The 111,633-nt window shown below is 69.0% G+C and carries 108 protein-coding genes and 1 other RNA gene (2 of these 109 cut by a window edge); 68 read left to right on the forward strand and 41 right to left on the reverse strand.

Annotated elements, in window-relative coordinates; translation table 11 throughout:
- Positions 1-240, reverse strand: the beginning of a protein-coding gene (locus A4W93_RS05560) for an alpha/beta hydrolase family protein (protein WP_085749668.1). 756 nt of this gene lie to the left of the window's left edge; the window shows 240 of its 996 coding nt (coding positions 1-240); it begins with the start codon at positions 238-240; the stop codon falls past the left edge of the window.
- 82 nt (positions 241-322) lie between these two features.
- On the opposite strand from A4W93_RS05560, the gene A4W93_RS05565 reads away from it, so the two are divergent.
- The 3 genes from A4W93_RS05565 to A4W93_RS05575 all read left to right on the forward strand — a co-directional run bounded on the left by A4W93_RS05565 (position 323) and on the right by A4W93_RS05575 (position 2,145).
- Positions 323-700, forward strand: a complete 378-nt coding sequence (locus tag A4W93_RS05565; RefSeq protein WP_157782115.1) for a DUF2845 domain-containing protein — start codon at positions 323-325, stop codon at positions 698-700.
- Between the two features lie 66 nt (positions 701-766).
- Entirely contained in the window at positions 767-1,303 is a 537-nt protein-coding gene (locus tag A4W93_RS05570) for a carboxymuconolactone decarboxylase family protein (RefSeq protein WP_085749669.1), read from the forward strand.
- Positions 1,300-2,145, forward strand: coding sequence for an SDR family NAD(P)-dependent oxidoreductase (locus tag A4W93_RS05575; RefSeq protein ID WP_085749670.1), 846 nt, complete (start codon positions 1,300-1,302; stop codon positions 2,143-2,145). Before A4W93_RS05570 ends, A4W93_RS05575 begins: the two co-directional genes overlap by 4 nt.
- Here A4W93_RS05575 and A4W93_RS05580 read toward each other — a convergent pair.
- Positions 2,142-3,164: a LacI family DNA-binding transcriptional regulator gene (locus tag A4W93_RS05580; protein WP_085749671.1), complete on the reverse strand. Its 1,023-nt coding sequence runs from the start codon at positions 3,162-3,164 to the stop codon at positions 2,142-2,144. The two genes, A4W93_RS05575 and A4W93_RS05580, sit on opposite strands and share 4 nt — an antisense overlap.
- A 42-nt stretch (positions 3,165-3,206) precedes the next feature.
- Here A4W93_RS05580 and otnI point away from each other — a divergent pair, with 42 nt between their 5' ends.
- Positions 3,207-3,998 carry a 2-oxo-tetronate isomerase gene (gene otnI / locus A4W93_RS05585; RefSeq protein ID WP_085749672.1) on the forward strand — a complete coding sequence of 264 codons (792 nt, stop codon included), beginning with the start codon at positions 3,207-3,209 and terminating at the stop codon, positions 3,996-3,998.
- On the opposite strand, the gene A4W93_RS05590 is transcribed toward otnI, so the two are convergent.
- On the reverse strand, positions 3,967-4,884 hold the full coding sequence (locus A4W93_RS05590; protein ID WP_085754048.1) for a 5'-nucleotidase: 918 nt from the start codon (positions 4,882-4,884) through the stop codon (positions 3,967-3,969). The genes otnI and A4W93_RS05590 overlap by 32 nt on opposite strands.
- A 132-nt stretch (positions 4,885-5,016) precedes the next feature.
- On the opposite strand from A4W93_RS05590, the gene A4W93_RS05595 reads away from it, so the two are divergent.
- The 3 genes from A4W93_RS05595 to A4W93_RS05605 all read left to right on the forward strand — a co-directional run bounded on the left by A4W93_RS05595 (position 5,017) and on the right by A4W93_RS05605 (position 7,698).
- On the forward strand, positions 5,017-5,223 hold the full coding sequence (locus tag A4W93_RS05595) for a hypothetical protein (RefSeq protein WP_157131592.1): 207 nt from the start codon (positions 5,017-5,019) through the stop codon (positions 5,221-5,223).
- 169 nt (positions 5,224-5,392) lie between these two features.
- The gene (locus A4W93_RS05600; RefSeq protein ID WP_085749674.1) at positions 5,393-6,142 is read left to right on the forward strand and encodes a response regulator; all 750 of its coding nucleotides are present in this window, start codon (positions 5,393-5,395) and stop codon (positions 6,140-6,142) included.
- Positions 6,139-7,698, forward strand: coding sequence for a hybrid sensor histidine kinase/response regulator (locus A4W93_RS05605; RefSeq protein ID WP_157131593.1), 1,560 nt, complete (start codon positions 6,139-6,141; stop codon positions 7,696-7,698). Before A4W93_RS05600 ends, A4W93_RS05605 begins: the two co-directional genes overlap by 4 nt.
- 1 nt (position 7,699) lies before the next feature.
- Here the strand turns inward: A4W93_RS05605 and A4W93_RS05610 are convergent, their stop codons facing one another.
- The 3 genes from A4W93_RS05610 to A4W93_RS05620 all read right to left on the reverse strand — a co-directional run bounded on the left by A4W93_RS05610 (position 7,700) and on the right by A4W93_RS05620 (position 10,220).
- The gene (locus A4W93_RS05610) at positions 7,700-8,128 is read right to left on the reverse strand and encodes a globin family protein (RefSeq protein WP_085749676.1); all 429 of its coding nucleotides are present in this window, start codon (positions 8,126-8,128) and stop codon (positions 7,700-7,702) included.
- 95 nt (positions 8,129-8,223) lie between these two features.
- On the reverse strand, positions 8,224-9,222 hold the full coding sequence (locus tag A4W93_RS05615; RefSeq protein WP_085749677.1) for an AAA family ATPase: 999 nt from the start codon (positions 9,220-9,222) through the stop codon (positions 8,224-8,226).
- A 125-nt stretch (positions 9,223-9,347) separates the two neighbouring features.
- A complete protein-coding gene (locus tag A4W93_RS05620; RefSeq protein ID WP_085749678.1) occupies positions 9,348-10,220 on the reverse strand; it encodes a TauD/TfdA dioxygenase family protein in 873 nt (290 codons plus the stop codon).
- Positions 10,221-10,386: 166 nt separating this feature from the next.
- Here A4W93_RS05620 and A4W93_RS05625 point away from each other — a divergent pair, with 166 nt between their 5' ends.
- Genes A4W93_RS05625 through A4W93_RS05655 form a run of 7 tightly spaced genes read left to right on the forward strand, consistent with a single transcriptional unit; the run spans position 10,387 to position 17,050 of the window.
- Positions 10,387-11,577, forward strand: a complete 1,191-nt coding sequence (locus tag A4W93_RS05625) for an acyl-CoA dehydrogenase family protein (RefSeq protein WP_237357701.1) — start codon at positions 10,387-10,389, stop codon at positions 11,575-11,577.
- Between the two features lie 8 nt (positions 11,578-11,585).
- Complete coding sequence (locus A4W93_RS05630; RefSeq protein WP_085749680.1) at positions 11,586-12,422, forward strand: methionine ABC transporter ATP-binding protein; 837 nt, start codon at positions 11,586-11,588, stop codon at positions 12,420-12,422.
- Positions 12,419-13,090, forward strand: coding sequence for a methionine ABC transporter permease (locus A4W93_RS05635; protein WP_085749681.1), 672 nt, complete (start codon positions 12,419-12,421; stop codon positions 13,088-13,090). Before A4W93_RS05630 ends, A4W93_RS05635 begins: the two co-directional genes overlap by 4 nt.
- 23 nt (positions 13,091-13,113) lie before the next feature.
- Positions 13,114-13,929, forward strand: a complete 816-nt coding sequence (locus tag A4W93_RS05640) for a MetQ/NlpA family ABC transporter substrate-binding protein (RefSeq protein ID WP_085749682.1) — start codon at positions 13,114-13,116, stop codon at positions 13,927-13,929.
- Between the two features lie 8 nt (positions 13,930-13,937).
- A complete protein-coding gene (locus A4W93_RS05645; protein ID WP_085749683.1) occupies positions 13,938-15,299 on the forward strand; it encodes an LLM class flavin-dependent oxidoreductase in 1,362 nt (453 codons plus the stop codon).
- A gap of 27 nt (positions 15,300-15,326) precedes the next feature.
- On the forward strand, positions 15,327-16,277 hold the full coding sequence (locus A4W93_RS05650; protein WP_085749684.1) for a sulfonate ABC transporter substrate-binding protein: 951 nt from the start codon (positions 15,327-15,329) through the stop codon (positions 16,275-16,277).
- Complete coding sequence (locus tag A4W93_RS05655) at positions 16,274-17,050, forward strand: MetQ/NlpA family ABC transporter substrate-binding protein (protein ID WP_085749685.1); 777 nt, start codon at positions 16,274-16,276, stop codon at positions 17,048-17,050. Before A4W93_RS05650 ends, A4W93_RS05655 begins: the two co-directional genes overlap by 4 nt.
- A 116-nt stretch (positions 17,051-17,166) precedes the next feature.
- On the opposite strand, the gene gspF is transcribed toward A4W93_RS05655, so the two are convergent.
- From gspF to gspG, 11 genes are all read right to left on the reverse strand, one after another.
- Positions 17,167-18,387 carry a type II secretion system inner membrane protein GspF gene (gspF, locus tag A4W93_RS05660; protein WP_085749686.1) on the reverse strand — a complete coding sequence of 407 codons (1,221 nt, stop codon included), beginning with the start codon at positions 18,385-18,387 and terminating at the stop codon, positions 17,167-17,169.
- 12 nt (positions 18,388-18,399) lie between these two features.
- Complete coding sequence (gene gspE / locus A4W93_RS05665; RefSeq protein ID WP_085749687.1) at positions 18,400-19,821, reverse strand: type II secretion system ATPase GspE; 1,422 nt, start codon at positions 19,819-19,821, stop codon at positions 18,400-18,402.
- Between the two features lie 10 nt (positions 19,822-19,831).
- Positions 19,832-22,093, reverse strand: coding sequence for a type II secretion system secretin GspD (gene gspD / locus A4W93_RS05670; RefSeq protein ID WP_085749688.1), 2,262 nt, complete (start codon positions 22,091-22,093; stop codon positions 19,832-19,834).
- Positions 22,094-22,096: 3 nt separating this feature from the next.
- Positions 22,097-22,999: a type II secretion system protein N gene (gene gspN / locus A4W93_RS05675; RefSeq protein ID WP_085749689.1), complete on the reverse strand. Its 903-nt coding sequence runs from the start codon at positions 22,997-22,999 to the stop codon at positions 22,097-22,099.
- On the reverse strand, positions 22,999-23,520 hold the full coding sequence (gene gspM, locus A4W93_RS05680) for a type II secretion system protein M (RefSeq protein ID WP_085749690.1): 522 nt from the start codon (positions 23,518-23,520) through the stop codon (positions 22,999-23,001). Before gspM ends, gspN begins: the two co-directional genes overlap by 1 nt.
- A complete protein-coding gene (gene gspL / locus A4W93_RS05685; protein ID WP_085749691.1) occupies positions 23,517-24,788 on the reverse strand; it encodes a type II secretion system protein GspL in 1,272 nt (423 codons plus the stop codon). The genes gspM and gspL overlap by 4 nt, the downstream gene beginning before the upstream one ends.
- A gap of 109 nt (positions 24,789-24,897) precedes the next feature.
- Entirely contained in the window at positions 24,898-25,989 is a 1,092-nt protein-coding gene (gene gspK / locus A4W93_RS05690; RefSeq protein WP_085749692.1) for a type II secretion system minor pseudopilin GspK, read from the reverse strand.
- Positions 25,986-26,636 (reverse strand): PulJ/GspJ family protein, encoded by a 651-nt coding sequence (locus A4W93_RS05695; protein ID WP_085749693.1) that lies wholly within the window; start codon positions 26,634-26,636, stop codon positions 25,986-25,988. Before A4W93_RS05695 ends, gspK begins: the two co-directional genes overlap by 4 nt.
- On the reverse strand, positions 26,636-27,001 hold the full coding sequence (gspI, locus tag A4W93_RS05700) for a type II secretion system minor pseudopilin GspI (RefSeq protein ID WP_085749694.1): 366 nt from the start codon (positions 26,999-27,001) through the stop codon (positions 26,636-26,638). Before gspI ends, A4W93_RS05695 begins: the two co-directional genes overlap by 1 nt.
- Positions 26,998-27,447 (reverse strand): pilus assembly FimT family protein, encoded by a 450-nt coding sequence (locus tag A4W93_RS05705; RefSeq protein WP_237357702.1) that lies wholly within the window; start codon positions 27,445-27,447, stop codon positions 26,998-27,000. Before A4W93_RS05705 ends, gspI begins: the two co-directional genes overlap by 4 nt.
- A gap of 1 nt (position 27,448) precedes the next feature.
- The gene (gene gspG / locus A4W93_RS05710) at positions 27,449-27,898 is read right to left on the reverse strand and encodes a type II secretion system major pseudopilin GspG (protein ID WP_085754049.1); all 450 of its coding nucleotides are present in this window, start codon (positions 27,896-27,898) and stop codon (positions 27,449-27,451) included.
- A gap of 77 nt (positions 27,899-27,975) precedes the next feature.
- Here gspG and A4W93_RS30180 point away from each other — a divergent pair, with 77 nt between their 5' ends.
- On the forward strand, positions 27,976-28,620 hold the full coding sequence (locus tag A4W93_RS30180) for a hypothetical protein (RefSeq protein ID WP_085749696.1): 645 nt from the start codon (positions 27,976-27,978) through the stop codon (positions 28,618-28,620).
- Positions 28,621-28,638: 18 nt separating this feature from the next.
- Here A4W93_RS30180 and A4W93_RS05720 read toward each other — a convergent pair whose 3' ends face one another.
- A complete protein-coding gene (locus A4W93_RS05720; protein WP_085749697.1) occupies positions 28,639-29,718 on the reverse strand; it encodes a nicotinate-nucleotide--dimethylbenzimidazole phosphoribosyltransferase in 1,080 nt (359 codons plus the stop codon).
- Between the two features lie 72 nt (positions 29,719-29,790).
- Positions 29,791-31,365 carry a threonine ammonia-lyase, biosynthetic gene (ilvA, locus tag A4W93_RS05725; protein ID WP_085749698.1) on the reverse strand — a complete coding sequence of 525 codons (1,575 nt, stop codon included), beginning with the start codon at positions 31,363-31,365 and terminating at the stop codon, positions 29,791-29,793.
- Between the two features lie 311 nt (positions 31,366-31,676).
- Here ilvA and A4W93_RS05730 point away from each other — a divergent pair, with 311 nt between their 5' ends.
- Positions 31,677-32,099 (forward strand): OsmC family protein, encoded by a 423-nt coding sequence (locus A4W93_RS05730; protein ID WP_085749699.1) that lies wholly within the window; start codon positions 31,677-31,679, stop codon positions 32,097-32,099.
- A gap of 32 nt (positions 32,100-32,131) precedes the next feature.
- Here A4W93_RS05730 and coq7 read toward each other — a convergent pair whose 3' ends face one another.
- On the reverse strand, positions 32,132-32,749 hold the full coding sequence (coq7, locus tag A4W93_RS05735; protein WP_085749700.1) for a 2-polyprenyl-3-methyl-6-methoxy-1,4-benzoquinone monooxygenase: 618 nt from the start codon (positions 32,747-32,749) through the stop codon (positions 32,132-32,134).
- A gap of 277 nt (positions 32,750-33,026) precedes the next feature.
- Here coq7 and A4W93_RS05740 point away from each other — a divergent pair, with 277 nt between their 5' ends.
- The 5 genes from A4W93_RS05740 to A4W93_RS05760 all read left to right on the forward strand — a co-directional run bounded on the left by A4W93_RS05740 (position 33,027) and on the right by A4W93_RS05760 (position 38,018).
- The gene (locus A4W93_RS05740) at positions 33,027-34,082 is read left to right on the forward strand and encodes a porin (RefSeq protein WP_157782116.1); all 1,056 of its coding nucleotides are present in this window, start codon (positions 33,027-33,029) and stop codon (positions 34,080-34,082) included.
- A 111-nt stretch (positions 34,083-34,193) separates the two neighbouring features.
- Positions 34,194-35,171 (forward strand): ABC transporter permease, encoded by a 978-nt coding sequence (locus tag A4W93_RS05745; protein ID WP_085749702.1) that lies wholly within the window; start codon positions 34,194-34,196, stop codon positions 35,169-35,171.
- Positions 35,168-36,082, forward strand: a complete 915-nt coding sequence (locus tag A4W93_RS05750; protein ID WP_237357703.1) for an ABC transporter permease — start codon at positions 35,168-35,170, stop codon at positions 36,080-36,082. Before A4W93_RS05745 ends, A4W93_RS05750 begins: the two co-directional genes overlap by 4 nt.
- On the forward strand, positions 36,079-37,053 hold the full coding sequence (locus A4W93_RS05755; RefSeq protein ID WP_085749703.1) for an ABC transporter ATP-binding protein: 975 nt from the start codon (positions 36,079-36,081) through the stop codon (positions 37,051-37,053). Before A4W93_RS05750 ends, A4W93_RS05755 begins: the two co-directional genes overlap by 4 nt.
- Positions 37,050-38,018: an ABC transporter ATP-binding protein gene (locus A4W93_RS05760; protein WP_085749704.1), complete on the forward strand. Its 969-nt coding sequence runs from the start codon at positions 37,050-37,052 to the stop codon at positions 38,016-38,018. Before A4W93_RS05755 ends, A4W93_RS05760 begins: the two co-directional genes overlap by 4 nt.
- On the opposite strand, the gene lysA is transcribed toward A4W93_RS05760, so the two are convergent.
- Both lysA and A4W93_RS05770 read right to left on the reverse strand, forming a co-directional pair.
- Positions 38,019-39,296 (reverse strand): diaminopimelate decarboxylase, encoded by a 1,278-nt coding sequence (gene lysA / locus A4W93_RS05765; RefSeq protein ID WP_174694877.1) that lies wholly within the window; start codon positions 39,294-39,296, stop codon positions 38,019-38,021.
- A gap of 11 nt (positions 39,297-39,307) precedes the next feature.
- Positions 39,308-39,574 carry a lipoprotein gene (locus A4W93_RS05770; protein ID WP_157131594.1) on the reverse strand — a complete coding sequence of 89 codons (267 nt, stop codon included), beginning with the start codon at positions 39,572-39,574 and terminating at the stop codon, positions 39,308-39,310.
- Positions 39,575-39,594: 20 nt separating this feature from the next.
- Here A4W93_RS05770 and cyaY point away from each other — a divergent pair, with 20 nt between their 5' ends.
- The gene (gene cyaY, locus A4W93_RS05775) at positions 39,595-39,954 is read left to right on the forward strand and encodes an iron donor protein CyaY (protein ID WP_085749707.1); all 360 of its coding nucleotides are present in this window, start codon (positions 39,595-39,597) and stop codon (positions 39,952-39,954) included.
- A 58-nt stretch (positions 39,955-40,012) separates the two neighbouring features.
- Here the strand turns inward: cyaY and A4W93_RS05780 are convergent, their stop codons facing one another.
- Positions 40,013-42,391: a penicillin-binding protein 1A gene (locus A4W93_RS05780; RefSeq protein WP_085749708.1), complete on the reverse strand. Its 2,379-nt coding sequence runs from the start codon at positions 42,389-42,391 to the stop codon at positions 40,013-40,015.
- A gap of 331 nt (positions 42,392-42,722) precedes the next feature.
- Between A4W93_RS05780 and A4W93_RS05785 the strand changes: the two genes are divergently transcribed.
- The 12 genes from A4W93_RS05785 (at position 42,723) to A4W93_RS05840 (ending at position 58,321) form a co-directional block, all read left to right on the forward strand.
- Positions 42,723-43,760 (forward strand): pilus assembly protein PilM, encoded by a 1,038-nt coding sequence (locus A4W93_RS05785; RefSeq protein WP_237357704.1) that lies wholly within the window; start codon positions 42,723-42,725, stop codon positions 43,758-43,760.
- Positions 43,757-44,392, forward strand: a complete 636-nt coding sequence (locus A4W93_RS05790; protein WP_085749710.1) for a PilN domain-containing protein — start codon at positions 43,757-43,759, stop codon at positions 44,390-44,392. The genes A4W93_RS05785 and A4W93_RS05790 overlap by 4 nt, the downstream gene beginning before the upstream one ends.
- A 13-nt stretch (positions 44,393-44,405) precedes the next feature.
- Positions 44,406-45,104 carry a type IV pilus inner membrane component PilO gene (locus tag A4W93_RS05795; protein ID WP_085749711.1) on the forward strand — a complete coding sequence of 233 codons (699 nt, stop codon included), beginning with the start codon at positions 44,406-44,408 and terminating at the stop codon, positions 45,102-45,104.
- Entirely contained in the window at positions 45,104-45,649 is a 546-nt protein-coding gene (locus A4W93_RS05800; RefSeq protein ID WP_174694902.1) for a pilus assembly protein PilP, read from the forward strand. The genes A4W93_RS05795 and A4W93_RS05800 overlap by 1 nt, the downstream gene beginning before the upstream one ends.
- Positions 45,650-45,669: 20 nt before the next feature.
- Positions 45,670-47,817 carry a type IV pilus secretin PilQ gene (gene pilQ / locus A4W93_RS05805; RefSeq protein WP_237357705.1) on the forward strand — a complete coding sequence of 716 codons (2,148 nt, stop codon included), beginning with the start codon at positions 45,670-45,672 and terminating at the stop codon, positions 47,815-47,817.
- Between the two features lie 74 nt (positions 47,818-47,891).
- Complete coding sequence (locus A4W93_RS05810; RefSeq protein ID WP_085749713.1) at positions 47,892-48,287, forward strand: hypothetical protein; 396 nt, start codon at positions 47,892-47,894, stop codon at positions 48,285-48,287.
- A gap of 72 nt (positions 48,288-48,359) precedes the next feature.
- Positions 48,360-48,932: a shikimate kinase gene (locus A4W93_RS05815; protein ID WP_085749714.1), complete on the forward strand. Its 573-nt coding sequence runs from the start codon at positions 48,360-48,362 to the stop codon at positions 48,930-48,932.
- A 48-nt stretch (positions 48,933-48,980) separates the two neighbouring features.
- Positions 48,981-50,075 carry a 3-dehydroquinate synthase gene (aroB, locus tag A4W93_RS05820; RefSeq protein ID WP_085749715.1) on the forward strand — a complete coding sequence of 365 codons (1,095 nt, stop codon included), beginning with the start codon at positions 48,981-48,983 and terminating at the stop codon, positions 50,073-50,075.
- Between the two features lie 17 nt (positions 50,076-50,092).
- On the forward strand, positions 50,093-51,223 hold the full coding sequence (locus A4W93_RS05825) for a deoxyguanosinetriphosphate triphosphohydrolase (protein ID WP_085749716.1): 1,131 nt from the start codon (positions 50,093-50,095) through the stop codon (positions 51,221-51,223).
- A gap of 10 nt (positions 51,224-51,233) precedes the next feature.
- Positions 51,234-51,923, forward strand: coding sequence for a transposase (locus A4W93_RS05830; RefSeq protein WP_085749717.1), 690 nt, complete (start codon positions 51,234-51,236; stop codon positions 51,921-51,923).
- A gap of 131 nt (positions 51,924-52,054) precedes the next feature.
- The gene (locus A4W93_RS05835) at positions 52,055-56,812 is read left to right on the forward strand and encodes a glutamate synthase-related protein (protein WP_085749718.1); all 4,758 of its coding nucleotides are present in this window, start codon (positions 52,055-52,057) and stop codon (positions 56,810-56,812) included.
- 30 nt (positions 56,813-56,842) lie between these two features.
- Entirely contained in the window at positions 56,843-58,321 is a 1,479-nt protein-coding gene (locus tag A4W93_RS05840; protein ID WP_085749719.1) for a glutamate synthase subunit beta, read from the forward strand.
- Between the two features lie 139 nt (positions 58,322-58,460).
- On the opposite strand, the gene A4W93_RS05845 is transcribed toward A4W93_RS05840, so the two are convergent.
- From A4W93_RS05845 to A4W93_RS05875, 7 genes are all read right to left on the reverse strand, one after another.
- Positions 58,461-59,060, reverse strand: coding sequence for an energy transducer TonB (locus tag A4W93_RS05845; protein WP_157782117.1), 600 nt, complete (start codon positions 59,058-59,060; stop codon positions 58,461-58,463).
- 158 nt (positions 59,061-59,218) lie between these two features.
- Complete coding sequence (locus A4W93_RS05850) at positions 59,219-59,710, reverse strand: type IV pilin protein (RefSeq protein ID WP_348535663.1); 492 nt, start codon at positions 59,708-59,710, stop codon at positions 59,219-59,221.
- An 11-nt stretch (positions 59,711-59,721) separates the two neighbouring features.
- Entirely contained in the window at positions 59,722-63,729 is a 4,008-nt protein-coding gene (locus A4W93_RS05855) for a pilus assembly protein (protein WP_085749722.1), read from the reverse strand.
- Positions 63,730-63,793: 64 nt separating this feature from the next.
- The gene (locus A4W93_RS05860; protein WP_157782118.1) at positions 63,794-64,285 is read right to left on the reverse strand and encodes a pilus assembly PilX family protein; all 492 of its coding nucleotides are present in this window, start codon (positions 64,283-64,285) and stop codon (positions 63,794-63,796) included.
- A gap of 16 nt (positions 64,286-64,301) precedes the next feature.
- Positions 64,302-65,498, reverse strand: a complete 1,197-nt coding sequence (locus A4W93_RS05865) for a PilW family protein (protein WP_085749724.1) — start codon at positions 65,496-65,498, stop codon at positions 64,302-64,304.
- Between the two features lie 16 nt (positions 65,499-65,514).
- Entirely contained in the window at positions 65,515-66,015 is a 501-nt protein-coding gene (pilV, locus tag A4W93_RS05870; protein ID WP_085749725.1) for a type IV pilus modification protein PilV, read from the reverse strand.
- Positions 66,012-66,551, reverse strand: coding sequence for a GspH/FimT family pseudopilin (locus tag A4W93_RS05875; protein ID WP_169726508.1), 540 nt, complete (start codon positions 66,549-66,551; stop codon positions 66,012-66,014). Before A4W93_RS05875 ends, pilV begins: the two co-directional genes overlap by 4 nt.
- A gap of 263 nt (positions 66,552-66,814) precedes the next feature.
- Between A4W93_RS05875 and A4W93_RS05880 the strand changes: the two genes are divergently transcribed.
- The 6 genes from A4W93_RS05880 to A4W93_RS05905 all read left to right on the forward strand — a co-directional run bounded on the left by A4W93_RS05880 (position 66,815) and on the right by A4W93_RS05905 (position 70,830).
- Positions 66,815-67,654: an ABC transporter ATP-binding protein gene (locus A4W93_RS05880; protein WP_085749727.1), complete on the forward strand. Its 840-nt coding sequence runs from the start codon at positions 66,815-66,817 to the stop codon at positions 67,652-67,654.
- On the forward strand, positions 67,651-68,433 hold the full coding sequence (mlaE, locus tag A4W93_RS05885; RefSeq protein ID WP_085749728.1) for a lipid asymmetry maintenance ABC transporter permease subunit MlaE: 783 nt from the start codon (positions 67,651-67,653) through the stop codon (positions 68,431-68,433). Before A4W93_RS05880 ends, mlaE begins: the two co-directional genes overlap by 4 nt.
- Before the next feature lie 11 nt (positions 68,434-68,444).
- Entirely contained in the window at positions 68,445-68,939 is a 495-nt protein-coding gene (gene mlaD, locus A4W93_RS05890) for an outer membrane lipid asymmetry maintenance protein MlaD (protein WP_085749729.1), read from the forward strand.
- Entirely contained in the window at positions 68,936-69,766 is an 831-nt protein-coding gene (locus tag A4W93_RS05895; RefSeq protein WP_085749730.1) for an MlaA family lipoprotein, read from the forward strand. Before mlaD ends, A4W93_RS05895 begins: the two co-directional genes overlap by 4 nt.
- Positions 69,767-69,895: 129 nt before the next feature.
- Positions 69,896-70,513 (forward strand): MlaC/ttg2D family ABC transporter substrate-binding protein, encoded by a 618-nt coding sequence (locus A4W93_RS05900; RefSeq protein ID WP_085749731.1) that lies wholly within the window; start codon positions 69,896-69,898, stop codon positions 70,511-70,513.
- An 8-nt stretch (positions 70,514-70,521) separates the two neighbouring features.
- Complete coding sequence (locus tag A4W93_RS05905) at positions 70,522-70,830, forward strand: STAS domain-containing protein (protein WP_085749732.1); 309 nt, start codon at positions 70,522-70,524, stop codon at positions 70,828-70,830.
- A gap of 144 nt (positions 70,831-70,974) precedes the next feature.
- Here A4W93_RS05905 and zwf read toward each other — a convergent pair whose 3' ends face one another.
- A complete protein-coding gene (zwf, locus tag A4W93_RS05910; RefSeq protein ID WP_085749733.1) occupies positions 70,975-72,420 on the reverse strand; it encodes a glucose-6-phosphate dehydrogenase in 1,446 nt (481 codons plus the stop codon).
- Positions 72,421-72,541: 121 nt separating this feature from the next.
- On the opposite strand from zwf, the gene tal reads away from it, so the two are divergent.
- The 4 genes from tal (at position 72,542) to A4W93_RS05930 (ending at position 76,855) form a co-directional block, all read left to right on the forward strand.
- A complete protein-coding gene (gene tal, locus A4W93_RS05915; protein ID WP_085749734.1) occupies positions 72,542-73,495 on the forward strand; it encodes a transaldolase in 954 nt (317 codons plus the stop codon).
- A complete protein-coding gene (gene pgi, locus A4W93_RS05920) occupies positions 73,492-75,087 on the forward strand; it encodes a glucose-6-phosphate isomerase (RefSeq protein WP_085749735.1) in 1,596 nt (531 codons plus the stop codon). The genes tal and pgi overlap by 4 nt, the downstream gene beginning before the upstream one ends.
- 7 nt (positions 75,088-75,094) lie before the next feature.
- Positions 75,095-76,282 carry an aminotransferase class I/II-fold pyridoxal phosphate-dependent enzyme gene (locus A4W93_RS05925; RefSeq protein ID WP_085749736.1) on the forward strand — a complete coding sequence of 396 codons (1,188 nt, stop codon included), beginning with the start codon at positions 75,095-75,097 and terminating at the stop codon, positions 76,280-76,282.
- 147 nt (positions 76,283-76,429) lie between these two features.
- Positions 76,430-76,855, forward strand: coding sequence for a universal stress protein (locus tag A4W93_RS05930; protein WP_157782119.1), 426 nt, complete (start codon positions 76,430-76,432; stop codon positions 76,853-76,855).
- A gap of 25 nt (positions 76,856-76,880) precedes the next feature.
- On the opposite strand, the gene A4W93_RS05935 is transcribed toward A4W93_RS05930, so the two are convergent.
- On the reverse strand, positions 76,881-77,444 hold the full coding sequence (locus A4W93_RS05935; protein ID WP_085749738.1) for an HNH endonuclease: 564 nt from the start codon (positions 77,442-77,444) through the stop codon (positions 76,881-76,883).
- Positions 77,445-77,751: 307 nt separating this feature from the next.
- On the opposite strand from A4W93_RS05935, the gene A4W93_RS05940 reads away from it, so the two are divergent.
- The 7 genes from A4W93_RS05940 (at position 77,752) to A4W93_RS05970 (ending at position 86,139) form a co-directional block, all read left to right on the forward strand.
- Positions 77,752-78,450 carry a TetR/AcrR family transcriptional regulator gene (locus A4W93_RS05940; protein ID WP_085749739.1) on the forward strand — a complete coding sequence of 233 codons (699 nt, stop codon included), beginning with the start codon at positions 77,752-77,754 and terminating at the stop codon, positions 78,448-78,450.
- A gap of 42 nt (positions 78,451-78,492) precedes the next feature.
- A complete protein-coding gene (locus tag A4W93_RS05945) occupies positions 78,493-80,283 on the forward strand; it encodes an acyl-CoA dehydrogenase C-terminal domain-containing protein (protein WP_085749740.1) in 1,791 nt (596 codons plus the stop codon).
- Between the two features lie 29 nt (positions 80,284-80,312).
- On the forward strand, positions 80,313-80,762 hold the full coding sequence (locus A4W93_RS05950) for a DUF2147 domain-containing protein (protein ID WP_085749741.1): 450 nt from the start codon (positions 80,313-80,315) through the stop codon (positions 80,760-80,762).
- A 40-nt stretch (positions 80,763-80,802) separates the two neighbouring features.
- On the forward strand, positions 80,803-83,187 hold the full coding sequence (locus tag A4W93_RS05955; RefSeq protein ID WP_085749742.1) for a 3-hydroxyacyl-CoA dehydrogenase/enoyl-CoA hydratase family protein: 2,385 nt from the start codon (positions 80,803-80,805) through the stop codon (positions 83,185-83,187).
- 26 nt (positions 83,188-83,213) lie between these two features.
- Positions 83,214-84,410: an acetyl-CoA C-acyltransferase gene (locus A4W93_RS05960; RefSeq protein ID WP_085749743.1), complete on the forward strand. Its 1,197-nt coding sequence runs from the start codon at positions 83,214-83,216 to the stop codon at positions 84,408-84,410.
- 129 nt (positions 84,411-84,539) lie between these two features.
- Positions 84,540-85,307 carry an enoyl-CoA hydratase gene (locus tag A4W93_RS05965; RefSeq protein WP_085749744.1) on the forward strand — a complete coding sequence of 256 codons (768 nt, stop codon included), beginning with the start codon at positions 84,540-84,542 and terminating at the stop codon, positions 85,305-85,307.
- 31 nt (positions 85,308-85,338) lie between these two features.
- A complete protein-coding gene (locus tag A4W93_RS05970; protein WP_085749745.1) occupies positions 85,339-86,139 on the forward strand; it encodes an SGNH/GDSL hydrolase family protein in 801 nt (266 codons plus the stop codon).
- 6 nt (positions 86,140-86,145) lie between these two features.
- Here the strand turns inward: A4W93_RS05970 and A4W93_RS05975 are convergent, their stop codons facing one another.
- Both A4W93_RS05975 and A4W93_RS29505 read right to left on the reverse strand, forming a co-directional pair.
- Positions 86,146-86,568 (reverse strand): acyl-CoA thioesterase, encoded by a 423-nt coding sequence (locus tag A4W93_RS05975; RefSeq protein ID WP_085754052.1) that lies wholly within the window; start codon positions 86,566-86,568, stop codon positions 86,146-86,148.
- 173 nt (positions 86,569-86,741) lie between these two features.
- Positions 86,742-86,912 carry a hypothetical protein gene (locus tag A4W93_RS29505; protein WP_157131596.1) on the reverse strand — a complete coding sequence of 57 codons (171 nt, stop codon included), beginning with the start codon at positions 86,910-86,912 and terminating at the stop codon, positions 86,742-86,744.
- Between the two features lie 209 nt (positions 86,913-87,121).
- Between A4W93_RS29505 and A4W93_RS05980 the strand changes: the two genes are divergently transcribed.
- The 6 genes from A4W93_RS05980 (at position 87,122) to A4W93_RS06005 (ending at position 93,265) form a co-directional block, all read left to right on the forward strand.
- Positions 87,122-89,005, forward strand: coding sequence for an ABCB family ABC transporter ATP-binding protein/permease (locus tag A4W93_RS05980; protein ID WP_085749746.1), 1,884 nt, complete (start codon positions 87,122-87,124; stop codon positions 89,003-89,005).
- Complete coding sequence (locus A4W93_RS05985; protein WP_085749747.1) at positions 88,986-89,921, forward strand: LysR substrate-binding domain-containing protein; 936 nt, start codon at positions 88,986-88,988, stop codon at positions 89,919-89,921. Before A4W93_RS05980 ends, A4W93_RS05985 begins: the two co-directional genes overlap by 20 nt.
- A gap of 51 nt (positions 89,922-89,972) precedes the next feature.
- Positions 89,973-90,878: an amino acid ABC transporter substrate-binding protein gene (locus A4W93_RS05990; protein ID WP_085749748.1), complete on the forward strand. Its 906-nt coding sequence runs from the start codon at positions 89,973-89,975 to the stop codon at positions 90,876-90,878.
- Between the two features lie 234 nt (positions 90,879-91,112).
- On the forward strand, positions 91,113-91,859 hold the full coding sequence (locus A4W93_RS05995) for an amino acid ABC transporter permease (protein ID WP_085749749.1): 747 nt from the start codon (positions 91,113-91,115) through the stop codon (positions 91,857-91,859).
- Positions 91,856-92,521, forward strand: a complete 666-nt coding sequence (locus A4W93_RS06000) for an amino acid ABC transporter permease (RefSeq protein WP_085749750.1) — start codon at positions 91,856-91,858, stop codon at positions 92,519-92,521. The genes A4W93_RS05995 and A4W93_RS06000 overlap by 4 nt, the downstream gene beginning before the upstream one ends.
- A gap of 9 nt (positions 92,522-92,530) precedes the next feature.
- The gene (locus tag A4W93_RS06005; RefSeq protein WP_085749751.1) at positions 92,531-93,265 is read left to right on the forward strand and encodes an amino acid ABC transporter ATP-binding protein; all 735 of its coding nucleotides are present in this window, start codon (positions 92,531-92,533) and stop codon (positions 93,263-93,265) included.
- Between the two features lie 156 nt (positions 93,266-93,421).
- Here the strand turns inward: A4W93_RS06005 and A4W93_RS06010 are convergent, their stop codons facing one another.
- The 4 genes from A4W93_RS06010 to A4W93_RS06025 form a co-directional block, all read right to left on the reverse strand.
- On the reverse strand, positions 93,422-94,300 hold the full coding sequence (locus tag A4W93_RS06010) for a poly(ethylene terephthalate) hydrolase family protein (RefSeq protein ID WP_085749752.1): 879 nt from the start codon (positions 94,298-94,300) through the stop codon (positions 93,422-93,424).
- A 106-nt stretch (positions 94,301-94,406) separates the two neighbouring features.
- On the reverse strand, positions 94,407-95,291 hold the full coding sequence (locus A4W93_RS06015; protein WP_157782120.1) for a helix-turn-helix domain-containing protein: 885 nt from the start codon (positions 95,289-95,291) through the stop codon (positions 94,407-94,409).
- A 196-nt stretch (positions 95,292-95,487) separates the two neighbouring features.
- Positions 95,488-95,697, reverse strand: a complete 210-nt coding sequence (locus A4W93_RS06020; protein ID WP_085749754.1) for a cold-shock protein — start codon at positions 95,695-95,697, stop codon at positions 95,488-95,490.
- 200 nt (positions 95,698-95,897) lie between these two features.
- Positions 95,898-96,770 carry a DUF4394 domain-containing protein gene (locus A4W93_RS06025; protein ID WP_085749755.1) on the reverse strand — a complete coding sequence of 291 codons (873 nt, stop codon included), beginning with the start codon at positions 96,768-96,770 and terminating at the stop codon, positions 95,898-95,900.
- A gap of 103 nt (positions 96,771-96,873) precedes the next feature.
- On the opposite strand from A4W93_RS06025, the gene pyrC reads away from it, so the two are divergent.
- The 6 genes from pyrC to A4W93_RS06055 all read left to right on the forward strand — a co-directional run bounded on the left by pyrC (position 96,874) and on the right by A4W93_RS06055 (position 102,501).
- Positions 96,874-97,932: a dihydroorotase gene (gene pyrC / locus A4W93_RS06030; RefSeq protein ID WP_085749756.1), complete on the forward strand. Its 1,059-nt coding sequence runs from the start codon at positions 96,874-96,876 to the stop codon at positions 97,930-97,932.
- Positions 97,929-98,843 carry an NYN domain-containing protein gene (locus A4W93_RS06035; protein WP_085749757.1) on the forward strand — a complete coding sequence of 305 codons (915 nt, stop codon included), beginning with the start codon at positions 97,929-97,931 and terminating at the stop codon, positions 98,841-98,843. The genes pyrC and A4W93_RS06035 overlap by 4 nt, the downstream gene beginning before the upstream one ends.
- A 1-nt stretch (position 98,844) precedes the next feature.
- Entirely contained in the window at positions 98,845-99,603 is a 759-nt protein-coding gene (locus tag A4W93_RS06040) for a DUF3025 domain-containing protein (protein ID WP_237357706.1), read from the forward strand.
- A gap of 9 nt (positions 99,604-99,612) precedes the next feature.
- Positions 99,613-99,955: RNase P RNA component class A (gene rnpB, locus A4W93_RS06045), an RNA gene on the forward strand.
- Positions 99,956-100,022: 67 nt separating this feature from the next.
- Complete coding sequence (locus tag A4W93_RS06050) at positions 100,023-100,607, forward strand: TetR/AcrR family transcriptional regulator (RefSeq protein WP_085749758.1); 585 nt, start codon at positions 100,023-100,025, stop codon at positions 100,605-100,607.
- Positions 100,608-100,707: 100 nt separating this feature from the next.
- Positions 100,708-102,501 carry a hypothetical protein gene (locus A4W93_RS06055; protein ID WP_085749759.1) on the forward strand — a complete coding sequence of 598 codons (1,794 nt, stop codon included), beginning with the start codon at positions 100,708-100,710 and terminating at the stop codon, positions 102,499-102,501.
- Here the strand turns inward: A4W93_RS06055 and A4W93_RS06060 are convergent.
- Complete coding sequence (locus A4W93_RS06060) at positions 102,498-103,319, reverse strand: N-acyl homoserine lactonase family protein (RefSeq protein WP_085749760.1); 822 nt, start codon at positions 103,317-103,319, stop codon at positions 102,498-102,500. The two genes, A4W93_RS06055 and A4W93_RS06060, sit on opposite strands and share 4 nt — an antisense overlap.
- Positions 103,320-103,371: 52 nt before the next feature.
- Positions 103,372-104,508, reverse strand: a complete 1,137-nt coding sequence (locus tag A4W93_RS06065; RefSeq protein ID WP_085749761.1) for a thiolase family protein — start codon at positions 104,506-104,508, stop codon at positions 103,372-103,374.
- A 113-nt stretch (positions 104,509-104,621) separates the two neighbouring features.
- Here A4W93_RS06065 and A4W93_RS06070 point away from each other — a divergent pair, with 113 nt between their 5' ends.
- From A4W93_RS06070 to A4W93_RS06080, 3 genes are all read left to right on the forward strand, one after another.
- Positions 104,622-105,827 carry a multidrug effflux MFS transporter gene (locus A4W93_RS06070; protein ID WP_085749762.1) on the forward strand — a complete coding sequence of 402 codons (1,206 nt, stop codon included), beginning with the start codon at positions 104,622-104,624 and terminating at the stop codon, positions 105,825-105,827.
- 134 nt (positions 105,828-105,961) lie between these two features.
- Complete coding sequence (locus A4W93_RS06075) at positions 105,962-107,014, forward strand: carbonic anhydrase (RefSeq protein ID WP_237357707.1); 1,053 nt, start codon at positions 105,962-105,964, stop codon at positions 107,012-107,014.
- A 187-nt stretch (positions 107,015-107,201) separates the two neighbouring features.
- Positions 107,202-108,404 (forward strand): ammonium transporter, encoded by a 1,203-nt coding sequence (locus A4W93_RS06080; RefSeq protein WP_085749764.1) that lies wholly within the window; start codon positions 107,202-107,204, stop codon positions 108,402-108,404.
- Between the two features lies 1 nt (position 108,405).
- On the opposite strand, the gene A4W93_RS06085 is transcribed toward A4W93_RS06080, so the two are convergent.
- Entirely contained in the window at positions 108,406-109,506 is a 1,101-nt protein-coding gene (locus A4W93_RS06085; RefSeq protein WP_085749765.1) for a protein kinase family protein, read from the reverse strand.
- A gap of 157 nt (positions 109,507-109,663) precedes the next feature.
- Between A4W93_RS06085 and A4W93_RS06090 the strand changes: the two genes are divergently transcribed.
- Together A4W93_RS06090 and A4W93_RS06095 are read left to right on the forward strand one after the other, a co-directional pair.
- Positions 109,664-110,773, forward strand: coding sequence for a BMP family ABC transporter substrate-binding protein (locus A4W93_RS06090; protein WP_085749766.1), 1,110 nt, complete (start codon positions 109,664-109,666; stop codon positions 110,771-110,773).
- A 16-nt stretch (positions 110,774-110,789) separates the two neighbouring features.
- Positions 110,790-111,633, forward strand: the 5' portion of a protein-coding gene (locus tag A4W93_RS06095) for an ABC transporter permease (RefSeq protein WP_085749767.1). The gene runs 251 nt beyond the window's last position; only the first 844 of its 1,095 coding nucleotides appear in the window; it begins with the start codon at positions 110,790-110,792; its stop codon lies beyond the right edge, outside the window.

Here is a 111,633-nt window from a genome sequence, read left to right on the forward strand (position 1 = left end):
GATCAGCGGCAGGCCCTTGCCCACGACGGGCGCACCCATCGCGATGGGCAGCGTGAAGGGTCCGAGGTCGGTCGAGCGGGCCTCGGCCGTCGTGGGGTACCAGATCGCGGTGTCGAGCGGCGGCTGGTCGCCGTCGGGCACCTTCACCCGCTCGTAGCCGGCCTCCGCGGCGCAGGCGGCGGCGGACAGCAGGGCGAGGGCCAGCGTGGCGGCGAGGCGGGGGAGGTGGCGGATGTGCATGGGTGTGCATTATGAGCAGCGTCCCGCTTGCCGTCGGCCTCCCGGGTCGGCACACTGGAGTGTCCCGACCCGGCGGTCCACCATGACACCCTCGACCCGCACCCTGCTCACCGCGGCCATCCTGCTCGCGTGCGGGTCCGCGGTCCGCGCCGAATCCCTCCGCTGCAACGGCGAGAGTTCCGGCCCGGGCGATTCGAAGCTCTCGGTGCTGCGCAAATGCGGCGAACCGATGCTGAAGGACTCCTTCTGCAAGCCGGTCGAGGTGGTGGTGCCCACGGTGCCGTACCCCGTCGTGCCCTATCCCAACTCGCCCTATCCGGTGGTGGTGCCCAACCGGGGCTACGCCTGCGAACCCGTGGACGAATGGCTCTACGACCGCGGACCGGGCAACCTCTTCGCCATCGTGCGCTTCCAGCGCGGGGTCGTCGAGTCGATCGTCTATGAGGGTCGACCCCGGTGACGCGACGCTGGTGAAACGTTTCATTTGTCGTTAGGATCGGGCCTCCGCCAGTGACCAGGAGGCCCGATGGCCCGCATTCCGTACGTCGAACCCGAGCAGATGCCGGCGGCCTATGCCGAGCTGCTCAAGTCCCGCAACCCGCTCAACCTCTACCGCATGCTGCCGCACGCGGTGGACGCCGCGTCGCCGTTCCTCGCGCTGGGTGGCTCGCTGCTGCGCAACAGTGCCCTCGACCCCGTGCTGCGCGAGATCGCGATCCTGCGCGTGGGCCTGCTGAGCCACGCGTCCTACGAGGTGCACCAGCACCGGCGAGTCGCGCGTGCCGCCGGCATGCCTGAGGACGTGCTCGCCGCCATCGCGGACGGACCGGACGCCCCGGCGTTCGACGACCTGCAGCGCCTCGTGATGCGCTTCACCGACGAGGTGGTGCAGCGGGTCAAGGCGTCCGACGTGCTGTTCGACGCCGTGCGTGCGCGCCTCGGCGACCGCCAGGTCGCCGAGCTGGTCCTGACCATCGGCTTCTACATGATGGTGAGCCGCTTCCTCGAGAACTTCGAGGTCGACATCGAGGCGGACACCGAAGCGCGGGAGGCCGTGCAATGAGCGCCCCCGATCCGTCCCGCCAGCTGTTCCCCGAATCGCTGGGTGAGGAAACCGGCCGCCAGCGCCTGCGCGGCCGGCGCGTGCTGGTGGTGGGCGCGGGCCAGCGCCCCATCCCCGACGAGGACCCGCCCGTGGGCAACGGTCGCGCGGTGTCGGTGCTGTTCGCGCGCGAGGGCGCGACGGTCGCCTGCGTCGACCGCTCGGCCGAGGCCGTGGAACACACCCGTGCCCAGGTGGTGGCCGAGGGGGGCGTGGCGTTCGCCGAAGTGGCTGACGTGTCGGACGCCTCCGTGATCGCCCCGCTGGTGAAACGCTGTGCCGAGCAGATGGGCGGGCTCGACGGCCTCGTGCTCAACGTCGGCATCTCGCGCGGGCTGCCGCTCGCGCGCCAGACCGCCGCCGACTGGGACTTCGAATACGCCGTCAACGTGCGCAGCCACATGCTGTTCTGCCAGGCCGCGCTCGAGGTGATGCCCGAGGGCTCGTCGATCGTTCTGATGTCCTCGCTCGCGAGCCTGCGCGCGGGCAGCCGCAACCCCGCCTACGAATCGTCGAAGGCGGCGCAGGTGGCGCTGGCCCGCAGCGTGGCCGTGGCCGGCGAGGCCAAGGGCATCCGCTGCAACGCGGTGCTGCCGGGCCTGATGGACACGCCGATGGGCCGTGACGCGACCCGCCATCGCCCGGGCCGCGCGGTGGCCGTGCCGTGGGGCCGGCAGGGCACGGGCTGGGAGGTGGCGTATGCCTGCCTCTACCTGATCTCGCACGAGTCGAGCTACTGCAACGCGCATGCGTTGCTGCTCGATGGGGGGTTGTCGGTGGGCGTCGCCCGGGCTGCCGCCTAGGGCGCGGGACCGCAGGAGCCGCGTTCGATCAACTCCGACGGCACGCGCAGCGAGACCGCTTCGGCGGTCTCGCCGCCCAGCCGCGCCAGCAGGCGTTCGGCCGTGCGGTCGGCCACCGCGTGCAAATCGACCCGCAGCGCGGTGAGCGGCGGGGCGTGGTGGACAGCGAAGTCGGGGTCGCCGATGCTCATGAGCGACAGGTCGCGGGGCATCGACAGCCCGGCCGCGGACACCGCGTTGAGCGTCTCCACGAGGATCGACGTGCCCTGCACCAGCAGGGCGGTGGGACGGTCCGGCGCCGCGAGCAGCGCGGCCACCGCGTCGTAGGCCGAGCTGGTGGAGCTGGGCAGCTGCACGAGCCAGCGGTCGTCGAACGCGAGGCCGTGCGACCTGCACGCGGCACGCAGTCCCTCGGCTCGCCGCCGCATGGGCCGGTTCGACGACTGCGACTGCACGAGCGCGATGCGCCGGTGGCCGAGCCCCGCGAGGTAGGCCACGGCCGCCTTCATGCCGGCGGCGTGGTCGAACTGCACCTTGTCGTGCCGGCTGGCGAGGTCCCGGTCGAGCACCACGGCGGGCATCTCGAGCGCGGCCACCGCCTTCAGCACGCCGGCATGGCGTTCGTTGCCCGGGGCGATCACGACGCCGTCCATGCCGCGCAGCCGGAACAGGTTCAGCAGCGCGATCTCGCGGTCCGGGTCGTTCAGCCCGTTGGCGAGCAGCAGCAGGTAGCCTTCGGCGAGGAAGCGCTCCTCGAGCGCGCGGAACAGCTGGGCGTACAGAGGGTTCGCCACGTCGGTGACGAGGCAGCCGATGGTGCGCGTGCTGCGCGAGCGCAGCGACTGCGCCGCGTGGTTCGGCCGGTAGCCCAGCGCCTCGATGGCGGCGAGCACCTTCGCGCGGGTCTCTTCCCCCACGTTCGCCACGTTGTTGACCACCCGCGACGCACTGCCGAGCGACACACCGGCATGGCGGGCGACGTCCTTGATGTTGACGGAGGCGGGTTTGCGGGGCGGCATGGGCGGGGATTGTGCGCGAGCTTTTGCTATCGTGAGGACCCGATGCCGAACTTCGCCGCCAACCTCTCGTTCCTCTACCCCGACCTGCCGTTCCTCGACCGCTTCGCCGCGGCCGCCCGGGACGGCTTCGACGCGGTCGAGTTCCTGTTCCCGTACGCGTTCGACGCCCGCGACGTGAAGGCCCGCCTCGACGACCATGGGTTGAAGCCGGTGCTGTTCAACGTCTCCCCCGGTGACTGGGACGGCGGCGAGCGGGGGCTGGCGGCCCGCCCCGGCCACGAGGCGCGCTTCCGCGCCGCGGTGGAGGAGGCGCTGGCGTACGCCCAGGTGCTGGGCTGCCCGCGCCTGCACGTGATGGCCGGGCTGAAGGAAGCCGACACGGCCCGCCAGCACGCGGTCTATGCCGAGAACCTCGCCTGGGCGGCATCGCTGGCCGCGCCGCTGGGCATCGACCTGCTGCTCGAGGCCATCAACCCGCGCGACATGCCCGGCTACCTGATCAGCCGCCAGCAGGAGGCCCATGACGCCGCCGCGGCCACGGGTGCGCCGAACGTGAAGGTGCAGTTCGACCTGTACCACTGCCAGATCGTCGAGGGCGACCTGATCACCAAGCTGCGGGGCTACCTGCCCGGCGGGCGGGTGGGCCACCTGCAGATCGCCGGCGTGCCGTCGCGCCAGGAGCCCGACACGGGCGAACTGGCCCTCGACCACCTGCTGGCCGAGATCGACGCCACGGGTTACACGGGCCACGTGGGCTGCGAGTACCGCCCCCGCGGCGACACGTCCGCCGGGCTCGCCTGGCTCAGGCGATACCGGGCTTCAGCAGGTTCGTGACACCGGCCGCCACGTGCCCCGAGGGCACGTGCGGCGAGGCGTTCTCGATGTGGCCGCTCTGGTCGTCGAAGAAGAAGTCGGGTTCGAACTCGCGCAGGAAAGCGCCCTTCGGCAGGCCGCCGAGGAACATGGCCTCGTCGATCTCGATGTCCCACTCCATCAGCGTGCGGATGGCGCGCTCGTGTGCCGGCGCGCTGCGGGCGGTGACGAGGGCGGTGCGGATGCGCATCGCGGGCGACGCCTTTTCCTGCAGCAGCTTCAGCGCGTCCAGCAGCGGCTTGAACGGGCCGGCGGCCAGCGGCACCCCGGCGCGGTCCAGCTCGTGGGCCTGGAAGGCATCGAGGCCGGCGCGCTGGAACACCTGCTCGGCCTCGTCGGAGAACAGCACCGCATCGCCGTCGAAGGCGATGCGCACCTCGTTCGGATGGGCGTCGGACGCCCGCGCCGAGTGCGGGAACACCCGCGCCGCCGGCACCCCGGCGCCCAGGGCCGACCGGACGTCGGCTTCGTTCGTCGACAGGAACAGGTGGGCGTTCAGCGGCCGCAGGTAGCGCCAGGGCGACTCGCCCCGGGTGAAGACGCCCCGCTGGATGGGCATGCCGTAGTGTTTCGCCGAGCGGAACACCCGCATGCCCGAGACCGGGTCGTTGCGCGACAGGATCACCACCTCCACGGAGGTGTCCGGAGGCGCCTTGTTGAAGGTCAGCAGCTTGTTCACGAGGGAGAACGCGACACCGGGCTTGGCGGGCTGGTCCACCCGGTCGAGCTGCAGCTGCATGTAGGCGCGGTCGTCGCGGGCCTCGAAGAGGCGGTTCTCCTCCTCGAAGTCGAAGAGGGCGCGCGAGGAGATCGCGACGACGAGCTGGTTGTCCAGGGAGGCGGGCATGGGCGACATCCTAGCGCCATCGTCCCGCCGGGCTGAAACAAACGAAACACAGGATCGGGACCGGCGAAATGTGCCTGATACGGCCGCCGTCCACACTTCGTTCCATCCCCTGCACCACCGCCTTCGGAGTCCATGATGAACCTGCCCGTCACCAGCACCCTCCAGCGTCTCTTCTCCCGCCAGCCGGCCCTGGCCATGCTGTTCCAGCCGTCCGGCTACCCGATGCCCTCCCCCCAGGTGCCCGAGGTGCTCCATGCCGACTTCATGGACACCCGTCCCGTGATCTTCCGCAGCGAAGGGTTCGAGGAAGACCTGCTGCCCACCCACGCCACCGCATGACGCGCGGGGGGTGGTGCGACCGTCCGGCCGACGGGCCGGTGGCGAGGGGACTCCGATGACCGATCGCACCGCCCGCGAGTGGCTGGCGCGCGCGCTCGAAGACGCGCGCGTGGCCGGTTCACCCCGATATGATTCATCCCGAAAGACAGACCCTCAGGGAGAGCCGGTCATGGGGCAAGTGGAAGGCGCGGCCAAGCCCGTGCTGCTGGTGGTGGACGACGAGCCCGACCTCCGGGCGCTGCTCGGCGAGTACTTCGGCCGCCACGGCTTCGACGTGCTCACGGCGGAAGACGCCGCGCGCGCGCGCGAGATCCTGGCCACGGTGTCGCCGCAGGCGGTGCTGCTCGACATCAACATGCCCGGCGAGAACGGCCTGTCGCTCGCGCGCTGGCTGCGCGACGCCCATCCGCGCGTGGGCCTGCTGATGCTCACCACCGCCGGCGAATCGGTCGACCGCATCGTGGGCCTCGAACTGGGCGCCGACGACTACATCCCCAAACCCTTCGAGATGCGCGAGCTGCTCGCCCGCACCCGGGCGGTGCTGCGCCGGCTGCAGCAGCCAGCGGAGGCCGCTCCCGCTCCCGCGCCTCCACCGGCCGCCGTGCACCGCGTGGCTTTCGGCCGCTGTGTGCTCGACCTGGAACAGCGCCGCCTGGCGGGCGCCGACGGCGCCGAGATCGAGATCAGCGCCGCCGAGTTCGACCTGCTGGCGCTGTTCGCCCGCAACCCGAACCGGCCGCTCAACCGCGACCAGATCATGGAACAGGCGCACAACCGGGGCTGGGACGTGTTCGACCGCTCCATCGACCTGCGCATCATGCGGTTGCGCCGCAAGATCGAAACCAACCCCGACAAGCCCGAGGTCCTGAAGACCGTGCGCAACGTCGGCTACGTGTTCGTGCCCCTCGCGGCCGCGTGACGGAAGCGGGGCGCGAGGTGCAGCGGCGCGAGGAGGCACTGGCGCTCAAGGCGGCCATCGTGGACCGCGCGCTGGCGGCCCTGATTTCCATGGACGCGGACGGCCGCATCGTCGAGTTCAACCCGGCCGCCGAAACCCTGTTCGGCGGCCGCTGGCGCGAGAAGCGGCTGGGCCAGGTGTTCGGCGACGTCGAACTGCCCGAGCGGGTGCGTCCCGTCTACCAGGCCGCGCTGCGCCGGCTCGCCGAGGGCGAGGCACCCACGCCCAGCGGCCACCGCATGGAACTGCACGCGCTGCGCGGCGACGGCACCGAGTTCCCGGTCGACTTCGTGCTGTGGCGCACCGATGCCGGCGGCGCCCCGTACTTCACGGCCTCGCTCGTCGACGCGAGCGACCGGCACCACGCCGCCCAGCAGGTGGGACGCCAGCGCGAGGCGTTGCGCCAGAGCGAGAAGCTCACCGCGATGGGCAGCCTGCTGGCGGGCGTGGCCCACGAGCTGAACAACCCGCTCGCCATCGTGATGGGCCGCGCCAGCCTGCTCGAGGAGAAGTGCGAGGACCCCGAGCTGCGTGCCGACGTGCTGCGCATCCGCGAGGCCGCGGAGCGCTGCGGCCGCATCGTGCGCACCTTCCTCAACATGGCGCGCAACCGCCCGGCCCAGCGCACGCCGGTCGACCTCAACGAGCTGGTGCGTGCCGCGGCCGACATGCTGCTCTACAGCTTCCGCACGCACGGGGTCGAACTCGAGCTCGCCCCGGGGGCCGCGCTGCCGCCCATCAACGCCGACGCCGACCAGCTCGGCCAGGTGGTGCTGAACCTGCTGATCAACGCCCAGCAGGCGCTGACGGGCACCCCGGGCCCCCACCGGGTGCGCGTGAGCACCGGCGTGGAGCACCGGCGCGAGGGCCGCGAGCCGCGCGTGTGGTTGCGCGTCGCCGACAACGGCCCCGGCGTGCCGCCCGAGTTCCGTTCGCGCATCTTCGAGCCGTTCTTCACGACGAAGGGCGAGGGCATGGGCACGGGCCTCGGCCTCGCGGTGTCGCGTTCGGTGGTGATCGAACACGGCGGCGACCTGATCCTCGAACAGTCCGGCGCCGAACGCGGCGCGATCTTCCGGGCAAGCCTGCCCATCAGCGGCATGGCCATCGACGACAGCGGCCCCGTGCCGCTCGACGAGCCCGAGGCTCCCGCGCCGTCGCGCGTGCTGGTGGTGGACGACGAACCCGAACTCGCGAGCCTGATGCGGGACATGCTGGAGCAGGCCGGCTACGAGGTGGCCACGGCCGAGTCCGGCGGCCTCGCGCTGGCGCTGCTGGACGAGGCCCGCTTCGACGCGATCGTGTCGGACCTGCGCATGCCCGACATGGACGGGCCGGGGCTGTGGCGCGCGGTGGTGGAGCGGCATCCGCTGCTCGCGCAGCGCATGCTGTTCGTCACCGGCGACACCCTGTCGCCCGACGCGCGGGAGTTCCTGCGCACGGCGCGGTGCAGTGCGCTGGACAAGCCGTTCTCGAAGGCCGGCTTGCTGGCGGGCGTCAAGGCGCTGCTGGCCTGAATCACGCGCCGTCCGACACGACCGCATCGGACGCGGCTTCCTGCATCGTGCGCGACACCACCCCATACATCGCGATCCACGCCTCGCGCACCGACGGCGTGAACGCCTCGCCGAGGCCGAGCGCCAGCGTGCCGAGCAGCGCCTGCCCCACCGTGTCGTAGTGCGCGGGCTTGACGCCGTACGTGAGGTGCCGCGCACCGAGGATGCGCAGCGTGGGCAGCAGCGTGTCGGGGTCGTCGAGCAGCCGAACGGCGGTGATGATCATCGTCATCAGGCGTTTGCCCTGTTCGGTCATGTCGCCGCGGAACATCGCCTGCAGTGACGGATCGACGGTGAACAGCGTGTCGTAGAAGAGGGCGGCGACCTGCTGCGAGCGGGGCACGATCAGTGCGGCACTCTGGCGCACGAGGTCGATCTGGACGGGGGTCATGGGCGGGCTCCTTTGAACAAGAGCCCGAAGCATCGCGGCGGCCCGCTTCACGCGCATTTCGCGCGGAAACGTGCCGTGTTGCATTGGTTAAGCCGTCATTGCATGAACCCGATGGGCGAGCGCCGCGATCCCATGTCGGGCAGGTCGTGCGGCTGCACCTGGTCGCGCTTCGCGAGCTTCGCGTTGCCGAAGGCGGTCATCCACGCGCGGCGCATGTCGCGCGGGGCCATCTCGCTCAGGCGGTCGAGCACGTCGGCCGCCGGTTCGGGGTCGAAGCGGCTGCCCCAGCCGTGGTCGGCGCGGATGCTGCGGTACAGCTTCGTGGCGATGTGGCGCGCCTGCTCGCGGTCGGGTGGCAGCACGTCGTAGACGTTCATGCGGTTCAGGATGGGGTCGGGGATGGACCGCGCGTCGTTGGCGGTGGCCACCCAGATGACCTGGCTGGCGTCGATGGGCACTTCGGCGAACTCGTCGATGAAGCTGCCCGCCGTGTCGTGCTCGAGCAGGCCGTAGAGCGCGCCCAGCGGGTCGTAGGCGTGTTCGCCACCGGCCTTGTCGATCTCGTCGACCACCATCACGGGGTTGGCGTACTGGCCTTCCACCAGCGTTTCGAACACCTTGCCGGCGCGTGCCCCCTTCCACTGGCTGGAGGCGCCCGAGAGCACCCAGCCGGCGGTCATGGAACTCATGGAGATGAACCCCATGCCGGTGCCCAGCAGTTCGGACAGCGCCCGCGCGAAGTGCGTCTTGCCGATGCCGGGGGAGCCGAGCAGCAGCAGCGGGGTGATCTCGAGGGCGTCGCGGCTGTCCTCGCAGAGGGCCAGCTGGCGCTTCACGTCGTCGAGCACGGCGGTGAAGTTGGGCAGGTCGTCGTAGAGGTGGTCCATGGCCGGGAGGCCGGCGGGCTTGACCTGGAAGCGGTCGGGGCCCTTCTCGAGCATGCGCTCGTAGGTGGAACGGAGGGTTTCGTGTTCCTTGTCGGGGAGGCGGTCGAGCCGGCGGCCGACGTCGTCGACGCGGTAGACGCTTCGCATGCGGGCAATGGGGATGTTGCCTCGGGGCGACACGGTGACCAGATCGTTGGATGCGCTCATGCGGACCTCCTGAACCAACCAATGACTTCATTCAACCACGGCCCGCGCAAGAGGGCGTGATGAATAACCCATGGAAAGACCTGCCAGATGGAGAGCATGGAGCGTGCCCGCTCGCAGACGGGCGATCAGGCCGGCACGTCGCCTTCGATGGTCGTGCGGTGGAGCTTGCGCCGCAGGTGGTCGGGGCAGCCGGCCGCGAGGTGCATCACCGAGCGGTTGTCCCAGAACACCATGTCGTGCGGCTGCCAGGCGTGGCGGTACAGGTGCTCGGGCTTCACGCTGTGCGCGAACAGCAGGTCGAGCAGTTCGCGGCTCTCGGTCTCGCTCACGCCGAGGATGCGCGTGGTGAAGTGTTCGCTGACGAAGAGCGCCTTGCGGCCGGTCTCCGGGTGCGTGCGCACGACCGGCTGGAGGGCCGGACGCACCTGGGCCTTCTGTTCGTCGGACAGGTCGGGGCGCCACGGGCTGCGCTTCTGCATCTCGGCGTACTTGGCGAGGTAGCTGTGTTCGGCCTTCAACCCTTCGACACGGCGTTGGAGGTCGGCGGGCAGCGTGTCCCAGGCGAGGTGCATGTTCGCGAACAGCGTGTCGCCGCCTTCGGACGGCAACTCCTGCGCGTGCAGCAGCGAGCCGAGGCTCGGGCGTTCCTTGTACGAGAGGTCCGAGTGCCAGTACTGGCCGGCGTCGCCGAGGCCGATGGGTTTGCCGTCTTCCCTGATGTTGGAAACGATGAGGATCTCGGGATGGCCGGGCAGCAGGAACTGGTGCAGCACGTGGATCTCCAGCCGGCCGAAGCGGCGGCTGAACTCGATCTGCTGGGCCGGCGTGATGCGCTGGTCGCGGAACACCAGCACGTGGTGATCGAGGTGCGCGCGGTGCACGGCGCGGAAGGTGGTGTCGTCCACCGGGCGGGTCAGGTCGAGGCCGGTGACGGACGCGCCGAGCGGCGCGTCGAGCGGGGTGATCGACAGGGCGTCGGTGAGGGCGGCGTGTGACATGCCTGGCACCGTACGCCTGGCGCGGGCGACGCGCAAGGAAGGATTGCGAGCGAGCTTGGTTGCCGTCCGCATGAGGCGCGGTGCAGATCGAAACACGGTTTTCTTCGTTGTCCGGGCCGTCGAAGGCCAGAACACTGGCGTCATTCCGAACCGTCGTCTGTTCACCGTGACCTTGTCTTCCCGCCCCATCGAACCCCCGCCGCTCGCGGACCGTGTCGAGGCCTTGGCCGCCGCGCTCGCGGCCACCGCCATCGAACGTGACCGCGCCGGCGGCCATGCCCGCGCCGAACGCGAGTTGATCCGCGAGAGCGGCCTGCTGACGCTCACCATCCCCGCCGCGTTCGGCGGCGACGGCGCGCCGTTCTCGACGATGCTGCGGATCGTGCGCCGCCTCGCCGAGGTCGACAGCGCGCTCGCCCACCTGCTCGCGTTCCACCACCTGCAGATCGCGGGGATCGTGCTCTACGGCACGACCGAACAGCAGGAGACGCTGCTGCGTGGCACCGTCACGCACCGCTGGTTCTGGGGCAACGCACTGAACCCGCTCGACAAGCGGGCCATCGCGGTCGACGATCGGGAGGGCGGCTACGTCATCGAGGGTGTGAAGAGCTTCAGCTCGGGCTCGGTCGGCTCCGACCGCATCACCATCTCGGCGTGGCACGAGGCCACGCAGACCGCGCTGATCGCAGCCCTGCCCACCGACCGCCGCGGTGTCGTCGTGTCGCCCGACTGGGACGCCTTCGGCCAACGCCAGACCGACAGCGGCACGGTGAGCTTCGACCGCGTGCGGGTCGATGCCCATGAACTGTTGCAGGTCCCGGGCGCCGTGGCGACGCCGCGGGCCACGCTGCGCTCGCAGGTGGCCCAGCTGATCCTGACCAACCTGTACCTCGGCATCGCGACCGGCGCCTTCGAGGGAGCCCGCCGCTACACGCTGGAGCAGACGAAACCGTGGTTCGCGTCCGGTGTCGCGCGGGCCGCCGACGACCCCGTCGTGCAGCACCGCTACGGCGACCTGTGGCTGCACATCCGCCCCGCGGCCGTGCTGGCCGACGAGGCGGCGGCGCTGCTCGACGCCGCCATCGCGCGAGGGCCTTCGCTCACCGCGGCCGAACGCGGCGAGGTGGCCGTGGCCGGCGCCGAGGCGAAGGTGCTGGCGCACCGCGCGGGCCTGGCGGTGACGTCGCAGCTGTTCGAGCTGACCGGCGCGCGGTCCACGTCCGAACGCCTCGGGCTCGACCGCTTCTGGCGCAACGTGCGCGTGCACACGCTGCACGACCCCGTCGACTACAAGCTGCGCGACCTCGGCCGGCACCGGCTCGACGGCCGCGTGCCCGATCCCACCCCGTACTCGTGAGGACCGACATGGGACACGTCCAGACCCTGGAGCCTGCCTCGGCCCCGCCGCTACTGCGCCTCGACCGCGTCAACAAGCGCTTCCACCTGCCCGACGGCACCCCGTTCCACGCCGTGCGCGACGTGTCGCTGCAGGTGCGCGCGGGCGACATCTTCGGCCTCGTGGGCAAGAGTGGCGCCGGCAAGTCCACGCTGCTGCGCACCATCAACCTGCTCGAACGTCCCGACTCCGGTACCGTCACCGTCGCCGGGCAGGACCTGACCTCGCTCGACAAGCGCGCGCTGCGTTCGGCACGGCAGTCCATCGGCATGATCTTCCAGCAGTTCAACCTGCTGCAGAACGCCACAGTGGCCGACAACGTCGCGTTCCCGTTGCGGCTGCACGGCGGGCGCACCACCGCGCAGATCGCCGCGCGCGTGCGCGAGTGCCTGTCGATCGTGGACCTCACCGACAAGGCTGGCAGCCACCCCGCGCAGCTGTCCGGCGGCCAGAAGCAGCGCGTGGCGATCGCCCGCGCGCTCGCGCCCGAACCCGCGCTGCTGCTGTGCGACGAGCCCACGTCGGCGCTCGACGCCGAGACCACGCGCAGCGTGCTCGACACGCTGAGCCACATCAACAAGACCCTCGGTGTGACCATCGTGATCGTGACTCACGAGCTGTCGGTGGTGCGCCGCCTGTGCCGCCACGTCGCGGTGATCGAGCAGGGTGCGGTGGCCGAGCAGTTCGCCGTGGCCGAGGAGGCCGGCGTGTTGCGCCGGACCGTGCTGGGCCGCGAACTCGCACGCCTGGCCGCATCGCCCGAGGAAGCCCGCCTGCTCGACCGCCTGGAGGCCGCCGTCGCATGAACTTCCTCTCCGACAACATCGTCGCCGTGCTGCCCGAGCTGGGCACGGCTGTGGGCCAGACGCTGCTGATGCTCGCCATCGGACTGTCCGCGGCCGTGCTGCTGGGCGGACCGATGGGGGTGCTGCTGTTCCTGCTGAGCCCCGGGCAGTCGCTGGAACAGCGCCACACGTTCCGCGTGCTGAACTGGATCGTGAACACCGTGCGGTCGTTCCCGTTCATCATCCTGCTCGTCGCCCTCGTGCCGTTCACCCGCGTGATCGCCGGCACGTCCATCGGGCCCGTGGCCGCGGCCGTGCCGCTCAGCTTCGCGGCCATCCCGTACTTCGCCCGCCTCGTGGAGCAGTGCCTGCGCGACGTGCCGCGCGGCGTGGTCGAGGCGGCCCATGCGATGGGCGCGTCCGAGCTGCAGATCGTGTGGCGCGTGCTGGTCGTCGAGGCCCGCTCGGGCCTGGTGCTCGCGCTCACCGTGCTCGCCATCAGCTTCCTGTCGTACTCGGCCGTGGCCGGGGTCGTGGGCGGCGGCGGCATCGGCGACCTCGCGATCCGCTACGGCTACTACCGCTTCCAGACCGACGTGATGGTGCTCACCGTCGCGATCCTCGTCGTGCTCGTGCAGCTGATCCAGTTCGGCGGCAACACGATCGCCCGCCACCTCGACAAACGCTGATTCTTCTCCCCAAGGACCCTGTCATGACCTTCGCCCGCCGTTCCACCCTTGCCGCGCTGTTCGCGCTGTCCGCCACCATCGCGCTGCCCTCGTTCGCCCAGGAGAAGAAGGAACTCGTCTTCGGCGCCACCGCCGGCCCGTACGCCGACCAGATCAAGGTCGGCATCAAACCGCTGCTGGAGAAGAAGGGCTACCGCGTCAAGGTCGTCGAGTTCAACGACTACATCCAGCCGAACCACGCGCTGGCCCAGGGCGCGCTGGATGCCAACGCGTTCCAGCACATCGTCTACCTGACCAAGTTCGCCACCGAGAACAAGCTCGAGCTGAGCGAGCTGCTGAAGGTGCCCACCGCACCCATCGCGATCTACAGCAAGAAGCACAAGTCGCTCGGCGAGGTGAAGGACGGCGCCACCGTCGCGCTGCCGAACGATCCCACCAACGCGGCGCGTGCGCTCGTGGTGCTGGAGCAGATCGGCTGGGTCAAGCTGCGCGAGGGTTACGACCCGATCCGCGCGTCCGAGAAGGACGTGGCGTCGAACCCGAAGAAGCTCAAGCTCGTGCCGCTCGAAGCCGCGCAGCTGCCGCGTTCGCTGGACGACACCGACTTCTCGTTCGTCAACGGCAACTTCGCGCTGGCCTCGGGCCTCAAGCTCACCGAGGCCCTGGCCCTGGAGAAGACGAGCCCCACGTACCAGAACCTCGTGGCCGTGCGCACGGCCGACAAGGACAAGCCCTGGGTCAAGGACATCGCCGACGCCTACCGGTCGAAGGAGTTCCTCGCGGTCACCGAGAAGAACTTCGCCGGTTTCGTGAAGACCGAGTATCAGCAGGGCCGTTGAGCGAAGCGATGGGCCAACGCATCCGCTTCAACGCGTTCCAGATGAACGCGGCGTCGCACCAGTCGCCCGGGCTGTGGACCCACCCGCGCGACTCGGCGCATCGCTACACCGACCCGCAGCACTGGGTGGACCTCGCGAAGCTGCTCGAACGCGGCGTGTTCGACGGCGTGTTCCTCGCCGACGTGCTGGGCGTGTACGACGTGTTCGGCGGCAACCACGAGGCGGCGGTGCGCCACGGCGTGCAGGTGCCCGTCAACGACCCGCTGGCGCTCGTGCCGCTGATGGCGCAGGCCACCGAACACCTGGGCTTCGGCGTCACCTGCGCGCTGACGTACGAGCATCCGTACCCGTTCGCGCGGCGCATCTCCACGCTCGACCACCTGACCGGCGGCCGCGTGGGCTGGAACATCGTCACCGGCTACCTCGACAGCGCGGCGCGCAACCTGGGGCTGTCGAACCAGCTGGGGCACGACGCGCGGTACGACCTGGCCGACGAGTACATGGACGTGGTCTACAAGCTCTGGGAAAAGAGCTGGGCCGACGACGCGGTGCGCCGCGACAAGGCCACCGGCACGTTCACCGACCCGGCGAAGGTGCGGCCCATCCGCCACGCGGGCACGCACTACCAGGTGCCGGGCATCCACCTGTGCGAACCGTCGCCGCAGCGCACGCCGGTGCTGTACCAGGCGGGCACGTCCCCGCGCGGGGTCGCGTTCGCGGCGCGCCATGCGGAGTGCGTGTTCATCAGCGGTCCCACCGAGACCGTGCTGAAGCGCTACGTCGACACCGTGCGCGGCGGCCTCGTGGCCCAGGGCCGGCCGGCCGACGACGTGCTGATCTACGCGCAGGCGCTCGTGATCACCGCACCCACCGAGGCCGAGGCCCGCGCGAAGCACCGCGAGCTGCTCGAACACATCGACGTGGAGGCGTCGCTCGCGCTGCTGTCGGGCTGGACCGGGGTCGACTTCTCGAAGTACGACCCCGACGCGCCCATCGAACACGTGGACACCGAGGCCGGCCGCACCGCGCTCGCGTCGTTCAGCCAGACCGATCCCTCGCGCAAGTGGGCGGTGGGCGAGGCGGCGCGGTTCATCGGCCTGGGCGGGCGCGGCCCCGTCATCGTGGGCTCGGCGTCGCAGGTGGCCGACGAACTCGAACGCTGGGTCGACGCGACCGGCATCGACGGCTTCAACCTGACCTACGCGCTGGCCCACGAAACGATGCGTGACGTCGTGGACCACGTGGTGCCCGAGCTGCAACGGCGCGGCCGGTACGCCACGTCGTACAGCGACGGCACGTTGCGCGAGAAGCTGTTCGCCCGCGGTCCGCGCCTGGGCGCCGGGCACGCGGCGACCCGCGTTCGGATCTGATTTTTCATCACAAGAAAGAACGACCACATGACCGCCTTCCTGAACCGCCGTGACCTGCTGGCCCTGGCCGCCGCCGCGGCCGTGACGCCCGCCTTCGCCGCCGACAACAAGGTGCTGCGCATCGGCTACCAGAAGTTCAACACGCTCAACATCCTGAAAGGTGCGGGCAAGCTCGAGGAGGCGTTGAAGCCCCAGGGCTGGACCGTGCAGTGGTTCGAGTTCGCCACCGGCCCCGTGCTGTTCGAGGCCCTGAACGCTGGCTCGATCGACTTCGGCCACGCGGCCGACACGCCCACCGTGTTCGCGCAGGCCGCCGGCGTCAACTCGGTCTACCTCGCGGCCGAACAGCCGTACCCGCAGGGCATCGCGATCCTCGTGCCGAAGGACTCGCCGGTGAAGGCCATCGCCGACCTGAAGGGGAGGAAGGTCGCCGTGGGCCGCGGGTGGAACGTGCAGTACCTGCTCGTGCGCGCGCTGGAAGACGCCGGCCTGAGCTTCGACGACATCCAGCCCGCGTGGGTCAACAACGCGGCGGATGCCCGCACCGCGTTCGAGTCCGGCAAGGTGGACGCGGTGGGCCTGTGGGACCCGTTCCTCGCGGGCGCCCAGCTCGCGGGCAATCCGCGGGTGCTGCGCAACGGCGAGGGGCTGTCGAACAACCGCACCTTCTACATCTCGACGCCGCAGTTCGCGGGCGCGAACCCGCAGGTGCTTCGCACGGTGTTCGCCGAGCTGAAGAAGACGAACGAGTGGGCCGACGGCCACCCGCAGCAGCTCGCCGACCAGCTCGCGCCGCAGCTCGGCGTGCCGAGCCCCGTGCTCAAGCTCGCGACCGACCGCCGCCGCTACACCGCCGTGCCGGTGGACGCGGGCATCGTCGCCGAACAGCAGCGCATCGCCGACACCTTCTTCAAACTCAACCTGATCAAGCGGCAGATCGCGGTCAAGGACGCGGTGTTCAAGGAGGTGCTGCTGTGAAGCGCGTGCTGGGGGGCGTGGTGCTGGCCGCGTCGGCGCTCGCGGCACACGCACAGGACACCGTGCGCCTCGCCGTCACCGCGGGCCCGCACGCGCAGATCGCGGAGGCGGCGCGCACCGTTGCGGCCCGCGACGGCCTCGTGCTGCAGATCGTCGAGTTCCAGGACTACATCCAGCCGAACGCGGCGTTGGACGCGGGGGATGTGCAGGCCAACAGCTACCAGCATCGCCCGTTCCTGCAGAGCCAGATCCAGGCCCGCGGCTACAAGATCACCGCGGTGGGCGACACTGTCACCTTCCCGATGGGCTTCTACTCGAAGAAGGTGAAGTCGCTCGACGCGCTGGCGAAGGGCGCGAAGGTCGGCATCCAGAACGACCCGTCCAACAGCGGGCGGGCGCTGGCCCTGCTGCAGAAGTACGGGGCGATCAAGCTCAAGCCGGGCGCGGGCATCTCGGCCACCCTGGCCGACATCGCCGAGAACCCGAAGGGGCTGCAGATCGTGCCGCTGGAGGCTGCTCAGCTGCCCCGTTCCCTCGACGACCTCGACGCCGCCGCGATCAACACGAACTATGCGGTCCAGGCGAACCTCGTGCCCACGCGGGACGCCATCGCCATCGAGGATGCCAAGGGCCCCTACGCCAACCTGCTGGCGGTGCGCACCGTCGACAAGGACAAGCCGTGGGTCGCGAAGCTGGTCAAGGCGTTCCAGTCGCCGGAGGTGAGGAAGCTGGTCGAGTCGAGCTTCGGCGGGTCGCTGGTGCCGGCGTTCTGAAAAAGCTGCGTCATCCCGGCGGAGGCCGGGACCCCGTGCGTGCGTTCACGCAATGGCGCGCGAGGTGACCACTCAGGGTCCCGGCCTTCGCCGGGATGACGAGTGTTTTGGGAGCTCTACTTCACCCAGGTATTGAGTTGGATGATCGGCAGCAACACGGCCAGCACGATCACCATCACCACGGCCCCCATCACCACCATCAGCAACGGCTCCAGAATGGTCGCCATCTGCATCGACCGCCGCTGCACTTCCTGCCCCAGCTGGCCTGCGGCGCGGTCGAGCATCTCGGGCAGCTTGCCGGTCTGTTCGCCGAGCCGCGCGAACATGGCCAGCAGCCCGGGGAAGCGTTTCTTGCCGGCCAGGGCCGACGCGAGCGGTGCGCCTTCGCGCACCTGCACCAGCGCATCGAGCGCGTCGGCCCGCATCGCGCGGTTCGACAGCGTCTCGGCGGCGGCCTGCAGGGCCTTCAGGATGGGCACGCCGGCGCCGGCCAGCATCGCGAGGGTGCCGGCGAAGCGGGCAGCGTTGTAGCCGCGGGCGAGGCGTCCGAACAGGGGCAGGTTCAGCAGCCCGGCGTCGAACTGCACGCGGAAGACCTCGTTGCGCAGCGCGAGCCGCAGCAGCGAGAACGCACCCACCAGGCCGAGCGCCAGCAGCCAGCCGTAGCCGCGCAGAAAGGCGCTCACGGCGAGCATCGCGGACGTCAGGAACGGCAGCGCGCGCTTGGAGTTCACGAACACCGAGGCGACCTGCGGCACGACGTACGTGACGAGGAAGATCACGATGACCACGGCGATGACGGACACGATCGCGGGGTACAGCGTGGCGCCCATCAGCTTGCCGCGCAGCGCCTGGCGTTCTTCCAGGTCGTCGGCCATGCGCTCGAGCACGCGGCCGAGCGCGCCGCTCTGTTCGCCGGCGGCGACGACCGCGCGGTACACGTCGTCGAACTCGCGCGGCGCGCTGGACAGCGCCCGGGCGAACGGCGAGCCGGAGTTCACCTCGCTGCGCAGGTGTGCCACCAGTTCGCGCTGACGCGGGTCCTCCGCCTCCTCGCTGAGCAGCGTGAGCGCCCGTTCGAGCGGCAGCCCCGAGCCGACGAGGCCGGCGAGCTGGCGGGTCCACACGGCCAGCGCCGTGGACGTGAACACCTTGCGGCGCATCGCCATGAAGTTGCCGGCGGGCTGCGTGCCCGCGCTCACCACCTGCTGCACGTCGAGCGGCACGAGCGACTGCGCGCGCAGCTGGGCGCGGGCGGCCTTGAGGTTGTCGGCCTCGAGCAGGCCGGTGGTGGACTTGCCGGCGCCGTCGAGCGCCTCGAACTTGTACGCGGGCATCGGGCTCTGGCCTTACTCTCGGGTGACCCGCATCACTTCTTCCGGCGAGGTGATGCCTTCGGCGACGAGTCGGTCGCCGTCCTCGCGCATCGAGTGCATGCCGCCCAGGCGGGCGGTGGCGATGATCTCGGGTTCGGGGGCGCGGTTGTGGATGAGGCCGCGCACGCGTTCGTCGGCCACCATCAGCTCGTACACGCCGGTGCGGCCCTTGTAGCCGCTGTGGCCGCATTCGGCGCAGCCCACCGGGTGCCACTGGCCCTTGCCGTCCTGGATCTTGCAGTGCGGGCACAGCTTGCGCACGAGGCGCTGCGCCAGCACGCCCAGCAGGCTCGAGCTGAGCAGGAACGGCTCGATGCCCATGTCGGTCAGCCGCGTGACGGCGCTGGGCGCGTCGTTCGTGTGCAGCGTGGCCAGCACCAAGTGGCCCGTGAGGGATGCCTGCACGGCGATCTGCGCGGTCTCGAAGTCGCGGATTTCACCGATCATGATGACGTCCGGGTCCTGGCGCAGGATGGCGCGCAGGGCCTTCGCGAACGTGAGGTCGATCTTCGAGTTGACCTGCGTCTGGCCGATGCCGGCGAGTTCGTATTCGACCGGGTCTTCCACGGTCAGCACGTTGGTGGTGGACGTGTCGATGCCCGCGAGCGACGCGTACAGCGTGGTGGTCTTGCCGGAGCCCGTGGGGCCGGTGACGAGCACGATGCCGTGCGGCTGCTGGATCAGGTTGTCGAAGCGGGACAGCGTGGCGCCGCCCATGCCCAGGCCCTCGAGCGTGAACTTCGATTCGCCCTTGTCGAGCAGGCGCAGCACGGCGCGTTCGCCGTGCGAGGACGCGAGCGTGGACACCCGCACGTCGACCGCGCGGCCGCCGATGCGCAGCGAGATGCGGCCGTCCTGCGGGAGGCGCTTCTCCGAGATGTCGAGCTCGGCCATGATCTTCAGGCGCGAGATCAGCGCGGCGTGCAGCGCCTTGTTGGGCTGCACCACCTCGCGCAGCGTGCCGTCGACGCGGAAGCGCACCGAGCTCGAGCGCTCGTACGGTTCGATGTGGATGTCGCTCGCGCCGTCCTTCGCGGCCTGCGTCAGCAGCGCGTTGAGCATGCGGATGATCGGCGCGTCGTTGGCGGCCTCCAGCAGGTCCTCCACGGCGGGCAGGTCCTGCATCATGCGGCTCAGGTCCACGCGGCTCTCGACCTCGCCGATCACGGTGGCCGCGCTCGACTCACCGCCGGCGTACGCGGCCGCGATGCGGTTGGTCAGCGTGTCGGCCGATTCGTGCGTCAGCGTGTCGACGGAGTACAGGCGCAGCACCTCGCCGAGCGCGGACAGCGACACGTTCTCGGGCGCCCACAGCATCAGGCGCTCGCCGTCGTCCTCGAGCAGCAGCGTGTGCGCCTTCGCGTAGGCGTAGGGCAGGGGGTGGCGGGCTCCCATGGCGCGGGCCTCAGTTCGACGGCGTGGAGGCCGGTGCCGAGGGCGGAACCACCGGCGGGTTGCTCGGCGGCAGCGTGGACGGATCGCGCGGGGCCGGTTGCGTACGCTCGCTCAGCGGTGCGGGGATGGTCGGGGCGATCCGGCCCGGTGCGGGCGCGTTGAACGGCGGCAGCACCGGCGTCTGGTAGGACGGCGATTCCATGCCCTGCTGCACGGCGCGAATGGCGTCGTAGCGGTCGATGGACAGCGCGCTGGCGGCGACCTGGTCGCGCATCACCACCGGGCGTAGGAACACAAGCAGGTTGCTCTTCACGCGCTTGCGGTTGTCGGCGCGGAAGAGCGCGCCGATGTAGGGGATGTCACCCAGCAGCGGCACTTTGTCGATGTTGCCGGTGTACTCGTCCTTCATGAGGCCGCCCAGCACCATGATCTGGCCGTCGTCGACCACGACGTTGGTTTCGACCGCGCTCTTGTCGGTGGTGGGCCCGGAGAGGGTCGACGTGCTGACCACGCTCGAGTTCTCTTGATAGATCACCATGCGCACGGTGCCGTTCTCGCCGATCTGCGGCTTCACGCGCAACGTGAGGCCCACGTCCTTGCGCTCGATGGTCTGGAACGGGCTTGCCGTGCCGGCACCCGTGGTGAGCGAACTTCCGGTGACGAACGGCACGTTCTGGCCGATGACGATCTTCGCTTCCTCATTGTCGAGCGTCACGAGGTTCGGTGTCGACAGGATGTTGGCGTCGCCGGTGGACTCGAGGAACGTGGCCAGGGCGCCGATGGTGTAGAGGCTGCCGAACTTGCGCAGCACGCCGAAGTTGAAGCCCTGCGACACCGCCCCGGCGAGTTCGCCCAGTGCGGCCGTGCCGCCATTGATGGCCGCCGTGCCGGAGATGATGCTGGGCCCGGGGGTCTGGAAATTCGTGCCGTAGCCGTACAGCGTGCTGTCGCCGCTCTTGCCGATGGTGCTTTGCCACTGCACGCCGATGTCACGGGTCTTGTTGGCATCGATCTTGACGATCATCGATTCGATGTAGACCTGCGCGCGGCGCGAGTCGAGCTGGTCGATGACGGCGCGCAGCTGCCGGTAGAGCGGTTCGGGCGCGGTGATGATCAGCGCGTTGGTGGCGGGGTCGGCCTGGATGAAGCCGCCGGTGTTGACCGCGGCGGCGGAGTTCACCGGAGCGGTGGACTGGGCCGACGCGCCGTTCTGCGAGTTGCCGCTGTTCATCGCGGCGTTCGGGTTGCTCTGCGAGGTGGATGCGGGGGCCGCGCCGCCGCCGCCGGCCGCGCCGCCCTGGCCGGTGGTCTGCCCCGCGGCGTGGGCCGCGCGCAGCACGGTGGCCAGGCGCGTGGCGTCGGCGTTCTTCAGGTACACGACGTAGATGTTGCCGGCCGGGGAGTTCGAGTCCTGCGGCCGGTCGAGCTTCTCGACGATGGAGCGGATCTGCGCCATGCGCGCGGGGTTCGGCGCCTTCACGATCAGCGAGTTGGTGCGCGAGTCCGCGACGATGGCGGGCGCGGACGAGCCGCCCGGCACGGCGGCGGCCGGGGCGCCGGGCTGCCCGCTGGCGGACGCGTCGGCGAGCTTCTGGATCGTGGGCAGCAGGTCGACCGCGACGAGGTGCTTGAGCGGGATGATCTCGACGTCGCTGGCCCCGGCCGTGTCCATCGCCGCGATGATCTTCGCGATGCGCGACAGGTTGTCGGCGTAGTCGGTGATGATCAGCGTGTTGTTGCCGGGGTTGGCGTTGATGGTGTTGTTCGGGCTGATCAGCGGGCGCAGCACCGGCACGAGGTTGTTCGCGTTCTCGTGGTTGATCTTGAAGATCTGCGTGATGATCTGGTCACCGCGGCGCGACACGCCACCCACCGACACCGTGCCCGACTGCAGCTTCGCGTCGGCCTCGGGCACGACCTTGTAGAGCCCGCCCGACTCCACCACCGTGAAGCCCTGGCCGCGCAGCGCGGCGAGGAAGTTCAGGTAGGCCTCGCGCGTGGTGAGGGGCTCCTCGCTGTAGAGGGTGATCTGGCCCTTCACGCGGGGGTCGACGATGAACTGCTGCTTGAGCATCGCGCCGATGGCCCGCGCCACGCCTTCGATCTCGGCGTTGACGAAGTTCAGCGTGACCTGCTGCTCCGCCGCACGCGTGCGCTTCGCGGGCGTCTGCGCGAACACGAGGGGCGCGGGCAGCGACGTGGCGATCATCGCGGCCGCCACGGCCGAGGTCAGCGGGCGCCGGGGCAGCGAGAGGAGAGGGCGCTTGTTCATGGCTTATCCGATCGAGATGACGGACCGGGCGCCGCTGCGCCGTCCGATGATATTGAGCAGGTTGGACAGGGCGGCGGCCTCGTTTTCGGTGGCCGTGGCTTCACCGCGGAAGCGCAGGCCGTTGGCCGACCAGGTGCCCGATCCCGAGAGCTTGAGTGCGCCCTCCGTGGTGACGAGGGTGACCTGCGACGGTTCCCCCGGACGGCTCGCGTTGCCGTTGATGCTGAAGCGGTAGCTGCCGAGCGTGTCGAGCGTGGTCAGGCGAGACGACGCCTGCAGCACTTCCACGTCGAGGGCGCCGTCGAAGATCACGCGGCCCTGCACCCATTCCACGGTGAGGCCGGGCGACAGCACGCGCATGCGGCCACCCAGCTGCAGCGTGTTGAAGGGCGTGCCCAGGCCGCTCAGCAGCGCGCTGGGCCACTGGCCCACCCAGCCCGGCGGCGGCACGAGCGTGGCGGACATGCGGCCGAAGCCCGGCTTGAGCCGCATGGTGACGGTGTCGTTGAGGCAGCAGTCGTGGCGCGCCTTGAGGGACAGCGCGGTGCCGGCGAGGCCCAGCGTCCATTCGAAGCGGCCGGGCAGGGCGGTGGCGTCGCGGCTGCCGGGGCCACCGGTGAGCACCACCACGGCGCTGCCGGACCAGAGGGTGCCGCGGGCGTCGGACAGCAGCACGCGCTGCGACGTGCCGGAGGCCACCATGCGGGCCAGCCATTCGGCGGGCGCGAAGACCACGAGGGCGGTGAACACGCCCACCACGACGCCGGCGATGGCCCAGCGCGAGGCGGCGCTGCGCGAGCGTTCCCACGCGGTCTCGGCGAGGGTGGAGTCGCCCCATCCGGTGGGGGCCATGCTGTTGACGAAGCGGCGCCCGCGGATGCGGCGCACGACCAGTTTGCGGGCCATCAGACGCCCCCTCCGAGGGCCACGATCACGGTACCGGTGTAGCCGGTGGGACCCCGGCTCAATTGGGTTTCGACGGGACGCACGCGGGCGCCGCTGCGCACCTCGCCGAGCCAGGCGCGCAGCTGCTCGCCGGTGACACCGGTGAGCGTGAGCGTGGCGCGGTCGCCTTGCACGGCGATGCGGGCCTTCTCGGCGCCGAGGCGGTCGGTGGCGGCCTTGAGGGCTTCCTGCTGCTGCGACTGGCCGACGGCGGCCACGGCGCGCAGCTCGCGCGTTTCCGCGGCGAGGCGCTGCATGGCCTGCAGCTGCACGTCGAGGGCGTCGATCTGCTTCGGGGCCTGCTGCAACGTGCGCCAGGCCGGCTGGATGGCGATGGCCCACACGATCCAGACGCCGATCAGCGTGGCGGCGGCGATGACCGCGAGGCGCTCGCGTTCGGCCAGCGCCTTCCAGCGTTCGGCGGCGTGTTTCTGCGCCTCGACGAGGGCCGGCGGCAGCGCGCGTTTCGGTGCGGTGCTCATTGCAGGCCTCCGACGGGGGCACGGCTCAGCGTGAGCGTGCCGTTCGTGATTTCGACGGCCCAGCCGCTCGGGCGCAGCTGGTTGACGAACTGGGTGATCTGGTCCGGGTTCCAGCCCTGGGCGGAGAGCGTGAGGCGGCCCGGTTCGTACTTGAGGTTCTCGACCGGCGGGCGGTCGGGCGGCCACGCGGACGCGGCGGCGGCCAGCATGGGTTCGAGGTCGGTTTCACCGGGGCGGCCGGCGGCGGCGCGCAGCGTGTCGGTCTCGCGGCGCATCTGCGCGGGGGCGTCGAGGATGCCGCCCTGCAGCTGCGGATGGGCCGTGCGCAGCACCTGCTCCATCGCGACCTTCTTCTGCTGGATCGCGCTGCGCTGCAGCGACGCCCACAGGTTCAGGCCGATGACCTGCACCGCGACGAGGGCGATGAGCCCGTACCGCAGCGGACGCCAGTCGGGGCGCAGGAACTGCCGCCAGACGTCGCGCACCGCGCGGGAACCCCGGTTCTTGCGGGCCAGCAGGAACTGGCGCAGGTTCCAGAGCGACCGGGCCGACAGCAGCAGGCGCTGGGCCTCGGGCATCACGACCGGCGGCGAGCCCAGCCATTTCTCCGCCGCGGCGGCGGCGGACGGCGTGGCGCTGAAGCGGGCGTTCTCGGGCAGCGGCGACGGCAGCAGCGCGCGGCCGAGGGTGCCCTTGAGGTTGACCACGATGACGCCGTCGGGGTGCGCCCAGCTGAGCGAGAGGGACTGTGCCGAAGTGTCGTCGCCCGCGGGGGCTTCGCCGGAGGTCTCGAAGAAGTGGCCGGTGGGCGGATCGTCGGGCCACGACGAGGGCACGACGCGGTCGACGAAGACCTGCGATTTCTCGAGGAACGCGAGTTCGCCGGCGAGCCACGCACGGTCGGTGGCGGCCACCCACGTGGGCTGCCCGGCGCTCGCCATGGGCGCGACGGCCAGGTGGACGGACTCGGGCTCTTCCAGCAGCGCGTCTTCCAGCACACCCACGAGTGCGGCCTGCAGCCGCGCGGCCGGCGCCTTGGGCAGCGTGATGCGGTGCCAGCTCACGTCGGTGTCGGCGAGCACGGCCACGACGGTGGAGGCCTTCGGCAACTGCTTCGCAGGGCACTGCCCCTGGCCGCTCAGCAGCAGGCCGTCAGGACTCAGGGCGTAGCGGTACTCGGTAGCGCTGCGCGCTTCCGGGTCGGCCGCGTCCGCGGTGTGGCCTTGGAGGCGCAGCCGGGGCGGGATCTGGACGACAAGAGTGCTCATGAGGGCAACAGGGAATTTGCGGCATTGTAGGCACCGATCATGGCGATTCCATGCCGAATCAACGGCTTACGGACGATTTCTCCAGTGATCGTTGCGCGGGGCAGTCTGCTCATCCGGGATCACTCGAATTGACCCATTCGGAAGAAAGGATCTCGACTTTCGGCGGGGCACCCGACTGGCGGCGGAGCAGCGAACGCTGCTCCAGCACCTGGCTCTCGAGGCGCAGGCGACCGTTGACCACGAAATAGCTGCTCTGCCAGGCCACCTGTGGCAGCGGTGCCGCGCCCTGGGCGGGTGTGGTGGCGGGCAGGTACTTGGTGTGCGGGTTGTCGGCGCTGAAGGCGTTGCTCTTGCGGGCCTGCACCAGCGTCTCGGCCGTGGCCAGGTTGAGGTTCAGCGCGGCGGCAATCACTTCGCGCGACGCGGTGTTGACGTTGACCGGGATCTCCTTGCGGGTGTCGTCCGGGTCGCGGATCAGGATGACGTAGGGCGCCAGGGCCTTGATGGTGTTGGCGTCGAGGCCGAACCACTGGAGCTGGTCGAGGCGCTGCGGCATCAGCGGCCGGCTGGCCGAGTTCGTGGTGAACGGCGGCGTGGCCTCGAGCAGTCCCTGCACGATGGTCTGCGGCACCGTGGGGTTGAGGTTGAGCAGCGCGCACAGGCGCTTGAAGGCCTCGACCTGGGCCACGCGCGGCTGCGCGCCGACGCTGGCGGTGCCGGGGTTCCCGCTGCCGCCGCTGCCGCTGCCCGCGGCCGCGCCACCGGTTCCACCCGTGCTGCTCTGTATTCCGCCCGCCTGGACCAGGCCCAGCAGGTTGAACTTCGCCTGGGCGTCCTCGATGTGGCCGGACAGGAACGCCTCCGGCGCGTCGTCGGTGTTCTCCTTGTCCGCGGCGAGGAACGTGGAGATGCGGGCTTCGGCCAGCGGCGCGGCCCAGGCTTCGCCGAGGTTGTCGGACGCCTTGCCCTTGTTGCCGCGGTCGGCGCGGATGTCGCCACGCAGGATGTCGCGGGTCCAGCCCATCGCGCCGCCGAGCATCCACGCCGACTGCTGGCGGCTGCGTTCGGCGGTCTCGATCTGCACCGCGCGCCACTGTTGCCACACCATCGACACCGCGAGGGTGGACACCACGGTGACGATGATCAGGGCCATCAGCAGCGCGGCGCCGCGCTGGCGGGGGGGAACGGCAGGTCTCGTCATGTGGCGTCCAGCGCGATGTCGCGGGTGATGGTGCCGGTGAGGCCGCTGCTGCCGTCGAAGGTCAGCACGATGCGCACGGCGACGGGCAGCTGCGTGACCGGGTTGCCGGTGCCGGCGCCGCCGGCGGTCTGGCCGCTGCTGGTGCTCGACTGCGCGTTGGACCAGGTCTGCGCGCCGGGGGCCACGTAGTACACCTGCCAGTCGGTGAGGCCGGAGACGGTCTTGAGCTGCCCTGCCTCGTTGCCCATCAGCTGCTGGCTCGAGTTCCATGCGTCGACCAGGCCCTGCACGGTGGTGCTGGCCGGGCTGGCCCATCGGAACCATGCACCTTCGCGGCGCGCCCACACGACGACCTGCAGGCCGCGGTCGGTGCGCCGGGTCATGAAGGCGCGCGCGCCGTCGAAGCGCAGGGCGGGGATGTTGGTCTCGGCCTCGGTGTTCTGGATGGCGCCGAGGTCCTGTTCCCATTGCGCGATCACCGTGCTCGCGCGCAGCACCTGGTCGACCTTGCCCTGCGTGACGTCGCGGGCGCGCACGATGCCATCGACGCCCTGCCACGACATCACCGCGACGATGGCCATGATGGACATGGCGATCAGCACCTCGACGAGCGTGAAGCCGCGGGCGGGAAGGGAGCGGCGCGCCATCAGTTCCTCCCGAGCACGGTGGACAGGGTCAGCATGGGTTCGCCGGCCTCGTTGAATACTTGCGCGTCGGCGCGGCGGAACGACGGGTTGAGCGTGGGACGCACGATCAGCTTGCCGGTGAAGTTCAGGCCGAACTGCTCGCACGTGAAGTCGGAGTCGCCGACGGCCGGGTAGTTCTGCGTGACCTTCTGCCACACGAACTGGTTCTCGGCACACCACTGGGCCGCCGTCACGTCCTGCAGGCGCTGGGCGTTCATGGTCAGCGCGCCGGCAGCCTTGATGCCGGCGCCGATCGCGATGGCGACGACGGTCAGGGCCACGAGCACCTCGACCAGCGTGAAGCCGCGCGCGGGGCGGTGTGTCATTGGGGCGTCTCCTCGGCCACCACCGTGAAGGGGGACAGGCCGTCGGTGGCGAGCGTGAGGCGCTGGTCGTTGAGGCGCAGCACCAGCCGCTGGCGGCCGATGATGGGCTCGGGGCCCAGCATCAGCGCGGGCTGGCCGACGATCTCGGCGGAGACGCCTTCGCCGAGCCAGCGCCTCGGCAGTTCGTTGCCGGGCGTGAGGCCCACGAAGCGGAAGCCTTCGGTGTCCGGCGAGACCGGGCGCGGCTCCCAGCGCACGGCGATGCCGGTGGCACGCGACTGCGCCCGCGCGGCCTCGAGCAGCGAGGCGAGGCGGGCGGCTTCGTTCTCGAGCTGGGTGCTGGAGGGGTCGCGGATCGCGAAGGTGGCGAGGCTGGAGGCGACCGCGATCAACACCACCACGAGCATCAGCTCGATCAGCGTGAAGCCGCGGGCACCGGACCTCAAGTTATTGCCAGGAACCGACTTCGGCGTCGTTGCCCTCGCCACCGATCTGGCCGTCGGCTCCGAAGCTGTAGACATCGATCTCGCCTTTCACGCCCGGGTTGGCGTACTGGTACGGGTGGTCCCACGGGTCGTTCGGGAGCTTGTCGAGGTAGGGCTTCCAGTTCGGCGGGATGACGCCGGTGGTGGGCTTGGCGACCAGCGCACGCAGGCCCTGTTCGCTCGACGGGTAGCGCTGGTTGTCGAGCTTGTAGAGCTTCAGGGCCTGCACGAGGTTGTTGACGTCGGTGCGGGCGGCGGTGACCCGCGCGCCGGCGGCACGGTCGAGCACGTTGGGCACGATCAGCGCGCCGAGCACGCCGATGATCACGAGCACCACCATCAGCTCGATCAGCGTGAAGCCGCGCGTGGTGCGCGGTGCGGAACGTCGTGAAGCCAGGGACAGGGATTTCATGGTCATCGAATATGTGTCTGCGGATTCGGGCAATGAATGATAATTCTCCCATGCTTGCAAGACTGTCAGCTTTCGTAGTGTGGGCCCTTGTCGCCGGCGCCATCGTGTTCTGGGGCTTGAGGCTGTTCGTGTCGCCCACTCCGGCCCCCGCCAACGCCGTGGCCGTGGTCGACGTCGCGGCTGCGGGCGGTGACCTGTCGCGGCTCTTCGGCGTCACGCAGGTGGCCGTCCCCGATGCCCCGCCGCCCGAAAGCACGCGCTTCCGGCTGCTGGGCGTTCTGGCCGCGCGTGACTCCGGGAATCCGGGCGCCCCGGGCGTCGCCCTGGTGTCGGTCGACGGCAAGCCGCCGCGTCCCTACCGTGCCGGCGCCCGCGTCGAGGACCGCCTCTTCCTGAAGGCCGTGAGCCTGCGCACCGCATCCTTCGGTCCTGACCAGGGGCCGGTGTCGTTCACGCTCGAGGTGCCCCGCATGCCGGAGCCGGCCACGGGCACGCTGACCCCGGTCGATGCCTCGCAACTGCAGATCGCACCGCCGCCTGTGCCGCAGCAGGCGCCGCAGATGCCGCCGCAGCAGCAGCCCGCCCAGCCCATGCCGGGCGATGCTCAGAACCCGAACGCAGGCCCCATGGGCGGTCCGCCGCCGGACAACCAGACGCCGCCCATGCAGCGCGGCGGTCCGGCGCCCGCGCTCGGCGGCGCGAACGGGTCGGGCCGGCAGTAGCCGCTCGAACGCCGGCCCTCAGCCGAAGCGGCTGGACCGGCCCCCGCCGTTCATCTCCGCGGGCAGCGACGGCCCCGGGTCTTCCCCTTCCGCCACTTCGGTGAGCAGCGCCGCGGCGCTGCGCACGAGCGGGTAGGCGAGCGTGGCGCCGGTGCCGTCGGTGCTTTCCATGCCCAGTTCGAGCAGGGCCATGGCCTGGAACAGCGACAGCGCCTGCGTGAGGCCCGGGTGGCTGTGGCTGCGGCAGAACACGCAGTAGTCGGTCACGGTGGGGGCGATGCGCGACGCCACCATCAGCGCGGCGCAGGCGGGCATGCCGTCGATCATGATCAGGTGCCGCTTGCTCGCGGCCACGAGCATCACGCCCACCATCATCGCGATCTCGAAGCCGCCGACGGCAGCGAGCACCTCGACCGCGTCGTTCAGCTGGCCGTGGCGGCCCTGGGCGGTCTGCATCACCATCATCAGCAGCGATTCGGCCTCGGACGGCATGCCGGGGCCGGGCAGCACGAGCTCGCGCACCGGGTCGCCGGACAGGCCCGACATGACGAGCGCCGCGCTTTCATGGGCGCCGATGCCCACGCCCGCGCACGCGAGCACGTTGCCCGGCAGCGCGTCGGCGATCTCCATGCCGGCGCGGATGGCCGCGTGGGCCTGTTCGAGCGACATGGCGTTGGCCACGCGCAGGTTGCGCGTGCCGTGGGCGATCTTGCGCGCCATCAGGCGCGGGTGGGGCAGCACGGACTCGGCGACGCCGCAGTCGACGACGTTCAGGCCCATGCCCTGGATGCGGGCGAACACCGAGACCGGCAGTTGCGACGTCAGCAGGCTCTGCACGAGCGCCGCGGTGGACGGCTGGTTCGCGCTGCTGGCGCAGACGCCGTCGACGGCCAGCCCGTGGTCGGACGCGAACACCGCGAGCTGCGGCTGGTCGAAGCGGGGCTTGAGGGTGTTCTGGATCAGCCCGATGCGCACCGCGAGCGGCTCGAGTTCGCCGAGCTTGCCGGTGGTTTCGCTGCGTCGCTTGAGCTTGTCCCGGAGGGCCTGCTCGAGCAGCGAGTTGGTGGTGGGGCTGATCAGCGAACGGTTGGCGGACATGGGCGACGGGGGCAACGGGGCGCAGCGTGATTGTGAGGCCGCGCCGATGACAGCTGCAAATCGGGCGGTCCGTCAGCGAAGAAACAATCGGTACACCGGGTTCTCGGTCTCGTCGACCCACGGGTACGCGAGCGTCTTCAGGAACTCGGTGAACGCCTTGCGGTCCTTGCGCGGCACCTGGATGCCGACCAGCGTGCGGCCGTAGTCGGCACCCTGGTTGCGGTAGTGGAACAGGCTGATGTTCCAGTCGGGGTGCATGTGCGACAGGAAGCGCATCAGCGCGCCCGGGCGCTCGGGGAACACGAAGCGGTAGAGGCGCTCGTCCTTCGCGAGTTCGCTGCGACCGCCCACCATGTGGCGCAGGTGCTGGTGCGCGAGCTCGTCGTCGGTGAGGTCGAGTGCGGCGAAGCCGTGTTTCGCGAACAGGCGCGAGAGCTTGCCCGACTCGTCGCCGCGCGTGGCCAGGCCCACGAACACGTGGGCCGCGCTTTCGTCGGAGATGCGGTAGTTGAACTCGGTGACGCTGCGGTCGCCGATCAGTTCGCAGAGCCGGCGGAAGCTGCCGCGCTCCTCGGGGATCGTGATGGCGAAGAGGGCCTCGCGCTCCTCGCCCACCTCGGCCCGCTCGGCGACGAAGCGCAGGCGGTCGAAGTTCATGTTGGCCCCGCAGGTGATCGCGACGAAGGTCTTGCCCTTGAGCCTGTGCGTCTCGGCGTACTGCTTGATGGCCGCGACACCCAGGGCGCCGGCCGGCTCCACGATGCTGCGGGTGTCCTCGAAGATGTCCTTGATCGCGGCGCAGGCCGCGTCGGTGTCGACGAGCACGAAGTCGTCGACCAGCGAACGCGCGAGGCGGAAGGTCTCCTCGCCCACGAGCTTGACGGCCGTGCCGTCGGAGAAGAGGCCCACGTCGGCGAGTTGCACGCGCTTGCCCGCGGCCACCGAACGTGCCATCGCGTCGGAGTCGGTGGTCTGCACGCCGATCACCTTCGTTTCGGGCCGCACCGACTTGATGTAGGCCGCGACACCCGCGATCAGGCCGCCGCCGCCGATCGCGACGAACACCGCGTCGATGGGGCCGGGGTGCTGGCGCAGGATCTCCAGCGCGACGGTGCCCTGGCCCGCGATCACCTCGGGGTCGTCGAACGGGTGCACGAACGTGAGGCCGCGCTTGCGCTCGAGTTCCAGCGCGTGCTGGTAGGCATCGGAGTAGCTCTCGCCATGCAGCACCACCTCGCCGCCGAGCGCGCGCACGGCGTCGATCTTGAGCTGCGGCGTGGTGACGGGCATCACGATGACGGCGGTGCAGCCGAGCTGCTTCGCACCGAGCGCGACACCCTGCGCGTGGTTGCCCGCGGACGCGCACAGCACGCCGCGCTTGAGCTGCTCGGGGGTGAGCTGCCGCATCTTGTTGTAGGCGCCGCGGAGCTTGAAGCTGTGGACCGGCTGCGTGTCCTCGCGCTTGAGCCACACGTGGTTGCCGATGCGGCGCGAGAGCTTGGCGGCGCGTCCCAGTTCGGTCTCGCGCGCCACGTCGTAGACCTGGGCGTTGAGGATCTTCTGCAGGTAGTCCGGCACGCCGAGGCGCTTCGGCTTGGGCGAAGGGGTCGCGCGGGGCGACTTCGAGGGGCGGGCGGGGCCGGCCATGGGGAACTCCTGCAGCTGCGGTCGAAAGGGGGCGCCGCATGATAAGCGACGGCCTCGGTGGAAGGCGGGGTGCCCCCGGGCAGAAAAAAAGCCCAAGGCATTGCTGCCTTGGGCTGAATCCACCAATGGAGGAGGTGGAGGAGACAAACGGTAGGGTCTGGCACTCGCGCCATAACACCAATGATCATCAGTGTAATACTTGACATGGTGCGTCGCAATAACCCGTTGGAGGGTATTTCGCGCGGAATTTCTCAAGGATCGGGGTGGGCCCGGACACCGGGTCGCGCCCCTCATCGACACAGGACACGAACATGGAATGCACCATCAACTGGCTGGCCGCGAGCGGCATGGGATTCGTCGCGGAGACCGGCAGCGGACACACGCTCGTGATGGACGGCGCCCCCGATGGCGGCGGGCGCAACCTCGCGCCGAGGCCGATGGAGACGGTGCTCGCGGGCACCGGCGGCTGCACGGCCTATGACGTGGTGCTGATCCTCAAGCGCGGCCGCCACGACGTGCGCGGCTGCCAGGTCAAGGTCACGTCCGAACGCGCGCCGGTGGATCCGAAGGTGTTCACGAAGATCCACATGCACTTCACCGTGACCGGCAAGGACCTGCCCGAGGCCGCGGTGCAGCGCGCGATCCAGATGTCCCACGAGAAGTACTGCTCGGCGAGCATCATGCTCGCCAAGACCGCCGAGATCACCACGAGCTTCGACCTCGTCGCGGCCTGAGGCCCGCAGCGGGCGCCGCGAGCCCCTCCGGCTCAGATCCGGTGGGCGGTGGTGGTCATCACCTTCGAGGCCGCGCGCATGAGCCAGCGCACGGGCGCGGGCAGTGCCGCGCCGCCGGCCGCGAGGGCCTGGTCCGCGTGGCGGGCCTCGTCGTCCTTCATGCGGTCGACGATGCGGCGCGACGCAGTGTCGGCGGCCGGCAGGCGATCGAGGTGCGACGCGAGGTGGGCCTCCACCTGGCGCTCGGTCTCCACCACGAACCCGAGGCTGACCTGCGGGCTCACGCGGCCCGCGATCCAGCCGATGCCGAAGGCACCGGCGTACCAGAGCGGGTTGAGCAGGCTCGGCCGGTCGCCCAGCTGATCGAGGCGCTCGCGCGTCCACGCGAGGTGGTCGGTCTCCTCGCGGCCCGCGGCGTCGAAGTGGGCGCGCAGCTGCGGGTCGGTCGCGGTCAGCGCCTGGGCGTTGTAGAGCGCCTGCGCGCACACCTCGCCGACGTGGTTCACGCGCATCAGCGCACCCGAGAGGCGCCGCTCGGCGTCCGTCAGTCCGGGCGGGTCCTCGCCCGCGGCGGGAGAGGCCTGCGAGGCATGGCCCGAGTCGGTCAGCGTGCGCAGCGCGTTGTCCGCGGCGACGAGCCACGCGTCCACCCGGCCGAGCGCCGGACGATCGATTGGGAGGGTTGTCATGACCCCCGAGGATACCCGAGGTGGCCCTCGCGTAAACCCTGATTTTGCGGGCCGTTGCCGGCAAAAAGGTGCGCCAATAGGCGTAAATGCTCGTTGTTGTCCAGCAACAGCGACGTGCACTGAACTTTGCACTCTGGTGCAATAACGCAACTTCCGCTGAGGAGTTCGGCCCGATCGGCTTGTGTGTGCCGAAGCCAGGATCGGGACCTCTTGTTCAAAACTCATGGAGATAGTCGCAATGAAAAAATCCCTTCTCGCTCTGGTGGTCCTCGGCGCATTCGCTGGCACTGCTTCGGCTCAATCGTCGGTCACGATCTTCGGCAAGATCGACCAGGCCCTTGGCAAGCGCATCGGCTCCAAGGACAAGCAAGTCGTCGACACGGCCGGCAGCCGCATCGCCTTCCGTGGTTACGAAGACCTCGGTGGCGGCCTGGGCGCGCTGTTCGCCATCGAACACCGCTTCACGCCCGACACCGGCACCATCGGTCCCGGCGTCCAGCCGAGCGCTGCGTCGTCCACCAAGTTCTGGGAAGGTTTCTCGTTCGTCGGCCTGCGCACGCAGTTCGGCGCGATCACCCTCGGCCGCCAATACACCTCGTCCTTCCTGACCGTGCAGAACAACGTCGACCCGTTCGCGGGTGAGACGGTTGCGGCCCTGCGCGACATCGGCATGGGTCTGCAGACCAGCCTGACGAGCACGCCGATCGCCGTGAACCCCGGCACCATCCGCGTGAGCGACTCCATCAAGTACGCACTGGTCGCCGGCGGCTTCTCGTTCTCGGCCGATTACGCCGAAGCGCCCGCTGGCCAACCGGATCGTCCGTACTCGGTGGCCGGTGCCTACACGGGTGGTCCGTTCTGGGCCGGTATCGCCTACCAGAACCCGGGCAACGCCGATGACAACCTGCTGAACCTGGGCGCGCGCTACACGTTCGGCACCGTCACCCTGTCGGCCGGCTACAGCGACGGCGACACGCAACGTCTGTCGGCTGCCATCGGCCCGCAGAAGGTCAAGGCCTGGCTGGTCGGCGCGAACATCGCCGTCGGCGTGGGCGACATCAAGGTCGGCTACGCCGACCTGAAGGTCGGTTCGATCAAGGCCAACGAACGCTTCGGCCTGGGCTACCACTACAACCTGTCCAAGCGCACCAAGCTCTACATCGACTACGCGCACGACGGCAAGGGCTTCCACGGCGCGTTCTCGGCTCCGGCACTGGCCAACAACCCGGCCATCAGCTCGGACCTGCGCAACGAGAAGGACGGCTACGACATCGGCATCCAGCACAACTTCTGATCTCGCGCTGGCCTCGGGCCAGCCCGGCATCCGTGTGCTTCAGGGCCGCCTTCGGGCGGCCTTTTTCATGGCCGGACGCGGCCACACCGGTGGCCCCCTATCATTGCGCCGATGTTCGGTTTCCTGATTCGACGGCTGATGCAAGGCGCCGCGGTGCTCACCGCCGTCGCCTTCCTGTCGTTCCTGCTGTTCCAGTACGTCGGTGACCCGGTCTCGCAGATGCTCGGGCAGGAGGCGACGGACGCGCAGCGCGCGGCGTTGCGCGCCGACCTCGGGCTCGACCGTCCTTTCCCCGTGCAGTTCGCGCGTTTCGCGGCCAACGCGGTGCAGGGCAACTTCGGGCTCAGCCTGCGTCAGGGGCGGCCCGTCGCCGCGCTGTTCGCCGAACGCCTGCCGGCGACGCTGGAGCTCGCCGGCGTGGCGGCGGTGATCGCGCTGTCGCTCGGGGTGCCGCTCGGTGTGCTGGCGGCACTGCGCCGCGACGCGTGGAGCACCCGTGTGCTGATGGGGCTGTCGTTGCTCGGGGTGTCGCTGCCCACCTTCCTGATCGGTGTGCTGCTGATCTTCGCGTTTTCGGTGCTGCTGCCCTGGCTTCCCAGCTTCGGCCGGGGCGACACCGTGACCGTGGGCCCGTGGACCACCGGGCTGCTGACGGCCGACGGGTGGCGGCACCTGCTGCTGCCGGCCGTCACGCTGGCGATGTTCCAGGTGGCGCTGATCCTGCGGCTCGTGCGCGCGGAGATGCTCGAGGTGCTGCGCGCCGACTTCATCCGCTTCGCCCGTGCGCGCGGCCTGCCCGACCGCACCGTCTACCTCGGCCATGCGCTGCGCAACACGCTGGTGCCGGTCGTGACCGTGGTCGGGCTGCAACTCGGCTCGCTGATCGCCTTTTCCATCGTCACCGAATCGGTGTTCCAGTGGCCGGGCCTCGGCCAGCTGTTCATCCAGGCGGTGACGTTCGCGGACATCCCGGTGATGGCCGGCTACCTGTGCCTCGTCGCGCTGGTGTTCGTGGTCATCAACGCGGTGGTGGACCTGCTCTACGCGCTGATCGACCCCCGGCTGCGCGGCGCCGGAGGCCACGCATGATCGCCATGCGCTGGCGTGCCGCGTGGGATGGCGACGTGGCCTGGGCCCTGCGGCGTTCGCCCGGGTTCCTGCTGTCGTTCGCGCTGCTGGTGCTGCTGGTGGCTGCGGCGCTGCTCGCCGACGTCATCGCGCCGCACCGCCCGTTCGACCTCGCCACCCTCGACCTGCTCGACGCCCGCCTGCCGCCGGCGTGGGCGGCCGAGGGCTCGGCGAAGTACCTCCTCGGCACCGATGGCCAGGGCCGCGACGTGCTGTCGGCGCTGATGTTCGGGCTGCGCATCTCGCTGGCCGTGGGCCTCGTGGCCACCGCGATCTCGCTCGTGATCGGGGTCACCCTCGGGCTCGTCGCAGGGTACCTGGGCGGCTGGGTCGACGCACTGCTGATGCGCGTGTGCGATGTGATGCTGTCGTTTCCGCCCATCCTCGTCGCGTTGCTGATCGACGGCGTGGGCCGGGCGCTGTTGCCGCAGGCCCACGACAGCCTCGCGCTGGCCGTGCTGATCGCCGCCATCGCGCTCACCGGCTGGGTGCCGTACGCGCGCACGGTGCGCGGCTCCACGATGGTCGAGCGCCGCAAGGACTATGTCAGCGCGGCCCGGCTGATCGGTGTGCCGGGCGGGCGCATCATGCGCCGTCACGTGCTGCCCAACGTGATGGGGCCGGTGCTCGTGCTCGCCACGCTGCAGGTGGGCACGGCGATCCTGATCGAGGCCACGCTGTCCTACCTCGGGGTCGGCGTGCCTGCCACGTCACCTTCGCTCGGCACGCTGATCCGCATCGGCAACGAACTGCTGCTGTCGGGCGACTGGTGGATCTCGGTCTTCCCCGGCCTCGTGCTGGTGCTGGCCACCCTGTCGATCAACGGGATGGGGGATGCGCTGCGCGACGCGCTGAACCCGAGGCTGCGATGACAGCGCCGCTGCTCGAGGTGCGCGGCCTGCGCGTGGTGTTCCCCACGCGCCGGGGCGACCTGGTCGCGCTCGACGACGTGTCGTTCGAGATGGCGCCTGGCGAGATCCTCGGCATGGTGGGCGAGTCCGGTGCGGGCAAGTCCGTGACGGGCTCGGCCATCACCGGCCTGCTCGATCCGCCGGGGCACGTGGCGGGCGGCGAGATCCGCTTCGACGGCCAGCGCATCGACCAGCTGACGCAGCGCGCGTGGCAGCCGCTGCGCGGGCGCCACATCGCCACCATCTTCCAGGATCCGCTCACGGCACTGAACCCGCTCTACACCGTGGGCCGGCAGCTGACCGAGACGCTGCGCACGCACTTCCCCATGAGCGCGGCGGCGGCGCGGCGCCGGGCCGCGGAGCTGCTCGCCGAGACGGGCATCCCGGGCGCGGCGTCGCGGCTCGACGACCATCCGCACCAGTTCTCGGGCGGCATGCGCCAGCGCGTCGTGATCGCGCTGGCGCTGGCCGGCGAACCCCGCCTCATCGTCGCGGACGAACCCACCACCGCGCTCGACGTGTCGGTGCAGGCCCAGATCACGGCCTTGCTGCGGCGGCTGAGCCGCGAGCGCGGCCTCGCGGTGATGCTGATCACGCACGACATGGGCGTGGTGGCGGACACCTGCGACCGCGTGGCGGTGATGTACGCGGGCCGCATCGCCGAGATCGGCCCGGTGGATGCGATCGTCGGCCGCCCCGGCCATCCCTACACGTCGGGGCTGATGGGCGCGATCCCGGGTCTGGCCTCCCCGCGCGAGCGGCTCGTGCAGATCGACGGCACGATGCCGCGCCTCACGGCCATCCCCTCGGGCTGCGCGTTCCATCCGCGGTGCCCCCGCGTGTTCGAGCCGTGTGCCGGCCGGCGGCCCGACCTGATGCCGGCGGGGGCGACCCGTGCGGCCTGCTGGCTGCACGAAAGGGGAGGGGCATGAGTTCGCCCGTGGTCGAAGCCGTCGACCTGTCCAAGCAGTTCGCGCTGCCCGACGCGTGGTGGCGGCGCGCCCTCGGGCGGCCGCCGCGGCGCGCGCTGCAGGCCGTGGCCGACGTGTCGTTCTCGATCGAGCGGGGGAAGACTTTCGGCCTCGTCGGCGAGTCCGGGTCCGGCAAGACCACGGTGGGCCGGCTGATGGTGGGCCTGCACGCGCCGAGCGGCGGGGAGGTGCGCATCGGCGGCCGGCCGTTCGCGCCGGCGCTGCGCCGCCAGGTGCAGATGGTGTTCCAGGACCCGTACGCGAGCCTCAACCCGCGCTGGACCGTGCGCGAGATCGTCGGCGAGCCGCTGCGCGAGCAGCAGCGCGGCATGGGCCGCGCGGAGCGCCACGTGCGGGTGGGCGAGCTGCTCGCGGCGGTGGGCCTGTCGGCCGACGACGGGGCGCGGTTCCCGCACCAGTTCTCGGGCGGGCAACGTCAGCGCATCTCGATCGCGCGGGCGCTGGCCACCGATCCGTCGTTCCTCGTGTGCGACGAGCCCACGTCGGCACTCGACGTGTCCGTGCAGGCGCAGGTGCTCAACCTGATGAAGGACCTGCAGCGGGAGCGCGGGGTCGCCTACCTGTTCATCTCGCACAACCTCGCGGTGGTGCGGCACGTGAGCGACGAAGTGGGGGTGATGTACGCCGGCCGGCTGGTCGAGCGGTCACCGGCGGCGGCGATCTTCGCGAGGCCGCGTCATCCGTACACGCGGCTGCTGCTCGAGGCCGTGCCCGGTCGGCGGCGCGACGGCGACGCGCCGCCGCAGGGCGAGATGCCCGACCCGTTCGATCCGCCGGCCGGGTGTGCCTTCCATCCACGTTGCCCGCTGGCCAACGAACGGTGCCGCCTGGAACGGCCGCGGCTGCTGCCGGCGGCCGATGGCGTGCAGGTGGCCTGCCACGCCGTGGCGGAAGGGCGGGACTGATCAGCCCTGCGGAATCAGCCGCTCGGCGGCGAACAGCTCGGCCGGATTCTCGCGTTCGCGGATGAGCCACGCCTGCGAGCCCGACACCAGCACCTCGGCCGCGCGGCCACGGGTGTTGTAGTTGCTGGCCATGCTCATGCCGTAGGCGCCCGCGGACAGGACGGCCACGAAGTCGCCGGAGGCGACGGCCAGGTCGCGGTCGCGTCCGAGCCAGTCGCCCGATTCGCACACCGGGCCCACCACGTCGCAGTGCGTTGCCGGCACGTCGTCGCGCGTCACGCACGGCACGATGCCCATGAAGGCCTCGTACATGGCGGGGCGGGCGAGGTCGTTCATCGCGGCGTCGACGATGCAGAAGTTCTTCTGCTCGCCGGGCTTCAGGTACAGCACCTCGCTGACCAGCACGCCGGCGTTGCCCACGAGCGAGCGGCCCGGCTCGAAGAGCACCTTGCGGTGGCCATGGCCGCGCGCGTCGATGCGGGCCAGCAGTTGCTGGACGAGCGTCTCGGCGGACGGCGGGGTTTCGTCGGTGTAGGTGATGCCGAGCCCGCCACCGAGGTCGAGGTGGTGGACGGGCACACCCGCGGCCTCCACGGCCTCGACCAGGTCGAGCACGCGGTCGAGGGCGTCGAGGTACGGCGTGGTGTCGGTGATCTGGGAGCCGATGTGGCAGTCGATGCCGGCGACTTCGAGGCCGGGCAGGGCGGCCGCGCGCCGGTACGTGGCGAGCGCCCGTTCGTGGGCGATGCCGAACTTGTTGCCCTTCAGGCCCGTGGAGATGTACGGGTGCGTGCCGGCGTCGACGTCCGGGTTCACGCGCAGGCTCACGCGGGCGGTGCGGCCGAGGCCGCTCGCGACGTCGGACAGCAGCTCGAGCTCGGCCTCGCTCTCGACGTTGAAGCACATCACGCCGGCCTCGAGGGCGTGCCGCATCTCGGCGCGCGTCTTGCCGATGCCGGAGAACACGACCTTCGCCGCATCGCCGCCGGCCGCGAGCACGCGGTGCAGCTCGCCCGACGAGACGATGTCGAAGCCGCAGCCGGCCTGCGCGAACACCTGCAGCACGGCCAGGTTCGAGTTCGCCTTCACGGCGTAGCAGACGAGGTGGTCTCGGCCCTTCAGCGCGCGCTGGTAGGCGGACAGCGCGGCCAGCATCGACGCCTTCGAGTAGACGTACAGCGGCGTGCCGAAGCGGCGCGCGAGGTCGGCGACGGCCAGGTCTTCGATGAAGAGCTGGGGGCCGCGGTAGGCGAGGTGCGGGGAGCCGGGAAGGGTCATGGTGGAGGCGGTCATTGCGGCGCGGACGCCGTGAGGAGCGGGGGCGGCGGGGCCACGGCCGGGGAATCGGTGGGGGAGAGGGCGGGCGGCGCGGCCGGCGACGTGACGGGACGCACCGGCGGGCGCTGCAGCTGCTGACCCTCGCGCAGGCTCAGCGGGCCCTTCTGGCCGCACGCGGCGACGGAGCCGAGCACGAGCGCCAGCGCCATCACCGGCAATGGGCCCTTTCGCAACGCCGCGAGCAGGCGGGCCGGTACACTGGAATGCTGTTGCAACATGCAGTGAATTCTACCGGGCCATGACCGCTGACCTCGTTCCCACGCCGCTCACCGATGCCGAGTTCCACACCCTCACCGGCGAGGTGCTGGCGTCCATCGAAAGCACGGTCGACCAATGGCTGGAGGATGACGTGGTGGACATCGACGCGCACCGCACCGGCGGGCTGCTCGAGCTCAAGCTGCCCAACGGCAGCCACCTCGTGCTGAACACGCAGCCGCCGCTGCACGAACTGTGGCTGGCGGCCCGGTCGGGTGGCTTCCACTACAAGCACGTGTCGGGCCGCTGGCTCGACCGCACCGGCCGCGAGCTGTTCGAGGCCCTGTCGGCCTGTGCAAGCGAGCAGGCCGGGGTGCCGCTGCAGTTCAAGCCGCCGCGCTGAGCGGCGGATTCGAAGGGGCGGCGGGCCGTGACGGCCCGCATCCGCCGCGCCGACCCGCTCAGTTCTTGAACAGGTCGAGGATGCCCTTCTTCTCTTCCTCGCTGGGTGCTGCCGGCAGCTTGTCGTCGAGACCGAGGCTGCTGACGCCCGAGCCGTGGGTGTACTCCTCGTAGTACCACTCGCCGCCCTGGTTCACGAGGCCGCCCGGCGCCGAGGGTTCCTCGACGGGCACGCCCTTGAGCGTGGTGGCCATGAAGTCGATCCAGACCGGCAACGCGAGGCCGCCGCCCGTTTCGCGGGCGCCCAGCTTGCGCGGTGTGTCGTAGCCGATCCACACGGCTGCCACGATCGTCTTCTGGTAGCCGACGAACCACGCGTCGAGCGCGTCGTTGGTGGTGCCGGTCTTGCCGTAGATGTCGGGGCGCTTCAGCGTGCCCTGCGCGCGGGCCGCCGTGCCGGAGCGGGTGACTTCCTGCAGCAGGCTGGACATCACGAACGCATTGCGGGCGTCGATGGTGCGGGTGGAGTCGTCGAGCGGCTGCGGCTTCGCCTCGGTGAGCACCTTGCCCTTCGAGTCGGTCACCTTGCTGATCAGGTACGGGTTCAGGCGGTAGCCTCCGTTCGCGAACACGCCGTAGGCGCTGGCCATCTGCATGGGCGTGACCGACCCGGCACCCAGCGCCATGGTCAGGTAGGCGGGGTGCTTGTCGGCCTCGAAGCCGAACCGCGTGACCCAGTCCTGCGCGTAGGCCGGGGTGATGGACTGCAGGATGCGGATCGAGATCATGTTCTTCGACTTCGCCAGGCCCCGGCGCATCGACATCGGGCCGTCGAACGTGCCGTCGTAGTTCTTCGGCTCCCACGGCTGGCTGCCGGTGGACCCCGCGTTGAAGAACAGCGGCGCGTCGTTGATCACCGTGGCCGGGGTGAAGCCCTTCTCGAGCGAGGCCGAGTAGATGAACGGCTTGAAGCTCGAACCCGGCTGGCGCCAGGCCTGCGTCACGTGGTTGAACTTGTTCTTCGCATAGTCGAAGCCGCCCACCAGCGCCCGGACGGCGCCCGTGCGCGGGTCCAGTGCGACGAAGGCGCCCTCGACCTCGGGCAACTGCGTGACCGCCCAGTCGCCCTTCGGCAGCTTGACGAGGCGGATCACCGCGCCGGGGCGGATGCGCGTCTTCGGGCCGGCCTTGTCGGACAGCCCCGAGGTGACCGGCTTCAGGCCGTCGCCGGTGACCGTCACGGTCTCGCCGTTCTGCAGCATGGCGACCACCTTGCGCGGGCCGGCCTCCAGGGCGACGCCGGCGCGCAGCTCGTCGTTGTCCGGGTGGTCGACCAGGGCCTCGGCGACGCGGGTGTCGATGTCCTTCGCGTCGGCCGGCAGGTCGATGTAGGCCTCCGGTCCGCGGTAGTGCTGGCGGCGCTCGTAGTCGAGGATGCCCTTGCGCAGCGAGCGGTAGGCGACGCTCTGCTCGCCCGCCTCGATGGTCAGGTGGACGTTCAGGCCGCGGCTGTAGGCCTCGTCGCCATACTGCGAATACAGCATCTGGCGGGTGGCCTCGGCCACGTACTCCGCATGCACCGGCACCTCGGCGGGCTGGCGGTAGCGCAGCGGCTGCTTGCGCGCGGCGTCGTGCTCCTCGGCGGTGATGAAGCCGTTCTCGAGCATGCGGTCGATGATGTACTGCTGCCGGATGGTGGCGCGGCGCGGGTTGGCGATCGGGTTGTAGCTCGACGGCGCCTTGGGCAGGCCGGCCAGCATCGCGGCCTCGGCCACGGTGATCTGCTGCAGGGGCTTGCCGAAGTAGATCTCGCTGGCCGCCGCGAATCCGTACGCGCGCTGGCCCAGGAAGATCTGGTTCATGTAGACCTCGAGGATCTGGTCCTTCGTGAGCTGCGTCTCGATCTTGAGCGCCAGCAGCACCTCGTAGATCTTGCGGGTGAACGTCTTCTCGGTGGACAGGTAGAAGTTGCGGGCCACCTGCATCGTGATGGTGGAGGCGCCCTGGCTCCGCGCGTCGCTCAGGTGGGCGAGGCCGGCCCGCAGCACGCCCTTGTAGTCGACGCCGCTGTGTTCATAGAAGCGCGCGTCCTCGATGGCGAGCACGGCGTCCTTCATGACCTTCGGGACCTGGTCGATCGGGGTGAAGTTGCGGCGCTCCTCGCCGAACTCGCCCAGCAGGACGTTGTCGGCCGAGTAGATGCGCATGGGCAGCTTGGGGCGGTAGTCCACCAGGCCACTGATCTGGGGAAGGTGCGGGTAGGCGACCGCCAGGGCCACGCCGCCCAGCAGCAGCACGGCGAACGCGCCTGCAACCGCGGAACCGGCACACCAAAGGACTGCTTTTCCGACCCAGCGAACCCAGCGTGGCGTCCGAGAATGGGTCGGACGGGAGGAAGACGTGGCGTTGTTCTCGGTCGCGCGCTTGGATTCGCTCATGAAACTCCAACAAAAGTCGCGGTGATTATAAGAAGCCCCTCCCTGATGGCAGCCGCAGAGTGTGAACTGCTTAACAGGCTGTGAGCGCAGCCTGTCCGGGACAACCCGCATCGCTTCGCTGAACGGCCGTCATGTGACATTTTTTGACCGCTTTCAGCGTGTGAACTTCACAACGATCCTGAGATGCAAGAAAAGGAAATTTCTTTGTTGCACAAAGGGTTTACTGCTAGCATTGAAGTAACTTCTTAACAATCCAGCGCTGGTTTTTTGCGCCCTGGGAGATGGCCTCGTGAGCTTCCTAGACATGTTGTTAGGCCGCAAGCACCCGGCCATGATCGGGCTGGACATCAGCTCTTCCAGCGTCAAGCTGGTCGAGCTCGGCCAGACCGCCTCCGGCGATTACGTGCTTGAGCGCTTTGCCTCCGAGAGCTTCGAGAAGGGCTGGATCACCGACGGCCAGATCGAGAAGTTCGACGAAGTGGCCGAGGCCGTGCGCCGAGTGGTGTCCAAGAGCGGCACCAAGACCAAGCAGGTCGTGCTGGCCATGCCCCAGTCCGCCGTGATCACCAAGAAGATCATGCTGCCGGCCGGGCTCCGCGAGGAAGAGCTGGAACTCCAGGTCGAATCCGAGGCGAACCAGTACATCCCGTTCTCGCTCGACGAAGTGAGCCTCGACTTTTCCGTGATCGGCCCGAGCCCCACGTCCGTCGGTGACGTCGAGGTGCTGATCGCCGCATCGCGCAAGGACCGCGTCCAGGACCGTCAGGGTCTGGCCGAGGCCGCCGGCCTCAAGCCCGTCGTCCTCGACATCGAATCCCACGCCTCGCGCCTCGCCATGGGCCGCCTGATCGAGTCTCTGCCCAACGAGGGCAAGGATGCGCTCGTGGCCCTGTTCGAGATCGGCGCGGACACCACCAGCCTCAAGGTCCTGCGCGACGACGAGATGCTGTACGACCGCGACCAGGCCTTCGGCGGCTCGCAGCTCACGCAGCTCATCTCTCGGCAGTACGGGTTCTCGTATGAGGAAGCCGAGCAGAAGAAGCTGTCGGCCGAACTGCCCGAAGACTACGAATCGTCCATCCTGGCCCCCTTCGTCGACAGCCTCTCGCAGGAAATCGGCCGGGCGCTCCAGTATTTCTTCACCAGCACCCCGCACCACAAGGTGCACTACGTGATGCTGGCGGGCGGCACCGCCACGCTGCCGGGCCTGAAGGACCGGGTCACCGAGCTGACCGGCTTCGCCTCGATGGTGGTCAACCCCTTCGAGAGCATGAAGCTCGGCTCCGCGGTGCGTGAAAGCAAGCTGCGTCGGGAGGCTCCGTCCTATCTCACGGCGTGCGGACTGGCCATGCGGAGGTTCCTGCTGTGATCTTGATCAACCTGCTCCCGCACCGGGAGGAAAAGCGCAAGCGGCGCAAGGCAGCCTTCTTCCTGGGCCTCGGCCTGGCGGCGGCCGTCGGGGTGGTCATCGCGGCGATGTGGTATCTCGTCCTGCAGCAGATGATCTCGTCCCAGCAGCAACGCAACGGGTTCCTGCAGGCGGAAATCCGCAAGCTCGAAGTCCAGATCAAGGACATCGCGACGCTTCGCGCCGAGATCGACAACCTCAAGGCGCGGCAGAAAGCGGTCGAAGACCTGCAGACCGACCGCAACATTCCTGTCCACGTGCTCAACGAACTCGTCAAGCAGACGCCCGAAGGCATCTACTACACCGCTGTCCGCCAGAACGGCCAGGTGCTGGTGCTGACCGGCATCGCCCAGACGAACGAGCGTGTGTCCGAGTTGCTGCGCAACACCGGCAACAACAGCGAGTGGTTGACCCGGCCCGAGCTGGTCGAGATCAAGGCGATCGGCGCCAACGCGTCCAACCGCGACCAGCGCCGGATGTTCGATTTCTCGATGCGCGTGAGCATCAAACGGCCCCAGGCTGCAGGACCCGATTCGGCAGCGTCGGCGGCCAGCGCGCCCGCCAGCCCGGTCAAGCCCGCCACGAAGCCCTGACCCCAGAGACGCCATGGCAACGAAAGCGAAATCCGCCAACATCGACCTGAACTCGGTCTTCGGGGCTGCTGCCTCGCAGTTCCGCGGGCTGAATCCGAACGAGCCGGGCCAGTGGCCCCTGCTGCCCAAGTTCGTCGCCTGGATCGCCATCGCCGTCGCGATCGTCGCGCTGGGCTGGTTCTCGGTGATCTCCACCGCCGACGACGAGCTCGAGGCTGAACGCCTCCGTGAACCGGCGCTCAAGCAGGACTACCGCAACAAGCTGGCCCAGGCCGTGAACCTCGAGGAACTGCGCAAGCAGAAGCTGCAGGTCGAGGAATACGTGACCCAGCTCGAGAAGCAGCTGCCGGGCAAGGCCGAAATGGACGCCCTGCTGTCCGACATCAACCAGGCCGGCCTGGGCCGTGGCCTCCAGTTCGAGTTGTTCCGTCCCGGCCAGGTGGTGGTCAAGGACTACTACGCCGAACTGCCGATCGCGGTGAAGGTGTCCGGCCGGTACCACGACATCGGGTCGTTTGCGGCCGATGTGTCGAACCTCTCGCGCATCGTCACGCTGCACAACCTCGTGCTCACCACGCCCCCCAGGGACGCGAGCGGCAACCTGATCATGGAAGCCACCGCGCGGACGTACCGCTATCTCGACGCCGAGGAAATCCAGGCGATGAAGAAGGCCGCCGAGAAGTCGGCGAAGAAGCCGGGAGCGAAGAAATGATGCCCACCCCCTTGCGAGGCCTCGCCCTCGTCATGGCGACGCTGACTTCGCTGGCGGCGCTCACGGCCTGCAGCGCTTCGCAGGATGAACTGCAGCAATGGATGGACCAGCAGCACCGCGAGGTGAAGCCGAACGTCACGCCGCTGTCGCCGCCGAAGAAGTTCGACCCGCAACCGTACCTGGCGTCCAACGCCGTCGAGCCGTTCAGCAACCAGAAGCTCACCGTGGCGGTCAAGCAGGAAGCCAGGCAGGTGAATTCGCTGCTGGCGGGCGAGATCAACCGCCGCAAGGAGCCGCTCGAGGCCTACCCGGTCGACAGCATGCGAATGGTCGGCAGCGTCACGAAGGGCGGCCGCCCGCAGGCGTTGCTCCAGGTCGACAAGCTGCTTTACCAGGTGAAGATCGGCGACTACATCGGGCAGAACTACGGAAAGATCCGTTCGATCACCGAAACCGACATCGCCTATCGGGAAATCGTTCAAGACGCGGCAGGTGAATGGATCGAGCGCATCAGCTCCCTCCAGCTTCAGGAGAAGGCGCGATGAAGAGCATGCAGGAGAATCAGATGATCAGTCAGTGGCGGGTCCGCGCAGCGGCCCTCGTGTTGTTCTTCGGGGCGCCGCTCGCGGCCTGGGCCCAGACGACCATCCAGTCGATCAACACGACCCAACAAGGCGGATCGGAAGTCGTTCGCATCGAGCTGTCCGAAGCGCTGCCGGCGGTGCCGGCGGGCTTCACCGTGCAGACGCCGCCGCGCATCGCACTCGACCTGCCCGGTGTCACCAACGCCATCGGCAAGTCCTCCGTCGAGGTGAACCAGGGCAACGTCCGCTCGGTCAACATCGCGCAGGGCGGTGAACGCACGCGCCTGGTGCTCAACCTGAAGCAACCCGCGAACTACCGTGCCCAGATCCAGGGCAAGGCGCTGCTGGTGTTCGTCGACGGCCCGGCCGTCGCCGGCACGGCTGCGGCCACGGCGCCGGCCTCGTCCAGCGAAACCGTGCGTTTCGCCGAGAACCTGAACCAGAGCCAGCTCGCGCTGAAGAACATCGACTTCCGCCGCGGTCCGGACGGCAGCGGCCGTGTCGTGGTCGACCTGGCGAACAACCAGGTGGGTGTCGACATCCGCCAGCAGGGCCAGACCCTCGTGGTCGAATTCCTGCGCTCCACGCTGCCCGAGCCGCTGCGCCGCCGCCTCGACGTGACCGACTTCGGAACGCCGGTGAACGCCGTGTCCACCTTCCAGAGCGGTGACCGCGTGCGCATGGTCGTCGAGCCCCGCGGTGCCTGGGAACACAGCGCCTACCAGACCGACAACCAGTTCGTGCTGGAAGTGCGTCCGCAGAAGGTCGACCCGAACAAGCTGGTGCAGGGCCCGGGCTACACGGGTGAGAAGCTGTCGCTGAACTTCCAGAACATCGAAGTGCGCGCGCTGCTGCAGGTCATCGCCGACTTCACCAACTTCAACGTCGTCACGAGCGACACCGTGACCGGCAACGTCACGCTGCGCCTGAAGGACGTCCCCTGGGACCAGGCCCTCGACATCATCCTGCAGGCCAAGGGCCTCGGGCTGCGCAAGTCGGGCAACGTGATCCTCATCGCCCCGAAGGACGAGCTGGCCACGAAGGAACGTGTGGAACTCGAAGCCAAGGCTCAGGTGGCCCAGCTCGAACCGCTGCGCACCCAGGCGTTCCAGCTCAACTACACGAAGTCCGAAGAGGTCGCGAAGGGCCTGGTCGGTACGACGGGCGCCGTGGGTGGCAGCAACACCAACCGCATCCTGTCCCCGCGTGGCAGCGTGATCGCCGAGAGCCGCACCAACCAGCTGTTCGTCTCCGACACGCCGTCGAAGCTCGAAGAGATCCAGGCCATGATCGCGAAGATCGACATCCCGGTGCGCCAGGTGCTGATCGAAGCGCGCATCGTCGAAGCCGGTGACTCGTTCGGCCGCAACCTCGGCGTGCGCCTCGGGGCCACCGACCTGCGCGGCCTCAACGGCGGCATCCCGGGCTACAACGTCGGCGGCAGCAACTACGCCACCATCGGCGGCAACTCGAACGCCATCGCGGCCCAGACAGGCCAGACCAACGTCACCAACGTGAACTACGCCGACTCGCAGTTCGTGAACCTGCCGGCCGTGGGTCTGAACAACTACAGCGCGTCCACGTTCGCCGTGTCGCTGTTCAGTGCTGGCGCCAACCGCTTCCTGAACCTCGAACTGTCCGCCCTCGAGGCCGACGGCAAGGGACGCATCGTGTCGAGCCCGCGTGTCGTCACCGCCGACCAGGTCAAGGCGCTGATCGAGCAGGGCGAGGAACTGCCGTACCAGACGGCCACCTCCAGCGGCGCCACCGCGCTGCAGTTCCGCAAGGCCAACCTGAAGCTCGAGGTGACGCCGCAGATCACCCCGGAAGGCAACGTGATCCTGGACGTCGACGTGAACAAGGACAGCGTGGGCCGCAACACCTCGGCCGGCTTCGCCATCGACACGAAACACGTGCGCACGCAGGTGCTCGTCGAGAACGGCGGCACGGTCGTGATCGGCGGCATCTTCACGCAGACGGAGCAGGACAACGTGACGAAGGTGCCTTTCCTGGGTGATATTCCCTACCTCGGCAACCTGTTCAAGACGCGCAGCCGTTCGACCGCGAAGACCGAACTGCTCGTGTTCATCACGCCGAAGGTGATCAATGACCGTTCGGCCGCGCGCTGAACGAACTACCGAACCATTGCGGGGGGCGTCAGAGGCGCCCCTTCGACCTCTGAGAACACAAGACAGGTGAACCGATGAACATCAGCACTCCCTTCAAGACGGCCGCCGCTGCGGTTGCCATCGTCCTGCTGGCATCGTGCGGTGGCGGTGACGACGCCGAAGCTGGCAGCCCGACGGAGTTCTCCGTGTTGCCGAACAAGCTGGACATCACGGCCCCCGCGGGCTCGACGACTTGTGCCGTGGACAACACGGGCCGGGCCAAGTTCACGGTGATGGGCGGTGCCGGTCCGTACCAGATCAAGTCGTCCGACGGAAGCCTGATCCCGCATCCGAACAAGGTCGAGAAACAGGGCGACCAGTTCACCATCGAACTGACTGGGGCCTGCTTCAACCCGGCCACGCTCACCGTCATCGATGCGCTGAACGATGTCGTCACCGTGACCATCACGAACTCGGTCGCCGAATCCTGATCTTCGGGTGCGCGCCATCCGGTAGGATGGAGGCGCTGCGGAACGCCCGCCCGGGGCGGGCAACACTTCGTGATGACCGATCAAAACATCGCCCTCGTCGGCTTGCCTGGCGGGGGCAAATCCACTGTGGGGCGCCAACTCGCGAAGCGCCTCAAGCGAACCTTCATCGACAGCGACACGGTGATCGAGCAGCGCATCGGCTGCTCCATCCGCAGCTTCTTCGAGCGGGAAGGTGAAGCTGCCTTCCGCGACATCGAAAGCGCGGTCATCGCCGACCATTGTGGCGACCAGGCCACCGTGCTGGCCACGGGCGGCGGTGCGGTGCTGCGCGAGTTGAACCGCAAGAACCTCCGCGCCGGCTGCCAGGTGATCTACCTGCGCTCCACTCCCGACGAACTGTTCCGACGCCTGCGCCACGACACCCAGCGACCGTTGCTGCAGGTGAAGGATCCGCTCGGGCGCTTGCGCGACATGTATGGCGAACGCGATCCGCTGTATCGCGAGGTGGCGCACTTCGTGGTCGACACGGGCCGGCCGTCGGTGCCGTCGCTCGTCAACATGCTGCTGATGCAGCTCGAGCTGGCGGGCGTGATCGACCCGGCGTCGGTGCCATCGTCGGTCGTCGTGCCGCCCGAAGGCGCTTGAGCAGCGGGCCACGCCGGCATCCCGCGTGCGGCCGTTAAACTCCAGGGCATGAGCGCCGATTCCCTCCAGACCGTTGCCATCGACCTGGCAGACCGCAGCTACGACATCCTCATCGGCCCGGGCCTGCTCTCGGACGATCGCCATTTCGACGGCCTGCCGAAGGCCGCCACCGCGGTGATCGTGACGAACGAGACCGTGGCCCCGCTGTATGCGCAGCGGCTGAAGGATCGCATCGCCTCGCGCTACGGCCAGGTCCGGGTGATCGCGTTGAAGGACGGCGAAGCCTACAAGGACTGGGCCTCGCTGAACCTGATCTTCGATGACCTGCTGGGCGCCGCGTGCGACCGCAAGACCGTGCTGTTCGCACTCGGCGGCGGCGTGGTGGGTGACATCACCGGCTTCGCAGCCGCCTGCTACATGCGTGGCGTGCCCTTCGTGCAGGTGCCCACGACGCTGCTCGCGCAGGTGGATTCGTCGGTCGGTGGCAAGACCGCCATCAACCACCCTCTGGGCAAGAACATGGTGGGCGCGTTCTACCAGCCGCTGCGTGTGCTGGCCGACCTCGACACACTCGACACGTTGCCCGACCGCGAGCTGGCCGCGGGCCTCGCCGAGGTCATCAAGTACGGCCCCATCGCCGACGATGCCTTCCTCGGCTGGCTCGAGGACAACCTCGACGCACTGTGGGCCCGGGACAAGGCCGCGCTGGCCTACGCCGTGAAACGCTCGTGCGAGATCAAGGCCTGGGTCGTGGGCCAGGACGAGCGCGAATCGGGCCTGCGCGCGATCCTGAACTTCGGCCACACCTTCGGCCACGCGATCGAGGCCGGCCTCGGCTACGGCGAGTGGCTGCACGGCGAGGGCGTGGGGTGTGGCATGGTGATGGCTGCGGACCTGTCGGTGCGCCTGGGCCTGATCGACGCGGCCTATGCCGACCGCCTCACCCGCCTGATCGAACGCGCGAAGCTGCCGGTGCACGGCCCGGCGCTCGGCGCCGACCGCTACCTCGAACTGATGCGCGTCGACAAGAAGTCCGAAGGCGGCGAGATCCGCTTCGTCGTCATCGACGCACCGGGCCGCGCGAGCGTCCGGCCCGCGCCCGACGAGATGGTGCGTGCCGTGCTGGCCGCCCACTCCGGCTGACCCGGGAGCTGCGCGCCATGCTGCAACCGTACGCCTGCCACCCTGGACAGTCACGCGGTCGCCGCCATCCCGAGGTGCCCGCGCCCACGCGCAGCGAGTTCCAGCGCGACCGCGACCGCATCGTCCACAGCACCGCGTTCCGCCGCCTCGTCTACAAGACGCAGGTGTTCCTGAACCACGAAGGTGACCTGTTCCGCACCCGCCTCACGCACTCGCTGGAGGTGGCGCAGCTGGGCCGCTCGATCGCCCGAACGCTGGGCCTGAACGAGGACCTGGTCGAAGGCATCGCGCTCGCGCACGACCTCGGCCACACGCCGTTCGGCCATGCGGGGCAGGACGCGCTGAACGAAAGCCTCCTCGCCGCCGATCCGGCGTCGGGCGGCTTCGAGCACAACCTGCAGAGCCTGCGTGTCGTCGACACGCTCGAGGAGCGCTACCCGGAGCACGACGGCCTGAACCTGTGCTTCGAGATGCGTGAGGGCATCCTGAAGCACTGTTCCGCCGCGAATGCACGGCAACTCGAGGCCGAGGAGCCGGGCGGGGTGGGGCGCCGTTTCCTCGACCGCACGCAGCCGAGCCTCGAGGCCCAGTTGTGCAACCTCGCCGACGAGATCGCCTACAACGCCCACGACGTCGACGACGGCGTGCGCTCGGGGCTCGTCACGCTGGAGCAGCTCGAGGAGGTGCCGCTGTTCAAGCGCTTCCTGCGCGAGACGCTGACGCTGCACCCCGCGCTGAAGGGCCGGCGCCTGCTGTTCGACAGCATCCGCCGCATGCTCTCGGAGCAGGTGTACGACGTGCTGCGCGCCACCGGCGATGCACTGAAGCAGGCGACCCCGGCCAGTGCCGACGCCGCCCGGCTGTGCCCGCCGCTCGTGTCCTTCACGCCGGAGATGGCCGAGGAAAGCGTCGCGCTCAAGCGCTTCCTGCGCGTGAACCTCTACCGGCACCCGCAGGTGGTCGACACCACCGGCCGGGCGAAGGACGTGATCCGCGAACTGTTCGCCGCGTACCTCGCCGCGCCGCCGGCCGGCACCGACGCCGAAGGCGGCGAACCGCGCCGCATCGCCGACTACATCGCCGGCATGACCGACCGCTTCGCCCTGCGCGAACACGAGCGCCTGACCGGGCGCCGCCTGTTCGATTGAGGGCGGGGACATGGCCCGCCTGCCTCGCCTGAGCGTCGGGGGGCTGCCGCACCTCCTCGTGCAGCGCAGCCACCACGGGCAGCCCGTGTTCATCGACGACTCCGACCGCACCCTGTTCCGCAACCTGCTCGGCGACGCGGCCAAGTCGGAAGGGGTCGCCCTGCATGCCTACGCGTTGATGGACGACCAGGTTCGGCTGCTCGCCACCCCCGGCACGGCCGAAGCCCTCGGCCGGATGATGCAGACGCTCGGCCGCCGCTACGGCGGTGCCTTCAACCGGCGCCATGCGCGCTCGGGCGGGCTCTGGGAAGGACGCTTCCGGGCGACCATCATCGAGCCGGAACGCCACTTGCTAGAAGCGATGCGGTACCTCGAGGACGAACACAACTGGGACGGGGGTGTGGCCCAGGCCGAGGGCGGTCCGGTGTCCAGCCGCGGGCACCATGTCGGGCGCCGCCAGGACTCGCTCGTCACCGACCACGCACTGTTCTGGGCCCTGGGCAACACGCCGTTCGACCGTGAGGTGAATTATCGGCGGTTGCTGGAGGAGGGTCTCGCACAGGCGCCGCGTGAAAGGTTGGAGTCCGCCGTCCGCACGGGTTGGCCACTGGGTTCCGAGGCGTTCGTGGCCGACCTCTCGGGCAAGACCGAACGGCGACTCGTGCCGCTGAAACGAGGGCGGCCACCGAAGGCGAAGTAATCTGTCCCCATTTAATTGGCGATCAAAACGTTCAACAATTAAATGGTGCCTGACCCTATTTGTTTGCATTGAACGGTGAGGGTGCCTGCGGTATCCTCGGCAATCCCCTTCTTTACGACATGGAGTGCGCCATGAACAAGGCCATCCCAGGCACCGCCACCGCCGCTGAACGCCAGGCCGCCGCCGAACACGGCCTTTACGACCCCACGAACGAACACGACGCCTGCGGCGTCGGCTTCGTGGCGCACATCAAGGGCCACAAGGCCCACAGCATCGTCGAGCAGGGCCTCAAGATCCTGGAGAACCTCGACCACCGGGGCGCCGTGGGCGCCGATGCGCTGATGGGTGACGGCGCCGGCATCCTGATCCAGATCCCCGACGAGTTCTACCGCGAGGAGATGGCCGCCCAGGGTGTCACGCTGCCGCCCCCGGGCGAGTACGGCGTGGGCATGATCTTCCTGCCGAAGGAACACGCGTCGCGCCTCGCCTGCGAGCAGGCCGTCGAACGCGCCATCAAGGTCGAAGGTCAGGTGCTGCTGGGCTGGCGCGACGTGCCGGTCGACCGCGACATGCCGATGTCGCCCACCGTGCGCGAGAAGGAACCGATCATCCGCCAGGTCTTCATCGGCCGCGGCCCGGACGTGATCGTGCCCGACGCGCTCGAGCGCAAGCTGTACGTCATCCGCAAGACCGCCTCCAGCGCCATCCAGCGCCTGAAGCTGACGCACAGCCACGAGTACTACGTGCCCAGCATGAGCTGCCGCACCATCATCTACAAGGGCCTGCTGCTCGCCGACCAGGTGGGCAAGTACTACAAGGACCTGCAGGACCCGCGCGCCACGTCGGCCCTGGCCCTCGTGCACCAGCGCTTCTCCACCAACACGTTCCCCGAGTGGCCGCTCGCCCACCCGTACCGCATGGTCGCCCACAACGGCGAGATCAACACGGTCAAGGGCAACTTCAACTGGATGCGCGCCCGCGAAGGCGTGATGAAGTCGCCGGTGCTGGGTGAAGACCTGTCGAAGCTGTACCCCATCAGCTTCGAAGGCCAGTCCGACACGGCCACGTTCGACAACGCGCTCGAGCTGCTCACGATGAGCGGCTACTCGCTGGCCCACGCCGCGATGATGATGATCCCGGAAGCCTGGGAGCAGCACGCGACGATGGACGACCGCCGCCGCGCGTTCTACGAGTACCACGCCGCCATGCTCGAGCCGTGGGACGGCCCGGCCTCGATGGTGTTCACCGACGGCCGCCAGATCGGCGCCACGCTGGACCGCAACGGCCTGCGTCCGTCGCGCTACATCGTCACCGACGACGACCTCGTCGTGATGGCCTCGGAATCCGGCGTGCTGCCGATGATCCCCGAGAACAAGATCGTCAAGAAGTGGCGCCTGCAGCCGGGCAAGATGTTCCTGATCGACTTCGAACAGGGCCGCATCATCGAGGACGAGGAACTGAAAAACCAGTTCGCCCTCGCCAAGCCGTACCGCCAGTGGATCGAGAACGTGCGCGTGCGCCTCGACTCCATCGATGCCACCGGCACCGCCAGCCCGTTCAGCGAATCCCTGCTCGACCGCCAGCAGGCCTTCGGCTACACCCAGGAAGACATCAAGTTCCTGATGAGCCCGATGGCCCAGGCCGGCGAAGAAGGCACGGGCTCGATGGGCAACGACTCGCCGCTCGCGGTGCTGTCGGACAAGAACAAGCCGCTCTACAACTACTTCAAGCAGCTGTTCGCCCAGGTCACGAACCCGCCCATCGACCCCATCCGCGAAGCGGTGGTGATGTCGCTCGTCTCGTTCATCGGCCCGAAGCCCAACCTGCTCGACATCAACGCGGTGAACCCGCCGATGCGGCTCGAGGTCTCGCAGCCCGTGCTCGACTTCGCCGACATGGAGCGCCTGCGCGAGATCGAGAAGTACACGTACGGCAAGTTCAAGAGCTACGAACTCAACATCACGTACCCGCTGTCCTGGGGTGACGAGGGTGTCGAGGCGAAGCTCGCGTCGCTGTGCGCCGAATCGGTGGACGCCATCAAGGCCGGCCACAACATCCTGATCATCACCGACCGCCGCATGGACCGCGACAACGTCGCGATCCCCGCGCTGCTCGCGCTGTCGGCCGTGCACCAGCACCTCGTGCGCGAGGGCCTGCGCACCACCGCCGGCCTCGTGGTCGAGACGGGCTCGGCCCGCGAAGTGCACCACTTCGCCGTGCTCGCGGGTTACGGCGCGGAAGCCGTGCACCCGTACCTCGCGATGGAAACCCTCGCGGGCATGCACGCCGAACTGCCGGGCGACCTGTCGGCCGACAAGGCCATCTACAACTACGTGAAGGCGATCGGCAAGGGCCTGTCGAAGATCATGTCGAAGATGGGCGTGTCCACGTACATGTCCTACTGCGGCGCGCAGCTGTTCGAGGCCATCGGCCTCGAGAAGGCGCTGATCGACAAGTTCTTCCGCGGCACGGCCAGCCAGGTCGGCGGCATCGACGTGTTCGACGTGGCCGAGGAAGCCCTGCGCATGCACAAGGCCGCCTTCGGCGACGACCCGGTGCTGGAAAGCATGCTCGACGCCGGCGGCGAGTACGCCTGGCGCGTGCGCGGCGAGGAACACATGTGGACGCCGGACGCGATCGCGAAGCTGCAACACAGCACGCGCTCGAACAAGTTCGACACCTACAAGGAATACGCGCAGATCATCAACGACCAGTCGCGCCGTCACTTGACGCTGCGTGGTCTGTTCGAGTTCAAGTTCGACCCGGCCAAGGCCATCCCGCTCGACGAAGTCGAGTCGGCCGCCGAGATCGTCAAGCGCTTCGCCACCGGCGCCATGTCGCTGGGCTCGATCAGCACGGAAGCCCACGCCACGCTGGCCGTCGCGATGAACCGCATCGGCGGCAAGTCGAACACCGGTGAAGGCGGCGAGGACGCCACGCGCTACCGCAACGAGCTCAAGGGCATCCCCATCGTGCAGGGCGCCAAGATGAGCGAGCTGATGCCGGGCGGCGACGTCCAGGTCGACTACGAACTCAACGCTGGCGACTCGCTGCGCTCGAAGATCAAGCAGGTCGCGTCGGGTCGCTTCGGTGTCACCGCCGAGTACCTGTCTTCGGCCGACCAGATCCAGATCAAGATGGCCCAGGGCGCGAAGCCGGGCGAAGGCGGCCAGCTGCCGGGCGGCAAGGTGTCCGAGTACATCGGCAAGCTGCGCTACTCGGTGCCGGGCGTGGGCCTGATCTCCCCGCCGCCGCACCACGACATCTACTCCATCGAGGACCTGGCGCAGCTGATCCACGACCTGAAGAACGCGAACAAGCGCGCGGACATCAGCGTCAAGCTCGTCTCCGAAGTGGGCGTGGGCACCATCGCCACCGGTGTCGCGAAGGCCAAGGCCGACCACATCGTGATCGCCGGCCATGACGGCGGCACGGGCGCGTCGCCGTGGTCGAGCATCAAGCACGCCGGCACGCCGTGGGAACTGGGCCTGGCCGAGACCCAGCAGACCCTGGTGCTGAACCGCCTGCGCGGCCGCATCCGCCTGCAGGCCGACGGCCAGATGAAGACCGGCCGTGACGTCGTCATCGGCGCGCTGCTGGGCGCCGACGAGTTCGGCTTCGCCACCGCGCCGCTGGTGGTCGAGGGCTGCATCATGATGCGCAAGTGCCACCTGAACACCTGCCCGGTGGGTGTGGCCACGCAGGATCCGGTGCTGCGCCAGAAATTCCAGGGCCGCCCGGAACACGTCGTCAACTACTTCTTCTTCGTCGCCGAGGAAGCCCGCCAGCTGATGGCGCAGCTCGGCATCCGCAAGTTCGACGACCTCGTGGGCCGTGCCGACCTGCTCGACACCCGCAAGGGCATCGCGCACTGGAAGGCCAAGGGCCTCGACTTCAGCCGCATCTTCCACCTGCCGAACGCGCCGGCGGAAGTGGCCCGCCGCCAGGTCGACACGCAGGACCACGGCCTCGACCGTGCCCTCGACGTCAAGCTGATCGAGAAGTGCCTGCCCGCGCTCGAGCGCGGCGAGAAGGTGCAGTTCATCGCCGAGACCCGCAACGTCAACCGCACGGTGGGCGCCATGCTGTCGGGCGAACTGGTGCGCCGTCACCCCGAGGGCCTGCCGGACCACACCATCTTCATGCAGCTGGAAGGCACCGGCGGACAGAGCTTCGGCGCGTTCCTGGCCAAGGGCATCACGCTGTACCTGATCGGTGACGCGAACGACTACACGGGCAAGGGCCTGTCGGGTGGCCGCGTGATCGTGCGCCCGAGCATCGACTTCCGCGGCGACGCGTCGCGCAACATCATCGTCGGCAACACCGTGCTCTACGGCGCCACGAGCGGTGAGGCGTTCTTCCGCGGCGTGGGTGGCGAACGCTTCGCGGTGCGCCTGTCGGGCGCCACCGCGGTGGTGGAAGGCACCGGCGACCACGGTTGCGAGTACATGACCGGCGGCACGGTGGCCGTGCTGGGCAAGACGGGCCGCAACTTCGCCGCCGGCATGAGCGGCGGTGTCGCGTATGTCTTCGATGAAGACGGCCAGTTCGCCAGCCGCTGCAACACGTCGATGGTCTCCCTCGACAAGGTGCTGACGGCCAAGGAGCAGGAAGCCACCGGCGACAAGGCCACGTGGCACCTGGGCCAGGCCGACGAGGTCACGCTGAAGAAGCTGCTCGAGGACCACCACCGCTGGACGGGCAGCCTGCGCGCCCGCGAGATCCTCGACAGCTGGTCGGAGTCGCGCGGCAAGTTCGTCAAGGTCTTCCCGAACGAGTACAAGCGCGCCCTGGGCGAAATGCACGCCGCCCGCCAGGCCGGCGAGACCATCGCCAAGGCCAAAGCATCCGACAAGCCCGCCGGCGGCAAGAGCCGCGCGAAGGCCTGAACCCGAATACGCCAGGAGTCATCGAGCATCATGGGAAAAGTCACCGGCTTCATGGAGTACGAGCGTCTTGAAGAGGGCTATGCCCCCGTTCAGGAGCGCGTCAAGAACTACAAGGAATTCGTCATCGGCCTGAAGACCGACGAGGCGAAGGTCCAGGGCGCCCGCTGCATGGACTGCGGCACGCCGTTCTGCAACAACGGCTGCCCCGTCAACAACATCATTCCGGACTTCAACGACCTCGTTTACCGGAACGACTGGAAGAACGCGATCGAGGTGCTGCACTCGACGAACAACTTCCCCGAGTTCACCGGCCGCATCTGCCCCGCCCCGTGCGAGGCGGCCTGCACGCTGAACGTGAACGACGACGCCGTCGGCATCAAGAGCATCGAGCACGCGATCATCGACCGCGCGTGGGAAGAGGGCTGGGTCAAGCCGCGTCCCGCGAAGTTCAAGACGGGCAAGAAGGTCGCCGTCGTGGGCTCCGGCCCCGCCGGTCTGGCCGCGGCCCAGCAACTGGCCCGCGTGGGCCACGACGTCACGGTGTTCGAGAAGAACGACCGTGCCGGCGGCCTGCTGCGCTACGGCATCCCCGACTTCAAGATGGAGAAGTCGCACATCGATCGCCGCATCGAGCAGATGAAGGCCGAGGGTGTGACCTTCCGCACCAGCGTGATGGTGGGCAAGCTGCCCGAGGGCAGCAAGGTCACCAACTGGGCCAGCGAGACCGTCTCCCCCGACGACCTCAAGGCGCAGTTCGACGCCGTGCTGCTGGCCGGTGGCGCCGAGCAGCCGCGCGACCTGCCCATCCCGGGCCGCGACCTCGAAGGCGTGTACTTCGCGATGGAGTTCCTGCCGCAGCAGAACAAGATCAACGCGGGCGACAAGCTGAAGGCGCAACTGCGTGCCGACGGCAAGAAGGTCATCGTGATCGGCGGTGGCGACACCGGCAGCGACTGCGTGGGCACCAGCAACCGCCAGGGCGCCACCAGCGTCACGCAGTTCGAACTGACCCCGATGCCGCCGGAGCAGGAGAACAAGCCGCTCGTGTGGCCGTACTGGCCGCTCAAGCTGCGCACCAGCTCCAGCCACGAGGAAGGTTGCGAACGCGAGTTCGCCATCGCCACGAAGGAGTTCATCGGCGGCGAAGGCAAGGAGAAGGGCAAGCTGAAGGCCCTGAGGACCGTGCGCGTCGAGTGGGCCAACGGCAAGATGACCGAAGTCGCCGGCAGCGAGCAGACGCTGGATGCCGACATGGTCTTCCTGGCGATGGGCTTCGTGAGCCCGGTGGCCAGCGTGCTGGAGCAGTTCGGTGTCGACAAGGACGCCCGCGGCAACGCCAAGGCGTCCACCGACTTCACGGGCGGCTACGCCACGAACGTGCCGAAGGTGTTCGCCGCCGGCGACATCCGCTACGGCCAGTCGCTGGTCGTGCGCGCCATCCGCGAAGGCCGCCAGGCCGCGCGGTCGGTGGACGAGTTCCTGATGGGCGTGAGCGACCTGCCGCGCTGAGGTCGTCGCACGAGGGAGGGCGGGGCGCACGCCCCGTTTCCCTCACCGTGGCCTTCCGGTGAGTGCCGGGATCCACGGCAGGCCCGGCGCGGAGGCGCCGGGGTTCGCCGCCACCGTCGGCGGAGCGAGGTGTCGCCGCTCAGGGAGTGGGCGACGAACCCGCGCCCGGGACGGGCGCCGCCGAGGGTTCGAAGCGGATCTCGAACTGCATCACCGCGGGGACCGGGAACCCGCCCACCAGCGGTTGCGTGAACTTCGCGCCCATGAAGGCCTCGCGGGCCGCCTGCAGGAAAACATCCGCCAGGGTGTCGGTGCGCGACTGCACGTCCACCACGGTGCCCATCGGATCCAGGAACACGGCGATCACGCCGCTCTGCGCCTCAAGCCCTGTGGCGACCGGGGGCATGACGATGCGGACGTCCGTGATCAGGCGCGGCTTGGTCGTGAGCTCCGCGTAAGGCACGGGCCGTTGCCCGTCGCCATCTCCGTCGCCGGTGGGCAGCGCGGGGTCGACCGAGGGCAGGGCGGGTGTCGTGGGGTCGGGCACGGGGTCCGCAGCCGAAGCCGCCGGTTCCGCGGGAGGCGGTTCCGGTTCCGGCGCGGGTTCAGTCTCGGCGGGGGGCGGGGTTTCGTCGAGGGGGGTGACGTCGAGTTCGGCCTGTGCCGCCTCGGCAGCCGGTGCCGGTGATGGCGCTGGCAACGGAGCCGGCACGGTGCGCGTGATCACGGTGGGGGGCACCGGGATCGTCCGGGGTCCGGGGAGCGTGGCCATGCCGGACGCTGGCGCGTGCGGCCACAACACGGCAGCATGAAGACCGAAGGCCGTGGCAGAAGCCACGGCCCACCGTGCGGCCCGAGCCGGCCGGATGGAGGATCCTCCGCCGGACATCGCCCCGCTCAGCGCTCCCAACAGCCGGTCTTGCTCCCGGTGACCGTGCGTTTGCTGGTCTGGTCCACCAGGAAGGTGCCGCAGCCGTCGTGGGCCATCGGCCCCGGATCCGCCGGCTTCATCGCGAGCGAGAACTTCGTGTCGGAGAAGGTCAGCGGACCGTCGGCATTCTCGAACTCCAGCGTGTAGAACCGCGAAAGCCGGTCCGAGTTCACGGCGGCCCGCACGGCAGCGACCGTGAGGGTCAGGCCGTTCCCGTCGGTGGCGTAGCTGCGGCTGATGGTGTACTGCCGCTCCATGAACTGGTGGGCCTCCACGAGGATTGCCTTGGCGTCGGCCCGGCGCCCCCGCGCCACGTACTCGTTGTACGCGGGCAGGGCGATGGCCGCCAGGATGCCGATGATCGCGACGACGATCATCACCTCGATCAGGGTGAAGCCCGAGGCCTTGCCCGAAGGCGTCGGCCGGCTGCGAAGGGGGGGGTGATGCGGCTTGTTCACGGGAGCCTCATTCATTGGAGCTGACGCCACGAGATGCGGCCCGGGCTGGAGGTCGGCGGCGGTTCTTCAGGCTCCTCGGGGGTCTCCGGCGGGCAGGTCTTGCCGGTGGAGCCCAGGCCCAGGTTGATCAGCGAGGTGTCGGACTGTGCCGCGGTGATGATCAGCTTGTTGGAGATCACCGGTTGGCCGTTCACGCACTCCCACGTGATGGTCTCCGAGAGCGACTTGTCCATCTGCACACCACCCGACAGGCGGGACACCTGGCCACGGTCGAAGTCCGTGGGGGCCGACGTGACCTCGTTGTTGACCGGCGTGTTCGCCGTGGTGGACACCAGCTGCGCCACGGGCTGGCTCAGGATGCCGCCGCCGTTGAGGAGCACGTTGGCCGTGTCGTTCGTGTTGATCTGGCCGTCCCCGTTCGAGTCGAAGGGGGCGTACGGGGCCGGACCGCCGGTCACGGGGTCCAGGAAGTAGATCGCCGACTGGCCGCCGTTCTCGCACGGGTCCGACGTCTTCGGGAGGTTGGCCACCATGATCACCATCTTCTCGATGACCTGCGGCGTGAGGTTGGCGCGCTCGCCCTTCGTGCGGAGGTCGAGGTACCAGCCGCGCTTGTTCTGGGCCCAGTCGGGTGAGTTGGGCGAGGTTTCGTAGAGGCGTTGCGAGCCCGTGTACAGGGGCGACTGGGTGCCGGTCAGCAGGGTGTTGCGGTTGGTGGCGGTCAGCTGGACGCGCGTGCCCTCGGTGCCACCGATGTTGCTGTTGTCCCAGATGCCGTAGAAGGACTGGGTCTTCGAGTTGACGTTGTTGGCGTCCACATCCGTGGTGTCGTTGGGCTCGAAGAGCTTGCCGGTGCCGAACAGGATCATGGCCCCCACCTTGCTCGGGTGTTCGACGATCTCGGGCATCACGGCGATGGGCTGCACGTTGCCGGCAGCGTTGGTCACCGTGATCAGCGGGTTGTTGTTGAATGCCACACCCCAACGGGTTTCGTCGGTGGAGCTGACGTCGAACTTCCAGAGGTTGCCCTTCAGGTCGCCGGCGTAGATGGCCATCACCTCGCGCTGCGCGTTCACGATGAAGTTCGGCTGGCTCAGGCCGTTGCTGCTGTCTTTGGCGCCCACGGCGAACGAGTGCACCTTGCGCGTGCCGATCTCGATCATGTAGAGCTTGGCCTGTCCGTTCTCGCTGTCGTAGCCATTGCCGAAGATGGCGGCCCACTGACCATTGCGCAGGCGGACGACGTGAGGGTACGACAGCACGAAGCCCATGTCCTTGTCGTCGGCCTCGCTGTATTCCCAGAGGAAGTTGCTCACGCCCATGCGGCCGATGGTGGAATCGGGCGTGCTCAGCGGGTCGGGGTTGGTCACGTCGATGGCGAAGATGCCGCGTGCGCCGGCGCCGTTCGAACCCACCAGCACGGTGTGCCAGTCGTTGTTGTAGTAGGCATCGGCCACGTTCGGCGGTCCGTCGACGGTGAAGCGGTGTTCGTAGTTCTTGTCGGACAGCAGGTTGAGCTTGTTCTCGGACAGGCCCCCGACCGTGGAGCGGGGCACGGTGTAGACGGCCGCCGGCACGTACGCGAAACGTTCGATGCCGGTGTCCGTGTTGAAGCCGTGCAGCATGCCGTCGTTCGCCGCGACGAAGATGGTCTTGCGCATGGTGTCGAGCTTGGTGCCCGAGCGGAATGCCTTGTAGCTGGCCTGGGCCGGGCTGGTGGGCAGGAACTCGTAGCCACCGCCGGCGTCCGGGCCCTTGATGGGCGAGCCGTTGACGATGTCCCCCAGCACGCCGCCAGTCACCGAGCCCACCTGGTACCGCACGCGGTTGCGCATCCCGCCGCCGTTCTGGACCTCCTTCGACGCGTCGCCGCGCAGGTAGTTCAGCACGTCGGCGCTGCCGAGGGCCGTCTTCTGCGCGGCCGTGAGCTGGGTGACGTCGGTCTTGGCATCCCACTTGAACTCGACGACGGGGTTCGTGGTCTGGCGGGTGGCCGTGTAGATCTTGCGATCCGCGTGAGCCGGCATCTTGTTCGACGCTTCCCACACCTGGCTGGTGTTGACCGCGCTGCCGGACGTGGGCTTGTTGTTGACCGTGCCGTCGGCGGCCTGCTGGAAGGAGTACAGGCGGCCGTACCAGCCGGCCGGACTGAACGTGCTCTGGTAGACACGGCCGTTCGCCGTGACCCGTGGCGAGTCGGTGGCCACCGCGGCGAGGTCGAGCGGCTGGTCGGCCACTTCCGCGAGGGCCGCGGCCAGGCCGTTGGCGAGGTCGGTCGGGTTGCTGGCGGAGAAGTAGCGGCCGCGTCCCACCATCGAGGCGTGGATCAGGTCGTCGCCCGTGGCGGCGTTGTCGTCGCTCGGGGCCGTCCAGGTCACGTTGACCTTCTGGGCGATGAGCTGGTCACGGAGCTCCTGGCTCGAGAGCCACGGCTGACCCAGGAACGGTTGGGCCCAGGTGGCGGTGCTGTTCGACGGCACGACCTTCGATCCGCTGACCGTGACGTCGCCACTGCCGCTGATGCCCAGGCCCACCGTGAAGGTGGAGACGTGCTGCCAGAAGGCCGGGTCGCGCTGCGACGGCACGACACGGTTCGGCGAGGTGTCGCGCAGGTCGGTGCGCCAGTAGTAGGCCGCGACGTCGGACAGGGTGTTGGCGCGCCCGTCCGTGAACGGCTTCACCGTGAACCGGCCCGCCAGCGCGTCGTTGGGATCCGTCGGCTCGGCGTCGCCGAACTTGTACCGGATGTTCTCCTTGCGGGGGTTCGGCGGCGTTTCCATCAGGCTGTTGCCGGCCATGAAGGAGTCGTTGTTGTTCGCCGCGTCACCGCTGGCTGCGCCCGAGTTCCAGAAGCCGTCGGTGCTCAGGATGTGGAAGCTGCGGCGGCAGCTGTACTCGTTCGTGCTGACGGTGGGGGGGTTGTCGTACCAGGGCTCCGGCTGGCGGAAGTACTCGCCCACGTCGTACAGCGCCTCGCGCAGCGGCGTGCCGCCGTTGCCGCTGGCGTTGGTGTAGAGCAGTTCGAAGAACCTTTGCCGCGAGGTGCCGGTGAACTTCTCGACGCCGCGGACCTTCGTGCCGTCGGTGTTGATCTGGCCGTAGCCCACCCGCAGGGCCTCACCCTGCAGCGCGAAGGCCGCCGACACCCCGCCCTTGGCCATCAGCCGGCGGTTGCGGTAGTACTGGAGCCAGTTGGCGAAGTTCTGGAGTTCCTGGTCCCGCGTGCACCCGGTCTGGACCGGAGATGTGGCCGTGGGAACATAGATCGCACCGGTGCAGTCGGTGCGGCTGGCGTAGCGCCTGAAGCCGGCCGACGTGGTGGTGATCTCGAACCGGTCGAAGTTCGAGGCGATGTTGTTCGTCTGCGCGGCGGGTGAACCGAAGGCCAGCGGGGTGCTCCCCTTGTACACGTACCAGGTGGCCGGCCAGTACTTGTTGTTGCCCGAACCGCGCTGCGCGGTGATGTCCAGCGTGTTGTTGCCGCCGTCGGGGCGGTCGACGTTGATCCTCACGGCCGTGGTCGTGGCGTTGCCCATCCGCACCTTGTCGTTGGCGTACGTGGGCCAGGCGAGGTACGTCACCCGGGGGTTGTAGTACAGCGGGTTGCCCTCGGCCGACCGCATGTAGCGGCCCACCTTGCCTTCGTTGGTCTCGTCGTTCTTGTAGTAGGTGTACGACAGGTAGTCGGACGCGTTGCCCGAGATGTTGGTGCCCCACATGTTCGGCCAGTAGTGCCGAATGGTGTTGGTGTTCTCCTGGCCGTAGGTGCTGCGGACCGTGCGCGGCACGCCATCCCAGAACGTGTTGGTGGGGTAGGGGCGATAGTCCGGAATGGCGTCCGACCGCATCGAGCCCGAGTCGTCCAGCGTGAACATCACGTTCACTTCGGGCGGCGTGGTGTAGATGCCCGGCAGCTGGTTGACGAAGGCGTAGGCGGGCGTGACGGCCTCGGTCAGCATCGCGACGGCCAGGACCGATGACAAGGTCCTTCGGGCGGTGAATCGGTAGGAGGTGGTCATGGGAAGTTGCTCCACGTGCGGATACGTTTTCGGAGGGAGTTGCGGGCGCGGCGGGGGAGGGCCGTCACTCCGAGGAGAAGGTGGCTTGCAGGACCACGCGGCTGTCGGCCGACAGGCCGGAGGCGCGGCCGGTCACCCGCACGCTCGTTCCGGTGGCATTGAGTTTCTCGACCATGCAGCGGGGCTGTTCCTTCAGGCCCGCGTCGGTCAGTTCGTCGTCGGTGAATGCCCCGGCGACCGAGTTGGTGCTGTCGGGGGCCCAGTTCGCTTCCACCTTCCAGTTCTCGTCGCCGCTCGTGACCGGATCGAGCTTGACGCCGGCATAGGTGTTGTTGCGCACGGCGGCCAGGCATCGGAGCACCACTGCTTCGGCGGACTGGAAGGCCTTGTTGCGGTCGCGGGCGTTGCCGGCGATGCGCTCGTCGGTGGTGGTGGCGCGGATCGACGCCAGGCTGAGCACCGTCACCAGGATCAGGACGATCAGCGTGATGATCAGGACGACACCCTGTTGCGCCTTGGGGCGGGGGGCACGTCGAGGGGCGGGGATGCGTGGCATTCGGAGGCCTCTTGCGTCAGAAGTACGCGATGCGGTTGCGCAGCGCGATGGTCGTCGTGAAGACCTGGCGGTCGAAACGGTCGGTGCGCTTGTCGTCCGCATCGACGGGATAGGTGACGGCCACGCCGCCCACCGTCGCGCTGTTGGCGAGCGCGTTGCCACCTTCCAGCTGGTCGGTGGTGCGCATCAGCAGCGACACGCGCACGGTCATCACGGTGTCCCAGTTGGTCACGGCGCTGGCGGTCACGTAGTTGCCGTCACGGATGTTGTCGGCGTTGCTGTCGATGCCGTACTGGACCTGCATCGTTTCCACCCCGTCGATGAGCTCCTCTTCGAGCCCCCCCGCGGTGGTGCCGTCGAACACACGGCGGTACAGCGAGGGGCCCGTGCCCGAGGTGCCCCGCTTGACGTAGTAGGCGACGGTGTGCACCGGGAACACCTCGGCTGCGGTGGTGTAGGTGGCGACGAGGGCGTTGCCGGTGACCATCGTGTTGCCGGCCGGGGCCGCGGGGACCGTGAAGAACTGGGCGGCGGTGCAGTTGGCGATCAGGCCGTGGCTGCCGGCGCAGAAGCCCGAGAGACCATCGACGCCGTTGCTGCAGCGGGCCCCCGTGTTCTGAAGGGTGAGGGTGGTGCTGCTGCCGGAGGTGGCGGGGTCGAGCGTGAGCCGCACCGGCTGGCCCACCACGGAACGGATCACCAGCACGTCGGATCCGGGGGTGAGGCCCAGCCCGGACCCGGAGACGGTGTCCAGCGGAAGGTTGGCGATGGCGGGTGCCGCGGCGCCGTTGGCGGTCCAGTTGCTGGCGTCGGTGTCGTCCGTGGGATTGGCGGAGGTCATGGGCAACGCATTGCCCGTCAGGGCGAAGTCGAAGCCCTCGACCCCCAGCTGGTAGTTGGTGTCGAGGGTGCCGGCCGTCAGGCCGGGGAAGCTGAGTCCGGAGGCGCGGCGGGTGAAACAACCCCGGTGGCCGATCATGCGGGCATCGGTGGCCAGGTATTCGAAGGCGGTGCGCACGCCCTGCTGGAGCTCCGAGAGCTGCTCCTGGCGCTTCGCGGCGGCGCGGGTGCTCTGGTAGACCGTCAGCATCACGGCGATCAGGCCCAGGCTGAGCGCGATGGAGATCATCAGCTCGACCAGCGTGAAGCCCCGCGCGGTGCGGCGGGACGGGTGCGGGTGGAACGGACGAAGGGGAAGGGAGGAGAAAGACATGTCGGGAGTTCCGTTCCTAGAGGCGCGACACCGTGACGAAGCTCTGGAGCGGGTCCGGCGTGTCGCCACCCGTGTCCTTCGTGTCGCGCCAGGCGATGGTGACCGTCACGAGTCCGTCGCCGGCCACCGCGATCGAGGCCTTGCCGCCGGGCAGGAGGGCGCCGACCGATTGCTTCCAGTCGGCGAGGTCGGTGTTGTTCGATCCGATGTCCTCGAAACCCTGGTCGATGTCCGTGACCCAGGTGCCCGGTCCTGTCAGGACGTCGCGGGCGTTGGTGCGGTCGGCGCGCATGCGGTCCAGCACGTCGTCGGCCAGCGCGGTGGCCTGGGAGCGGAACAGCGAGCTCTGGGAATAGGCCAGCGTGCGGATGTGCAGGCCGGCGAGGCCCAGCATGCCGAACGAGAAGATGAGCAGGGAGACGAGCAGTTCGATCAGCGTGATGCCGGCCTGGCGGCGCCGGCCTGCGGCGCGGGGCCGCGGCACTCGGGAACGGACGGGGGAAACACGGGAACTCATGAGCAGCTCACTCCGTTGGAGACGACCGACACCTTGCCGACGGCGGTGACGACGACGACCCGGCCGGGGGCGCCGGCGAGGCCGCTGCAGATGCGGAAATAGGAAAGGGTGGTGCGGCCGCGGGCGTTGAACACGAGTGACTCGCCGTTGGGGCCCGACCAGTCGGCGTACGTGGAGCCGTCGAACGTGACGCGGTTCACGCTGACCAGGCCGGGGGCGGCCTCGGCGACGTGCAGGTAGTCCACGTCGTCCTCCTTTTCGGCCCCGTCGCCGGCGGCGTTGGGGTACACCTGCCAGCCGCCGCTGAAGACCGACGTGCCCGCGACCGACCGGACGGCCATCGGGACCCCGGTGCGGGACGCCTCGCTGCGGGCCATCTTCAGGGCCAGCACCACGTCGTTGGTCTTCGACGTCAGGCGGCTGGAGGCCACGGTGCGCTCGAACAGGGGGGCGGCCATGGCCATCAGGATGGCGATGATGGCCACGATGACCATCAATTCGACCAGCGTGAAACCAGCCTGCCGGGAGCGACGCATCGAGCGGAGCCTGTGCATGGTGACGGTACCTTTCATGGCAGCGATTATCGGAGCCGGCCCCGGGGAGGCGGCGACCGGACGTCGGGCCCGATCGGCCGTCTGTCGGACCCGACGAGCGGTCGTCCGGGGGGGCGGGCGGGTGGTTACAAGGGTGAAACACATCTTTGCCGCCGGGCGAAGTCTGCACGGACGCGGGGTCCGGCAATGCCCTATCATCAGCCGCTTGCGGACAAAATCTCCGCCCGCACACCTCCCGAAGGCGAATGAGTTCACCCCCCGTCGATTCCCCTGATGCCCCCAACCCGCTGATCGAGCTGCGCAACGTGACCTGTGGTTACGGCGACAGGGTGGTCCTCGAGAACGTCAACCTCACCGTGCCCCGGGGCAAGGTGCTGGCCTTGATGGGCACCTCGGGCGGCGGCAAGACCACCGTGCTCCGGCTGGTCGGGCGCCTGCTCGCCCCCATGAGCGGGCAGGTGATGTTCGATGGCGTCGACCTCGCCACCCTCGACACCGACGGCCTCTACGCCGCCCGGCGGCGCATGGGCATGCTGTTCCAGTTCGGCGCGCTGTTCACCGACCTCTCGGTGTTCGACAACGTGGCCTTCCCGCTGCGCGAGCACACGAACCTCAGCGAGGCGATGGTCCACGACCTCGTGCTGATGAAGCTCAACGCCGTGGGCCTGCGCGGTGCCCGCGACCTGCTGCCGTCGCAGGTTTCCGGCGGCATGGCGCGCCGCGTGGCGCTCGCCCGGGCCATCGCGCTCGACCCCGAGCTGATCATGTACGACGAGCCCTTCGCCGGCCTCGACCCCATCTCGATGAGCGTGGCCGCCACGCTCATCCGCGACTTGAACCGTGCCCTCGGCATCACGAGCATCGTCGTGTCCCACGACGTGGACGAGACCTTCCTGATCGCCGACCACGTGGTCTTCGTCGCCAACGGCCGCATCGTCGCCCAGGGCTCGCCCGAGGAGATGCGCGCGAGCACCGACCCGCTCGTGCAGCAGTTCGTGGGCGGCCAGCCCGACGGGCCGGTGCGGTTCCATTACCCGGCCGCGCCGCTCGAGCAGGACTTCGGCGTCGGCGGAGGTGCCCGATGAACTGGCTCAGCCCATCCGCCGTGGGGCTCGCCGTTCGCGGCAAGCTCGCCGACATCGGCCAGGCCACGTTCCTCTTCTGGCAGCTGGTGCGCCTCGCGGGCGCCACCTTCGGCCGCTTCCGCCTCGTGCTCGACCAGGTGTTCTTCATCGGCAACCGGTCGCTGTCGATCATCTCGGTGTCGGGCCTGTTCGTGGGCTTCGTGCTCGCGCTGCAGGGCTACTACACGCTGCAGCGCTACGGCTCCGCCGAGGCGGTGGGCCTGCTCGTGGCGCTGTCCCTCGTGCGCGAACTGGGGCCGGTGGTCACGGCGCTGCTGTTCGCCGGCCGCGCAGGCACCTCGCTCACCGCCGAGATCGGCCTCATGAAGGCGGGCGAGCAGCTCGTCGCCATGGAGATGATGGCGGTGGATCCCGTGAAGCGGGTGCTCGCACCTCGCTTTTGGGGGGGTGTCGTCGCGATGCCATTGCTGGCGGCGGTGTTCAGCGCAGTGGGTATCCTTGGCGGTTGGCTGGTCGCGGTCGTGCTGATCGGGATCGACCCGGGGTCGTTCTGGTCCCAGATGCAGGGTGGCGTCGACGTCTGGGCGGACGTGGGCAACGGCATCGTGAAGAGCGTGGTGTTCGGCTTCACCGTGACCTTCATCGCGCTGCTCCAGGGGTTCAGCTGCAAGCCCACGCCCGATGGCGTGGCCCAGGCCACCACCCGCACCGTGGTGATGGCCTCGCTTTCCGTGCTGGCGCTCGACTTCGTGTTGACCGCCATGATGTTTTCGATTTGAGGAGCGACGACGTGCAGAAGTCTCGTCATGACGTGTGGGTGGGGCTGTTCGTGCTGATCGGCGCGGCCGCCATCCTGTTCCTGGCCCTGCGGGCCGGCAACCTGCTGAGCCTGAACTTCGGCGAAACCTACGCCGTGACGGCCCGGTTCGACAACATCGGCGGCCTCAAGCCCCGGGCGGCGGTCAAGAGCGCCGGGGTCGTGATCGGCCGGGTCGAGTCCATCACCTTCGACAGCAAGACCTTCCAGGCGCGCGTGCAGCTGCAGCTCGAGAAGAAGTTCGAGTTCCCGAAGGACAGCATCGCGAAGATCCTCACGTCGGGCCTGCTCGGCGAACAGTACATCGGCCTCGAGCCTGGCGCGGACGAGAAGGTGCTCGTCGCCAACGACACCATCAAGCAGACGCAGGACGCGGTCGTGCTCGAGAACCTGATCAGCCAGTTCCTCTACAGCAAGGCCGCCGAGCCTGCAGCGCCCGCGGCCGCCGGGGCAGGGGCGAAGAAGTGAGACGTCTCCTTGCCGCGTCGCTCGCCGCCGGGGTCCTGGCCCTGGGGACGGGCTGCGCCACGGCACCGCCTCCGGCCGCGCCCGGGGCCGACGCCGCCGCGGCGCCGAAGCCCGCGCCGAAGACCGATCCGTGGGAGAACTGGAACCGCAAGGTGTTCGCGTTCAACGACGCGGTTGACTCGGCGGTGATCCGTCCCGTGGCCACGTTCTACGCGAACGTGGTGCCGCAGTTCATGCGCACCGGCGTGACCAACTTCTTCGGCAACTTCGCGGATGCCTGGTCGGCCGTCAACAACCTGCTGCAGCTCAAGCTCGCCGACACGGGGCAGGACGTGGCCCGCGTCACCACGAACTCGCTGTTCGGCGTGGCCGGCCTCATCGACGTGGCCACGGTGGCGGGCATCGACAGCCAGCGCGAGGACTTCGGCCAGACCCTGGGCCGCTGGGGCGTGAAGCCCGGCCCGTACGTGGTTTGGCCACTGTTCGGGCCGTCCACGCTGCGCGACTCGGTCGCGCTGCCACTCGACCGCTACTGGGGCCCCACGCTCGCTTTCGCCGACACCAGCACCCAGATCGCCCTCGGCAGCCTGGGCCTGCTCAACGAACGTGCGAACCTGCTCCCCACGAGCCGCATGCTCGACGACATGGCGCTCGACAAGTACGTCTTCGTGCGCGATGCCTACCTGCAGCGCCGCCGCAGTCTGGTCTACGATGGCAACGAGCCCGACGACGAGGAAGACGATTTCGAGGCGGATCCCGAGCCGCCCGCCGAGGCCGCCTCTGCGCCGGCCGCCCCGGCTTCTGCCGCCAGCGCGCCCGCCCAATGACCCGGATCCGAGACAACCGATCGCCGGTGTGCTGCGTTGTGTGAACCAACGGGCCCGCGGAGCGAACTCTCCGCCCGCGATCCCGTCCAATGCCGGGTCGACCATCCGGCGACATGAAAGGATTACCGAATGCGAATGAAACAACTGATGTCGTGGGTTGCCGCCGTGGGCTTCGTGGCCGCGAGCGCCGTCGCCCAGGCCCAGCAGGCCCCCGATGAACTGGTGCGCCAGGTCTCGAGCGAGGTGCTCGACGCCGCCAAGGCCGACAAGTCCATCCAGGCCGGCGACCTGAAGAAGATCTCCGCGCTCGTGGAAGCCAAGGTGCTGCCGCACGTGAACTTCACCCGCATGACGGCCAAGACCATCGGCCCGCAGTGGAACAAGGCCACGCCCGAGCAGAAGCAGAAGGTGCAGGAGGAGTTCCGCACGCTGCTGCTGCGCACGTACGCCGGCGCGCTGTCGCAGGTCAAGGACCAGACCGTCGAGGTGCGCCCCGTCAAGGACGTGTCCGACGATTCCAACGTGCTGGTGCGCAGCGAGATTCGTGGCAAGGGCCAGCCGATCCAGCTCGACTACCGCCTCGAGAAGGCCGGTGACGGCTGGAAGATCTGGGACGTGAACGTGTCGGGCCTGTGGCTCGTCACCACCTACCAGGGCCAGTTCAAGCCCGTGGTGAGCCAGAGCGGCATCGACGGTGTCATCAAGCTGCTGCAGGACCTGAACAAGGCCGCGGCGACGCGCACCTGAGCGGCCCCATGCTGATCCTGCCTGCCATCATCACGAGCCGGGAGGCCCGCGACACGCAGCGCATGCTCGCTCAGGCGCTGCAGCAGGAGGCCAAGGCGCCTGGCGAGGCCGAGGTCACGGTCGACGCGTCGGGCCTCCAGCGCTTCGACTCGTCGGCGCTGGCCGTGCTGCTCGAATGCCAGCGCCTGGCCAAGGCCTGGGGCAAGGGCTTCGCGGTGCGGCATGCGCCGGCGAAGCTGGCCGACCTGGCGCGGCTTTATGGGGTCGACGTGCTGCTGATGCCCGAGGCCGTGCCGGCCACGGCTACGACGGCCTGAAGAAACAACCGTCATCCCGGCGAAGGCCGGGACCCTCGCTGCGCTTTGAAGGCGCTGGCGTGGGCCTCGTCTGGCGGTTCGTCTGCAGCCGCCCAGGGCCCCGGCATCCGCCGGGGTGACAGGCTTCTCTTTTTTCTGCCGCGCTCACTGCTCCTCGTCCCACGCGAAGTTGTCGCGCGCCACCAGCGCACTGGCCGCGGCGGGCCCCCACGTGCCGGCGGCGTAGGGCCGCGGCCCCGCCTGGTCCTTCGACCAGGCCTGCAGGATGGGCTCGACGAACCGCCAGGCCTGCTCCTGCTCGTCGCTGCGCACGAAGAGGTTGAGCCGGCCGGCGAGGGCGTCGAGCAGCAGGCGTTCGTAGGCGCCCACGCGGTTCTCGGCGAAGGCCTTGTCGAAGTCCAGGTCGAGCGACACCGGTGACAGCGCCTCCTGCTGGTTCGCGCCCTTGGCCGCCAGCAGGTGCAGCTCGAGGCCGTCCTCCGGCTGCAGCTTGATCACGAGCTTGTTCGGCGCGTTGAAGCCCGGGAAGATGTTGTGCGGCGTGGGCCGGAAGTTCACGACGATCTGGGCCTCGCGCGAGGCGAGACGCTTGCCGGTGCGCAGGTAGAACGGCACCCCGGCCCAGCGCCAGTTCTGCACCTCGGTGCGCAGCGCCACGAAGGTCTCGCAGCGGCTGTCGGCGGGCACGTTCTGCTCCTGCAGGAAGCCCACCGCCGGGTGGCCGGCCGCGTTGCCCGGGCGGTACTGGCCGCGCACCACGTCGCGGCCCACGCTGTCTTCCGTGAACGGCTTGAGCGAGCGCAGCACCTTGAGCTTCTCGTCGCGGATGGCGTCGGCGTCGTTGCTGGACGGCGGCTCCATGGCCACCATGGTGAGCAGCTGCAGCGCGTGGTTCTGCACCATGTCGCGCAGCGCGCCCGTCTGGTTGTAGAACTCGCCGCGGGTGCCCACGCCCAGCGATTCGGCGAGGGTGATCTGGATGTTGGCGATGCTCTCGCGCCGCCACAGCGGCTCGAAGAGCGCGTTGCCGAAGCGCAGTGCCATCAGGTTCTGCACCGACGGCTTGCCGAGGTAGTGGTCGATGCGGAAGGCCTGCGTCTCGCTGAACACCGACCGCACCACGCGGTTGATCTCCTGCGCGCTCGCCAGGTCGTGGCCCAGCGGCTTCTCGAGCACCACTCGCACCTGCGGGCCGTTCAGGCCCGCGGCGCCCAGCTGCTCGCAGATCATCGGGAACAGGTGGGGGCTGGTGGCGAGGTACAGCACGGCCGAATCGGCGCCGCGCCCCTGCAGCCACGATTTCAGCCGGGCGTAGTCGGCCGGCTGGGACAGGTCCATGCGGCGGTAGTGCAGCAGCTCGGCGAAACGGGCGAACTCCTCGTCGTTCGGCCGCTTCGCATCGTCCACCTCCTGGAAGCGCTCCTTGAGCCACGCGCGGTACTGCTCGTCGGACAACTCGTCGCGGGCCACCGACAGGATGCGGCCCGCGGCGGGCAGCTTGCCGTGGCGGAAGGCCTGGAACAGGGCGGGCATCAGCTTGCGCCAGGTGAGGTCGCCGGTGCCGCCGAAGAAGACGAGGTCGAAAGACATCAATGCAGTCGGGTGTTGGGGGTGCGGGTCATGGTGCCGAAGTATGCTGGGAGCGTCAACGCGGCCCGCTCTGCGGTCTCGCTCTGCGGTCTAATAGCAGCTCCTCGTGGAGCTTCCGAACATGAACCAACTCGACCAACTCAAGCAGTTCACCACCGTCGTGGCGGACACCGGCAACTTCAAGGAACTCGCGGCCTTCGCCCCGCGCGACGCCACCACGAACCCCTCGCTGATCCTGAAGGCGGTGCAGCAGCCCGACTACGCGCCGCTGCTGTCCGAGACCGTGGCCGCCCACCGCGGTGCCCGCCTCGACGAGGTGGTCGACGAGGTGCTGGTGCGCTTCGGCATGGAGATCCTGAAGGTCGTGCCGGGCCGCGTCTCCACCGAGGTGGACGCCCGCCTGAGCTTCGACACGGCCGCCACCGTGGCCCGCGCCCGCCGCATCATGGCGCTGTACGAGGCCCGCGGCATCGGCCGTGACCGCGTGCTCATCAAGATCGCCTCCACGTGGGAAGGCATCCAGGCCGCGCGCATCCTCGAGCACGACGGCATCCACTGCAACCTGACGCTGCTGTTCTCGTTCTGCCAGGCCGTGGCCTGCGGCGAGGCCGGCGTGAAGCTCATCTCTCCGTTCGTGGGGCGCATCTACGACTGGTACAAGAAGTCGGCCGGCGCCGGGTGGGACGAGGCCGCCAACGCGCTGTCGAACGACCCGGGTGTGAAGTCGGTGGCACAGATCTACACGTACTACAAGAAGTTCGACATCGACACCGAGGTCATGGGCGCGAGCTTCCGCAACCTGGGCCAGATCCAGGCGCTGGCCGGCTGCGACCTGCTCACCATCAGCCCCGACCTGCTCGCCAAGCTGCAGGCCACCGACGCCCCGCTGCCGCGCGTGCTCGACCCCAAGGCCGCGAAAAACGCTCCCATCCACGCCAGCACCCACAACGAGGCGAGCTTCCGCCTCGCGCTGAACGACGACGCGATGGCCACCGAGAAGCTCGCCGAAGGCATCCGCGCGTTCGCGGTCGACGCCGGCAAGCTCGACACCATGATCGAAGGACTCACGAAATGACGTTCACCCGGGGTGACCGCACCGAAGCCTGGGCCGCGCTGGCCGGGCACTACGAGGCCCATGGCCGCGACTTCGACATCCGCGAGGCCTTCGCCCGCGACCCGGGCCGCTTCGAGGCGCTCGGCTTCGACGCGCCGGGCCTCTATGCCGACCTGTCGAAGAACCGCGTCGACACCGCCACGCTGCACTTCCTGCACGACCTCGCGCACGAGTGCGGCGTCGAGGCGCGCCGTGACGCGATGCTGCGCGGCGACCCCATCAACACCACCGAAGGCCGCGCCGTGCTGCACACCGCGCTGCGCGCGCCCCGCGGCAAGGGGCCGTTCAGCCACGACGTGCACCAGGTGCTCGACGCCATGCTCGCGTACGTGGAGCAGGTGCGCGACACCGCGGCCAGCGGCATCCGCCACGTGGTCAACATCGGCATCGGTGGCAGCGATCTGGGGCCCCAGATGGTGATCCCGGCGCTCGACGCCTTCGTGCATCCGGGCATCACGTTCCACTTCGTGTCGAACGTCGACGGCCACGACATCGCCCCGGTGCTGCGCCGTCTCAAGCCGTCGGAGACGCTGTTCGTCATCGCGAGCAAGACGTTCACGACGCAGGAGACCATGGCCAACGCCCAGGTGGCGAAGGCCTGGTTCGAAGCCAACGGCGGTACCGACATCGCCAAGCACTTCGTGGCCACCACCACGAACGTGCAGGCGGCCGCGGCCTTCGGCATCACCACCACGTTCGGTTTCTGGGACTGGGTGGGCGGGCGCTACTCGCTGTGGTCGGCCATCGGGCTGCCCATCGCGCTGGCGATCGGCGGCGACCACTTCCGCGCGCTGCTGGCCGGCGCCCACGCGATGGACCGCCATTTCGCCGAAACCCCGGCGCCGAAGAACCTGCCGCTGGTGCTGGGCCTGCTCGACGTCTGGTACCGCAACTTCCACGGCTTCACGAGCCGCAGCGTCGCGCCGTACCACCAGGGCCTGCGCCGGTTCCCCGCGTACCTGCAGCAGCTCGAGATGGAAAGCAACGGCAAGCGCGTCGACCTCGACGGCGAACTGCTGCCGTTCGGCACCAGCCCGGTCGTCTGGGGCGAACCCGGCACCAACGGCCAGCACGCGTACTTCCAGATGCTGCACCAGGGCACCGACGTGATCCCGGTCGAGTTCATCCTGGTCAAGCACCCCACGCACGGCTTCTCCGACCTGCAGACCAAGCTGCTGGCCAACGGCCTCGCGCAGAGCCAGGCGCTGATGCTCGGCAAGACGGCCGACGAGGCCGCCACCGAAAAGGCGCCCACCGCCTCGGCCGACCTCGACCGGGGCGTGCTGTCGCGCCACCGCAGCTTCCCGGGCAACCGCCCGAGCACCACGTTCCTGATCGACCAGCTGAACCCGCATGCGCTCGGCGCACTCATCGCGCTGTACGAGCACCGCGTGTTCGTGAGCGGTGCCATCTGGGGCATCAACAGCTTCGACCAGTGGGGCGTCGAGCTCGGCAAGGCGTTGTGCAACGACCTGCTGCCGCGGCTCGCTTCCGGCGAGACGAAGGGGCTGGACGGTTCCACCGCCGGCCTGCTCAAGCGCCTGCGCGGTTGATGCCACCATGAGGTTCTCGAGCCGGGCGCTGGCCATCGCGCCGTTCTTCGCGATGGAGTTCGGCAAACGGGCCGCCGCCCTCGAGGCGCAGGGGCGGCACGTCGTCAAGCTGAGCCTCGGCGAACCCGACTTCGGGGCGCCGCCCGCGGTGCTGCAGGCGCTGCAGCGCGTGGCGGGCGAGGGCGGCCTGCCGTACACCGCGGCGCTGGGCCTGCCCGCGCTGCGCGAGGCCATCGCCGGCTTCTACCGGCAGGCGCATGGCGTCGACATCGACCCGTCCCGCGTGGTGGTGACGGCCGGGGCCTCCGCCGCGCTGCTGCTCGTCACCGCGGCGCTGGTCGAACCCGGCGACCAGGTGATCGTGGGCGACCCGTCGTACCCCTGCAACCGGCAGTTCCTCAGCAGCTTCGGCGCCGACGTGACGCTCGTGCCCACGAGCGCCGCCACGCGGTTCCAGCTCGACCTGGCCAGCGTGACGGCGCACTGGACCGAGCGCACGCGCGGCCTGATGATCGCCACGCCATCGAATCCCACGGGCACGTCGGTGACCTCCACCGAGCTGGCGGCCCTGTGCGAGTGGGCGCGCAGCCGCGGCGCATGGCGCCTCGTCGACGAGATCTACCTCGACCTGGCCGATGCCGCTCCCGACGGCAGCCCGGCCCGCAGCGTGCTGTCGTTCGACCCGGGTGCGGTGGTGGTCAACAGTTTCTCGAAGTACTTCGGCATGACCGGCTGGCGGCTCGGCTGGTGCATCGTGCCCGACGAGATGGTGCCGGTGATGGAGCGGCTGGCCCAGAACTACTACATCTGCGCGTCCACGCCGGCCCAGCAGGCGGCGCTCGCCTGTTTCACCCCCGAGTCGCTCGCGGTGTGCGAGGAACGCCGCGCCGAGTTCCTGGCCCGGCGCACGCTGGTGCTGGAGGGCCTGGCCCGCATCGGCCTGCCCGTGCCGGTACCGCCCGACGGCGCCTTCTACGTCTACTTCGACGTGCGCGGCACGGGGCTCGACGCGATGCGCTTCTGCGAACGGGCGCTCGACGAGGCCCTGGTGGCGCTCACGCCGGGCAACGACTTCGGTTTGTGCGGGGGCGATGCCCACGTGCGGCTGTCGTACGCCGCGTCGCGCGAGGAACTGGCGGAAGGGCTGGCCCGGCTGGCGGGGTTCGTGGACGGTCTGCGGTCCTCCGCGGGCTGAACTCGGGACCCGCCGGAGGGTCCAACCGACCGGGGTGGCCTCGTTCGCGGGGCGGGCGAGGGCCCCGTGACCGACCGACGGTCGGGGCCGGAGAGGGCGAGGGATCCAGTGTGTCCATCCGACCGCGCCGCGGTGAGGAGAATGGACATGAAAGTGCTGATCACCATCGATGGTTCCGACCGGGCGCTGCGTGCGATCGATGCCGTGGCGGGCTTGTCGCAGAACCTGGCCGACACGGAAGTCATCCTGTTGAACGTCCGCGAGCGAGCCCACCACTACGGCGACTTCCCCCCGTTCGATGCCGAATCGGTGGAGGCGCGGCAGCAGGCCGCCCAGGACGACATGCTGCAAGCGGCCGCTCGCCATGCGGCCACGTGCGGCCTCACCCGGGTCTCGCATGCGGCCGCCCACGGCGTGCCGGCCTCCGAGATCGTGCGGGTGGCCCGGGAACGGGCGGTCGACCAGATCGCGATGGGCACGCACGGCCGCACAGCACTGGGCGGGCTGTTCCTCGGCTCGGTGGCGCAGCGGGTGCTGCACCTGAGCGAAACGCCGCTGCTGCTGGTCAAGTGAACCAGCGGCGCCGCGGCCCGGGTTTCTACGCCATCGCCCGCAGGCGGCTGTTGCGCGGCACGCTCGCCAGCAGGAATTCCATCTGGTCGGCGAGGATGCGGCGCCCGCGCAGGATCATGTCCTCGTGCAGGCTGGGCACGTACGGCAGGTAGAGCAGCGACATGTGCGCTTCCTCCGGCAGCCGGTTGCCCTTGCGGCCGTTGCAGTTGCGGCACGCGGTGATGCAGTTCATCCAGGTGTCGTGCCCGCCGCGGGAGGTGGGCACGATGTGTTCGCGGGTGAGGTCGTCGGCGTGGAAGTGGCCGCCGCAGTAGGCGCACACCAGCCGGTCGCGCGAGAAGAGCTTCGGGTTCGACAGCGCCGGCGCCTGCCGCCAGGCCCGGCTGGGGATGGCCCCCCGCACCGCGATGATGGGGTGCACCTCGATGCGCGACTGGAGGCCCGTGCAGCGCTGCATGCCGCCGCGCAGCACATAAAAGGCGTCTCCCAGCGTCCACGCCACGCCGTCGCTGGCATAGATGACCGCTGCTTCCTTGGCCGAGATCCACGACTGGGGACGGCCGGACACATCGAGCTGGAGGACTTCCACGGATGACTCTCCTTGTAGGCAGAGCGTAAACCAATCCGGCGGGTTTGCCTAAATTGCAGGCAGGTTGTCGGCGGTTGTGCACACCGCGGCCGCCTTCATCAAGGGGTCATGGGCGACCGGCAGGGTGCTTCGCACCGATTTTGCGGGTTAACCCTGACTCTGACGGCAGCTTTCCGCGGAACGATGCCGATTCGATCGCCTCCGCACCCTCATCCCCCAAAAAAAGTCTGTCGCCCTGCAGACATGGGCTTGATTTTTCTGCAAAATAGAACGATCGTTCGTTTCTTTCCAGACCCGGAAACCTGCCGTGACCGAACCGACCACCGCTCCATCCCGCGCTTCGCGCGACCTGCCGAAGACCCTCCAGAAGGGCCAGCAGACGCGCGCCACCATCCTCGAGGCCGCCCTGAGCCTCGCGTCGCACATGGGACTCGAGGGATTGTCCATCGGGGCGCTGGCCGATGTCACGCGCATGAGCAAGTCGGGCGTGTTCGCCCACTTCGGCTCGCGCGAGGAACTGCAGATCTCGGTCATCCGCGAGTACCACACCAAGTTCGAGGAAGAAGTCTTCCACCCGGCGATGCGCGTGCAGCGCGGCCTGCCGCGCCTGCGCGCGCTGTTCGACCGCTGGGTCAAGCGCGTGACGGTCGAACTGGACTCCGGTTGCATCTACATCAGCGGCGCCGTCGAGTTCGACGACCGTCCGGGTCCCGTGCGTGACGCACTCGTCGAGATGGTGGCCGCGTGGCAGGCCGCGCTCGGCAAGGCCATCGCACTCGCCGTGTCGGAGGGCCACCTGCGCTCCGATACCGACACCGCCCAGATGCTGTTCGAGGTGCATGGCCTGATCCTGGCCCTGCACCACGACGCCCGCTTCCTGCGCATCCCCGGCGCCCTCGACCGGGTGCGTGTTTCGTTCGAGCGTGTCGTGAATTACTACGCCACGCCCGCTGGCCTCGAGTTGTCGGCCGCTTCCACCCAGCCTGCCCGCAAGGCACGCGGCTGATCTTCACTTTCCCCTTTTCCAGAAATCCCGAAGGAGTTCATGATGGCCCAGTACACCCCGCCCCTGCGCGACATGCAGTTCGTGATGCACGAAGTGCTGAACGTGACCGATGAACTCAAGACGCTGCCGCCGTACGCCGACGTCGACGCCGACACCATCAACGCGGTGATCGAGGAAGGCGGCAAGTTCGCCTCGCAGGTGATCTTCCCGATCAACCTGAGCGGCGACCAGGAAGGCTGCACGCTGGACAAGACCACGCACGAGGTCTCCCCGCCGAAGGGCTTCAAGGAAGCCTACAAGACGTACGTCGAAGGTGGCTGGCCCGCGCTGAGCTGCGACCCGGCCTACGGCGGCCAGGGCCTGCCGCACCTGGTGAACCAGTGCCTCTACGAGATGATGAACTCGGGCAACCAGGCCTGGACGATGTACCCCGGCCTGTCGCACGGCGCGTACGAAGCCCTGCACGCCCACGGCACCGACGAGCAGAAGAAGACCTACCTGCCCAAGCTGACGAGCGGCGAGTGGACCGGCACGATGTGCCTGACCGAACCGCACTGCGGCACCGACCTCGGCCTGCTGCGCACGAAGGCGGAACCGCAGGCGGACGGCACGTACAAGATCACCGGCGCGAAGATCTTCATCTCGGCCGGCGAACACGACATGACCGAGAACATCATCCACCTGGTGCTGGCCCGCCTGCCGGACGCCCCCGTGGGCTCGAAGGGCATCTCGCTCTTCGTGGTGCCGAAGTTCAACGTCAACGCCGACGGCAGCATCGGCTCGCGCAATCCGATCTTCTGCACGGGCCTCGAGCACAAGATGGGCATCCACGGCAACGCCACCGCGCAGCTGACGCTCGACGGCGCCGTGGGCACGCTCGTGGGCCAGCCGAACAAGGGCCTGCAGGCCATGTTCGTGATGATGAACGCCGCCCGCCTGGGCGTGGGCATGCAGTCCCTCGGCCTGACCGAAGTGGCGTACCAGAACGCCGTGGCCTACGCCAAGGACCGCCTGCAGATGCGCGCGCTGTCGGGCCCGAAGGCGCCGGACAAGCCGGCCGACCCGATCATCGTGCACCCGGACGTGCGCAAGATGCTGCTGACCGCCCGCGCCTACGCCGAAGGCGGCCGCGCCCTGGGCCTGTGGACCACGCTGCAGCTCGACAAGGAACTGTCGAGCGACGACGCCGACGTGCGCAAGGAAGCCGGCGACATGGTCGCGCTGATCACGCCCATCATCAAGGCGTTCATCACCGACAACGCCTGGATCTCCACGTCGCACTGCATGCAGGTGTTCGGCGGCCACGGCTACATCGCCGAGTGGGGCATGGAGCAGTACGTCCGTGACGCGCGCATCAACATGATCTACGAAGGCACGAACACCGTGCAGTCGCTCGACCTGCTGGGCCGCAAGATCCTGGCCGACAACGGCGCCAAGCTGCGCAAGTTCGGCAAGATGGTGCAGGACTTCGTCGAGGAAGAGGGCACCAACGAAGCCATGCAGGAGTTCATCAACCCGCTGGCCGACCTGGGCGAGAAGGTCGTCAAGCTGACGACCGAAGTGGGCATGAAGGCCTTCGGCAACCAGGACGAAGTGGGTGCGGCCTCGGTCGACTACCTGCGCGTCGTGGGCCACCTCGTGTTCGGCTACTTCTGGGCCCGCATGGCCAAGGTGGCGCTCGAGAAGCAGGGCGGCGGCGACCCGTTCTACAAGGCCAAGCTCGCCACGGCGCGCTTCTACTTCGCCAAGCTGCTGCCCGAGACGGCATCGCTGATCCGCACCGCGCGCGCCGGCCTGCCGACGCTCGTGGAAATGGAAGAGTCCTGGTTCTGAGCCCCAAAGCCAAGGGAAAAGGAGACCCCATGAAACGTGTGCTGTGCGGCCTCGCCGCTGCCGTCGTGTCCTTCGCTGCCGTGGCGTCCGACGCCACGCCGGTCGGCCTCTGGAAGACGATCGACGATTCGACGAAGAAGGAACGCTCGTACGTGCGCATCACCGAAGCCGGTGGTGTGATCAGCGGCAAGCTCGAGAAGCTGATCGACTCGCCCGACGCCGAGAAGCTCGTCTGCGACAAGTGCACGGATGACCGCAAGGACAAGCCCTTGCTGGGTCTCCAGCTCATCCGCGGCGTCAAGAAGAGCGAAGAGGCCGACAGCGCAAGGTGGGAAGGCGGGACCATTCTTGACCCCGCCAACGGCAAGACCTACAAGGTGCGTCTGACCCCGATCGACGGCGGCAAGAAGCTCGAGGTGCGCGGCTATGTCGGCGCCCCCGTGTTCGGCCGCACCCAAACCTGGGTCCGCGCCGAGTGACCGGCTCGCCGCGACCCCACAACACCCTCCAGGAGAAAACATGAGTCGATTCAATGTCCGCAAGGTGGCCGTGCTCGGCGCCGGCGTGATGGGGGCGCAGATCGCCGCCCATCTGGTGAACGTCAAGGTGCCGGTCGTGCTGTTCGACCTGCCCGCGAAGGAAGGCCCGAAGAACGGCATCGTCACGAAGGCCGTCGAGGGCCTGAAGAAGCTCAAGCCGGCGCCGCTCGGCGTGCCGGAAGACGCCGCGCTGATCCAGCAGGCCAACTACGAAGAGCACAGCGAGCTGCTGCGCGACTGCGACCTCATCATCGAGGCCATCGCCGAGCGCATGGACTGGAAGCTCGACCTCTACACGAAGATCGCGCCGTTCCTGTCGCCGAACGCCATCGTCGCGTCGAACACGTCGGGCCTGTCGATCACGAAGCTGTCGGAAGTGCTGCCGGAGTCGATCAAGCCGAACTTCTGCGGCATCCACTTCTTCAACCCGCCGCGCTACATGGCCCTGGTCGAGCTGATCGCCACGCCCACCACGCGCCCCGAGATCCTCGACCAGCTCGAGTCGTTCGTCACCACCGCGCTCGGCAAGAGCGTCGTGCGTGCGAAGGACACGCCGAACTTCGTCGCCAACCGCGTCGGCATCGCCGGCATCCTGGCCACGTTCAAGGAAGCCGAGAACTACGGCCTGTCCTATGACGTCGTCGACGACCTGACCGGCAAGAAGATGGGCCGCGCCAGCTCCGGCACGTTCCGCACCGCCGACGTGGTGGGCCTCGACACCATGTCGCACGTCATCAAGACGCTGCAGGACAACCTCAAGGACGATCCGTTCTTCCCGAGCTACGCGACCCCCGCGCCGCTGGCCGCGCTGATCGCCAAGGGCGCGCTCGGCCAGAAGACCGGTGCCGGCTTCTACAAGAAGGTCGGCAAGGACATCCTGCGCCTCGACCCGGCCACCGGTGAGTACGTCGCCGGCGGCAAGAAGGCCGACGACATCGTCGCCCGCATCCTGAAGAAGGCCCCGGCCGAACGCCTGAAGCTGCTCCGCGAATCGAGCAACCCGCAGGCGCAGTTCGTGTGGGCCATCCTGCGCAACAGCTTCCACTACGCCGCCGTGCACCTGGCCGACATCGCCGACACCGCGCGCGACATCGACTTCGCCACGCGCTGGGGCTTCGGCGCCTCGCAAGGCCCGTTCGAGCTGTGGCAGCAGGCCGGCTGGAAACAGGTGGCCGAGTGGATCAAGGCCGACATCGACGCCGGCAAGGCCCTCAGCAGCGCCCCGCTGCCCGCCTGGGTGTTCGACGGCCGCGATGGCGTGCACACCGCCGAAGGTTCGTACAGCCCCACGAAGAACGCGTACGTGCCGGTCAGCAAGCTGCCGGTGTACCAGCGCCAGTACTTCCCGGAAGCCGTCTTCGGCAGCGGCGCGGCCGAACCGCTGAAGTCGGGCACCGAGGAGTTCAAGAACGAGGAAGTGCGCGTCTGGACGCTCGACGGCGAGGTGCTGATCGCCAGCATCACCGCGAAGCTGCACCTGATCAGCCCCACCGTGACCGAAGGCCTGCTGAAGGCCGTCGAGATCGCCGAGGCCAAGTACAAGGGCCTCGTGATCTGGTCGCCGGACGACGTGTTCTCGGCCGGTGCGAACCTCGAGGCGCTGATGCCCGTCTTCATGAAGAGCGGCGCCAAGGGCATCGCGCCGGAAGAGAAGAAGCTGCAGGACGCCATGCTGCGCATCCGCTACGCCGCGGTGCCGGTGGTCTCGGCCATCCGCGGCATCGCCCTCGGCGGTGGCTGCGAACTGGCCGTGTACTCGGCCCGCCGCGTCGCCGCGATGGAAAGCTACATGGGCCTCGTGGAAGTGGGCGTGGGCCTGATCCCGGGCGGTGGCGGCCTGACCTACATCGCCCGCCGCGCCGCGGAGATGGCCTCGGCCGGCAACGCCAACGCCGACATCCTGAAGTTCCTGACCGACGGCTTCACCGCCGCCGCGACGGCGAAGGTGGGCACCAGCGCGATCGAGAACCGCAAGAACGGCTACCTGCTGTGGAGCGACGTGATCGTCCCGAACAAGGACGAACTGCTGCACGTCGCCACGCAACAGGCCAAGGCCTTGTTCGAGAGCGGCTACCGCGCCCCGACGAAGTCGGTCTTCCCGGTGGCCGGCCGCAACGGCATCGCCACCATCAAGGCCCAGCTCGTCAACATGCGTGACGGCGGCTTCATCAGCCAGCACGACTTCCACATCGGCGCGCTGATCGCCGACGTGGTGTGCGGCGGCGACGTCGACGCCGGCTCGCTGGTGACCGAGGACTACCTGCTCGCGCTGGAGCGCAAGCACTTCTGCGGGCTGCTCGAGAACCCCAAGACGCAGGAACGCATCATGGGGATGCTCTCGACCGGCAAGCCGGTGCGCAACTGAGCGGCCGCAACCAAGGAACACAGATCATGAGCAAACAAGTTCAAGACGCCTACATCGTCGCCGCCACCCGCACGCCCATCGGCCGCTCCGGCCGCGGCTACTTCCGGAACACGCGTCCGGACGACCTGCTGATCGCCGCGATCCGCAGCGCGCTGTCGCAGGCTCCGGACCTGGACCCGGCCGCGATCGAGGACGCCATCATCGGCTGCTCGTTCCCGGAAGGTGAACAGGGCATGAACATGGCCCGCATCGCCACCGGCCTGGCCCTGCCGAAGCCGGTGGGCGGCGTGACCGTCAACCGCTTCTGCGCCTCGGGCGTCACGGCCATCCAGATGGCTGCCGACCGCATCCGCGTGGGCGAGGCCGACGTGCTGATCGCCGGCGGCGCCGAGTCGATGAGCCTCGTGCCGATGGGCGGCAACAAGCCGTCCTTCAACCCCGAGATCTTCGCGAAGGACGAGAACGTCGGCATCGCCTACGGCATGGGCCTGACCGCCGAGAAGGTGGCCGCGCAGTGGAAGGTCACCCGCGAGCAGCAGGACGCCTTCGCGTACGAGTCGCACATGCGCGCGCTCAAGGCCATCCAGGCCGGCGAGTTCAAGGACGAGATCACCCCGATCGACGTCGTGAGCCGCGTGCCGAACCTGGCCACGGGCGAGCAGATCTCGAAGACGCGCACCGTCGACATCGACGAAGGCCCGCGCCCCGACACCTCGCTCGAAGGCCTCGCCAAGCTGCGCCCCGTGTTCGCCGCCAAGGGCAGCGTCACGGCCGGCAACAGCTCGCAGACGAGCGACGGCGCCGGCGCGCTGATCCTCGCGAGCGAGAAGGCGGTCAAGCAGTTCGGCCTGAAGCCGCTGGCTCGTTTCGTGAGCTTCGCCGCCCGCGGCGTGCCGCCGGAGATCATGGGCATCGGCCCGATCGAAGCCATCCCGGCCGCGCTGAAGTACGCCGGCCTGACGAAGGACCAGATCGACTGGATCGAGCTGAACGAGGCCTTCGCGGCCCAGTCGCTCGCCGTGATCAACAGCATCGGCCTCGACCCGGCCAAGGTGAACCCGATGGGCGGCGCCATTGCGCTGGGCCACCCGCTGGGCGCCACCGGCGCGATCCGCGCGGCCACGGTCGTGCACGCGCTGCGCCGCCACAACCTGAAGTACGGCATGGTCACGATGTGCGTGGGCACGGGCCAGGGCGCTGCCGGCATCTTCGAACGGGTCTGACCCGATCCCCCGGCCAGGCCTTCGCGGCCCGGCCGGGTCTTTCGTTCGGACCGTCCGCGCGGAATCCGCCGATGGACAACCTCTCGTGGCGGCGTCCGATCCCGTAAGATCACCCCCCGAGGAGTTTCCATGACCATCAAGACCGCCGTGCTCAACGGCGTTTACCAGATCGAGATCGCGCGTCCGGAAAAGAAGAACGCGCTGACCGGCGAGATGTACGCCCAGATGGCCGAGGCCCTGACCGCGGCCACGGCCGACGCCGCCGTGCGCAGCGTGCTGATCACCGGCCAGCCGGGCATCTTCACGTCGGGCAACGACATCGAGGACTTCATGAAGCGCGGCGCCCAGCCGGTGGCCGAATCGCCCGCGTTCCAGTTCATGAAGGCGATGATCGCGTGCGACAAGCCCGTCGTGGCCGCCGTCACCGGCGCGGCCATCGGCATCGGCACCACGCTGCTGCTGCACTGCGACCTCGTGTACGTCTCCGACGAGGCTCGCCTCGCGATGCCGTTCGTCACGCTCGGCCTCGTGCCCGAGTTCGGCTCCAGCCTGCTCGTGTCGCAGCTGATGGGTCCGCGCAAGGCGGCCGAGAAGGTGCTGCTGGGCGAGCCGTTCAACGGCGAAGAGGCCGTGAACTGCGGCATCGCCAACGCCGTGCTGCCCGCCGGCGAGGTGCTGAACCACGCCCGCCGCGTGGCCGAGCGTTTCAACGGGCTGCCGCCCGCGGCCATCCGCCACACGAAGAAGCTGCTGCGCCGCGCCAACGCCGACGAGGTGATGGCCGCCATCGCCGCCGAGAACGAGGTGTTCGCGTCGCGCCTGTCCAGCCCCGAGGCGAAGGAGGCGTTCAGCGCCTTCTTCCAGAAGCGCAAGCCCGACTTCAGCCAGTTCAGCTGAGGTCCGCGGCCTCGATCGTCTCCTTCATTCCGTGCTGTTCGAGGTCGCCCGATTCTTCCTTGCGCCGCTGGTGCACTGGCAGGCCCGCCAGGTGCGCCAGCGTGCCGCGCAGCTGCCGGAGGCCCAGGGCAACCGCGAGGGTGTCTCCGGTGTCGGCCGGGTGCGGCTTCGCGTGCTCATCGTCGGCGATTCCTCGGCGGCGGGCGTGGGTGCCCACACGCAGGCGCAGGCCCTGTCGGGCCGGCTCGGCGAGGCGCTGTCGCAGCGGTTGGGCGGCGCGGTGGTGTGGCAGGTGGTGGCGCGCCGCGGCGACACCACGCGGGACTCCATCCATGCGCTCGAGCGCATGTCGCTGCGGCCCGCCGACGTGATGGTCACCACCGTGGGCCTGAGCGACCTGCTCGGGCAGGTGCCGCCGGGGCGGTGGCTGGAACAGCTCGACCGCCTGGACCGTGCCGCCGCGCGCCGCGCGGGCGTGCACCACATCGTCCACTGCGGCCTGCCGCCGATGCGCTCGTACCCGCTGCCCAACCCGTTGCGCTGGGTGCTGGGGAACGGCCAGCAGCGTTACAACCAGGCGCTGGCCGCCTGGGTGGAACGGTGGCCCGAGCGCTGGTGGTTGCCCATCCCGTTCGAGAACCAGCTGGCCTCCGACAGCGTGCTGATGGCCGAGGATGGTTTCCATCCCGGGCCCGCGGTGTACGCGCTGTGGGCCGAGCAGCTGGCCGGCATGATCAGTTCCAAGATCGTGCCGCGGCTGCCGGAGACGACCCCCACGCGGAAGATGCCGGCGCAGCGCCTGCTGCGGCCCCCGCGCAAGCCCCGCGCCTGACGGCGATCAGTCGCGCGGGATCTCGCGCGGCTTGCCCTGCATGTCGATGGCCACGTAGGTGAGGTTCGCCTCGGTCACCTTGACCACCTGCAGGTCGGCCGGGTTGCGTTCGGCGAACACCTCCACGCGCACGGTGATCGACGTGCGGCCGATGCGCTCCACGTGCACGTAGAAGCTCAGCAGGTCGCCGATGGAGACGGGTTGCTTGAAGACGAACTGGTTGACCGCGACGGTGGCGATGCGGCCCTTCGCGATGCGGCCCGGGAGCACCGAACCGGCGAGGTCGACCTGCGCCATGATCCAGCCGCCGAAGATGTCACCGTTGCCGTTGGCGTCCGACGGCATCGGGGCCACGCGCATCGCGAGGTGGCCGTCGGTGGGCAGCGAAACCCGTTCGGGCACGGCGTGGGGGGCGGCAGTGGAGCTCATCTCGTACAGCATTCAGGGAAAGCCCTGATTTTCCGCGAGATGGGCGCGCGGCGCCAGCGGGGGAGTGCGGAAAGGGTCACGCGAAAGAAATGTCCTCCCGGCGCAGGCCGGGACCCCGGGCTCACCAGCGAAGGCACAGGGTCCCGGCCTGCGCCGGGATGACAGTGTTTTTTTCAGCGCCCCTGCGGCTTGCGCAACGCCGGTGCATGCGGCCCCGGCGCGCTCACCCCCGCCAACCGCACGAGGGGCACCGGCCGCTTGAAGCGGCGCAGGCGCAAGCCCTGCGGAGGCGTCTTGCGCATCGGGGTGCGGGGCGAAGGGTGGCGAACGTCGGTCGGGGGCACGTCGGTCTCCGGTCGGATGAGATTCGGTCGGTGACGGCATCGTGCCTCCAACGGCCACGTGGCGGCGCGGCGGGTCGATGAGCGGCCGATCCGTCGGCATGAACGGCGGGCGGTTTCGCAACGCCCGATCGCACGCGGATCGCCATGTTTGGGCACACTGTCGTTCCGTGCCAGAGCCACCGAGCGTTCGGCCCCTTTTCCGGTTTTCCATGCGACCCGCCTCCCTGCCAGCCTCCTCCCGCGAAGCGTCCGCACCGTCCGGCGCGGCCGTGCCCCGTTCCGACTGGCGCACGCTGCGCAAGCTGTTCCCGTACCTCTGGCAGTACCGGTGGCGCGTGGGCATCGCGCTCGGCTTCATGGTGGGCGCGAAGCTCGCCAACGTGGGCGTGCCGCTGTTGCTCAAGACGCTGGTGGACAGCCTGTCGATCCCGCCGGGCGACACCCGCGCCGTGCTGGTGGTGCCCATCGGGCTGCTGATCGCCTACGGCCTCCTGCGCCTGTCCACCTCGCTCTTCGGTGAGTTGCGCGAGCTCATCTTCGCGAAGGCCACCGAAGGCACGGCCCGCAGCATCTCGCTCAACACGTTCCGCCACCTGCACGACCTGAGCCTGCGCTTCCACCTCGAGCGGCAGACGGGCGGCATGACCCGCGACATCGAACGCGGCACGCGCGCCGTGCATTCGCTGATCTCGTACTCGCTCTACAGCATCTTCCCCACGCTCATCGAGGTGGTGCTCGTGCTGGCGTTGCTCGGGGTGAAGTTCGACGCGTGGTTCGCGTGGATCACGCTCGCGGCGCTGGTGCTCTACATCACCTTCACCGTCACGGTGACGAACTGGCGCACGCAGTTCCGCAAGCAGATGAACGAGCTCGACTCGCACGCCCACACGCGGGCGATCGACTCGCTGCTGAACTACGAGACGGTGAAGTACTTCAACAACGAGGACTTCGAGTCGCGCCGCTACGACGAGAGCCTCGAGCGCCTGCGCAAGGCCTCGCTGAAGGCCCAGACCACGCTGTCGATGCTCAACACCGGCCAGCAGCTCATCATCGCGACGGGCCTGGTCGCGATGCTGTGGCGTGCCACCACCGGCGTGGTCGATGGGCGCATGACCCTCGGCGACCTGGTCATGATCAACGCCTTCATGATCCAGCTCTACATCCCGCTGAACTTCCTCGGCGTGATCTACCGCGAGATCAAGCAGAGCCTGACCGACCTCGACAAGATGTTCGCGCTGCTCGAGCGCGAGCGCGAGGTGGCCGACGCGCCGGGCGCGAAGCCGCTCGCGATCACCGGCCCCACGGTGCGCTTCGAACACGTCGAGTTCTCGTACGAGCGCGACCGCCCCATCCTGCGCGACGTGAGCTTCGAGATCCCCGCCGGGCGCACGGTGGCGGTGGTGGGGCCGTCGGGGTCGGGCAAGAGCACGCTCGCGCGGCTGCTGTACCGCTTCTACGACGTGAACGCCGGCCGCATCACCCTCGACGGGCAGGACCTGCGCGACGTCACGCAGTCGAGCCTGCGCCGGCAGATCGGCATCGTCCCGCAGGACACGGTGCTCTTCAACGACACCGTGGCCTACAACATCGCCTACGGCCGCGCCGGGGCCGGCCAGGACGAGGTGGAGGCCGCCGCCCGCGCGGCGCGCATCCACGACTTCATCGCGTCCACCCCGAAGGGCTACGACACGGTGGTGGGCGAACGCGGCCTGAAGTTGAGCGGCGGCGAGAAGCAGCGTGTGGCCATCGCCCGCACGCTGCTGAAGAACCCGCCGTTCCTGATCTTCGACGAGGCCACCTCGGCGCTCGACTCGGCGAACGAGCGGGCCATCCAGGCCGAGCTGCAGGGCGTCGCGCGCAACAAGACGGCGCTCGTGATCGCCCACCGGCTGTCCACCGTGGTTGACGCCCATCAGATCCTGGTCATGGAACGCGGCCGGATCATCGAGCGGGGAACCCACGCGGAGCTTCTGGCCTCGAATGGCCGGTATGCTGGCATGTGGCGCCTGCAGCAGAGTGGCGCAGAAGGCGACGGACCCGTCGCCGACCCGAAGTACCCCGAGGATGTCGTGAATGGAAACCAAATGGCTTGAAGACTTCGTGAGCCTGGCCGAGACCCGGAGCTTTTCCCGCTCCGCCCAGCTGCGCCACGTCACCCAGCCCGCGTTTTCCCGCCGCATCCAGTCGCTCGAGGCCTGGGCCGGCACCGATCTCGTCGACCGCTCCTCGTACCCCACGCGGCTCACGCCCGCGGGCGTCGCGTTCCGGGCGCAGGCCCTCGAGATCCTCGGCGCGCTGCAGGCCACCCGCAACATGATGCACACGCACCAGGTGGCGGGCCAGGACATGATCGAGTTCGCGGTGCCCCATTCGCTGTCCGTGACGTTTTTCCCGCACTGGGTGATGGACGTGCGCCAGCGCTTCGGCGCGCTCAAGAGCCGGCTGATCGCCCTCAACGTGCACGACGCCGTGCTGCGCCTGACCGAAGGCAACTGCGACCTGCTGATCTCTTACCATCACCCGACCCAGCCGCTCGCGCTCAACCCCGACCGCTACGAGATGCTGAGCCTCGGCCACGAGGTGCTCGCGCCGTACGTCCGCGGCGACGAGGCCGGCCGCCCGCTGTTCCGGCTGCCCGCGGGCCATGCCGAGCGGGTGCCGTTCCTGAGCTACGCCTCGGGGGCCTACCTGGGGCGGCTGGTCGAACTCATCGTGAAGCAGTCGCCGGTGCCGCTCAACCTCGACCCCATCTACGAGACCGACATGGCCGAGGGCCTGAAGGCCATGGCGCTCGAGGGCCACGGGGTGGCCTTCCTGCCCGGCAGCTCGGTGAAGAAGGAACTCCAGACCCAGCGGCTCGTGCGCGCCACCGTTCCCGGGGCTTGCGAGCTGTCGATGGAGGTGCGAATCTACCGGGAGCGCCCGGAAGCCGCGCGCCACACGAAACCCGGAGCCCAATCCTTATGGGATTTCCTGAGGGATTCGAATGTGGTTAAAACGTATGAGTGAATCGATTCGTTTTGTTACGCTCACCCAGTTCATCTTCCAGAAGGAGTCTCCATGAAGAAGCTTGCTTGTGTCACCCTGGCGCTGATGGCCGCCGCCACCGCCTCCTCCGCCTGGGCCCAGTCCGACACGCTGGCCAAGGTGAAGCAGTCCGGCAAGTTCGTGATCGGCACGCGCGACTCGTCGGCGCCCCTCGCCTACACCGTCGGTGACGGCAAGTACGTCGGCTACCACGTCGACATCTGCAACCAGATCGCCGAGTCGGTGAAGAAGGCCGTCGGCAACCCGAACCTGAAGGTCGAGTACCAGCTCGTCACGTCCCAGAACCGCGTGTCCCTCGTGACGAACGGCACGGTCGACGTCGAGTGCGGCTCCACCACCAACAACGCCACCCGCCAGAAGGACGTCGCCTTCGCCCCGACCACGTACGTGACCAACGTGCGCATCGCGGTGCGTGCCGATTCGGGCATCGACTCGCTCGCCAAGCTCGACGGCAAGACGGTCGCCACCACCACGGGCACCACGTCCGTGCTGCTGTTGCGCAAGCACGAGCGCGCCGCCAAGGTCAACTTCAACGACGTGCTGGGCAAGGACCACGCCGACAGCTTCCTGCTGGTCGAGTCGGGCCGTGCCGACGCGTTCGTGATGGACGACAACATCCTGGCCGGCCTGATCGTCAACTCGAAGAACCCCGCCGGCTACAAGATCGTGGGCGAGACCATCTCCGAAGAACCGATCGCGATCATGTACCGCAAGGACGATCCGGCGTTCAAGAAGGTGGCCGACGACACCGTCAAGGGCCTGATGAGCAGCGGCGAACTGGCCAAGATCTACGCCAAGTGGTTCACCGGCCCGATCCCCCCGCGTGGCAACGTGGTCGGCATGCCGATGAGCGAGTCGCTCAAGAAGGCCATCGCCAACCCGAACGACAACCCCGCCGAGACGTACAACAAGAAGTGATCCCGGGGTAGAAACCCCAGCGTGACGGACGCACATGCGGGCTTCGGCCCGCATGTGCTTTTGTGCTTCCGGTTTCGCACCGTCTGCGGGAAAACGCTAGGAAGCGCCCCGCACCGTGCATTTGCCACGAAACCGCTCTCCCGGTCACAATCGTCCGGAAGCGCCGGTCCCGGGCTGGCACGGGTCATGCTGATGGTTTCTGTTCAACCGCGGTCCTGACAAGAAAGATTCCACATGAGTTCCAACTGGGACTGGCAGGTGTTCTGCAAGAGCACCATCGAAGACACCGTCTACCCGACCTGTTTCGGGCCGGGCGGGGACACCACCTATTTCGAATGGCTCCTGTCCGCCTGGGGCTGGACCCTGTCGGTGGCGGCCCTGGGCTGGATCGTCGCCCTGGTGTTCGGCTCGCTGATGGGCATCGCCCGCACCACGCCGAGCAAGCCGCTCGTCTGGCTGGGCAACGTCTGGAGCGAGGTGTTCCGCAACATCCCGCTGCTGGTCCAGATCTTCCTCTGGTACCACGTGCTGCCGCAGCTGTTCGTGTCGCTGCGGTCCATTCCGAGCTTCCTGCTGGTGGCCTTCGCCCTCGGCTTCTTCACGTCGGCCCGGGTGGCCGAGCAGGTGCGCGCCGGCATCATGGCCATCCCCAAGGGGCAGCGCTACGCCGGCCTCGCGATGGGGTTCAGCCAGTGGCAGACCTACCGCTATGTGTTGCTTCCGCGCGCCTTCCGCATCGTGATCCCGCCCCTGACCAGTGAGGCCATGAGCATCATCAAGAACTCCTCGGTCGCCTTCGCGGTCGGCATCGCCGAGCTCACGCTCTTCGCGATGCAGTCGCAGGAGGAGACCTCCCGCGGCATCGAGATGTACCTCGCGGTCACCGGCCTGTACTTCCTGTCGGCGTTCCTCGTGAACCGCATCGCCCTGTTCATCGAGCACCGCGCCGCGGTGCCCGGCATGGTGGGGGCCGGCCAATGAACATCGATTTCTCGTTCCTGACCTGGGACTTCATCCGGGGGTTCATCCTCAACGGGCTGTACTTCTCGGTGATGCTCACCATCGTCGCCACGATCGGCGGCATCTTCCTCGGCACGCTGCTCGCGCTCGCGCGGCTGTCGGGCAAGAAGGTGTTCGCGATTCCCGCGCAGATCTACGTCGACACGCTGCGGTCCATCCCGCTCGTGATGGTGATCCTGTGGTTCTTCCTGCTGATCCCGCTGCTGATCGGCCGTCCGCTCGGCGCCGAGGTCTCGGCCTTCATCACGTTCACGCTGTTCGAGGCCGCGTACTTCTCCGAGATCATGCGCGCCGGCATCCAGTCGGTGTCGCGCGGCCAGGTCAACGCCGGCTACGCGGTGGGCATGACCTACCCGCAGGTCATGAAGCTCGTGGTGCTGCCGCAGGCCTTCCGCAACATGCTGCCGGTGCTGCTGATGCAGACCATCATCCTGTTCCAGGACACCTCGCTCGTGTACGCCATCGGCGCCTACGACCTGCTCAAGGGCTTCGAGGTGGCGGGCAAGAACTTCAACCGCCCGGTCGAGACCTACATGCTGGCCGCCGTGGTTTATTTCGTCATCTGCTTCTCGCTGTCGATGGGCGTCCGTGCCCTGCAGAAGCGCATCCAAATCATCCGTTGAGTCCTCACCATGATCGACATCCAGAACGTCTCCAAGTGGTACGGCAGCTTCCAGGTCCTGACCGACTGCAGCACCAAGATCAACAAGAGCGAAGTGGTGGTCGTGTGCGGGCCGTCGGGCTCCGGCAAGTCCACGCTGATCAAGACCGTCAACGCGCTCGAACCCTTCCAGAAGGGTGACATCGTCGTCGACGGCATCTCGCTCGCGAACCCGAAGACCGACCTGCCCAAGCTGCGCAGCCGCGTGGGCATGGTGTTCCAGCACTTCGAGTTGTTCCCGCACCTGAGCGTCACCGAGAACCTCACGCTCGCACAGATCAAGGTGCTGGGCCGCAACCCCACCGACGCGAAGACGCGCGGCCTGAAGATGCTGGAGCGCGTGGGCCTGATGGCGCACAAGGACAAGTTCCCGGGCCAGCTCTCCGGCGGCCAGCAGCAGCGCGTGGCCATCGCCCGTGCGCTGAGCATGGACCCCATCGTGATGCTGTTCGACGAACCCACGTCCGCCCTCGACCCCGAGATGGTGGGCGAGGTGCTCGACGTGATGGTGAAGCTGGCGGGCGAGGGCATGACCATGATGGTGGTCACGCACGAAATGGGCTTCGCGAAGAAGGTCAGCCACCGCGTCATCTTCATGGATGCGGGCAAGGTGGTGGAAGACTGCACGCGGGATGAGTTCTTCAGCAACAGCGACGCCCGGTCGCCGCGTGCGAAGGAATTCCTCTCCAAGATCCTTCAGCACTGAGTCCGTGCTGAAAGACAAAAGGCCCGCGCAAGCGGGCCTTTTGCATGCAGGCGAGCGAAGCGAAGCCGCCCCTCAAGCCACACGCGAGGACGGGTTTCCCGGTCGACCCGGGGCGCCCCCTGGAGGCAGGAGGCGCCAGCCGACTGGGGGGCTCCATCAGTAGGGGCAGTTCTCCTTGTAGGCCTCGACGGCACGCTTGCTCAGGTCGGCCTGGTGTTCGGCGCCGCACAGGAACTTGCTGTAGCGCGTGTCGTCGTCCATGAAGCGCTTCATCCACGCCACGCCGTACTTGCCGATGAGACCGGCGTCCGAGTTGCCGCTGTTGGCGCAGGAGTGGCTGCCGCCGTTGATGACCAGGTTGGCCTTCTTGTTGCGGGTCATCTGGTTGTAGAACGGGAACGAGTGCGAGCTGTTGGGCGCGATGCTGTCGTTCTCGCACGAGACGATCAGCGTCGGCACGGTGACCGACGAGAAGCTCTCCTGGGCCCATGGCGCCTGCGGTGCGGCCGCGCGCAGCGACGGGTTGTTCTTCGCGGAGATCAGCGAACCGCCGCCGCCCATCGACCAGCCCATCACGCCGAGGCGGGCGGTGTCCACCTTGTTGTAGATCGGGCTGCTGCTGGTGCCGGCGAGCGACACCACCTGGCGCAACGCCGCCATCTGCTGGGAAGAACGGCTGGACGGCTGGTCGAGCGTCGAGTTGGTGTCGATCGTGATCACGACGAAGCCATGCGACGCGAGCCGCGGGCCCCACCAGTTGATGCTGCTCTGGCGCGCGGTGTAGCCGGGCACCACCGCGATGGCGCCGACCTTGCCGCCGGCGTTGGTGGGGTAGTACACCGTGCCCGCGCCGTAGCCGCTCGGGCGGCTCACGGTGAACGAGCTGGTGCTGAACGGGCCGCGGGTGGCCTCGAGCGAGGACACCGTGGGATCCGGGCCGCGCTGGTACGGGTTGGTCTGGGCGACGGCGGCCGCGGACAGCAGCAGCGCACCGACCGCGAGGCTGGCTCGCGCGAAGGGGAGTTTTCCGAACATGTCTCGTCTCCTGTTGTGAAGAACCTGCCCTCGTTGGGGCAGGGCCGATTGTTCGGCCCGCCGCGGGGAGCGTCATCGGCGCATGTCCCCGGGCGATTCGATCAAGTCAGGAGGCGGGATTTGTGGTATCGGGCGACTGGCGGAAACACACGAGCTTCATGCCGCCGTGCTCGCGGTCGATGAACACGCGCACGTGGTGCGGGTTGCGGCTGTACGAGGGGCTGCGGCCGTACCAGCGCTGGAAGGTGCGCGAGAACTGCGGCGAATCGCCGAAGCCCGATTCGAGCGCGACCTGCGTCAGCGAGCGGCGCGTGTAGAGCAGGTCGAACACGCGGCGCTGCTTCAACCAGTTCTGGTAGTCGCGCATCGACATGTCGAGCTCGGCCGAGAAGGTGCGCGACACCCACTGCGATGTGCGGCCCAGCACCGCGGCGAGTTCCTCGATGGTCAGGTGCGGCGAGGTGTCGAGCTGCCGCACCATCTCGAGCACGTCGGCGTGCGGTTCGGGCCGCGCCGGCAACTGCCGCCTCACCTCGGCCATCGCCTCGTCGAAGACGCGGTGCGCGAGGCCCAGGTTGCCGTCGCCGCGGTGCAGCCGCCACAGGTCGGTGTCGAGGTGGGTGAACGCTTCGCGGTCGAGCATCACGACGCCGTCGTGGTCGCGCAGCGGGCGCAGCACGTGGAACCAGTTGCTGGATGGCAGGACGTTGATGCTGATCAAGGCCATGTCCTCGGCCTTCAGTCTCCGCGCGACCCGCGGGCCGACCGCGAGTGCCGTGGTGCGGAAGCACCGTCCGTCGCGCAGCGTGATCTCGAAGGGCGCGCGGTCCGCGGAGAGCAGCAGCACGCCGGGGTGGCGCACCGTCTCCGCGCTGACGTTGTGCTGGCTGGTGTAGATGAAGCCGTGGTAGCCAAAGACGTACGCGTTGTCCTTGACGTGGCGCGGCAATGCGCCGGCCGCACCAACGACGGTGGCCGAGGGGTTCAGCATGGGTTTTGTCTCCGTTGTCGACGCCGGGGTCATGGGTGCCCTGGCTGTTCGGACGAATGATAGGGGAGAGTCAACCGGTTCCAGCGGAAGCCCGCGTGGCCGCATGCCTAGGGGTTAACGAGGGCCTGCGCCCATGGTGAGCCCCAAAAACAAACGCGGCCCCGAAGGGCCGCGTTCGATGTCCGAGGGATGATTCTCAGAGCGGGCGGATGTTCGCAGCTTGCAGGCCCTTTTCGCCCTGCTTCACTTCGAACTCGACCTTTTGATTTTCGGCCAGGGTCTTGAAGCCCGTGCCCACGATGTCGCGGAAGTGAGCGAACAGGTCAGCACCGCCAGCGTCTTGAGCGATGAAGCCGTAGCCCTTGGCGTCGTTGAACCACTTCACGGTACCGGTTTGAGTCGTCATGGAAATCCAATAGGTAGAGAGATTGATCCGTCGAAGCGAACGCTTCGACGTGCAGTAACACTCAAGAACGGGTCACGGATTTCCGGCACAAGCTGGCATCACATCGAACAACTGTCTTGCGTACAACTGTGCGCGGGAGCATACACGAACGCGAGCAATTCGCAACGGGGTATGCACGGGAAAGCAAGCATCCGCGCGGCTCAGGGCTCGATTGCGACCGCCAGGACGGTCGTGTTGGAACCGATTCGACCGATTTCCCGTGCGGCACCCGTGGCGAGGTCGATCTCCACCCAGGTGGACTGCGTGGCGCCGGGCCCGGTGACGGCCGCGAACGCCAGTCCGCTGACGTCGGCGATGTCGAACGCGGCGTCCTCGAACGGTGGCAGGCCGAGCGGACCGACGGTGAAGAGGTGCCCGGTGTTGGGCGACACGACCGGGGCCACGCCTTCGCGGCTGCCGAGCGTGACCAAAGTCGCAGCTGAGGCATCGAGGGCGTAGTTCGTCGTCAACTTGTCATCGACCTTGTTGTACGTGTAGCCGACGGCGACGAGCGCCGGGCGCAGTCCCGCGCTGCGGTCGCCTGGTGCGTAGTCGAGCGGGCCGTCGGTCTGCACGCCCGTGTTGGTGGCGTCGCCATCGACGACGGCGCCGGTGTCGGGGTGCAGGCGCAGGTTCTGGCCGGTGTCGCTGACGACCCGGATGCGGTCGACCGTCGGGTTGAAGTCGACGCCGAAGTGCGTGCCGCTCAGTGACACGGCAAACCGTTCGCCCACCGGTGTCGCGATGGCCGTGTCGGCGTTGACGCGGTACAGGCGGTTCGAGCTGCCCACGGCGTAGAGCCAGCCCTTCGCGACGCGGTAGTCGATGCCGAGCACCGTCTCGCCCGGCTGCAGCCCGACCAGCGGCTTGCTGGACAGCACCTGGCCGGGGCGTGCCGCGTCGAAGCGGATCAGCTGGTGCGTGGCCGTGACGGCGACGACGCTGCCGCGCGACACGGGTTTCACGGGGGCGGTGCTGGAGGCGCAGCCCGCAGCGAGGGCGGCGAGGAGGGAAAGGGTGCAGGCGAGGCGCATGGTGGGCTTTCCGTTCGGCAGGGAAGGGCACCGTAGCGCAAAACCCGCGATGGCGCGATAGCGGTGACCGACACCGTGGTGGGGCGATGAGACAATCCGGCGCATGAGTTCCGCACCTTCTTCTTCCTCCCCGACCACCCTCACGATCACCCGCCCCGACGACTGGCACCTGCACGTGCGCGACGGCGAGGCCCTGAAGTCGGTCGTGCCGCACAGCGCGCGCCAGTTCGGCCGTGCGATCATCATGCCGAACCTGAAGCCGCCGGTGACCACCGCGGAACAGGCCGCCGCGTACGCCGGGCGCATCCGCGCCGCCGTGCCGGCGGGCACCGACTTCCAGCCGCTGATGACGCTGTACCTCACCGACACGCTGCCGCCCGAGGAGATCGTGCGCGCGAAGGCGGCCGGTGTCGTGGCGCTGAAGCTGTACCCGGCGGGGGCCACCACCAACAGCGATGCCGGCGTCACCGACATCCGCAAGACCTACGCCACGCTCGAGGCCATGCAGCGAGAGGGCCTGTCGCTGCTGGTGCACGGCGAGGTGACCGACCCCGACATCGACCTGTTCGACCGCGAGAAGGTGTTCATCGACACCAAGCTGATCCCGCTGCGCCGCGACTTCCCCGAACTGAAGATCGTGGTGGAGCACTGCACCACGCGCGACGCCGCCCACTACGTGCGCGAGGCCGGCCGCTTCACCGCGGCCACCATCACCGCGCACCACCTGCTCTACAACCGCAACGCCATCTTCCTCGGTGGCATCCGCCCGCACTACTACTGCCTGCCCGTGCTCAAGCGCGAGGAGCACCGCCAGGCGCTCGTGGCCGCGGCCACGTCCGGCAGCGACCGCTTCTTCCTCGGCACCGACAGCGCGCCGCACGCGTCGCACCTGAAGGAACACGCCACCGGTTGCGCCGGCTGCTACACCGCGCTGTCGGCGCTCGAGCTGTACGCCGAGGCCTTCGACAACGCGGGGGCGCTCGACAAGCTCGAAGGCTTCGCGAGCCTGCACGGCCCGGCCTTCCACGGCCTCCCGCGCAACACCGGCACCGTCACGCTGCGCAAGGAGACGTGGACGCTGCCCGAGACCGTGCCGTTCGGCGAGGCCGAGCTGAAGCCGCTGCGCGGCGGCGAGACGCTCGCGTGGAAGGTGGTCGCATGAACTCCCAGTTGCGCGTGATGGTGCTCATCGACGCCGACAACGTGTCGGCCGACGTGATGGAGCAGGCCATCGCCAAGGTGCTGGCCGACCGCGGCGCCATCCACGTGCGCCGGGCCTACTGCACGCCCGAGGCGGCGCTCTCGAACCAGAAGCTGTTCAAGGCGCTGTCGATCCGCCCCATCGTCAACATCTCCACCGGCAAGAACTCCACCGACATCCTGCTGGCCACGGACGCGATGGACCTGGCCATCTCGGAACGGCCCGACGTGATCGTCATCGTCTCGTCCGACTCCGACTTCGCGCCGCTCGTGATCCGGCTGCGCGAGAAGGGCTGCCGCGTCGAGGGCATCGGCCAGCTCGGCAAGACCGGCGAGGAATCGAAGGTGGTGTACGACGGCTTCGTCGAGATCGAACATCGCAAGGGCGGCCGTTCGCCCGCGGCGCCGCCGGCGCGCAAGCGTGCGCCGGCCCGGAACGCCAAGGCACCGGCACCCCCGCCGGCGCCGCGCGTCCGCGCCGAGGCGCCCGCGCCTGAACCGGTGCCCGTGGCACCGCCGGAACCGGAGGTCGCGCCGGTGCCCGAACCCGCGGCGAAGAAGCCGGCCCGCAGCCGCCGCACCAAGGCCGCGGCCGAGGCCGCACCGGCTCCCGCACCCGCTCCGGTGCCCGCGCCGCCGCCGGCACGTCCGGCGATGCCCGACGACCTCCGCAGCATCCTCGCGGTGCTGCCCGAGCTGGTGCGCGGCCAGAAGATGGACCTGGGCATCGCCACCGAGCGCCTGCGCGAGGAAGAACTGCTGGGCGCCCGCGTGCCGGCCACGCGACTGTTCCGCAAGTACCCCGACTGGTTCCTGCTGTCGCCCGAGCAGCAGCCCAACAAGGTCGAGTACCGCGGGCTGCCGAAGGCGTGACGTGCTCGACCGCACGTTCGCCCTGATCGCGGGCGACGGCGGTTCGCCCCACTGGTTCGACCCGTACGTGGACGCGGCCCGGCGCACGGCCGCGGCCCGCGCGCCCGGCCACCCGCTGGCCGCCGCGCTCAACGCCGCGGTGCCGGTGCGGGCCGGCGCACGCGCGATGCGCTTCGTGCCGCAGGCCGATCTGCCCGAAGGCGAAGCCTACGAGGCGTTCATCGATCGCACCGACCAGGTGCCCACGCGCGACCATCCGCACGACCTGCTCAACGCGTTAGTCTGGTCGCGTTTCCCCGCGCTCAAGAGCCACCTCAACCGTTCGCAGGCCGGCGAGATCGCCCGCCTGGGCATCGGCCCACGGCGGGGCCCGGTGCGTGACGCGCTCACGCTGTTCGATGAAAACGCCGCGTGGCTGCAGGCGCCGGCGGCGCTCGTCGACGCGCTGCGGCAGCACGACTGGCACACGGCCTTCGTGGTGCTGCGCGCGGCCTGGCACGAGGCCCGCCTCACGCTGTTCGGCCACGCGCTGATGGAAAAGCTGCTGCTGTCGCCGCACAAGTCGATCACGGCGCACGTGTGGGTGGTACCGGAGGGCGCCGAGGCCGAGTCCCACCTGGTGGAGGTCCTCACGCCCGAGCGCCTCGCCCGGAAGGCCGACTTCCCGCTGCCGCTGGCGGGGGTTCCGGGGTGGTGTGCCGCGAACGAATCCGCGGATTTCTACGCCGACACGTCGGTCTTCCGTCCGAAGCGTCGATAATCGCGGGGTGAAGTGGAACAGACCGCCGCTGGTGCAGGGCCCGAAAGGGTGCACTGGAGGAAGGTCCGGACTGCACAGGGCGGCGTAGCAGCTAACGGCTGTCCACCGCGAGGTGAGGATCAGAGCAACAGAGACGAGTCGGCCGGGGGCGCAAGCCCGCGGCAGGGTGAAACGGGCAATCTCTACGCGCAGCAACACCAAATAGGCCAGCGTTGATGTGGCTCCGCGGAGCTGGCGGGTAGGTGGCATCGAGCCGTGCAGTGATGCACGGCCCAGAGGAATGGCGGTCACGGCCGGCATGTCGCAAGGCATGCCGGCTGCACAGAATCCGGCCTATCGTTCCGCTTCACTTTTTATTCTTCCGTCGTCCCGGCGAGGACGTTGTCAGCATGATGCGCGTCATTTGAAGGACCCTGGCCATGCGCTACACCGCCGAACACAAACAGCAGACCCGCGAGCGCGTGCTGAAGGAGGCCGCGTCGGCCATCCGCATGAGCGGCCCCGACCGGGTCGCGGTGGCAGCCGTGATGGCGCGGGCCGGGCTCACGCACGGCGGCTTCTACGCGCACTTCGCGTCGAAGGACGAACTGCTGGTCGCGGCCATCGAACAGATGTTCGCCGAAACGCTGGTCGTCCTCGACCAGCACCTCGCCGGCAAGTCTCCGGCCGCAGGGCTGAAGGCGTATCTGGACATGTACTTGTCGCCGCTGCATCGCGACCGGCGCGACGCCGGTTGCCCGTTGCCGGCGATGGCGGCCGACCTGCCGCGGCTGGACGCCCCCGCACGCGAGGCCTTCGAGCGCGGCGCGGCCACGCTGACGAGCCGCATCGCCGCCGTGCTGGCCGACCTGGGCCATGCCGATCCCGGCACGTTGGCGGTGTCCGTGCTGTCGGAGATGGTGGGGGCGGTGGTGCTGGCCCGGTCCATCTCGGATGCGGGACCGTCGGCCACGATCCTCGCCGCGTCGCGGCAGGCGCTGGCGAAACGGCTGTCCCTCGACTAGGGGGACGCTTTCCACAAAGAGGTGGATTCTCCGGGCGGGGGCTCGGGCCCTAACCTGAAGCTGCCCGGGTCGTCCGGGCTTGCTGGAACAGGAGCCCGTGATGCACAAACCTCTGGTGCGAGTCCTGGTGGTCACCGACGATTGGACGGGTGTGGTCAACGGCGGGTTCCTGCCATGGACCACGCAGCCCGCGTCGGACGCCACCGGGCCCGACTCGCGGGAATTCCACCTCGGCGAATTCCTGCACGTGCTGACGAGCACGGCCTGGGTCGGCTTCGACGTCGAGATCACGAAGGCCCACCGCACGGCGGCGGGCGCGGGTCCCGCGGCGCAGGTGAAGGCCGATCGCGGCGCCGACGTCGTGAACTTCCGGTTCGGGCAGCCCTTCACCGTGGGCGGCCAGGCGCGTCAACTCGCCGACTACGACATGGTGCTGCTGTTCGCCATCCAGGCCGGCGACCCCGATGCCGCGCTCGCGCCCGAGGCGGAGGCCATCGCTCAGTACATGGAGGCGGGCGGCGGGTTCTTCGCCACGGGTGATCACGCGAACCTCGGCGCGCCGCTGTGCGGGCTGATCCCGCGCGTGCGCAGCATGCGTCGCTGGTGGGGCGGCACCGGCCCGGCGGGGCAGCCCGCGGCACCGTCGCCCGTGGGCGCGAACCGCCACGACACCACGCAGCCCGGGCCCGACGGCATCACCCAGTTCGAGGACCAGTCCGACGAGGTCGGGCAGCCGATCCACGAGACGCGTTACGGAGCGGGGCTCGGCGTGCGGCAGGGCTACATCGCGAAGAAGTCGTTGCCGCACCCGCTGCTGTGTTCGCCGGCGGGCACCGTGCGTGTGCTGCCCGACCACATGCACGAGGGCACGTGCGAGGTGCCGTCGAACCTGGCGAGCACCTTTTCGCTGGCCGGCGCCACGGTGCGCGAGTACCCCGACTACACCGCCTCGGGCCAGCCGCTCGCGCCGGAGGTCGTGGCCACGGGGCACGTTCGCCTGAACACCACGTCGCCGGCGCTCGACACCGACGCCCACGTGGGCGGGACCGACCCCACCAACGACATCACCTTCGGCGTGATCGGTGCCTGGGACGGCCACCGCGTGGGCAGGGGCCGCGTGGTGGTGGACTCGACGTGGCACCACTTCTTCAACATCAACCTGACGGGCGACCGCTACCTCGAGGACGAAGGGCTCGGGTCCCAGCACACGCAGAAGCTGCACGGCTTCTACGTGCCCGACGGTGCGGGCGGGCGCAAGCCGAGCCCCGACTACGTGATGATCCAGTGGTACTTCCGGAACATCGTCTACTGGCTCATACCGGCGAACCGGCACGAGTCGATCTGGTGGAGCACGCTGATCGACGTGGTCCGGCGGCCGCGGCTCGTCGAGGAGCTCGGGCACATCGACCAGGCGAAGACCCTCACGCTCGAACACTTCCACTACTTCGGCCAGCTGGCCGAGGACTACCTGACGCAGGCGCGTGGCGCCTGCGCGACCTACACGATCAAGCGCGTCCTCTACAAGTCGAAGATTCCGTGGTGGGAGTGGATCCAGGAGTTCGTCGACGTGTGGGACCCGGTCGAGAAGCTGCGCCACCCGGACCGTTTCGGTGACCTGCGCCGCGACCTGATCGCCGGGGCGCTCGGTGCCGGGCCGCAGCCGGAGGCGCTGGGCAAGGTGGCCCTGGGGGCCGCGCTGGTGTCGGCGGCCTGGGCCCGACGCAAGGCCGGCTCCGAGCCGCGCTCCGAGGCGCTGGTGGCCGCCGCGGCCGACCTCTTCCCCGAGGTGGCCGCGCATGGCTCGGCGCTGTTCGCGCAGCAGCTCAAGCACGGCGCCGCGGCGTCGAAGCGCCTGCTGGAGGTGGTGAATGGTGGCGCGAAGGCCCGCGTCTAGTCCGCGGCGGCGGGGAAGGCGGGCAGCTTGTCGATGTCGCGCCGGTCGTGCTGGATCACCACCCTGGCCTTCACGTTGGCCACGAGCTTCTTCACCCGGTCCAGCGATGAGAGGGTCTCCGCCCGGCTCGTGTTGAAGCTCGGCACGCCGTTGGTGTCGTAGTTCTCGTGGAAGTGGGCGAGGTCGCCGGTGACCAGCACGTTGCCGGTGTTCTTCAGCTTCACGAGCAGGCTGTGGTGGCCCGGCGTGTGGCCGGGGGTCGAGAGCATCAGCACGGTGCCGTCGCCGAACACGTCCTTGTCGAGCGGCACCGGTTCCACCTTGCCGCCGCCGCTGATCCAGTGCGTGAACGCGGCCTTGTTGGCGTTGGACGGGGGATTGGGCCCCGTCAGCACGTCCCAGTCGCCCTTGCCGATCAGCAGCAGCGATTGCGGGAACGAGGCCACCTGGCCCGTGTGGTCGGGGTGGTAGTGGCTGATGCCGACGACCTTGACCTGCTCGGGCTTCACGTTCAGCTGGGCGAGTTGGTCGACGATGCTCGTCCTGGGGGCCACGGCGCCGGCGGTCATCGCGTGGCCGCTGTCCCACAGCATGTAGTCGGCGCCGTGGCGGATCAGGTAGCAGCTGAAGACCGACTGGATCTTCAGGCCCGCGTGGTCGAACGTGTCGGAGAAGCGCCCCACGTCCATGGGGGCCGCGCTCGTGCCGCAGTCGAGGCGGGTGAGGGTCACGTCGGCGCTGGCCTGGGCGAGCGCCGTGGGGGCCGTGCAGGCCGCGGCGCTGGCGCCGAGGACCAGCGAGATGAAGGTGTTCCGCATCGCTGTCTCCCATGGGGGGCGGCCCGACGCGGTCCGCCAGCGGCGGAGACTACTACACCGCTTCCAGCAACGTGGCGATGCCCTGGCCGCCGCCGATGCATTGGGTCGCGAGCGCGTAGCGCCCGCCTTCGCGGCGCAGCAGCTGCGCGGCCTTCGCGGTGATGCGCGCGCCGGTGGCGCCGAGCGGGTGGCCGATCGAGAGGCCGCCGCCGTCGAGGTTGACCTTCTCGCGCGGGATCTCCAGCTCGCGCAGGCAGGCCACGGCCTGGCTGCCGAAGGCCTCGTTGATCTCGACGACGTCGAGGTCGGCCACGGTGAGGCCGGCGCGGGCCAGCACCTTGCGGGTGGCCGGCACCGGGCCCATGCCCATGATCTCGGGTGGGCAGCCGGCCACGGCGGTCGCGCGGATGCGGGCGAGGATCGTCAGGCCGTGGCGGCGGGCGTAGTCCTCCGAGCACACGAGGGCCGCGGCGGCGCCGTCGGTCAGCGGCGACGACGTGCCGGCGGTCACCGAGCCGTCGGGCCGGAACGCGGGCTTGAGGCCGGCGAGGCCTTCGAGGCTGGTGGTGGGGCGGATGCAGCCGTCCTGCTCGACCCAGCCGTCGGGTGTCTGCACGCGGGCGATCTCGTCCACCAGCCGGCCGGCGGCCTGGGCGGCGGCGGCCTTGCGGTGCGACTCCAGCGCGAGCCGCTCCTGGTCGGCGCGGGCCACGTGGAACTTCGACGCGACGTTTTCGGCGGTCTCGCCCATCGTCGCGTACACCTGCGGCCACTCGGCCTGGAGCTTCGGGTTCGGGGACGCGCGGGTCTCGGCCTGCGGCACGCGGGTCATCGACTCCACGCCCGCGCAGATGAACACCTCGCCCGCGCCGATGGCGATCTGGCCGGCGGCGATGTGGATGGCCGTCATCGACGAGCCGCAGAAGCGGTTCACGGTGGTGGCCGCCACCGTCTGCGGCAGTCCGGCGAGGAACACGACGCCGCGCGCCATGTTGCCGCCCTGCTCGAACTCGGGGTAGGCGCAGCCGAGGATCAGGTCCTCGATGTCGGCGGGGTTCACGCCCGAGCGTTCGACGAGGGCCCGCACGGCCGTGGCCGCGAGGTCGTCGGGACGGATGCCGACCAGCGCACCCTTGCGCGCGAAGTGGAACGGGGTGCGGGCGTAGCCGGCGATCACGGCAGAGGTCATGGCGGGTCTCCTGGTGGTTTGGATGATGGATATCATACAAAGATCGCACGATCGTGCGCTGTCTCCGAGGTGCCAGGCAGGGCTTGCGCCGAAGGCTTAGACTGGCCGGCTGCATGAATCCAGACGCCGCCACCCTCTGGCGAGCGCCCCGTTGGGCCCTCGCCGTCCTGCTCGCCTGCCTCGGCATGCTCGGGCCGTTTTCCATCGACACCTACCTGCCGGCCTTCACGGGCATCGCGCAGTCGATCGGTGCCTCGCCGGTGGAGATGCAGCAGACGCTGTCGGCCTACCTGTTCGGTTTCGCGGTGATGAACCTGTTCCACGGGGCGCTGTCGGACAGCTTCGGCCGCCGCCCGGTGGTGTTGTGGGGCGTGGCCCTGTTCACGGTGGCCTCGGCGGGGTGTGCGCTGGCCGACAGCATCGGGGCGCTCGTCTTCTGGCGCGCGGTGCAGGGCATCTCCGCGGGGGCGGGCATCGTGGTGTCGCGCGCGGTGATCCGCGACATGTTTCCGCCCGCCGACGCCCAGCGCGTGATGGCGCAGGTCACCATCTACTTCGGCGTGGCGCCGGCCATCGCGCCCATGGTGGGTGGCTTCCTGTTCGTGCACGCGAACTGGCATGCGATCTTCTGGTTCCTGACCGCCGTGGGTGTGGTGCTGTGGGTGTCGAACTGGCGGCTGCTGCCGGAGACGCTGCACGTGGGCCATCGGCAGCCGTTCAACGTGCGGCACCTGCTGCGCGGGTACTGGCAGCTCGGTTCCGACCCGCGGTTCCTCGCGCTCACGCTCGCGAGCGGCATCCCGTTCAACGGCATGTTCCTGTACGTGCTGTCGGCACCGGTGTTCCTCGGCGAACACCTGGGGCTCGCGCCGGGGCAGTTCTTCTGGTTCTTCTGCCTCTCCATCACCGGCATCATGTGCGGCGCATGGATGTCGGGCCGGCGCGCCGGCGTGATGAAGCCGCGCCACCAGATCCGCGCGGGCTTCCTGATCATGTTCTGCATCGCCGTGCTGAACCTGCTGCTCAACCTCGCGTTCCCGGCCAGGGCCTGGTGGGCGATGTTCCCGGTGGCCATCTTCTCGTTCGGCTGGGCGCTGATGGTGCCGGTGGTCACGCTGCTGGTGCTCGACCTCGTGCCCGAGCGGCGCGGCATGGCGTCGTCGTTCCAGGCGTTCGTGGGCAGCCTGGCCAACGGTCTGGTGGCCGGGGTGGTGGCGCCGCTCGCGATGCATTCCACCGTGGCGCTCGCGTCCACGTCGCTGGGCATGCTGAGCGTGGGCCTCGTGGCCTGGCTGTGGGTGAAGCGGAAGGTGACTTAGGTCCGGTGACTTAGGTCCGGTGGAATCCGCGGCCGTTCCGGTACAACCGGCCGGTGCGCTCAAGGGACGGGTCCGGTCTGCCGATATCGCGGTGGGGGCCCGCCGTGTGTCCTGGGCGCCCCATGGAGAAACCGATGTCCGTTCCGTTCCGCCGGCTGCCGGCGCTGCTGCTGTCGACCGGCCTGTTGTGCGCCGTGCCCTTCGCCCACGCCGTGGACACGGGCATCAAGACATCGCCCGGCAAGCCCGCCCAGTTCAAGAACCCGGTCCCCGGGCGTGAAGCCACGCCGGGTGACCTGTCGCGCCAGAAGGGCGCCGGCATGGCCTCGGGCTCCGAAGATCCGATGGACCGGCTGCGCGAGCGGCTGTCCGAGAAGCTTGGCACCCGCGTGGCATCCGACAGCAATGCCGACGTGGTGCGGGTCGCCGTGGTGTCGCCCGACGCCCCGGGCGCGCGCCGCAGCCCGTCGAGTGGCGGCGCTGGCGGTCGCAAGCCTGCCGGTGCGCCGAAGTCCACCGCGTGGTCCTACGAGGGTGACACCGGCCCCGACCACTGGTCGCGCCTGCGTCCCGAGTACGCGCTGTGCGGCAAGGGCTCGCGCCAGAGCCCCATCGACATCCGCGACGGCATCGGCGTGGTGCTCGACCCCATCGGCTTCGAATACCAGTCCAGCGGTTTCTCGGTGATCGACACCGGGCGCACCGTGCAGGTCAACGTGGGCACTGGCAACAGCATCGAGGTGATGGGGCGGCGCTACGTGCTCGAACGGATGGAGTTCCGCCGCCCGGCCGAGGAGCGCATCAACGGCCGGGTGTTCGACATGGGCGTCCACCTGATCCACAAGGACGCCGAGGGCCGCATCGCCGTCGTGGCGGTGCTGCTCGACCGCGGCGCCGAGCAACCGGTGATCCAGACCGTCTGGAACAACCTGCCACTGGAGCGCGGCGAGGAACTGCCGGCGCGCACCGGCATCGACCTGTCCGCGCTGCTGCCGTCCGACCGCCGCTACTACACCTACATGGGCTCCATGACCACGCCGCCGTGCAAGGAGGGGGTGCTGTGGATGGTGATGAAGAGCCCGGTGGCGGTGTCGTCCGACCAGCTGGCCATCTTCAGCCGGCTGTACCCGATGAACGCCCGGCCGGTTCAGGACGTCGCCGACCGCCTCATCAAGGGACCGCGCTGAGCCGATTGCACCGATCGGGTGCTGGGTGGGGCTGAATCTGCGCCAAACGAGTGCGATCCGGGGTGCGCCAGCGCGCCCCAACAAGGCACAGATTATGCTTTCCGATGGTGCTTTTTTGCGCCACATCACCAACATCGTGCATTGATCGCCGGTGAGGGGCGCGTTGTCCCCCTCTCAGGAACCCACGATGGAGCAACTCAAACAAGGCACCGACGCGCTGTTCATCCTGCTCGGCGCCATTCTGGTGCTGGCGATGCACGCGGGCTTCGCGTTCCTCGAACTCGGCACGGTCCGCAAGAAGAACCAGGTCAATGCGCTGGTGAAGATCCTGGTGGACTTCAGCGTGTCGACCCTCGCGTACTTCCTCGTCGGCTACACCGTGGCCTACGGCGTGCAGTTCTTCAGCGGCGCCGAGACGCTCGCGCAGCGCAACGGCTACGACCTGGTCAAGTTCTTCTTCCTGCTGACCTTCGCGGCGGCCATCCCCGCGATCATCTCGGGCGGCATCGCCGAGCGGGCGAAGTTCCATCCGCAGCTGATCGCCACCGCGATCATCGTGGGCCTCGTCTACCCGTTCTTCGAAGGCCTCGTGTGGAACGGCAACCATGGCTTCCAGGGCTGGATCAAGTCCGTCGCGGGCGCCGAGTTCCACGACTTCGCCGGGTCGGTGGTGGTGCACGCCGTGGGCGGGTGGCTGGCGCTGCCGGCCGTGCTGCTGCTGGGCGCGCGCAGCAACCGCTACCGCAAGGACGGTGCGGTGTCGGCCCACCCGCCGTCGAGCATCCCGTTCCTCGCGCTGGGCGCCTGGGTGCTGGCGGTGGGCTGGTTCGGGTTCAACGTGATGAGCGCGCAGACCATCGACAAGATCTCGGGCCTCGTCGCCGTCAACTCGCTGATGGCGATGGTGGGCGGCACGCTGGTGGCGGTGCTGCTGGGCCGCAACGACCCCGGCTTCGCGTACAACGGCCCGCTGGCCGGCCTGGTGGCGGTGTGCGCGGGCTCGGACCTGATGCACCCGGTGGGCGCGCTGGCGGCCGGCGGTGTGGCCGGAGCCATCTTCGTCGTGATGTTCACCTGGACCCAGAACAAGTGGAAGATCGACGACGTGCTGGGCGTGTGGCCGCTGCACGGCCTGTGCGGCGCCTGGGGCGGCATCGCGGCCGGCATCTTCGGCGGCACGGCACTGGGTGGCCGGGGCGGCGTGAGCTTCCTCTCGCAGCTGATCGGCACCGTCACGGGCGTGGCCTGGGCGCTGGCCACCGGGTTCGCGGTCTACGGCCTGCTGAAGGTCGTGATGGGCCTGCGGCTCACGCAGGAAGAGGAATACGAGGGCGCCGACCTCACGGTACACCGCATCACGGCCACGCCGGAGCGCGAGGTCAACTGGTGAGTCAGGCCGCCCGGCGCACCTGGTACCCCTCCGCCTCGCGGCGCTTGGCCGCGTAGCGCGCCAGCAGCGCGTCGGCCGGCTGGCCCGCATCGTCGCCCAGCAGGGCGCCGCGCGCCGCCAGCAGGGCGTGGTTTGCCCGCAGTGCGTCGAGCAGCCAGTCGACCCGGCGCAGCGTATTGGGCGTGCAGGTCTGGCCGTGCAGATCGTCCTCGAGGTCGATGGTGTGCGAGCGCCAACCCTCGCACAGCCACAGGGCCCGCAGGTCTCCGGCCAATCCGGCCTGCCAGGTGGCGGTGATGGCGTCGAGCCAGCCGAGCACGGTGGTGGTGGCGCCGTCGACCGCCAGTTCCTCGCGCAGACGGTGGTACGTGGCGAGCGCGATCGTCTTCTCCCGGCGGAACGCTTCCAGGGCCTCGGCCTCCGGCAGGTCGAGCCAGGCGCCGAACGCGTGGCGCGACTCGATGCGTTCGGCGAGGTGGCACTGCGGCGCGGCCGAGCCGTCGCCCGCGCTGTTGAACTGGCACAGCGGGTCGAAGCGGTACATGTAGCCGAAGTCGAAGAGCCACACCTGGCGGCCGTCGTCCATCAGGTTGCCGGGGCAGAAGTCCCATTCGAAGAAGCCGGCGCGCACCAGTTCGCGGCCCGTGTCGAACACCTGGCGCAGCCGGCGCTCGTCCCAGGTGCGCAGCAGTTCGCCGTCGATCCACGGCGACACGATGATCCCGTGGCGCAGGCTGCCGTACACCGTGTCCACGATGCCGGCGAACCGCGCCCGGCCGCCGGGCTGCGCCTTCAGCGCCGCGAGTTCGGCGCGGCGCTGCAGCTCGTTCAGGAACGAGGTCTGACCGTCCGGGCCCTGGACGAGGCACGGCGTGCGCGCCCGCTTCACCGCCCAGTCCCGACCGCTGGCATGAACCTTGTAGACGACCGCCGTGAGGCCGCCGTCGAACACCGCCCGCACGGCGGGGTGGTGCCCGTCGAGCGTGCGCAGCTCCTCGACGGGCAGCGGGCACTCGCGGGCATCGCCCACCTCCACGTCGCGGCCGGAGGCCACGAAATCGAGCTGGGATCGGCGGCGTTCTGATTCGATCAAGATGTCCATGGGCGCATTCTGCCCCGAGGTCTCCAGAACGCGCAAACACCGCATGGACATTGGGCGGATCGCCCCGTGCTGGTGCCGAAAGGCTGGCACAGGCGTTGCATGTATACAAGAAGGTGTCCAAACCCGGCGCCCCAGCAAACGCACACAGGAGTGAAAGATGGCACGGCACGTTTTCGATCGGCGGGAGGTTCTCAAGGGCGCAGTCGGGGCCTCGCTGGCCCTCGGCGGGCTGGGCGCGGCGCGCGCCCAGGCGCCCGTCTCCGTGGGCTTCATCTACGTGGGCCCGAAGGACGACTACGGCTACAACCAGGCGCAGGCCGAGGCCGCCGCCCTGGTGAAGAAGATGCCCGGCGTGAAGATCGTCGAGGAGGAGAACGTGCCCGAGACCAACGCCGTGCAGAAGGCGATGCAGGGCATGATCTCGCAGGACGGTGCGTCGCTGCTGTTCCCCACCTCGTACGGCTACTTCGACCCGCACACCCTCGCCGTCGCCGGCAAGAACCCCAACGTGCGCTTCGCCCACTGCGGCGGCCTGTGGACCGAAGGAAAGCACCCGAAGAACACGGGCAGCTACTTCGGCTACATCGACGAGTGCCAGTACCTCAACGGCGTCGTGGCCGGCCACATGACCAAGAGCAAGAAGCTCGGGTTCATCGCCGCCAAGCCGATCCCGCAGGTGCTGCGCAACATCAACGCGTTCACGATGGGTGCACGCTCCGTCGACCCGTCCATCACCACCACGGTGATCTTCACGGGCGACTGGTCCATGCCGGTCAAGGAAGCCGAGGCCACCAACGGCCTGGCCGACCAGGGCGTGGACGTCTTCACGATGCACGTGGACGGCCCGAAGGTCATCGTCGAGACCGCGGCCAAGCGCGGCAAGATGGTGTGCGGCTACCACGCGAGCCAGGCCAAGCTGGCCCCGAACGCCTACCTCACCGGTGCCGAGTGGAACTGGATCACCGCGTACACCACGATGATCGACGCCGCCCGCAGCGGCAAGCCGCACCCGAACTTCGTGCGCGGCGGCCTGAAGGAAGGTTTCGTGAAGCCGTCGGCCTACGGCCCCACGGTGTCTGCGCCGGCACGCAAGCAAGCCGACGAGATGAAGGCCAAGATGATCGCCGGCACCTTCGACATCTTCACCGGCCCGGTCAAGGACAACACGGGCAAGGTCGTCGTGCCCGCGGGCAAGGCGTACAAGCAGACCGACATCGCGCTCGAGGGCATGAACTACCTCGTCGAAGGCGTGGTGGGCAAGGTCTGACCGAAGGGACGCCACCATGGCCCTGTCGCCCTCCCAGCGCAACGCCATCGATTCGGTGGTGCTGCCCATCGCCGCGATGGCCGGCGCGCTGCTGCTGTTCGGCCTCTTCATCTGGTTTGGCGGAAAGAGCCCGGTGGAGGCCTGGACGCTGCTCTTCAAGGGCGCGTTCGGCGACTGGTTCTCCTGGCAGAACACCCTGCAGCGCGCCGCGCCGCTGATGCTCACGGCGCTGTGCGTGGCGATCCCCGCGCGCGCAGGCCTCGTCGTGATCGGTGGCGAGGGCGCGCTGGTGCTGGGCGGCCTCGCGTGCGCCGCGGTGCCGTACGCGTTCACGCTGCCCGACAACGGCGTGGGCACGGCCATCGTGCTCGCCGCCGCCGCGGTGGCGGGCGCGGCCTGGGTGGCGCTTGCCGGCGTGCTGCGCCAGTACCGCGGCGTCAACGAGACCATCAGCAGCCTGCTGCTCTCGTACACCGCGGTGTCGCTGTTCAAGCACGCGGTGGAGGGCCCGATGCGCGACCCGGCCAGCCTCAACAAGCCGTCCACGCTGTCGCTCAGCGAGGGCATCCGCATCGGCACCATCGCCGGCTCCGACATCCACTGGGGCCTCGTCTTCGGCATCGCCGCGTGCCTGCTGCTCGGCACCTGGCTCTTCTTCACCGCATCCGGCTTCGCCACCCGCGTGGTGGGCGGCAACGTGCGCGCCGCGCTGATCGTGGGCCTGCCGGGCCACCGCATCGTGATCGCTGCCTGCGCCGTGGGTGGCGCGTGTGCCGGTCTCGCCGGCGGCATCGAGGTCGCGGCCGTGCACACGAACGCCAACGCCTCGCTGATCGCGGGGCTCGGCTACACCGGCATCC

Origin of the sequence: Piscinibacter gummiphilus (genome assembly GCF_002116905.1) — a bacterium.
In the GTDB taxonomy this organism is placed as follows: Bacteria; Pseudomonadota; Gammaproteobacteria; order Burkholderiales; family Burkholderiaceae_C; genus Rhizobacter; species Rhizobacter gummiphilus.

What these genes read in the sequence shown, in the direction of transcription:
- A4W93_RS05565 (WP_157782115.1), top strand. Translation starts at nt 323, where the DNA reads ATGACACCCTCGACCCGCACCCTGCTCACCGCGGCCATCCTGCTCGCG.
- A4W93_RS05570 (WP_085749669.1), top strand. Translation starts at nt 767, where the DNA reads ATGGCCCGCATTCCGTACGTCGAACCCGAGCAGATGCCGGCGGCCTAT.
- A4W93_RS05575 (WP_085749670.1), top strand. Translation starts at nt 1,300, where the DNA reads ATGAGCGCCCCCGATCCGTCCCGCCAGCTGTTCCCCGAATCGCTGGGT.
- A4W93_RS05580 (WP_085749671.1), bottom strand. Translation starts at nt 3,164, where the DNA reads ATGCCGCCCCGCAAACCCGCCTCCGTCAACATCAAGGACGTCGCCCGC.
- otnI (WP_085749672.1), top strand. Translation starts at nt 3,207, where the DNA reads ATGCCGAACTTCGCCGCCAACCTCTCGTTCCTCTACCCCGACCTGCCG.
- A4W93_RS05590 (WP_085754048.1), bottom strand. Translation starts at nt 4,884, where the DNA reads ATGCCCGCCTCCCTGGACAACCAGCTCGTCGTCGCGATCTCCTCGCGC.
- A4W93_RS05595 (WP_157131592.1), top strand. Translation starts at nt 5,017, where the DNA reads ATGATGAACCTGCCCGTCACCAGCACCCTCCAGCGTCTCTTCTCCCGC.
- A4W93_RS05600 (WP_085749674.1), top strand. Translation starts at nt 5,393, where the DNA reads ATGGGGCAAGTGGAAGGCGCGGCCAAGCCCGTGCTGCTGGTGGTGGAC.
- A4W93_RS05610 (WP_085749676.1), bottom strand. Translation starts at nt 8,128, where the DNA reads ATGACCCCCGTCCAGATCGACCTCGTGCGCCAGAGTGCCGCACTGATC.
- A4W93_RS05615 (WP_085749677.1), bottom strand. Translation starts at nt 9,222, where the DNA reads ATGAGCGCATCCAACGATCTGGTCACCGTGTCGCCCCGAGGCAACATC.
- A4W93_RS05620 (WP_085749678.1), bottom strand. Translation starts at nt 10,220, where the DNA reads ATGTCACACGCCGCCCTCACCGACGCCCTGTCGATCACCCCGCTCGAC.
- A4W93_RS05630 (WP_085749680.1), top strand. Translation starts at nt 11,586, where the DNA reads ATGGGACACGTCCAGACCCTGGAGCCTGCCTCGGCCCCGCCGCTACTG.
- A4W93_RS05635 (WP_085749681.1), top strand. Translation starts at nt 12,419, where the DNA reads ATGAACTTCCTCTCCGACAACATCGTCGCCGTGCTGCCCGAGCTGGGC.
- A4W93_RS05640 (WP_085749682.1), top strand. Translation starts at nt 13,114, where the DNA reads ATGACCTTCGCCCGCCGTTCCACCCTTGCCGCGCTGTTCGCGCTGTCC.
- A4W93_RS05645 (WP_085749683.1), top strand. Translation starts at nt 13,938, where the DNA reads ATGGGCCAACGCATCCGCTTCAACGCGTTCCAGATGAACGCGGCGTCG.
- A4W93_RS05650 (WP_085749684.1), top strand. Translation starts at nt 15,327, where the DNA reads ATGACCGCCTTCCTGAACCGCCGTGACCTGCTGGCCCTGGCCGCCGCC.
- gspF (WP_085749686.1), bottom strand. Translation starts at nt 18,387, where the DNA reads ATGCCCGCGTACAAGTTCGAGGCGCTCGACGGCGCCGGCAAGTCCACC.
- gspE (WP_085749687.1), bottom strand. Translation starts at nt 19,821, where the DNA reads ATGGGAGCCCGCCACCCCCTGCCCTACGCCTACGCGAAGGCGCACACG.
- gspD (WP_085749688.1), bottom strand. Translation starts at nt 22,093, where the DNA reads ATGAACAAGCGCCCTCTCCTCTCGCTGCCCCGGCGCCCGCTGACCTCG.
- gspN (WP_085749689.1), bottom strand. Translation starts at nt 22,999, where the DNA reads ATGGCCCGCAAACTGGTCGTGCGCCGCATCCGCGGGCGCCGCTTCGTC.
- gspM (WP_085749690.1), bottom strand. Translation starts at nt 23,520, where the DNA reads ATGAGCACCGCACCGAAACGCGCGCTGCCGCCGGCCCTCGTCGAGGCG.
- gspL (WP_085749691.1), bottom strand. Translation starts at nt 24,788, where the DNA reads ATGAGCACTCTTGTCGTCCAGATCCCGCCCCGGCTGCGCCTCCAAGGC.
- gspK (WP_085749692.1), bottom strand. Translation starts at nt 25,989, where the DNA reads ATGACGAGACCTGCCGTTCCCCCCCGCCAGCGCGGCGCCGCGCTGCTG.
- A4W93_RS05695 (WP_085749693.1), bottom strand. Translation starts at nt 26,636, where the DNA reads ATGGCGCGCCGCTCCCTTCCCGCCCGCGGCTTCACGCTCGTCGAGGTG.
- gspI (WP_085749694.1), bottom strand. Translation starts at nt 27,001, where the DNA reads ATGACACACCGCCCCGCGCGCGGCTTCACGCTGGTCGAGGTGCTCGTG.
- gspG (WP_085754049.1), bottom strand. Translation starts at nt 27,898, where the DNA reads ATGAAATCCCTGTCCCTGGCTTCACGACGTTCCGCACCGCGCACCACG.
- A4W93_RS05720 (WP_085749697.1), bottom strand. Translation starts at nt 29,718, where the DNA reads ATGTCCGCCAACCGTTCGCTGATCAGCCCCACCACCAACTCGCTGCTC.
- ilvA (WP_085749698.1), bottom strand. Translation starts at nt 31,365, where the DNA reads ATGGCCGGCCCCGCCCGCCCCTCGAAGTCGCCCCGCGCGACCCCTTCG.
- A4W93_RS05730 (WP_085749699.1), top strand. Translation starts at nt 31,677, where the DNA reads ATGGAATGCACCATCAACTGGCTGGCCGCGAGCGGCATGGGATTCGTC.
- A4W93_RS05740 (WP_157782116.1), top strand. Translation starts at nt 33,027, where the DNA reads ATGAAAAAATCCCTTCTCGCTCTGGTGGTCCTCGGCGCATTCGCTGGC.
- A4W93_RS05745 (WP_085749702.1), top strand. Translation starts at nt 34,194, where the DNA reads ATGTTCGGTTTCCTGATTCGACGGCTGATGCAAGGCGCCGCGGTGCTC.
- A4W93_RS05750 (WP_237357703.1), top strand. Translation starts at nt 35,168, where the DNA reads ATGATCGCCATGCGCTGGCGTGCCGCGTGGGATGGCGACGTGGCCTGG.
- A4W93_RS05755 (WP_085749703.1), top strand. Translation starts at nt 36,079, where the DNA reads ATGACAGCGCCGCTGCTCGAGGTGCGCGGCCTGCGCGTGGTGTTCCCC.
- A4W93_RS05760 (WP_085749704.1), top strand. Translation starts at nt 37,050, where the DNA reads ATGAGTTCGCCCGTGGTCGAAGCCGTCGACCTGTCCAAGCAGTTCGCG.
- lysA (WP_174694877.1), bottom strand. Translation starts at nt 39,296, where the DNA reads ATGACCCTTCCCGGCTCCCCGCACCTCGCCTACCGCGGCCCCCAGCTC.
- A4W93_RS05770 (WP_157131594.1), bottom strand. Translation starts at nt 39,574, where the DNA reads ATGTTGCAACAGCATTCCAGTGTACCGGCCCGCCTGCTCGCGGCGTTG.
- cyaY (WP_085749707.1), top strand. Translation starts at nt 39,595, where the DNA reads ATGACCGCTGACCTCGTTCCCACGCCGCTCACCGATGCCGAGTTCCAC.
- A4W93_RS05780 (WP_085749708.1), bottom strand. Translation starts at nt 42,391, where the DNA reads ATGAGCGAATCCAAGCGCGCGACCGAGAACAACGCCACGTCTTCCTCC.
- A4W93_RS05785 (WP_237357704.1), top strand. Translation starts at nt 42,723, where the DNA reads ATGATCGGGCTGGACATCAGCTCTTCCAGCGTCAAGCTGGTCGAGCTC.
- A4W93_RS05795 (WP_085749711.1), top strand. Translation starts at nt 44,406, where the DNA reads ATGGCAACGAAAGCGAAATCCGCCAACATCGACCTGAACTCGGTCTTC.
- A4W93_RS05800 (WP_174694902.1), top strand. Translation starts at nt 45,104, where the DNA reads ATGCCCACCCCCTTGCGAGGCCTCGCCCTCGTCATGGCGACGCTGACT.
- pilQ (WP_237357705.1), top strand. Translation starts at nt 45,670, where the DNA reads ATGATCAGTCAGTGGCGGGTCCGCGCAGCGGCCCTCGTGTTGTTCTTC.
- A4W93_RS05810 (WP_085749713.1), top strand. Translation starts at nt 47,892, where the DNA reads ATGAACATCAGCACTCCCTTCAAGACGGCCGCCGCTGCGGTTGCCATC.
- A4W93_RS05815 (WP_085749714.1), top strand. Translation starts at nt 48,360, where the DNA reads ATGACCGATCAAAACATCGCCCTCGTCGGCTTGCCTGGCGGGGGCAAA.
- aroB (WP_085749715.1), top strand. Translation starts at nt 48,981, where the DNA reads ATGAGCGCCGATTCCCTCCAGACCGTTGCCATCGACCTGGCAGACCGC.
- A4W93_RS05825 (WP_085749716.1), top strand. Translation starts at nt 50,093, where the DNA reads ATGCTGCAACCGTACGCCTGCCACCCTGGACAGTCACGCGGTCGCCGC.
- A4W93_RS05830 (WP_085749717.1), top strand. Translation starts at nt 51,234, where the DNA reads ATGGCCCGCCTGCCTCGCCTGAGCGTCGGGGGGCTGCCGCACCTCCTC.
- A4W93_RS05835 (WP_085749718.1), top strand. Translation starts at nt 52,055, where the DNA reads ATGAACAAGGCCATCCCAGGCACCGCCACCGCCGCTGAACGCCAGGCC.
- A4W93_RS05840 (WP_085749719.1), top strand. Translation starts at nt 56,843, where the DNA reads ATGGGAAAAGTCACCGGCTTCATGGAGTACGAGCGTCTTGAAGAGGGC.
- A4W93_RS05855 (WP_085749722.1), bottom strand. Translation starts at nt 63,729, where the DNA reads ATGACCACCTCCTACCGATTCACCGCCCGAAGGACCTTGTCATCGGTC.
- A4W93_RS05860 (WP_157782118.1), bottom strand. Translation starts at nt 64,285, where the DNA reads ATGCCACGCATCCCCGCCCCTCGACGTGCCCCCCGCCCCAAGGCGCAA.
- A4W93_RS05865 (WP_085749724.1), bottom strand. Translation starts at nt 65,498, where the DNA reads ATGTCTTTCTCCTCCCTTCCCCTTCGTCCGTTCCACCCGCACCCGTCC.
- pilV (WP_085749725.1), bottom strand. Translation starts at nt 66,015, where the DNA reads ATGAGTTCCCGTGTTTCCCCCGTCCGTTCCCGAGTGCCGCGGCCCCGC.
- A4W93_RS05875 (WP_169726508.1), bottom strand. Translation starts at nt 66,551, where the DNA reads ATGCGTCGCTCCCGGCAGGCTGGTTTCACGCTGGTCGAATTGATGGTC.
- A4W93_RS05880 (WP_085749727.1), top strand. Translation starts at nt 66,815, where the DNA reads ATGAGTTCACCCCCCGTCGATTCCCCTGATGCCCCCAACCCGCTGATC.
- mlaE (WP_085749728.1), top strand. Translation starts at nt 67,651, where the DNA reads ATGAACTGGCTCAGCCCATCCGCCGTGGGGCTCGCCGTTCGCGGCAAG.
- A4W93_RS05900 (WP_085749731.1), top strand. Translation starts at nt 69,896, where the DNA reads ATGCGAATGAAACAACTGATGTCGTGGGTTGCCGCCGTGGGCTTCGTG.
- A4W93_RS05905 (WP_085749732.1), top strand. Translation starts at nt 70,522, where the DNA reads ATGCTGATCCTGCCTGCCATCATCACGAGCCGGGAGGCCCGCGACACG.
- zwf (WP_085749733.1), bottom strand. Translation starts at nt 72,420, where the DNA reads ATGTCTTTCGACCTCGTCTTCTTCGGCGGCACCGGCGACCTCACCTGG.
- tal (WP_085749734.1), top strand. Translation starts at nt 72,542, where the DNA reads ATGAACCAACTCGACCAACTCAAGCAGTTCACCACCGTCGTGGCGGAC.
- pgi (WP_085749735.1), top strand. Translation starts at nt 73,492, where the DNA reads ATGACGTTCACCCGGGGTGACCGCACCGAAGCCTGGGCCGCGCTGGCC.
- A4W93_RS05925 (WP_085749736.1), top strand. Translation starts at nt 75,095, where the DNA reads ATGAGGTTCTCGAGCCGGGCGCTGGCCATCGCGCCGTTCTTCGCGATG.
- A4W93_RS05930 (WP_157782119.1), top strand. Translation starts at nt 76,430, where the DNA reads ATGAAAGTGCTGATCACCATCGATGGTTCCGACCGGGCGCTGCGTGCG.
- A4W93_RS05945 (WP_085749740.1), top strand. Translation starts at nt 78,493, where the DNA reads ATGGCCCAGTACACCCCGCCCCTGCGCGACATGCAGTTCGTGATGCAC.
- A4W93_RS05950 (WP_085749741.1), top strand. Translation starts at nt 80,313, where the DNA reads ATGAAACGTGTGCTGTGCGGCCTCGCCGCTGCCGTCGTGTCCTTCGCT.
- A4W93_RS05955 (WP_085749742.1), top strand. Translation starts at nt 80,803, where the DNA reads ATGAGTCGATTCAATGTCCGCAAGGTGGCCGTGCTCGGCGCCGGCGTG.
- A4W93_RS05960 (WP_085749743.1), top strand. Translation starts at nt 83,214, where the DNA reads ATGAGCAAACAAGTTCAAGACGCCTACATCGTCGCCGCCACCCGCACG.
- A4W93_RS05965 (WP_085749744.1), top strand. Translation starts at nt 84,540, where the DNA reads ATGACCATCAAGACCGCCGTGCTCAACGGCGTTTACCAGATCGAGATC.
- A4W93_RS05975 (WP_085754052.1), bottom strand. Translation starts at nt 86,568, where the DNA reads ATGAGCTCCACTGCCGCCCCCCACGCCGTGCCCGAACGGGTTTCGCTG.
- A4W93_RS05980 (WP_085749746.1), top strand. Translation starts at nt 87,122, where the DNA reads ATGCGACCCGCCTCCCTGCCAGCCTCCTCCCGCGAAGCGTCCGCACCG.
- A4W93_RS05985 (WP_085749747.1), top strand. Translation starts at nt 88,986, where the DNA reads ATGGAAACCAAATGGCTTGAAGACTTCGTGAGCCTGGCCGAGACCCGG.
- A4W93_RS05990 (WP_085749748.1), top strand. Translation starts at nt 89,973, where the DNA reads ATGAAGAAGCTTGCTTGTGTCACCCTGGCGCTGATGGCCGCCGCCACC.
- A4W93_RS05995 (WP_085749749.1), top strand. Translation starts at nt 91,113, where the DNA reads ATGAGTTCCAACTGGGACTGGCAGGTGTTCTGCAAGAGCACCATCGAA.
- A4W93_RS06000 (WP_085749750.1), top strand. Translation starts at nt 91,856, where the DNA reads ATGAACATCGATTTCTCGTTCCTGACCTGGGACTTCATCCGGGGGTTC.
- A4W93_RS06005 (WP_085749751.1), top strand. Translation starts at nt 92,531, where the DNA reads ATGATCGACATCCAGAACGTCTCCAAGTGGTACGGCAGCTTCCAGGTC.
- A4W93_RS06010 (WP_085749752.1), bottom strand. Translation starts at nt 94,300, where the DNA reads ATGTTCGGAAAACTCCCCTTCGCGCGAGCCAGCCTCGCGGTCGGTGCG.
- A4W93_RS06015 (WP_157782120.1), bottom strand. Translation starts at nt 95,291, where the DNA reads ATGCTGAACCCCTCGGCCACCGTCGTTGGTGCGGCCGGCGCATTGCCG.
- A4W93_RS06020 (WP_085749754.1), bottom strand. Translation starts at nt 95,697, where the DNA reads ATGACGACTCAAACCGGTACCGTGAAGTGGTTCAACGACGCCAAGGGC.
- A4W93_RS06025 (WP_085749755.1), bottom strand. Translation starts at nt 96,770, where the DNA reads ATGCGCCTCGCCTGCACCCTTTCCCTCCTCGCCGCCCTCGCTGCGGGC.
- pyrC (WP_085749756.1), top strand. Translation starts at nt 96,874, where the DNA reads ATGAGTTCCGCACCTTCTTCTTCCTCCCCGACCACCCTCACGATCACC.
- A4W93_RS06035 (WP_085749757.1), top strand. Translation starts at nt 97,929, where the DNA reads ATGAACTCCCAGTTGCGCGTGATGGTGCTCATCGACGCCGACAACGTG.
- A4W93_RS06050 (WP_085749758.1), top strand. Translation starts at nt 100,023, where the DNA reads ATGCGCTACACCGCCGAACACAAACAGCAGACCCGCGAGCGCGTGCTG.
- A4W93_RS06055 (WP_085749759.1), top strand. Translation starts at nt 100,708, where the DNA reads ATGCACAAACCTCTGGTGCGAGTCCTGGTGGTCACCGACGATTGGACG.
- A4W93_RS06060 (WP_085749760.1), bottom strand. Translation starts at nt 103,319, where the DNA reads ATGCGGAACACCTTCATCTCGCTGGTCCTCGGCGCCAGCGCCGCGGCC.
- A4W93_RS06065 (WP_085749761.1), bottom strand. Translation starts at nt 104,508, where the DNA reads ATGACCTCTGCCGTGATCGCCGGCTACGCCCGCACCCCGTTCCACTTC.
- A4W93_RS06070 (WP_085749762.1), top strand. Translation starts at nt 104,622, where the DNA reads ATGAATCCAGACGCCGCCACCCTCTGGCGAGCGCCCCGTTGGGCCCTC.
- A4W93_RS06075 (WP_237357707.1), top strand. Translation starts at nt 105,962, where the DNA reads ATGTCCGTTCCGTTCCGCCGGCTGCCGGCGCTGCTGCTGTCGACCGGC.
- A4W93_RS06080 (WP_085749764.1), top strand. Translation starts at nt 107,202, where the DNA reads ATGGAGCAACTCAAACAAGGCACCGACGCGCTGTTCATCCTGCTCGGC.
- A4W93_RS06085 (WP_085749765.1), bottom strand. Translation starts at nt 109,506, where the DNA reads ATGGACATCTTGATCGAATCAGAACGCCGCCGATCCCAGCTCGATTTC.
- A4W93_RS06090 (WP_085749766.1), top strand. Translation starts at nt 109,664, where the DNA reads ATGGCACGGCACGTTTTCGATCGGCGGGAGGTTCTCAAGGGCGCAGTC.